The 110,776-nt window shown below is 71.9% G+C and carries 104 protein-coding genes and 2 pseudogenes (1 of these 106 cut by a window edge); 53 read left to right on the forward strand and 53 right to left on the reverse strand.

The genetic code is table 11. The features are described 5' to 3' along the window. From treS to ACIHCM_RS26075, 4 genes are all read left to right on the forward strand, one after another. A partial coding sequence (gene treS / locus ACIHCM_RS26060) for a maltose alpha-D-glucosyltransferase (protein ID WP_399900358.1) occupies positions 1-1,212 on the forward strand: 1,212 nt, incomplete at its 5' end. A 28-nt stretch (positions 1,213-1,240) separates the two neighbouring features. Continuing rightward, positions 1,241-2,623, forward strand: coding sequence for a maltokinase (locus tag ACIHCM_RS26065; protein WP_399900361.1), 1,383 nt, complete (start codon positions 1,241-1,243; stop codon positions 2,621-2,623). A gap of 5 nt (positions 2,624-2,628) precedes the next feature. Continuing rightward, positions 2,629-4,866: a 1,4-alpha-glucan branching enzyme gene (gene glgB / locus ACIHCM_RS26070; protein ID WP_399900364.1), complete on the forward strand. Its 2,238-nt coding sequence runs from the start codon at positions 2,629-2,631 to the stop codon at positions 4,864-4,866. A gap of 106 nt (positions 4,867-4,972) precedes the next feature. Next, positions 4,973-6,061: a glutamate--cysteine ligase gene (locus tag ACIHCM_RS26075; RefSeq protein WP_399900367.1), complete on the forward strand. Its 1,089-nt coding sequence runs from the start codon at positions 4,973-4,975 to the stop codon at positions 6,059-6,061. A 57-nt stretch (positions 6,062-6,118) separates the two neighbouring features. Here the strand turns inward: ACIHCM_RS26075 and ACIHCM_RS26080 are convergent, their stop codons facing one another. Then, positions 6,119-6,352 (reverse strand): DUF6480 family protein, encoded by a 234-nt coding sequence (locus ACIHCM_RS26080; RefSeq protein WP_399900369.1) that lies wholly within the window; start codon positions 6,350-6,352, stop codon positions 6,119-6,121. Positions 6,353-6,507: 155 nt separating this feature from the next. Between ACIHCM_RS26080 and ACIHCM_RS26085 the strand changes: the two genes are divergently transcribed. Beyond that, positions 6,508-8,409 (forward strand): AMP-dependent synthetase/ligase, encoded by a 1,902-nt coding sequence (locus ACIHCM_RS26085; RefSeq protein ID WP_399900372.1) that lies wholly within the window; start codon positions 6,508-6,510, stop codon positions 8,407-8,409. Between the two features lie 6 nt (positions 8,410-8,415). Here ACIHCM_RS26085 and ACIHCM_RS26090 read toward each other — a convergent pair whose 3' ends face one another. After that, positions 8,416-8,703 (reverse strand): DUF4190 domain-containing protein, encoded by a 288-nt coding sequence (locus ACIHCM_RS26090; RefSeq protein ID WP_399900375.1) that lies wholly within the window; start codon positions 8,701-8,703, stop codon positions 8,416-8,418. Between the two features lie 354 nt (positions 8,704-9,057). Here ACIHCM_RS26090 and ACIHCM_RS26095 point away from each other — a divergent pair, with 354 nt between their 5' ends. Next, positions 9,058-9,492: an ATP-binding protein gene (locus tag ACIHCM_RS26095; protein WP_399900378.1), complete on the forward strand. Its 435-nt coding sequence runs from the start codon at positions 9,058-9,060 to the stop codon at positions 9,490-9,492. A gap of 6 nt (positions 9,493-9,498) precedes the next feature. On the opposite strand, the gene ACIHCM_RS26100 is transcribed toward ACIHCM_RS26095, so the two are convergent. Both ACIHCM_RS26100 and ACIHCM_RS26105 read right to left on the reverse strand, forming a co-directional pair. Further along, the gene (locus tag ACIHCM_RS26100; RefSeq protein WP_399900380.1) at positions 9,499-9,975 is read right to left on the reverse strand and encodes an ATP-binding protein; all 477 of its coding nucleotides are present in this window, start codon (positions 9,973-9,975) and stop codon (positions 9,499-9,501) included. A 52-nt stretch (positions 9,976-10,027) separates the two neighbouring features. Next, complete coding sequence (locus tag ACIHCM_RS26105; protein ID WP_399900383.1) at positions 10,028-10,399, reverse strand: PRC-barrel domain containing protein; 372 nt, start codon at positions 10,397-10,399, stop codon at positions 10,028-10,030. Positions 10,400-10,623: 224 nt separating this feature from the next. Between ACIHCM_RS26105 and ACIHCM_RS26110 the strand changes: the two genes are divergently transcribed. Then, positions 10,624-11,010: an STAS domain-containing protein gene (locus tag ACIHCM_RS26110; protein WP_399900386.1), complete on the forward strand. Its 387-nt coding sequence runs from the start codon at positions 10,624-10,626 to the stop codon at positions 11,008-11,010. 227 nt (positions 11,011-11,237) lie between these two features. Continuing rightward, positions 11,238-12,611 (forward strand): NAD(P)/FAD-dependent oxidoreductase, encoded by a 1,374-nt coding sequence (locus ACIHCM_RS26115; protein ID WP_399900389.1) that lies wholly within the window; start codon positions 11,238-11,240, stop codon positions 12,609-12,611. A gap of 290 nt (positions 12,612-12,901) precedes the next feature. Here the strand turns inward: ACIHCM_RS26115 and ACIHCM_RS26120 are convergent, their stop codons facing one another. Both ACIHCM_RS26120 and ACIHCM_RS26125 read right to left on the reverse strand, forming a co-directional pair. Next, positions 12,902-13,759 carry a SigB/SigF/SigG family RNA polymerase sigma factor gene (locus tag ACIHCM_RS26120; RefSeq protein ID WP_399900391.1) on the reverse strand — a complete coding sequence of 286 codons (858 nt, stop codon included), beginning with the start codon at positions 13,757-13,759 and terminating at the stop codon, positions 12,902-12,904. Positions 13,760-13,944: 185 nt separating this feature from the next. Further along, positions 13,945-14,319, reverse strand: a complete 375-nt coding sequence (locus ACIHCM_RS26125; RefSeq protein WP_399900834.1) for an ATP-binding protein — start codon at positions 14,317-14,319, stop codon at positions 13,945-13,947. A gap of 222 nt (positions 14,320-14,541) precedes the next feature. Here ACIHCM_RS26125 and ACIHCM_RS26130 point away from each other — a divergent pair, with 222 nt between their 5' ends. Continuing rightward, complete coding sequence (locus ACIHCM_RS26130; RefSeq protein ID WP_393111041.1) at positions 14,542-14,763, forward strand: hypothetical protein; 222 nt, start codon at positions 14,542-14,544, stop codon at positions 14,761-14,763. Positions 14,764-15,238: 475 nt separating this feature from the next. Continuing rightward, complete coding sequence (locus ACIHCM_RS26135) at positions 15,239-15,694, forward strand: cyclic nucleotide-binding domain-containing protein (protein WP_399900395.1); 456 nt, start codon at positions 15,239-15,241, stop codon at positions 15,692-15,694. 12 nt (positions 15,695-15,706) lie between these two features. Here ACIHCM_RS26135 and ACIHCM_RS26140 read toward each other — a convergent pair whose 3' ends face one another. Continuing rightward, positions 15,707-17,005: an MFS transporter gene (locus ACIHCM_RS26140; RefSeq protein WP_399900398.1), complete on the reverse strand. Its 1,299-nt coding sequence runs from the start codon at positions 17,003-17,005 to the stop codon at positions 15,707-15,709. A gap of 128 nt (positions 17,006-17,133) precedes the next feature. Continuing rightward, on the reverse strand, positions 17,134-17,748 hold the full coding sequence (locus tag ACIHCM_RS26145; RefSeq protein ID WP_399900400.1) for a LysE/ArgO family amino acid transporter: 615 nt from the start codon (positions 17,746-17,748) through the stop codon (positions 17,134-17,136). Between the two features lie 106 nt (positions 17,749-17,854). Here ACIHCM_RS26145 and ACIHCM_RS26150 point away from each other — a divergent pair, with 106 nt between their 5' ends. Beyond that, entirely contained in the window at positions 17,855-18,751 is an 897-nt protein-coding gene (locus tag ACIHCM_RS26150) for a LysR family transcriptional regulator ArgP (RefSeq protein WP_399900403.1), read from the forward strand. Positions 18,752-18,812: 61 nt separating this feature from the next. On the opposite strand, the gene ACIHCM_RS26155 is transcribed toward ACIHCM_RS26150, so the two are convergent. Next, a complete protein-coding gene (locus ACIHCM_RS26155; RefSeq protein WP_399900406.1) occupies positions 18,813-19,559 on the reverse strand; it encodes a hypothetical protein in 747 nt (248 codons plus the stop codon). 107 nt (positions 19,560-19,666) lie between these two features. Here ACIHCM_RS26155 and ACIHCM_RS26160 point away from each other — a divergent pair, with 107 nt between their 5' ends. Continuing rightward, positions 19,667-20,017, forward strand: a complete 351-nt coding sequence (locus ACIHCM_RS26160) for a DUF488 domain-containing protein (protein WP_399900409.1) — start codon at positions 19,667-19,669, stop codon at positions 20,015-20,017. A 21-nt stretch (positions 20,018-20,038) separates the two neighbouring features. Here the strand turns inward: ACIHCM_RS26160 and ACIHCM_RS26165 are convergent, their stop codons facing one another. Both ACIHCM_RS26165 and ACIHCM_RS26170 read right to left on the reverse strand, forming a co-directional pair. Beyond that, entirely contained in the window at positions 20,039-21,712 is a 1,674-nt protein-coding gene (locus ACIHCM_RS26165) for an FAD-binding dehydrogenase (RefSeq protein WP_399900837.1), read from the reverse strand. Between the two features lie 20 nt (positions 21,713-21,732). Next, a complete protein-coding gene (locus ACIHCM_RS26170) occupies positions 21,733-22,356 on the reverse strand; it encodes a TetR/AcrR family transcriptional regulator (RefSeq protein WP_399900412.1) in 624 nt (207 codons plus the stop codon). Positions 22,357-22,494: 138 nt separating this feature from the next. Here ACIHCM_RS26170 and ACIHCM_RS26175 point away from each other — a divergent pair, with 138 nt between their 5' ends. The 3 genes from ACIHCM_RS26175 to ACIHCM_RS26185 all read left to right on the forward strand — a co-directional run bounded on the left by ACIHCM_RS26175 (position 22,495) and on the right by ACIHCM_RS26185 (position 25,203). Next, positions 22,495-23,124 (forward strand): alpha-ketoglutarate-dependent dioxygenase AlkB, encoded by a 630-nt coding sequence (locus ACIHCM_RS26175; protein WP_399900415.1) that lies wholly within the window; start codon positions 22,495-22,497, stop codon positions 23,122-23,124. A 105-nt stretch (positions 23,125-23,229) separates the two neighbouring features. Continuing rightward, the gene (locus ACIHCM_RS26180) at positions 23,230-23,976 is read left to right on the forward strand and encodes an MBL fold metallo-hydrolase (RefSeq protein WP_399900418.1); all 747 of its coding nucleotides are present in this window, start codon (positions 23,230-23,232) and stop codon (positions 23,974-23,976) included. Between the two features lie 9 nt (positions 23,977-23,985). Then, the gene (locus ACIHCM_RS26185) at positions 23,986-25,203 is read left to right on the forward strand and encodes a DUF4032 domain-containing protein (protein ID WP_399900421.1); all 1,218 of its coding nucleotides are present in this window, start codon (positions 23,986-23,988) and stop codon (positions 25,201-25,203) included. Between the two features lies 1 nt (position 25,204). Here ACIHCM_RS26185 and ACIHCM_RS26190 read toward each other — a convergent pair whose 3' ends face one another. Then, entirely contained in the window at positions 25,205-26,074 is an 870-nt protein-coding gene (locus tag ACIHCM_RS26190; protein WP_399900424.1) for a universal stress protein, read from the reverse strand. Positions 26,075-26,136: 62 nt separating this feature from the next. Here ACIHCM_RS26190 and ACIHCM_RS26195 point away from each other — a divergent pair, with 62 nt between their 5' ends. The 4 genes from ACIHCM_RS26195 to ACIHCM_RS26210 all read left to right on the forward strand — a co-directional run bounded on the left by ACIHCM_RS26195 (position 26,137) and on the right by ACIHCM_RS26210 (position 30,115). Continuing rightward, the gene (locus ACIHCM_RS26195) at positions 26,137-26,490 is read left to right on the forward strand and encodes a VOC family protein (protein WP_399900427.1); all 354 of its coding nucleotides are present in this window, start codon (positions 26,137-26,139) and stop codon (positions 26,488-26,490) included. A 138-nt stretch (positions 26,491-26,628) separates the two neighbouring features. Then, a complete protein-coding gene (locus tag ACIHCM_RS26200) occupies positions 26,629-28,305 on the forward strand; it encodes an FAD-dependent oxidoreductase (protein WP_399900430.1) in 1,677 nt (558 codons plus the stop codon). Beyond that, positions 28,302-29,762 carry an ATP-binding protein gene (locus ACIHCM_RS26205; RefSeq protein WP_399900433.1) on the forward strand — a complete coding sequence of 487 codons (1,461 nt, stop codon included), beginning with the start codon at positions 28,302-28,304 and terminating at the stop codon, positions 29,760-29,762. Before ACIHCM_RS26200 ends, ACIHCM_RS26205 begins: the two co-directional genes overlap by 4 nt. Beyond that, positions 29,759-30,115: a UBP-type zinc finger domain-containing protein gene (locus ACIHCM_RS26210; protein WP_399900436.1), complete on the forward strand. Its 357-nt coding sequence runs from the start codon at positions 29,759-29,761 to the stop codon at positions 30,113-30,115. The genes ACIHCM_RS26205 and ACIHCM_RS26210 overlap by 4 nt, the downstream gene beginning before the upstream one ends. 15 nt (positions 30,116-30,130) lie before the next feature. Here the strand turns inward: ACIHCM_RS26210 and ACIHCM_RS26215 are convergent, their stop codons facing one another. The 4 genes from ACIHCM_RS26215 to ACIHCM_RS26230 are packed head-to-tail and all read right to left on the reverse strand — an operon-like array spanning position 30,131 to position 36,866. Beyond that, a complete protein-coding gene (locus ACIHCM_RS26215; RefSeq protein ID WP_399900439.1) occupies positions 30,131-31,363 on the reverse strand; it encodes an SGNH/GDSL hydrolase family protein in 1,233 nt (410 codons plus the stop codon). Beyond that, a complete protein-coding gene (locus tag ACIHCM_RS26220) occupies positions 31,360-33,735 on the reverse strand; it encodes a glycosyl hydrolase family 95 catalytic domain-containing protein (RefSeq protein ID WP_399900442.1) in 2,376 nt (791 codons plus the stop codon). The genes ACIHCM_RS26215 and ACIHCM_RS26220 overlap by 4 nt, the downstream gene beginning before the upstream one ends. A 58-nt stretch (positions 33,736-33,793) precedes the next feature. After that, positions 33,794-35,638, reverse strand: a complete 1,845-nt coding sequence (locus ACIHCM_RS26225; RefSeq protein ID WP_399900445.1) for an alpha-galactosidase D — start codon at positions 35,636-35,638, stop codon at positions 33,794-33,796. Between the two features lie 52 nt (positions 35,639-35,690). Beyond that, on the reverse strand, positions 35,691-36,866 hold the full coding sequence (locus ACIHCM_RS26230; RefSeq protein WP_399900448.1) for an ROK family protein: 1,176 nt from the start codon (positions 36,864-36,866) through the stop codon (positions 35,691-35,693). Between the two features lie 283 nt (positions 36,867-37,149). Between ACIHCM_RS26230 and ACIHCM_RS26235 the strand changes: the two genes are divergently transcribed. The 8 genes from ACIHCM_RS26235 to ACIHCM_RS26270 all read left to right on the forward strand — a co-directional run bounded on the left by ACIHCM_RS26235 (position 37,150) and on the right by ACIHCM_RS26270 (position 45,957). Beyond that, complete coding sequence (locus tag ACIHCM_RS26235) at positions 37,150-38,484, forward strand: CAP domain-containing protein (protein ID WP_399900451.1); 1,335 nt, start codon at positions 37,150-37,152, stop codon at positions 38,482-38,484. Between the two features lie 309 nt (positions 38,485-38,793). Beyond that, the gene (locus ACIHCM_RS26240; RefSeq protein WP_399900454.1) at positions 38,794-39,471 is read left to right on the forward strand and encodes an AIM24 family protein; all 678 of its coding nucleotides are present in this window, start codon (positions 38,794-38,796) and stop codon (positions 39,469-39,471) included. 172 nt (positions 39,472-39,643) lie between these two features. Continuing rightward, positions 39,644-40,696: a tetratricopeptide repeat protein gene (locus ACIHCM_RS26245; protein ID WP_399900457.1), complete on the forward strand. Its 1,053-nt coding sequence runs from the start codon at positions 39,644-39,646 to the stop codon at positions 40,694-40,696. Further along, complete coding sequence (locus ACIHCM_RS26250; protein ID WP_399900460.1) at positions 40,693-41,724, forward strand: polyprenyl synthetase family protein; 1,032 nt, start codon at positions 40,693-40,695, stop codon at positions 41,722-41,724. The genes ACIHCM_RS26245 and ACIHCM_RS26250 overlap by 4 nt, the downstream gene beginning before the upstream one ends. Before the next feature lie 198 nt (positions 41,725-41,922). Beyond that, positions 41,923-43,539: a serine/threonine protein kinase gene (locus tag ACIHCM_RS26255; protein WP_399900463.1), complete on the forward strand. Its 1,617-nt coding sequence runs from the start codon at positions 41,923-41,925 to the stop codon at positions 43,537-43,539. Positions 43,540-43,607: 68 nt separating this feature from the next. Beyond that, positions 43,608-44,579 (forward strand): LLM class F420-dependent oxidoreductase, encoded by a 972-nt coding sequence (locus ACIHCM_RS26260; RefSeq protein ID WP_399900466.1) that lies wholly within the window; start codon positions 43,608-43,610, stop codon positions 44,577-44,579. Positions 44,580-44,719: 140 nt separating this feature from the next. After that, positions 44,720-45,145, forward strand: coding sequence for an SsgA family sporulation/cell division regulator (locus tag ACIHCM_RS26265; protein WP_399900469.1), 426 nt, complete (start codon positions 44,720-44,722; stop codon positions 45,143-45,145). 146 nt (positions 45,146-45,291) lie between these two features. Beyond that, positions 45,292-45,957: a DUF2238 domain-containing protein gene (locus ACIHCM_RS26270; RefSeq protein ID WP_399900472.1), complete on the forward strand. Its 666-nt coding sequence runs from the start codon at positions 45,292-45,294 to the stop codon at positions 45,955-45,957. 4 nt (positions 45,958-45,961) lie between these two features. Here ACIHCM_RS26270 and ACIHCM_RS26275 read toward each other — a convergent pair whose 3' ends face one another. Together ACIHCM_RS26275 and ACIHCM_RS26280 are read right to left on the reverse strand one after the other, a co-directional pair. Further along, positions 45,962-46,396 (reverse strand): DUF6328 family protein, encoded by a 435-nt coding sequence (locus ACIHCM_RS26275; protein ID WP_399900840.1) that lies wholly within the window; start codon positions 46,394-46,396, stop codon positions 45,962-45,964. Between the two features lie 136 nt (positions 46,397-46,532). Beyond that, positions 46,533-47,516: an aldo/keto reductase gene (locus tag ACIHCM_RS26280; protein ID WP_399900474.1), complete on the reverse strand. Its 984-nt coding sequence runs from the start codon at positions 47,514-47,516 to the stop codon at positions 46,533-46,535. A gap of 137 nt (positions 47,517-47,653) precedes the next feature. Between ACIHCM_RS26280 and ACIHCM_RS26285 the strand changes: the two genes are divergently transcribed. Beyond that, positions 47,654-49,378, forward strand: a complete 1,725-nt coding sequence (locus ACIHCM_RS26285) for a cholesterol oxidase substrate-binding domain-containing protein (protein WP_399900478.1) — start codon at positions 47,654-47,656, stop codon at positions 49,376-49,378. A 6-nt stretch (positions 49,379-49,384) separates the two neighbouring features. Here the strand turns inward: ACIHCM_RS26285 and ACIHCM_RS26290 are convergent, their stop codons facing one another. Then, positions 49,385-50,587, reverse strand: a complete 1,203-nt coding sequence (locus ACIHCM_RS26290) for an FAD-dependent monooxygenase (RefSeq protein ID WP_399900481.1) — start codon at positions 50,585-50,587, stop codon at positions 49,385-49,387. A 370-nt stretch (positions 50,588-50,957) separates the two neighbouring features. Between ACIHCM_RS26290 and ACIHCM_RS26295 the strand changes: the two genes are divergently transcribed. Together ACIHCM_RS26295 and ACIHCM_RS26300 are read left to right on the forward strand one after the other, a co-directional pair. Continuing rightward, complete coding sequence (locus ACIHCM_RS26295) at positions 50,958-51,377, forward strand: tyrosinase cofactor (RefSeq protein WP_399900484.1); 420 nt, start codon at positions 50,958-50,960, stop codon at positions 51,375-51,377. A gap of 32 nt (positions 51,378-51,409) precedes the next feature. Next, positions 51,410-52,237 carry a tyrosinase family protein gene (locus ACIHCM_RS26300; protein WP_399900487.1) on the forward strand — a complete coding sequence of 276 codons (828 nt, stop codon included), beginning with the start codon at positions 51,410-51,412 and terminating at the stop codon, positions 52,235-52,237. A gap of 36 nt (positions 52,238-52,273) precedes the next feature. Here ACIHCM_RS26300 and ACIHCM_RS26305 read toward each other — a convergent pair whose 3' ends face one another. Next, entirely contained in the window at positions 52,274-54,265 is a 1,992-nt protein-coding gene (locus tag ACIHCM_RS26305; protein ID WP_399900490.1) for an N-acetylmuramoyl-L-alanine amidase, read from the reverse strand. A gap of 227 nt (positions 54,266-54,492) precedes the next feature. Further along, positions 54,493-56,064, reverse strand: coding sequence for a M1 family metallopeptidase (locus ACIHCM_RS26310; protein WP_399900493.1), 1,572 nt, complete (start codon positions 56,062-56,064; stop codon positions 54,493-54,495). A gap of 545 nt (positions 56,065-56,609) precedes the next feature. Here ACIHCM_RS26310 and ACIHCM_RS26315 point away from each other — a divergent pair. Both ACIHCM_RS26315 and ACIHCM_RS26320 read left to right on the forward strand, forming a co-directional pair. Then, positions 56,610-57,275, forward strand: coding sequence for a CAP domain-containing protein (locus tag ACIHCM_RS26315; protein WP_399900496.1), 666 nt, complete (start codon positions 56,610-56,612; stop codon positions 57,273-57,275). A 415-nt stretch (positions 57,276-57,690) separates the two neighbouring features. Beyond that, positions 57,691-58,092 (forward strand): hypothetical protein, encoded by a 402-nt coding sequence (locus ACIHCM_RS26320; RefSeq protein ID WP_399900499.1) that lies wholly within the window; start codon positions 57,691-57,693, stop codon positions 58,090-58,092. A gap of 69 nt (positions 58,093-58,161) precedes the next feature. Here the strand turns inward: ACIHCM_RS26320 and ACIHCM_RS26325 are convergent, their stop codons facing one another. Next, on the reverse strand, positions 58,162-58,863 hold the full coding sequence (locus tag ACIHCM_RS26325; RefSeq protein WP_399900502.1) for a ribonuclease H: 702 nt from the start codon (positions 58,861-58,863) through the stop codon (positions 58,162-58,164). Positions 58,864-58,899: 36 nt separating this feature from the next. Then, a complete protein-coding gene (locus ACIHCM_RS26330) occupies positions 58,900-59,700 on the reverse strand; it encodes a VOC family protein (RefSeq protein WP_399900505.1) in 801 nt (266 codons plus the stop codon). Between the two features lie 181 nt (positions 59,701-59,881). On the opposite strand from ACIHCM_RS26330, the gene ACIHCM_RS26335 reads away from it, so the two are divergent. After that, on the forward strand, positions 59,882-60,886 hold the full coding sequence (locus tag ACIHCM_RS26335) for a zinc-binding alcohol dehydrogenase family protein (RefSeq protein ID WP_399900843.1): 1,005 nt from the start codon (positions 59,882-59,884) through the stop codon (positions 60,884-60,886). Positions 60,887-60,926: 40 nt separating this feature from the next. Here the strand turns inward: ACIHCM_RS26335 and ACIHCM_RS26340 are convergent, their stop codons facing one another. After that, positions 60,927-62,126: an esterase-like activity of phytase family protein gene (locus ACIHCM_RS26340; protein ID WP_399900507.1), complete on the reverse strand. Its 1,200-nt coding sequence runs from the start codon at positions 62,124-62,126 to the stop codon at positions 60,927-60,929. A gap of 166 nt (positions 62,127-62,292) precedes the next feature. On the opposite strand from ACIHCM_RS26340, the gene ACIHCM_RS26345 reads away from it, so the two are divergent. After that, positions 62,293-63,195 (forward strand): SGNH/GDSL hydrolase family protein, encoded by a 903-nt coding sequence (locus tag ACIHCM_RS26345; protein ID WP_399900510.1) that lies wholly within the window; start codon positions 62,293-62,295, stop codon positions 63,193-63,195. 156 nt (positions 63,196-63,351) lie between these two features. Then, positions 63,352-63,638, forward strand: a pseudogene (locus ACIHCM_RS26350) (phosphotransferase); the annotation flags it as partial. A gap of 117 nt (positions 63,639-63,755) precedes the next feature. Here the strand turns inward: ACIHCM_RS26350 and ACIHCM_RS26355 are convergent. After that, positions 63,756-64,238 (reverse strand): VOC family protein, encoded by a 483-nt coding sequence (locus ACIHCM_RS26355; RefSeq protein ID WP_399900513.1) that lies wholly within the window; start codon positions 64,236-64,238, stop codon positions 63,756-63,758. 119 nt (positions 64,239-64,357) lie between these two features. Here ACIHCM_RS26355 and ACIHCM_RS26360 point away from each other — a divergent pair, with 119 nt between their 5' ends. The 3 genes from ACIHCM_RS26360 to ACIHCM_RS26370 all read left to right on the forward strand — a co-directional run bounded on the left by ACIHCM_RS26360 (position 64,358) and on the right by ACIHCM_RS26370 (position 66,952). Continuing rightward, positions 64,358-65,572: an epoxide hydrolase family protein gene (locus ACIHCM_RS26360; protein WP_399900515.1), complete on the forward strand. Its 1,215-nt coding sequence runs from the start codon at positions 64,358-64,360 to the stop codon at positions 65,570-65,572. A gap of 133 nt (positions 65,573-65,705) precedes the next feature. Then, entirely contained in the window at positions 65,706-66,347 is a 642-nt protein-coding gene (locus ACIHCM_RS26365) for an ATP-dependent Clp protease proteolytic subunit (RefSeq protein WP_399900518.1), read from the forward strand. A 2-nt stretch (positions 66,348-66,349) separates the two neighbouring features. Then, the gene (locus tag ACIHCM_RS26370; RefSeq protein WP_399900521.1) at positions 66,350-66,952 is read left to right on the forward strand and encodes a ClpP family protease; all 603 of its coding nucleotides are present in this window, start codon (positions 66,350-66,352) and stop codon (positions 66,950-66,952) included. Between the two features lie 16 nt (positions 66,953-66,968). Here ACIHCM_RS26370 and ACIHCM_RS26375 read toward each other — a convergent pair whose 3' ends face one another. Further along, positions 66,969-67,400, reverse strand: coding sequence for a helix-turn-helix domain-containing protein (locus tag ACIHCM_RS26375; RefSeq protein WP_399900524.1), 432 nt, complete (start codon positions 67,398-67,400; stop codon positions 66,969-66,971). A 360-nt stretch (positions 67,401-67,760) separates the two neighbouring features. Here ACIHCM_RS26375 and ACIHCM_RS26380 point away from each other — a divergent pair, with 360 nt between their 5' ends. After that, on the forward strand, positions 67,761-68,648 hold the full coding sequence (locus ACIHCM_RS26380; protein ID WP_399900846.1) for an RNA polymerase sigma factor SigF: 888 nt from the start codon (positions 67,761-67,763) through the stop codon (positions 68,646-68,648). Between the two features lie 72 nt (positions 68,649-68,720). Here ACIHCM_RS26380 and ACIHCM_RS26385 read toward each other — a convergent pair whose 3' ends face one another. After that, the gene (locus ACIHCM_RS26385) at positions 68,721-69,179 is read right to left on the reverse strand and encodes an ATP-binding protein (RefSeq protein ID WP_399900527.1); all 459 of its coding nucleotides are present in this window, start codon (positions 69,177-69,179) and stop codon (positions 68,721-68,723) included. Between the two features lie 283 nt (positions 69,180-69,462). Here ACIHCM_RS26385 and ACIHCM_RS26390 point away from each other — a divergent pair, with 283 nt between their 5' ends. After that, complete coding sequence (locus ACIHCM_RS26390) at positions 69,463-70,746, forward strand: streptophobe family protein (RefSeq protein ID WP_399900530.1); 1,284 nt, start codon at positions 69,463-69,465, stop codon at positions 70,744-70,746. A 42-nt stretch (positions 70,747-70,788) separates the two neighbouring features. Here ACIHCM_RS26390 and ACIHCM_RS26395 read toward each other — a convergent pair whose 3' ends face one another. Together ACIHCM_RS26395 and ACIHCM_RS26400 are read right to left on the reverse strand one after the other, a co-directional pair. Continuing rightward, positions 70,789-72,693, reverse strand: a complete 1,905-nt coding sequence (locus ACIHCM_RS26395) for a glycoside hydrolase family 5 protein (RefSeq protein WP_399900533.1) — start codon at positions 72,691-72,693, stop codon at positions 70,789-70,791. A 98-nt stretch (positions 72,694-72,791) separates the two neighbouring features. Further along, complete coding sequence (locus ACIHCM_RS26400) at positions 72,792-73,202, reverse strand: hypothetical protein (RefSeq protein WP_399900536.1); 411 nt, start codon at positions 73,200-73,202, stop codon at positions 72,792-72,794. A gap of 303 nt (positions 73,203-73,505) precedes the next feature. Here ACIHCM_RS26400 and ACIHCM_RS26405 point away from each other — a divergent pair. Then, positions 73,506-73,784, forward strand: a pseudogene (locus ACIHCM_RS26405) (DUF1905 domain-containing protein); the annotation flags it as partial. A 119-nt stretch (positions 73,785-73,903) separates the two neighbouring features. On the opposite strand, the gene mgrA reads toward ACIHCM_RS26405, so the two are convergent. Further along, on the reverse strand, positions 73,904-74,896 hold the full coding sequence (gene mgrA / locus ACIHCM_RS26410; RefSeq protein ID WP_399900539.1) for an L-glyceraldehyde 3-phosphate reductase: 993 nt from the start codon (positions 74,894-74,896) through the stop codon (positions 73,904-73,906). 114 nt (positions 74,897-75,010) lie between these two features. Here mgrA and ACIHCM_RS26415 point away from each other — a divergent pair, with 114 nt between their 5' ends. Continuing rightward, positions 75,011-75,898 (forward strand): LysR substrate-binding domain-containing protein, encoded by an 888-nt coding sequence (locus ACIHCM_RS26415; RefSeq protein ID WP_399900542.1) that lies wholly within the window; start codon positions 75,011-75,013, stop codon positions 75,896-75,898. A gap of 242 nt (positions 75,899-76,140) precedes the next feature. Then, a complete protein-coding gene (locus ACIHCM_RS26420) occupies positions 76,141-76,650 on the forward strand; it encodes a DUF664 domain-containing protein (RefSeq protein WP_399900545.1) in 510 nt (169 codons plus the stop codon). On the opposite strand, the gene ACIHCM_RS26425 is transcribed toward ACIHCM_RS26420, so the two are convergent. The 7 genes from ACIHCM_RS26425 to ACIHCM_RS26455 form a co-directional block, all read right to left on the reverse strand. Next, a complete protein-coding gene (locus ACIHCM_RS26425; protein WP_399900548.1) occupies positions 76,638-77,711 on the reverse strand; it encodes an adenosine deaminase in 1,074 nt (357 codons plus the stop codon). The two genes, ACIHCM_RS26420 and ACIHCM_RS26425, sit on opposite strands and share 13 nt — an antisense overlap. Before the next feature lie 73 nt (positions 77,712-77,784). After that, a complete protein-coding gene (locus tag ACIHCM_RS26430) occupies positions 77,785-78,177 on the reverse strand; it encodes a VOC family protein (protein WP_399900551.1) in 393 nt (130 codons plus the stop codon). Positions 78,178-78,316: 139 nt separating this feature from the next. After that, positions 78,317-78,583: a hypothetical protein gene (locus ACIHCM_RS26435; protein ID WP_399900554.1), complete on the reverse strand. Its 267-nt coding sequence runs from the start codon at positions 78,581-78,583 to the stop codon at positions 78,317-78,319. A gap of 70 nt (positions 78,584-78,653) precedes the next feature. Next, the gene (locus ACIHCM_RS26440; protein WP_399900557.1) at positions 78,654-80,888 is read right to left on the reverse strand and encodes a xanthine dehydrogenase family protein molybdopterin-binding subunit; all 2,235 of its coding nucleotides are present in this window, start codon (positions 80,886-80,888) and stop codon (positions 78,654-78,656) included. Beyond that, on the reverse strand, positions 80,885-81,913 hold the full coding sequence (locus tag ACIHCM_RS26445) for an FAD binding domain-containing protein (protein WP_399900559.1): 1,029 nt from the start codon (positions 81,911-81,913) through the stop codon (positions 80,885-80,887). Before ACIHCM_RS26445 ends, ACIHCM_RS26440 begins: the two co-directional genes overlap by 4 nt. A gap of 11 nt (positions 81,914-81,924) precedes the next feature. Further along, the gene (locus ACIHCM_RS26450; RefSeq protein ID WP_399900561.1) at positions 81,925-82,449 is read right to left on the reverse strand and encodes a (2Fe-2S)-binding protein; all 525 of its coding nucleotides are present in this window, start codon (positions 82,447-82,449) and stop codon (positions 81,925-81,927) included. 128 nt (positions 82,450-82,577) lie between these two features. After that, on the reverse strand, positions 82,578-83,408 hold the full coding sequence (locus ACIHCM_RS26455) for an alpha/beta fold hydrolase (RefSeq protein WP_399900564.1): 831 nt from the start codon (positions 83,406-83,408) through the stop codon (positions 82,578-82,580). A 357-nt stretch (positions 83,409-83,765) separates the two neighbouring features. Between ACIHCM_RS26455 and sph the strand changes: the two genes are divergently transcribed. Next, on the forward strand, positions 83,766-84,695 hold the full coding sequence (gene sph, locus ACIHCM_RS26460; protein WP_399900849.1) for a sphingomyelin phosphodiesterase: 930 nt from the start codon (positions 83,766-83,768) through the stop codon (positions 84,693-84,695). Positions 84,696-84,738: 43 nt separating this feature from the next. On the opposite strand, the gene ACIHCM_RS26465 is transcribed toward sph, so the two are convergent. The 3 genes from ACIHCM_RS26465 to polX form a co-directional block, all read right to left on the reverse strand. Continuing rightward, a complete protein-coding gene (locus ACIHCM_RS26465; RefSeq protein WP_399900568.1) occupies positions 84,739-86,112 on the reverse strand; it encodes a phospholipase in 1,374 nt (457 codons plus the stop codon). 64 nt (positions 86,113-86,176) lie between these two features. Continuing rightward, positions 86,177-86,830 (reverse strand): chitinase, encoded by a 654-nt coding sequence (locus ACIHCM_RS26470; RefSeq protein ID WP_399900853.1) that lies wholly within the window; start codon positions 86,828-86,830, stop codon positions 86,177-86,179. A gap of 636 nt (positions 86,831-87,466) precedes the next feature. Then, positions 87,467-89,215, reverse strand: a complete 1,749-nt coding sequence (gene polX / locus ACIHCM_RS26475) for a DNA polymerase/3'-5' exonuclease PolX (RefSeq protein ID WP_399900572.1) — start codon at positions 89,213-89,215, stop codon at positions 87,467-87,469. A gap of 150 nt (positions 89,216-89,365) precedes the next feature. Between polX and ACIHCM_RS26480 the strand changes: the two genes are divergently transcribed. Beyond that, positions 89,366-90,397 (forward strand): acyl-CoA dehydrogenase family protein, encoded by a 1,032-nt coding sequence (locus ACIHCM_RS26480; RefSeq protein ID WP_399900575.1) that lies wholly within the window; start codon positions 89,366-89,368, stop codon positions 90,395-90,397. Positions 90,398-90,639: 242 nt separating this feature from the next. Here ACIHCM_RS26480 and ACIHCM_RS26485 read toward each other — a convergent pair whose 3' ends face one another. Together ACIHCM_RS26485 and ACIHCM_RS26490 are read right to left on the reverse strand one after the other, a co-directional pair. After that, a complete protein-coding gene (locus ACIHCM_RS26485; protein ID WP_399900578.1) occupies positions 90,640-90,807 on the reverse strand; it encodes a hypothetical protein in 168 nt (55 codons plus the stop codon). 164 nt (positions 90,808-90,971) lie between these two features. After that, complete coding sequence (locus ACIHCM_RS26490; RefSeq protein ID WP_399900581.1) at positions 90,972-91,463, reverse strand: MarR family transcriptional regulator; 492 nt, start codon at positions 91,461-91,463, stop codon at positions 90,972-90,974. A 121-nt stretch (positions 91,464-91,584) separates the two neighbouring features. Here ACIHCM_RS26490 and ACIHCM_RS26495 point away from each other — a divergent pair, with 121 nt between their 5' ends. Continuing rightward, on the forward strand, positions 91,585-92,025 hold the full coding sequence (locus ACIHCM_RS26495) for an SPW repeat protein (RefSeq protein ID WP_399900584.1): 441 nt from the start codon (positions 91,585-91,587) through the stop codon (positions 92,023-92,025). Between the two features lie 79 nt (positions 92,026-92,104). On the opposite strand, the gene ACIHCM_RS26500 is transcribed toward ACIHCM_RS26495, so the two are convergent. After that, entirely contained in the window at positions 92,105-92,872 is a 768-nt protein-coding gene (locus ACIHCM_RS26500) for an ArsR/SmtB family transcription factor (protein WP_399900586.1), read from the reverse strand. A gap of 141 nt (positions 92,873-93,013) precedes the next feature. On the opposite strand from ACIHCM_RS26500, the gene ACIHCM_RS26505 reads away from it, so the two are divergent. Next, a complete protein-coding gene (locus ACIHCM_RS26505; RefSeq protein ID WP_399900589.1) occupies positions 93,014-93,496 on the forward strand; it encodes a nucleoside deaminase in 483 nt (160 codons plus the stop codon). A 166-nt stretch (positions 93,497-93,662) separates the two neighbouring features. On the opposite strand, the gene ACIHCM_RS26510 is transcribed toward ACIHCM_RS26505, so the two are convergent. Beyond that, on the reverse strand, positions 93,663-94,322 hold the full coding sequence (locus ACIHCM_RS26510; RefSeq protein ID WP_399900592.1) for a chaplin family protein: 660 nt from the start codon (positions 94,320-94,322) through the stop codon (positions 93,663-93,665). A 314-nt stretch (positions 94,323-94,636) separates the two neighbouring features. Here ACIHCM_RS26510 and ACIHCM_RS26515 point away from each other — a divergent pair, with 314 nt between their 5' ends. The 3 genes from ACIHCM_RS26515 (at position 94,637) to ACIHCM_RS26525 (ending at position 98,484) form a co-directional block, all read left to right on the forward strand. Then, positions 94,637-96,250 (forward strand): alpha/beta hydrolase, encoded by a 1,614-nt coding sequence (locus tag ACIHCM_RS26515; protein ID WP_399900595.1) that lies wholly within the window; start codon positions 94,637-94,639, stop codon positions 96,248-96,250. A 52-nt stretch (positions 96,251-96,302) separates the two neighbouring features. Next, the gene (locus tag ACIHCM_RS26520) at positions 96,303-97,397 is read left to right on the forward strand and encodes a chemotaxis protein (protein WP_399900598.1); all 1,095 of its coding nucleotides are present in this window, start codon (positions 96,303-96,305) and stop codon (positions 97,395-97,397) included. A gap of 61 nt (positions 97,398-97,458) precedes the next feature. Continuing rightward, positions 97,459-98,484 carry a Gfo/Idh/MocA family protein gene (locus ACIHCM_RS26525; RefSeq protein WP_399900601.1) on the forward strand — a complete coding sequence of 342 codons (1,026 nt, stop codon included), beginning with the start codon at positions 97,459-97,461 and terminating at the stop codon, positions 98,482-98,484. A gap of 22 nt (positions 98,485-98,506) precedes the next feature. On the opposite strand, the gene ACIHCM_RS26530 is transcribed toward ACIHCM_RS26525, so the two are convergent. Next, positions 98,507-98,920: an SsgA family sporulation/cell division regulator gene (locus ACIHCM_RS26530; protein ID WP_399900604.1), complete on the reverse strand. Its 414-nt coding sequence runs from the start codon at positions 98,918-98,920 to the stop codon at positions 98,507-98,509. Between the two features lie 348 nt (positions 98,921-99,268). Between ACIHCM_RS26530 and ACIHCM_RS26535 the strand changes: the two genes are divergently transcribed. Then, positions 99,269-100,693, forward strand: a complete 1,425-nt coding sequence (locus tag ACIHCM_RS26535) for a PP2C family protein-serine/threonine phosphatase (protein ID WP_399900607.1) — start codon at positions 99,269-99,271, stop codon at positions 100,691-100,693. Positions 100,694-100,732: 39 nt separating this feature from the next. Here the strand turns inward: ACIHCM_RS26535 and ACIHCM_RS26540 are convergent, their stop codons facing one another. Next, on the reverse strand, positions 100,733-102,226 hold the full coding sequence (locus tag ACIHCM_RS26540; protein ID WP_399900610.1) for a hypothetical protein: 1,494 nt from the start codon (positions 102,224-102,226) through the stop codon (positions 100,733-100,735). 245 nt (positions 102,227-102,471) lie between these two features. On the opposite strand from ACIHCM_RS26540, the gene ACIHCM_RS26545 reads away from it, so the two are divergent. Further along, on the forward strand, positions 102,472-103,650 hold the full coding sequence (locus ACIHCM_RS26545) for an aminoglycoside phosphotransferase family protein (RefSeq protein ID WP_399900613.1): 1,179 nt from the start codon (positions 102,472-102,474) through the stop codon (positions 103,648-103,650). Positions 103,651-103,911: 261 nt separating this feature from the next. Then, positions 103,912-105,885 (forward strand): N-acetylmuramoyl-L-alanine amidase, encoded by a 1,974-nt coding sequence (locus ACIHCM_RS26550; RefSeq protein WP_399900615.1) that lies wholly within the window; start codon positions 103,912-103,914, stop codon positions 105,883-105,885. A gap of 4 nt (positions 105,886-105,889) precedes the next feature. On the opposite strand, the gene ACIHCM_RS26555 is transcribed toward ACIHCM_RS26550, so the two are convergent. The 7 genes from ACIHCM_RS26555 to ACIHCM_RS26585 form a co-directional block, all read right to left on the reverse strand. Continuing rightward, positions 105,890-106,387 carry a hypothetical protein gene (locus tag ACIHCM_RS26555; protein WP_399900618.1) on the reverse strand — a complete coding sequence of 166 codons (498 nt, stop codon included), beginning with the start codon at positions 106,385-106,387 and terminating at the stop codon, positions 105,890-105,892. 105 nt (positions 106,388-106,492) lie between these two features. Then, a complete protein-coding gene (locus ACIHCM_RS26560) occupies positions 106,493-107,092 on the reverse strand; it encodes a CGNR zinc finger domain-containing protein (protein ID WP_399900621.1) in 600 nt (199 codons plus the stop codon). Positions 107,093-107,138: 46 nt separating this feature from the next. Continuing rightward, positions 107,139-108,035 carry a universal stress protein gene (locus ACIHCM_RS26565; RefSeq protein WP_399900624.1) on the reverse strand — a complete coding sequence of 299 codons (897 nt, stop codon included), beginning with the start codon at positions 108,033-108,035 and terminating at the stop codon, positions 107,139-107,141. A 151-nt stretch (positions 108,036-108,186) separates the two neighbouring features. Further along, the gene (locus ACIHCM_RS26570) at positions 108,187-108,429 is read right to left on the reverse strand and encodes a DUF397 domain-containing protein (RefSeq protein WP_399900627.1); all 243 of its coding nucleotides are present in this window, start codon (positions 108,427-108,429) and stop codon (positions 108,187-108,189) included. Positions 108,430-108,511: 82 nt separating this feature from the next. Next, a complete protein-coding gene (locus ACIHCM_RS26575; protein WP_399900630.1) occupies positions 108,512-109,678 on the reverse strand; it encodes a thiolase domain-containing protein in 1,167 nt (388 codons plus the stop codon). Then, on the reverse strand, positions 109,675-110,724 hold the full coding sequence (locus ACIHCM_RS26580; RefSeq protein WP_399900633.1) for a thiolase domain-containing protein: 1,050 nt from the start codon (positions 110,722-110,724) through the stop codon (positions 109,675-109,677). Before ACIHCM_RS26580 ends, ACIHCM_RS26575 begins: the two co-directional genes overlap by 4 nt. After that, positions 110,721-110,776 carry the end of a Zn-ribbon domain-containing OB-fold protein gene (locus ACIHCM_RS26585; protein WP_399900636.1) on the reverse strand. It continues 886 nt past the right edge of the window, so 56 of the gene's 942 nt are visible here — the last part of the coding sequence; its start codon lies beyond the right edge, outside the window; the stop codon is at positions 110,721-110,723. The genes ACIHCM_RS26580 and ACIHCM_RS26585 overlap by 4 nt, the downstream gene beginning before the upstream one ends.

The following is a 110,776-nucleotide window of genomic DNA, read 5'->3' on the forward strand; positions in this document are numbered from 1 at the left end:
TTCGACCCGGTCCGCAAGCAGTACTTCTTCCACCGGTTCTTCTCCCACCAGCCGGACCTCAACTACGAGAACCCGGCCGTCCAGGAGGAGATCCTGGCCGCCCTCCGCTTCTGGCTGGACCTGGGCATCGACGGTTACCGGCTCGACGCCGTGCCCTACCTGTACGCCGAGGAAGGCAGCAACTGCGAAAACCTTCCGGCAACGCACGAGTTCCTCAAGCGCGTCCGCCGCGAGATCGACGCGCTGTACCCGGACACGGTGCTGCTGGCGGAGGCCAACCAGTGGCCGGAGGACGTCGTCGACTACTTCGGCGACTACACCTCCGGCGGCGACGAATGCCACATGGCGTTCCACTTCCCCGTCATGCCGCGCATCTTCATGGCCGTGCGGCGGGAATCCCGCTACCCGGTCTCGGAGATCCTCGCCAAGACCCCGGCGATCCCCTCCAACTGCCAGTGGGGCATCTTCCTGCGCAACCATGACGAGCTCACGCTCGAGATGGTCACCGACGAAGAGCGCGACTACATGTACGCGGAGTACGCCAAGGACCCGCGCATGCGCGCCAACATCGGCATCCGGCGCCGGCTGGCTCCCCTGCTCGACAACGACCGTCACACGATCGAACTGTTCACCGCGTTGCTGCTGTCGCTCCCCGGCAGCCCGATCCTTTACTACGGCGACGAGATCGGCATGGGCGACAACATCTGGCTCGGCGACCGCGACGCGGTGCGCACGCCGATGCAGTGGACACCGGACCGCAACGCGGGCTTCTCCACCTGCGACCCGGGCCGGCTCAGCCTCCCCACGATCATGGACCCGGTCTACGGCTACCAGGTCACCAACGTCGAGGCGTCCATGGCGTCGCCCTCGTCGCTGCTGCACTGGACGCGCCGGATGATCGAGATCCGCAAGCAGAACCCCGCCTTCGGGCTCGGCTCGTACACCGAACTGCAGTCGTCGAATCCCGCGGTGCTCGCCTTCCTGCGTGAGTACGAGGACGACCTGGTGCTCTGCGTCAGCAACTTCGCCCGGTTCGCCCAGCCGACCGAGCTGGACCTGCGCGAGTTCGCGGGCCGGCACCCGGTCGAGCTGTTCGGCGGGGTGCGCTTCCCGGCCATCGGCGAACTGCCCTACCTGCTGACCCTCGGGGGCCACGGCTTCTACTGGTTCCGGCTCGTCCGAGTCGCATCTCGTATCGGCCGACGACTGTGAGCGTGCGCCGACGAAAGGAGGCGGCACCATGACGAAGACCGCATCCCTCCTGCCGAGCGACAGTGGCCTCACCGCGCCCATGTCCTCGCTCGACGGGCTGCTGCGCGAGTGGCTGCCGCGGCAGCGCTGGTTCGCCGGCAAGGACAGGCCCGTCACGGACCTGCGCCTGCTGTCGCTGACGGAACTGTTCCCGGGCTGTCTGCACCTGCTCGTGCACGCCGGTCACGCGGGAGGCCACAGCGGTCTCGCCGGGGTGCCCTCCCCCGGCGGCACCACCCCGCCCGGTGACTGCTACCAGCTGTTCCTCGGCGTCCGGCAGCATCCGTCACCGCGCCTGGGCCGGGCCCTGATCGGTCAGGCGCAGGAAGGCCCACTGGCCGGGATGACGGTCTACGACGCCCTCCAGGACCTCCGCTCGGCGCAACTGCTGCTGGAGCGTCTGCGGCGTCCGGGCACCGCGGGCCCGCTGCGTTTCGAGGCCGACCCGGCCAAGCCGGTCCCGGCCGGTCTGGTGCCCCGTGTGCTGGACGCCGAGCAGTCCAACTCCTCTCTGGTGTACGGCGACGAGTTCATCCTGAAGGTCTTCCGCCGGATCCAGCCGGGCGTCAACCCCGACCTGGAGGTGCCCGGCGCACTGGCCGGGCAGGGCTGCGAGCGGGTGCCCGCGCCGGTGGCCTGGTTCTGCACGGCCCAGCCGCAGGAGGCCACGCTCGGGGTGCTCCAGCCCTTCCTGCGCAACGCCTCCGACGGCTGGACCCTCGCCCTGCACGCGCTCGCCACCGGCAGTGACTTCACGGCCGAGGCGCATGAACTGGGGCAGGCCACGGCAGAGGTGCATCTGGCGCTGGCCGCGGCGTTCGCCGCCGACGGGCGGTCCGAGAACGGACGTACCGCGGCGGCGATGACGGAACGCCTCGACGCCGCCGCGCACAGCGTTCCGGCGCTCCGGTCGTTCGTCCCCGGGCTGCGGTCGGCGTTCAGCGCGCTGCTGACGTGCGATGCCGGGCCACCCGCTCAGCGTATCCACGGCGATCTGCATCTGGGGCAGGTGCTGCGGGCGGGCCGCGAGTGGTTCGTGATCGACTTCGAGGGCGAGCCGTCCCGTCCGCTCGCCGAACGGCGCACCGCGCAGTCCCCGGTCCGGGACATCGCGGGCATGCTGCGCTCCTTCGACTACGCGGCCCGGCAGCGCCGGCCCTGGCGTCCTCAGTGGGCGCGCCGCTGCCGGGAGGCCTACTGTGCGGGCTATGCGGCCCGAGCCGGCTGGGATCCCCGTAAGAAGCACGGCCTGCTGCGTGCTTACGAGACGGACCGAGCGGTGTACGAGGTGCTGTACGAAGCCAGGCACCGCCCGGACTGGCTCCCCGTACCCATGGCGGCGATCGAACGACTCGCCGTGAGAGGAGACTGAAAGCCGTGGCGCTGCGCGACATCTCATCCCCGGAAGCCTCCGGCCCGCTCCCGTCCGTCCGGACGCCGGGCGGGTGCGCCCCTGAGCTGGATCCGGCCGACCGGGGGCGCCTGCTGGCCGGCGCCCATCACGACCCGCACGCTCTGCTCGGTGCGCATCCCGTACCCGGCGGCATCGCCGTGCGGGCGCTGCGGCCGTTCGCGCGCGCGGTGAGCGTACTCGCCGGTGGGGAGCGCGCCGCGCTCACCTCGGAGGGCGACGGCCTGTTCTCGGCGGTACTGCCCTGGCAGACGGTCCCCGAGTACACGTTGCTGGTCGCGTACGGGGAGGACGAGCACGAGGTCCACGACCCGTACCGCTTCCTGCCCGCCCTGGGCGAGCTCGACCTGCATCTGATCAGGGAGGGGCGGCACGAGCAGCTGTGGCAGGCGCTCGGCGCCGAGCCGATGACTCATCAGGGCGTGACCGGCACCCGCTTCACGGTGTGGGCGCCGAACGCGCGCGGGGTGCGGGTCGCGGCCGACTTCTGCCACTGGGACGGGACGGCGTTCCCGATGCGCTCCCTCGGCGCCAGCGGGGTGTGGGAGCTGTTCCTGCCGGGCGTCGGCGAGGGCACCGCGTACAAGTTCGAGATCACCTCGCAGTACGGCCACCGGTTCCTCAAGGCCGACCCGATGGCGCGCCGCACCGAGGTGCCGCCGGACACGGCGTCGATCGTGACCGCCTCGCACTACGAGTGGGGCGACCGGGACTGGATGGCGCACCGCGGGGACACGCCGGTGCACCGGGCCCCCTTGTCGGTCTACGAGGTCCACCTCGCCTCCTGGCGCCCCGGGCTGACGTACCGGCAGCTGGCGGAGGAACTCCCCGCCTACGTGAAAGACCTGGGCTTCACCCATGTCGAGCTGATGCCCGTGGCCGAGCACCCCTTCGGCGGCTCCTGGGGCTACCAGGTCACCGGCTTCTACGCGCCCACCTCCCGCCTCGGCACCCCGGACGACTTCCGGTACTTCGTCGACGCCTGCCACCGGGCCGGTATCGGCGTGATCATGGACTGGGTACCGGCCCACTTCCCGAAGGACGACTGGGCGCTGGCCCGCTTCGACGGGGACCCGCTGTACGAACCCGGGAACGCGCAGCGGGCCGAGCACCCGGACTGGGGGACGTACGAGTTCGACTTCGGGCGGACCGAGGTGCGCAACTTCCTCGTCGCCAACGCCGTGTACTGGTGCGAGGAGTTCCACATCGACGGCCTGCGCGTCGACGCCGTCGCCTCGATGCTGTACCTCGACTACTCGCGGGACTCCGGCCAGTGGACGCCGAACGTCTTCGGCGGGCGTGAGGACCTGGACGCCGTGCGGTTCCTGCAGGAGATGAACGCGACCGTCTACCGGCGTGCGCCCGGTGTGGTGACGATCGCCGAGGAGTCCACCGCGTGGGGCGGGGTGACCCGGCCGACCGACAGCGGCGGCCTGGGGTTCGGGCTGAAGTGGAACATGGGCTGGATGCACGACTCGCTTCAGTACATGAGCAAGGAGCCGATCCACCGCAAGTACCACCACCACGAGATGACCTTCTCGATGATCTACGCGTACAGCGAGAACTACGTGCTGCCGATCTCGCACGACGAGGTCGTCCACGGCAAGCAGGCCCTGGTGAGCAAGATGCCCGGCGACTGGTGGCAGCGCCGCGCCAACCACCGCGCCTACCTGGGCTTCATGTGGGCCCACCCCGGCAAGCAGCTGTTGTTCATGGGGCAGGAGTTCGCCCAGGGTGGCGAGTGGTCCCAGGAGCAGGGCCCCGAGTGGTGGCTGCTCGATCCCGGCCACTGCGCTGCGGGTGATCACCGCGGGGTCCAGGACCTGGTCCGCGATCTCAACGCCCGCTACCTGGCCACGCCGGCGCTCTGGCAGCGCGACACGGATCCCGGCGGCTTCCAGTGGGTGGAGTGCAACGCGGCCGACGACAACGTCTTCGCCTTCCTGCGCTACGACGAGGAGGGCGTGCCGCTGCTGGCGATCTCCCACTTCTCCCCGGCCGTCCGGCACGACTACCGGCTCGGGGTCCCCGGCGACATCCCCGCCTGGCAGGAGGTCCTCAACACGGACGCGTCGCGGTACGGCGGCAGCGACATCACCCACCCCGACCCCGTCAAGGCGGAGGCGCATGAGTCGCACGGCCGTCCCGCGAGTATCCGGCTGACCCTGCCGCCCCTGGCCACGGTCTGGCTGCGCCCGGCCTGACGGCGGCCGCTCACGGCTTTCAGGTGTTCGAGTTGCCTTCCGGGGGCATTCGGAGACGTACGGCGGGTCCCCGCCGTCGTAGAAGGTCGTCGAAAGGCCGCGTGAGGTGCGCACCGTCGGTGTGGAGGAGGAACTCCTCCTGGTGGACCCGGAGAGTGGGGAACCGCGTGCGCGGTCGGCCGCGGTGCTGGCGCGCGCCGCGCACGACCATGCCGAGGGCTTCGTCTTCGAGAAGGAACTCCACGAGCAGATGCTGGAGTTCAACACGCACCCGCAGACGCGGATGTCGGAGCTGAGTGCGGAGATCGTCCGCTGCCGCCGGGAGGCGGCGCGCAACGCCGGGGAGATCGGCTGCTCGGTGGCGGCGCTGGCCACGTCGCCGCTGCCGGTCAAGCCCGCGGTCGGCGCGCACCACCGCTACCAGTGGATGGCGGAGCAGTACGGGATCGCCACGCAGGAGCAGCTCGTCCTGGGCTGTCATGTCCATGTGGCGGTGGAATCCGACGAGGAGGGCGTCGCGGTCGTCGACCGGGTGCGGCCGTGGCTCTCGGTGCTCGCGGCACTGAGCGCCAACTCGCCCTTCTGGCAGGGCAAGGACACCAGTTACAGCAGTTACCGCAGCCGGGTGTGGCAGCGCTGGCCGTCGGCCGGACCGACCGAGCTGTACGGCTCGGCCGCGAACTATCGCCGGCGGGTCGCGGACATGATGGCCACCGAGACCCTCCTGGACGAGGGGATGCTCTACTTCGACGCCCGGCTGTCCCGGAACTACCCCACCGTCGAGATCCGGGTCGCGGACGTCTGCCTGCACGCGGACACCGCCGTGCTGGTCGCGACGCTCGCCCGCGGGCTCGTGGAGACGGCCGCGCGCGAGTGGCGGGCCGGCCGGGGCCCGGACGAGCACAGCGTGAGCGTGCTGCGCCTCGCCGCCTGGCGGGCCGCCCGCTCGGGCCTCACGGGCGAACTGCTGCACCCGGCGGCGATGCGGCCCGCGCCCGCCGAGACGGTCGTACGTGCCCTGCTGGAGCATGTCGGCGACGCGCTCGCGGACAACGGAGACCTGGACCGCGCGAAGGAGTCCTGCGCGGATCTGCTGCGGCGCGGCAACGGAGCGCGAATCCAGCGGGAGCTGCTGGAGCGCAGGAGGAGCCTGCGGGACGTCGTCCTGGAGTGCGCGCGGCAGACCCAGGCGTGACGCCCCGCGCCTGGAGTGACGCGGGCTCGTGATGTGGCGTCGGTGGACTGTGTGCCGTCAGAGCATCAGCACCAGGCTGTACACCAGGAAGAAGGCGGCGACCAGCACCACTATGACCAGGATCAGGGTGAGCGGGGCCTTGGCCCAGCCCTTTGCCGGGTTGTGCGTGTCCCGGGGCAGGGCTCCCGGCATGCTGCTCTCCGCGGGCGGCGTCTCCCCAGGGGGTACGCCGCCGCCCGGTTCCAGCCCTGTCGAGCGGTCGGGTTCGGGATCGGGATTGGTGTGACTCATGTCCCCCGAGTCCCCCGAACCCGTCGAGATCATCAAGGCGGACGGTCCAGTTCCCGGTTCCCGGCACGAAACGGTCTGACCTGGGCTAGATTCGACCACCGTCGATAACGGTTCTCGTCGGCGAGGTCACAGCCCGTACACGTCAGGAGCAGCGCATGCGCGACTTCGCCCTCGCTCCCCCCGCAGTCCCGCCCCTGACAGGCGGTCTCGCCGACAGCATCTTCGACACGGCGGAGGCGAACCCGACCCTGCCGTTGATCGCGCGCCGCACCGGTCCCTCTACCGGCTGGGAGGAGGTCACGGCGATCGAACTGCGGGACGAGGTGGTAGACCTGGCCAGAGGGCTGGTCGCCGCCGGCATCGCGCCGGGCCACCGCGTGGCGATCATGGCCCGCACCCGGTACGAGTGGACCGTCCTCTGCCACGCCCTGTGGGCGGTGGGTGCGGAGGTCGTGCCGATCTATCCGACGTCGTCGCGCGACCAGGTCGAGTGGATCCTGCGGGACGCGGGCTGCGTGGCCGTGGTCGTCGAGGACGAGCAGGGCGTGATGACCATCGGCCCCGTGTGCGCGCGGCTGCCCGCACTACGGCACGTCTGGCAGCTGGACGCCGGCGCGCTGGAGCAACTGGCGGCGCGCGGTGAGTTCCTGCCGGCGCTCACGGTCGACTCGCTGCGCCGCATCGTGCTGCCGGACTCCACCGCCGTGATCGCCTACACCTCCGGCACGTCGGGACGGCCCCTGGGGTGCGCGCTGAGTCACCGCGGCCTCGCCGCCCCGTGCGACACGTTGCTGGCCGGCTGGGCCCACACGGCGGCGCCCCCCGGCGAGCAGGTCCGCGTCCTCGTCTTTCTGCCCTTCTCACATGTCTACGGCCTGATGATCCAGGGGCTGTGCATCCGCGGCGGGCTGCTGATGGCACACGAGCCGGACCCCAGCGCGGAGTCGCTCGCGGCGGCGCTGCAGTCCTTCCGCCCGACCTACCTCTACGCCGTCCCGTCACTCTTGGAGAAGATCTACAAGAACTTCCTGCGCGCGGCGCAACAGGCGGGCCGTGGTGCCCTGTTCGAGCGGGCCGCGGAGACGGCGCGGGCCTTCGCGGCGGCGACCGAGCGGCAGCGGCTCGGCCGGGGGCCGGGGCCCGGGTTCGAGCTGCGGATGCAACACGCGCTGTACGAGCGGACGGTGTACCGCCGGCTGCGGGCCGCGCTGGGCGGACGGATCTGCCGGGGGACCTCGGGCGGCTCGTCGCTCCACCGTGAACTGTCCCTGTTCTACGAGGGCATCGGCATCTACGTGCACGACGGCTACGGCCTCACCGAGACCAGTGGCGGGGTGACCATGCAGCCGCTGGGGCGGGAGAAGTCCGGGACGGTGGGGCAGGCCCTGCCGGGCATGGAGATCCGCCTCGCCGAGGACGGGGAGATCCTGGTGCGCGGCCCCTCCGTGTTCCAGGGCTACCTCAACGAGGAGGGGGCGACACGGGCCGCGCTGTGGGGCGGCTGGCTGGCCACCGGCGATCTGGGGCGCCTCGACTCCGAGGGCTATCTGACGATCACGGGACGCAAGAAGGACGTCATCGTCACCAGCAGCGGCAAGAGTGTCGCCCCGGCCGCGCTGGAACAGCGGCTGCGGATGCATCCGCTGATCCACCAGGCGGTCGTCGTGGGCGACGACCGGCCGTGCGTGGGTGCGCTGATCACCCTGGACCCCGACTTCCTCGCGCACTGGCGGGCGGGGCTGGCGCTGCCAGGCGACACGCCGGTCCGGGAGGCGCGCGAGGAGAACGCGCTGCGCGAGGAGATCGGGCGGGCGGTGGCGGCCGCCAACAGCGCGGTCTCGCGCCCGGAGTCGATCAGGGTCTTCCGGATACTGCCGGAGCCGTTCGACGTGGCGAACGGGCTGCTGACGCCGTCGATGAAACTGCGGCGGGACGCGATCGTGCGGCACTACGCCGGGGAGATCGACGCCATGTACCAGGCACGCTCACGCCCGCCCCGGCTCGCCACGCCGGAGGAACCGGCCGGCTGGGACGACTCCGACAGCGTGTTCCGGTAGGCCTGGTCAGCCGCCGACGTACCAGCTGAAGCCGCCGTCGGAGGCGGCGAGGGCCAGGAGCACGCCGAAGATCACCAGATCGAGGATGCCGAGGATGATTCCGGCCTTGGCCATGCCGCCGCCGCCCTTGGTGGCGGCCTGCCGCATTCCGACGGCACCGAGCACGACGGCTATCGGCCCGAGAATGACATTGAAGAGGAAGATGCCGATGATTCCGCAGGTGAGGCTCGTAATGGCCAGGCCGTTGGTGCGTGACCCGGGAGACGCGGCGGGGGTACTTCCGTAACCGGTCATCACTTTTCCTCCGAGTTCGGGATCAGGGGGATGATTCCGCTCTTCGCGTGCTTCCCGAGTGCCCGTCAATTCACAGCACAGTCACATTTGTTGGGGTCTTCGCACCGCCGCCGGGCGTGTGCGGTGGCGTATTCTTCGCGGGGACTTTCCGGGACGCGAACATTCTCTTTGCGTTCACGGGACAGCTTCCTGCTCCGGGAGGTGGTCCGGCGTTCGCGCAGGCAGGCGCCCGCTTCGGCGATCCGGGTACTTCCGACGAGGTGAGACGCGTAGGCCCCATGGGTACGGGAACCCGCAGAGTGCGACCCGAGAGACAGAAGCGCAGCCTTGCGGACGAGAGGCTGGAAAGGCGACATGGCAACCGAGCCGCGTTGGGACGGAACACTGGCTGGCCAAGGAATCCCGAGCCGGACGGCCGGCTTCCCGGGCGAGCCGCAGGACGTGACCGGCGCGCGCCTGGCCGCGGAGGGTTTCCTCCGTGACCTGGCCCGCACGGCACCGCCGGCGACCCCCGAGTCCTGGCATGACATCCTGCTGGTCGTCACGGAGCTGGCCGCGAACGCGGTCCAGTACGCCCCCGGGCCTTTCGAGCTACGGATCAGGCGGACCTTCGACGGGGTGCATGTCACCCTGCACGACACCAGCAGCACGGCACCGGCGCCCCGCCCGTTCCATCCGAACACCGGCGGTGGCGGCATCGGCTGGCATCTGATCCAGACGCTGTGCGACCAGGTGAGCGTCGTCAGCGACGATCGGGGCAAGGACGTGCACGTCTTCCTGCCCTGGTGAGGCGGGTCAGCCGGACGCCTGGGCCGGTGCGGCCCGCAGAGGCACCAGCACGCGGATGGTCTTGCCGCCCCCCGGACGGGGCTCGACGGCGATGTCCCGGGCCAGCCGGATGATCAGCGGCCAGCCGTAGCCGCTGCCGTGGTGGCCGCTGGGGAGGTCCCCGGAGCCGAAGGCCGCGGCGGGGACGGCCTCGCTGTGGTCATGGACGGCCAGGCTTACGCCGTCCGGCGTCGGCACCGCCTCGAAGCCGGCCAGCCCGCCACCGTGCCGGATGGCGTTGCTGACCAGCTCCGAGACGACCAGTTGCAGATCGATGACGTCCCGCTCGTGCGCCGTGCGGGAGGCCGAGTTCCACTCGTCGAGGACCACCGACAGGGCATGCGCCCGCGCCTCGGCCGCGGTGCGCACCGGGCCGGCCGGATGTGCGCGGCCGGGCGTAGGGTGTCCGGCGCGGACGGGGGCTGCGACGTCGGTTTTGTCCATGCGGTGTCGTCTTCCTCGGCTCTGCGCCCACTGCGGGGACTGTCGGTTGAGGTCAGGTGGTGGTCGGCTCGCGCGGCGGCAGGTTGCTGTAGTAGTCACCCACCGTCGTCAGGTAATGCGGGTCGAGCGTCTCGCTGTCGGTGCGGAAGCGCGGGGCCTCCTTGACCTCCGCGCGGGTGCAGGCCAGCGAGATCTGGCGGTGCTCGGTGTCGATGCCCGTGATCAGGCCCACCGGAACCAGGACACTCCTGCCGAACACCCAGACGCCCGTGTCGACCACCAGATGCCGCATGCCGTGCGGGTCCGCCAGCCGGTCCACGTGTCCGAGCGTGCCGTCCGTGGCGTCGACGGTGAATCCCGTCAGGTCGCGCTCCGCGACCTGGCCGGCGCCCGGTGCGTACGACCAGATTCTGTCGATGGTCACGCCGATGACTCCTCCTCCTTCGCGCATGTGCTCCACAGCTCCCACTACCCCCGGTCCCTGTCGGCATTCGGCGGGTGGCGTACTGCATGAGAAGCCGCTACGGGGGTACGCGCGCCTCGCGTCGATCGACGTGATGATCGACGTAGTTGATCGACTCAGGGGCGTGCACCGAGTGCGCCGAGCTGGGTGACCAGCCCTGGCCGTCAGCCTTGTTGGAGGTACTCGTGACAATTGCCCAGAACCCGCTGTCCGTCGAGGTCACGCTGCCGCGGGAGGACGTCGCCCTGGTGCGGGTCGAAGGTTATCTGGACGTCGACACCGCGACCGAGTTCCAGCATCACCTGGCGAACCAGTTGCACCACGGCCGGCGTCACTTCGTCCTCGATGTGTCAGAGGTGCCGTTCATGGACTCGTCCGGTATGAACATCATCCTGCGCATCTATCAGGAGACCCGCCGCAGCGGCGGCAGCGTCCACATCCTCTCGCCCACGCCGCCCGTCCAGCGGGTCCTGGACCTCACCGGCGTCAGCATCACGGTGCCGGTGTCCAAGAGTGCCGACGACGCGCTGGCGCTGATCGACGCGCAGCAGTCCTCGGAGCCGGAGGGGTGAGCCGACAGGCCTGAGCGCCGGGGCCTTCTTGCCTTCCGGCCCTTCCGGCCGGTACGCGCGGATCGCGGGCCCGGCAGGGCCGCCGTGGTCCGCCGTTCGTCTGCCTGCCGCACCCGACTGGCGCAGCGGCCACCGGCACGGTGGGATCGATTCAGGTGCAGGTGCGAAGCCGCGATCCAGGGGCACGCGCATGGCGTCGAGGCAGACCGCCCGGAACCGCGGAAGGGATGGACATCGTGACACGACCCAGGATCCTGGTGGTGGGCGCGGGCTTCGCGGGAGTGGAGTGTGTACGGCGCCTGGAGCGCCGGCTCTCCCCCGACGAGGCCGCGGTCACCCTGGTGACGCCGTTCGCCTACCAGCTCTATCTGCCGCTGCTCCCCCAGGTCGCCTCCGGCGTGCTGACGCCCCAGTCGATCGCGCTGTCCCTGCGCCGCAGCCGCCGCTATCGCACGCGGATCATCCCGGGCGGAGCGATCGGCGTGGACCTGAAGTCCAAGGTCTGCGTGATCCGCACGATCACCGACGAGATCGTCAACGTGCCGTACGACTACATCGTGCTGGCGCCCGGCAGCATCACCCGGACCTTCGACATCCCGGGGCTGGTCGACAACGCCTTCGGGATGAAGACGCTGGCGGAGGCCGCCTATGTCCGTGACCACGTCATCTCGCAGCTCGACCTCGCCGACGCCAGTCACGATCCGGCCGAGCGTGCCGCACGGCTGCAGTTCGTCGTGGTGGGCGGCGGTTACGCCGGCACCGAGACGGCGGCCTGTCTGCAGCGTCTGACGAGCAACGCGGTCAAGCGCTATCCCCGGCTGGACCCGCGCCTGATCAAGTGGCATCTGATCGACATCGCGCCCAAGCTGATGCCCGAGCTGGGCGAGAAGCTCGGCCGCAGCGCCCAGGAGGTGCTGCGCAGGCGCGGGATCGAGATCTCGCTCGGTGTCTCGATCGAGAAGGCGGGCCCGCACGAGGTGACCTTCACGGACGGCCGGGTGGTGCCCACGCGCACGCTGATCTGGACGGCGGGCGTCGTCGCCAGTCCGCTCATCGCCACGCTGGGCGCGGAGACCGTACGGGGACGGCTCGCGGTCACCTCGGAGATGAGCCTGCCGGGCCACGACGGGGTGTTCGCGCTGGGCGACGCGGCGGCGGTGCCCGACGAGGCGAAGAACGAGAAGGGTGCGGTCTGCCCGCCGACCGCCCAGCACGCGATGCGGCAGGGCAAGAAGGTCGCCGACAACGTCATCGCGACGCTGCGGAACCAGCCGATGCAGCCGTACGTGCACAAGGACCTCGGCCTGGTCGTCGACCTCGGCGGGCGCGACGCGGTCTCCAAGCCCCTGGGCATCGAGCTGCGCGGCCTGCCCGCCCAGGCGGTCGCCCGCGGCTACCACTGGTCGGCGCTGCGCACCAACGTCGCCAAGACCCGCGTCATGACCAACTGGCTGCTCAACGCGGCAGCCGGCGACGATTTCGTCCGCACCGGCTTCCAGGCCCGCCGCCCGGCCAAGCTGACGGACTCGGAGTACACGCACTCGTACCTGTCACCGGAGCAGGTCCGGGCCCAGGTGGAGGGGCCTGCGGCACAGGGCTGAGGCGACACGCGGGCCCGCACCTGGATGCCGGGCGGCATCGGGTGCGGGCCTGCCGCGTGCGCCGCTGCGCAGCAGCGCGCCGGGAGGCGGGGCGCCGACGTTGACGCCCGGCCGCGGTGGCGCATCGACGGAACGCCCCGGGCCGCGATGGTCACGATCGACCCCACGGTCCTACCCGGGACACCGGCCGAGAGGCACCACCTGCGGACCCGGCCCCCGAACAGGCCTGGTGCCACGGCCGAGCCCGGGCCCCACATCGCTGCGAGACCCGGGCCGGGTGGCTGTGGGGATCAGGGGGCGCTGGAGCCGGGCGGGGTCGGGCGGGTGCCGAGGGCCTCGTCGCGGACCCGGGCGCAGCTACGGCTGATGAGGCGGGAGACGTGCATCTGCGAGATGCCGAGCCGGTCGGCGATGCGGCTCTGCGTCATGTCCTCGAAGAAGCGCATGTAGAGGATGGCCCGCTCACGCTCCGGCAGATTGCGCAGGCTCTGCTTGGCGGACTCCCGGTCGACCACCACGTCGTACGAGCCGTCCGGCGCGCCGAGGGTGTCCGCGAGGCTGTAGCCCTCGTCGTCGGAGGTGAGCTCGGCGTCCAGGGAGAGGGTGCTGAAGCTCTCCAGCGCCTCCACGCCGGTGGCGACCTCTTCCTCCGTGAGCCCGGTGTGCGCGGCGATCTCCGCGACGGTGGGTTCCGGCGCGCCCGGATTCTGGGTCAGCTCCCGGCGGGCGAGCCGGACCTTGTTGCGCAGTTCCTGCACACGCCGCGGCACGCGCAGCGCCCACATCCGGTCCCGGAAATGCCGCTTGACCTCTCCGGTGATGGTGGGCACGGCGTAACTCTCGAAGGCTCCACGGGAAGGGTCGTACCGGTCGATCGCCTTGACCAGCCCCAGCGCCGCCACCTGCTTGAGGTCCTCCAGGGACTCGCCCCGGTCACGGAACCGGCCGGCGATGCGGTGGGCCATGGGCAGCCAGGCGGTGACGAGTTCGTCCCGCAGGGCGTCCCTCTCGGGCCCGTCCTGGAGCGTGTGCAGGCGGGCGAAGAGGTCGGCGGTCGCGGGAGCGTCGTCGTGGCGCCGCCGGGCTTGGGCGGGCACCGTGGAGGAGTCGGGGGTGCCGGGACGGCTGGTCGACATGTCGATGAGCATGCGGAATCGCTCCTGAACGGTCTTTTCAGGGACTTCAGGGACTGTCCGCGGGAAGGGTGCCGGCCCCGATCACCCGGAGGCCCCCGGAGCGCGTACCGCTCCCCGCTGGCGCGCCTCCGGTCCGAAGCACGAAAATGCGTCTGCCCGGGCGCCGGAGGAACAAACTCCGGGCATCCGAGGGTCTCTCAGAAAACGGGTACCGCCGCGGTGATGCGCTTGCCGCCGGTGGGCAGATCGGCCACCCGGACGTCGCACGCCAGCCGGCAGACGATCGGCCAGCCGCGCCCGCCGACCCGGCGGCGCCCCTGCTCGTCCACCGGCGCCACGGCCACCGGCAGCCGGTCGCTGCGGTCGCTCACCGAGACCCGCACCTCGTGGCCGACGACGTCGACGTCGACTCCGGTGACGCCACCGCCGTGCAGAATGGCGTTGGTGGTCAGCTCCGATGCCACGAGGAGGGCGTCCGAGAGCCCTCCCTCGTCACACGGGGTACCGGTGTCCCGGCACCGGCAGGCCACCGCGTGCCGTATCGCCCGGCGCACATCGGCCGGTCGGCTCATCCCACTTCGGCAGGCCCGGGCCTGGTCGGCCGGTTCACCTGCGGGCTCGATCCACTCCTGCGCGCTCACTTCTCAGCTCCCTGACTGATCGACTGGCAGAGCAACCACTGAGTCGAAGAACGGGTCTGTCCGGCGCTGCCCTCATAGGTCGGCTCACCCCGCTTGGGCACACCAAACCCACCTTCCCGCCATTGATGCCGGACAGGGGGGTAGGTGGAATACATGACCGATGTCGTGGACTCAGACGAGCTGTTGCGGCGCATCCAGCGCGGCAGGGCCTGCGCGGAGCAGGAGGAACGCGCCTGGCGCGAGCGCAGCGAGGCCCTGGAACCGACCGATCCGGCCGGAGCCCGAGAGGCTGCGGTACGGCGGCTGACCTACGAGGCGGTGCTCAGGGTGCTGGACGAGATCCTGACCCCCGGCCGGCACGCCGAGGTGGGCTGACCGGGCTGCCGGACCGGCGGCCCGGGTGCCGGGAGAGGGCGCGCTGGTCACCAGCCCGGCGCCGTACGGCTGTTGGGCGGCGCGCTCACGCTTGGGGCGACGCGCTTCGACGGGTAGCGGAAGTCGCCTGCCGGACCCGGCCCGCAGAAGTCGACGGGCTCGCACTCAGCGGCTGCCGGCAGGCTGCGCGAGCACCGGCGGAATCTGCCCCGGGGGGGCGCGGGGCCAGGACGTGAAACGAGTCACGTGGCCCGCTTACGGGTGAGTAATCTGGTGCGAGATGGTTTATCGTTCATACATAAGTGGTGACGGGGTCGACGACCTCCTCCTCCGCCACCACCCTTGACGGCCCTGGCTGGCTTCCCCCGTCCAGCCAGGGCTTTTCCATGCGCCGAGGTGCCCGGTGGGCCCGCAGCGGCTGAAATGGGCATAGGTACCGCACCGGGTCCGTTCCGCCGGCGAGGAGCTTTGCGCCATGACCAAAGCGACGAAACTGCTGACCGCCCTGCCCCCGCCACAGCGACAGCGCCTGATGACGCTCGCACGGGAGGTGTCCTTCCCCGAGGACTCACGGATCTTCGAGGCGGGCGGCGTGGCCGACCGCTTCTGGGTGATCCGCTCGGGCGCGGTCTCCCTCGACCAGCAGGTGACGTCCGCGCAGCGGGTGACCGTCGCCAGCCTCGGCGCCGGCGACCTGCTGGGCTGGTCCTGGCTGTTCCCACCGCACCGGTGGGACTTCGGCGCCGAGGCCTTCAGCCCGGTACGCGCCTACGAGTTCGAGGCGCAGCCGGTGCTGGAGCTGTGCGAACAGGATCCGCAGCTCGGCATGTCCCTGGTCCGCATCGTCGCCGAGATCCTGGCGCACCGGCTGGAGACGACCCGCGGCCAGCTGATGGAGCAGTACACCATGCGCCGGCGGAGCGGCATCTAGAGGGCCCGCGCGTCACACGCGGTAGCGCCGCAGGTCCGGCATCGCGGCGGCCAGGGCCAGCATCACGGCGACGACCAGCAGGCCGCCGCCCACGACGGCCGCGCGGGCGCCGAAGGCCGAGCCGGCGGTGCCGTGCAGCACGTCGGCCAGGCGTGGGCCGCCCGCGACCACGACCGTGAAGACCCCCTGCATCCGGCCGCGCATCTCGTCCGTCGCGGCGGACAGCAGGATCGCACCGCGGAACACCATCGAGACCATGTCGGCGACGCCGGCGGCGGCCAGGAAGGCCACCGCGACCCACAGGCTGGTGCTCAGCCCGAACCCGGTGACGGCCAGGCCCCAGGCGACGACCGCGCCGATCACCATCCAGCCGTGCCGCCGGGCCCGCGAGAAGGTGCCGGAGAAGAGTCCGCCCACCACGGCGCCGATCGGGATCGCCGCGAAGAGCAGGCCGAGGGCGAGACCCTCGCCGTACGGGGCGAACGTCTCGGCGGCGAGCTGCGGGAACAGGGCGCGGGGCATGCCGAGGACCATGGCGACGATGTCGGCGAGGAAGGACAGCAGCAGCACCTTGTGCAGCGCGATGTAGCGGAAGCCCGCCGCGATCTCCCGCACCCCGGCGCGCCGCGCCACCGTGGACGCGAGCGGCGGCAGCGAGGGCAGCCGCAGCACGGCCCAGACGGCGACGCACAGGGCGACGGCGTCCAGGAGATACAGCTCGGGCAGGCCGATGACGGGGATGAGGGCTCCGGCGAGCAGCGGCCCGGCGACCAGGCCGGTCTGCATGACCGTCGAGCCGAGGGCATTGGCGGCGGCCAGTTCGTGCTCGGGGACGAGCCGGGCGATGGAGGCGCTGCGGGCCGGGGCGTTCAGGCCGAAGAAGGCCTGCTGGGCGGCGAGCAGGACCATCAGCACGGTGACGGAGCCGAGCCCGGTCGCGGCCTGGAGCCAGAACAGCACGGAGGTGACGGCGATGCCGCTGTTGGTGAGCAGCAGCAGCTTGCGGCGATCCATGCTGTCAGCGATTGCTCCACCCCAGAGCGCGAACACCACCAGCGGAAGCAGGCCTGCCAGGCTCGCGTAACCGACCCAGGCGGAGGAGCCGGTGATGTCGTAGATCTGCTTGGGCACGGCGACCGCGGTCAGCTGGCTGCCGACGGCCGTGACGATGGTCGAGGCCCACAGCCTGCGATAGGCCGGGCGGCGCAGGGGACGGGTGTCCATCGCCCAGCGCCGCCAGCCGCGGCGGGGCGGCTCGGCGGGGGCGGGATCGTCGGTGGGGTGCTCTGTGCTGCTCTCGCTGGTGTCCACGCGCTTCCCGTTGCTCGTTACATCTTTCGAATCCGGGGATCACTATCGCAGGCGGGTGGGAGCGCTCTCGTCCGGCTCCCCCCGGCGAGCGCGACGCCTCAGGACCTGTGCCTTCCGCGGCGGCGGGCTCAGCTGCCGGCGACGAGCGTGACGCCGAGGACGATCATGGTCGTCGCGACCAGCCCGTCCAGCACCCGCCAGGCCGCCGGCTTCGCGAGCCAGCGGCCGAGCAGCCGTGCCCCGAAGCCCAGCGCGGCGAACCAGCAGAGGCTGGCGGTGGCGGCGCCGATCCCGAACGTCCAGCGCAACGGCCCCTGATCGGCGGCGATCGAGCCCAGCAGGAAGACGGTGTCGAGGTAGACGTGCGGGTTGAGCCAGGTCATCGCCAGGCAGGTGAGCACCGCCCGCCGGCGCGAGCCGGCCGTGTCGCCCTCCGTGCGCAGCGCCCCCTGGGGCCTGACGACCCGGCGGGCGGCCAGGAGGCCGTAGCAGAGCAGGAACGCGCCGCCGATCCAGCCCACCGCTTTCAGCGCGCCCGGCCATGCCACCACCACCGCGCCGACCCCGCCGACCCCGAGGGCGATCAGGGCGGCGTCGGAGAGCGCGCAGATGCCGACCACGGCGAGGACGGCCTCGCGGCGGACCCCCTGACGCAGCACGAAGGCGTTCTGGGCGCCGATGGCGACGATGAGCGAGAGGCCGGTGCCGAATCCGGCGGCCGCGGTGGACAGGGCTTGGGACATGCCTTCGACGCTACGGAAACGATCACTCGGCGTACAGCTAAAGATTCTTACGTACCCTTAACCCAGCTAATGCCGGTGCGGCGGTGTGCGATGAACGGGCGCGGTGATGACGGAGCTTCCTCTGGACCAGGTGCGGACCCTGCTGGCGGTCGTCGACGAGGGCACCTTCGAGGCGGCCGCCGCCGCGCTGCATGTGACACCGTCGGCGGTCAGTCAGCGCGTGAAGGCGCTGGAGCAGCGCACGGGCCGGATCCTGCTGATGCGCACGAAGCCGGTACGCCCCACGGAGTCCGGCGAGATCGTGGTCCGGCTGGCGCGGCAGCTGGGCCGGCTGGAACGGGACGCGCGCGCCGAACTCGGCATGAGCGGCACCACAGAGGCGACCCGGGTGTCCGTCGCGGTGAACTCCGACTCGCTCGCGACCTGGTTCCTGCCGGCGCTCAGCCGCGTCCCCGAGGAGCTGCGGCTCTGCTTCGAGCTGCGCCGCGAGGACCAGGACCACACGGCGGCCCTGCTGCGCGAGGGTCTGGTGATGGCCGCGGTGACCTCGTCCTCCGTGCCCGTGACGGGCTGCTCCGTGCGTGCGCTCGGCGTCATGCGGTACGTCGCCGCGGCCCGCCCCGACTTCGCCGCACGGCATCTGGACGGGCCGCTGCGCGAGCGGCTCCCGGACGCGCCGGTCGTGGTCTTCGACCGCCGGGACGACCTCCAGGACGCGTTCGTCCGCCGGCTGCGGCGCGGCGGCGGCGCGAGCGCGGTACGGCACTCCGTGCCCACCTCGGACGGCTTCGCCGAGGCGGTGGCGGCCGGCCTCGGGTGGGGGCTGGTCCCGGAGGTCCAGGCGGAACCGCTGCTGGCCGCGGGCCGCCTGATCCACCTGGCGCCCGACCGGGCGGTGGACGTGCCGCTGTACTGGCAGCAGTGGAAGCTGGACTCCCCCGCGCTGGCGGCGGTGGCGCAGGCCGTGACGGCGACGGCCGCGGAGTCCCTGCGTCCGCGGTGACCGGGGGGTGTCTCCGGCGGAAGGCCCCTCAGTGGCCGTGCGCCGAGCGGTCTCCCGGCGTTCATCGGGCCAGTGAGGCGGCGTCGCCCATGACCGCAACGGGGTGCCGGGCCGGGTCCAGCGAGCGCAGCAGTTCCTTCATGTGGGCCCGCCGCAGGGTGACGCAGGCCTGGGTGGGTCCGCCGTGGTCGACGTGGAACCAGATGCCCCCGCCGCGCGCGGCGCCGAGCGGCCGGGTCCAGTCCAGGGGCGAGGAACCGGGCCGGCGGTTGTAGTCGATGGCGACCACGTAGTCGAAGGAGCCGGACAGCGGCTCGCCCTCGAAACCGGAACCGGTCGCCGTGAACGCTGCCGAGTGGTCGTACGGCATCCGGGTCCCCGGGTCGGGGAGCAGGCCCCCGGCGTCGGTGAGGGTGTGAACGCCGACGGGTGAGCGCAGGTCACCGAGCTGGTGCCGGTCGGTCCAGCCGAGCAGCGCGTTGTGCGCGGGCCAGCTTCCGCGCTCCTGCCAGCCGGCCAGGGTGCGTTCGTACAGGACGGCCTCGGACAGCGGGGAGTTCCTGCCGAGGCCGGTCACCACGACCGCCTGGCGTGCGTCGGCGGGCACCTGGGCCCGGGTCAGCGGGCCGAGCCCGGGGAGCGGCCGGGGAGCCGTTCCGAGAGACGGCTCCGCAGCGGGGCCGGGCGCCTTGGCCTCGGAGGCGGCGGGCGGTCGCGCGGGTGCCGTTTCCGGGTCCGTGTCCTCGGCGCCGCACGCGGTGAGCAGCAGAGCGGCGGGCAGCAGGAACCGGCGGGTGCGTCTGGTCATGTGCCGACCTTGACCGACACGGGTGGGGATCCCGCCCGGTTCCACGGCTGCGTCCACCCGCCCGGCGTACGCTCCCGTCACACCTCTCTCGTGCGAAAGGCTTCCCCATGAGCGTCCGTGTCCGACGAGTCTACGAACCGCCGGAGCCCGAGGACGGCGTGCGCGTCCTGGTGGACCGGCTGTGGCCGCGCGGCCTGACCAAGGAGGCGGCAGGCGTGGACGAGTGGCCCAAGGGTCTGACGCCGTCCACCGAACTGCGCCAGTGGTACCACGCGGGCGAGGGCTCGTACGATGAGTTCGCGCGCCGGTACGAGGCGGAGCTCGCCGAGCCCGAGGCGGCGGACATCCTTGAAGGGGTACGGAAGCTGGCGGCCAAGGGCACGGTCACGCTGGTGACCGGTTCGAAGAACCTGGAGCAGGGTCACGTGGCGGTGCTGGCCCGCCTTCTGGAGTCCTGAGAAGGCGGGCCCCGGAGTGTCTCAGCCGGTCTGGCGGGCGGCCGCCCGTCCCGCCGCACGGCCCGAGAACAGGCAGCCGCCGAGGAAGGTGCCCTCCAGCGCGTTGTAGCCGTGCACGCCGCCGCCGCCGAAGCCGGCGACCTCCCCCGCCGCGTACAGCCCGTCGAGGGGCCGGCCGTCGGCACCGAGAGCACGGGAGTCGAGGTCGGTCTGGATGCCGCCGAGCGTCTTGCGGGTCAGCACGTGCAGCTTGACGCCGATCAACGGGCCCGCGGCCGGGTCGAGGATGCGGTGCGGGGTGGCCACGCGGCCGAGGCGGTCGCCGATGTAGCGGCGGGCGTTGCGGATGCCCTGCACCTGGGCGTCCTTGCCGTAGGGGTTGGCCAGCTGGGCGTCGCGGGCCTCGATCTGACGGCGTATCACCTCCGCTTCGAGCAGCGGCTTGCCGGTGAGGCCGTTCATCTTCTCGACGAGTTGCTCGAGGGTGGCGGCGGACACGAAGTCGGCGCCGTTGCGCAGGAACGCCGCCACCGGGCCGGGCGCCCCCTTGCCGAGAACGCGTTCACGCAGGAACGCCTTGCGGTCCTTGGCGGTGATGTCGGGGTTCTGCTCGGAGCCCGACAGCGCGAACTCCTTCTCGATGATCCGCTGGGTGAGGATGAACCAGGAGTGGTCGTGCCCCGCGATGTCCTCGGTGGTGCGCAGGTGCTTGAGGGTGCCGAGGGTGTCGTAGCCGGGGAGGCAGGGGTCGGGCAGCCGGCGGCCGAGGGCGTCGAACCACATCGAGGAAGGACCGGGCAGGATGCGGATGCCGTGGCCGGGCCAGATGGGGTCCCAGTTCCGCAGGCCCTCGGTGTAGTGCCACATGCGGTCGCGGTTGACCAGCCGCACGCCCGCCTCGGCACTGATGTCGAGCATCCGGCCGTCGACGTAGGCGGGGACGCCGGTGACCATCTCGGCGGGCGGGGTGCCGAGCCGCTCGGGCCAGTGGCGCCGGACGATGTCGTGGTCGGCGCCGATGCCGCCGGTGGTGACGATCACGGCCTGCGCGGTGAGCTCGAACTCGCCGGCCGGGTCCCGGTTGGAGGCGACGCCGCGGGGGGAGTCGTCGTCGGCCAGCACCGTGCCGCTCACGCCGCGGACGGCACCGTTGTCGACGACGAGCCGGTCCACCCGGTGCCGGTGACGGAAGGTCAGCAGCCCGTCGCGGGCGGCCTGCGTGGCGTACCGCACGAACGGCTCCACCACTCCCGTGCCGGTGCCCCAGGCGATGTGGAAGCGGGGCACGGAGTTGCCGTGCCCGTGGGCGCGCAGGTCGCCGCGCTCGGCCCAGCCGACCGTGGGCAGGAACTTGATGCCGTGCCCCTCCAGCCACGACCGCTTCTCCCCCGCGGCGAACTCGACGTAGGCCCGCGCCCAGCGCACCGCCCAGGAGTCCTCGTCGTCGATCCGGTCGAATCCGGCGCTGCCCTGCCAGTCGCTCCAGGCGAGGTCGAAGGAGTCCTTCACGCCGAGGCGCCGCTGCTCCGGCGAGTCGACGAGGAACAGGCCTCCGAAGGACCAGAACGCCTGCCCGCCGAGATTGGCGGCGTTCTCCTGGTCGACCAGCGCGACCCGGCGGCCCCGGCTGGTGAGCTCGTGCGCGGCGACCAGGCCCGCGAGGCCGGCTCCTACGACGATGACGTCGGCGTCCATGGCGATCGTCCTTTCCTGACTCATCGGGGGATGCCGCTGCCGTCGGTCAGCAGGGCGGTGAGCAACTGCTTGAGCCACGCGCGCGCGTGCTCGACGTCCTTGTCCAGCAGCAGTTGGGTGGTGACTCCGTCGTACGCGGCGACCACCGCGTGGGCGGCGGCGTCGGTGCCGCCCAGGACGGCGGGCAGTGCGGTGTGGGCGGGGACGGCCCGGGCGAGCCGCTCGGCGATCGCGCCGCGCAGCCTGCTCCGGTGCTCCAGCAGGGTCTGCGCCACGGCGGCGTCACGCGCGGCGTGCACCAGGAAGTCCGTCTTGACCAGCAGCCAGTCCAGGTCGAGAAGCAGCACCTCGGTGACCCGGTCGACGGCGGCGGGTACGTCGAGGTCCGGTCCGTCCTGGGCGAGCGCGCCGGAGACCTGCTCGGCGATGAGGTCGGCGCGCTGCCGGTAGAGGGCGAAGAACAGCTCGTCGAGGCTGGCGAAGTTCGAGTAGAAGGCGCCCCGGCTGTACCCGGCGGCCTCGCACACCTCCTCGATCGACACCCGCCCGAAGCCCTTGGCCGCGAACACCTCGAACGCGGCGTCCAGGAGGTTGGCCCGGGTGCGGACGCGGCGCCTGGTGACGCGCCCGGCGGTTCGCTCCATGTACGGCCCTCCGTTCGATACGCGAATGTATCCGATACAGCAATGTATCCAAAGGGCCGTGACGCCATGGATTTCGCGGGCCGGGATGCCGCGCGATGCTCTTGGAACACATATTCGAATCAGGGTTACGCTGGGGACATGACCACGAACCTCCAGGGCTCGCTCTTCGACCAGACCGACGAGGTCCGGCTCGGCCCGCTCCACGGGCTGCGCCGCACCGCGCTCGGCTCCGGCGCCTGGATCGACGTACTGCCGGGATGGCTGAGCGGGTCGGACGCGTTGTTCGAACAGCTGGCGGCCGAGGTGCCGTGGCGGGCCGAGCGCCGCACGATGTACGACCACGTCGTCGACGTGCCCCGGCTGCTGGCGTACTACGGCACGGGCGATCCGCTGCCGCACCTGGTGCTGGCCGAGGCACGGGACGCGCTGACCGGGCACTACGCCCGCGAGCTGGGCGAGCCGTTCGCCACCGCGGGCCTGTGCTACTACCGGGACGGCCGCGACAGCGTGGCCTGGCACGGCGACCGGATCGGGCGCGGTGCCCGGGAGGACACGATGGTCGCCATCCTGTCCGTCGGCGCACCCCGTGACCTGCTGCTCCGCCCGATGCACGGCGGCGGCGCGACCGTGCGGCGCCCGCTCGGGCACGGCGACCTCATCGTGATGGGGGGCTCCTGCCAGCGCACGTGGGAGCACTGCGTACCGAAGTCCACGCGCGCCACGGGCCCGCGCATCAGCATCCAGTTCCGCCCCCGGGGGGTGAACTGACCGCCGCCGCCCCCGCCCGCCACATGCCGGACCCTCCCGCCGTCCCGGCTTCCTGATCTGCTTTGCTGTCCGTGTCGGGCGTGGACCTCACCAGGCGGGACGATCATGCGGGCAGACGTACGGGAAGTGGCCGAGGGCATCCACCTCGTGCACGGCAGCAACACCAACTGGGTGATCGTCAAGGACGGAGACGCCGTCACGCTGGTCGACACCGGCTACCTCGGGGACCGGCAGCAGCTCCTCGGCTCGCTCGCGGCGGTGGGGAGCGCCCCGGAGGCGGTCGCCGCAGTGCTGATCACCCACGCGCACAACGACCACCTCGGCTCCGCGGAGTACCTCAGCGCGACCTACGGCACGCCGGTGTATCTGCACGAGGCCGAAGTGCCGCACGCCCGCCGGGAGTTCCTGCACCAGGTCTCCGTGGGCCGGGTGCTGCGCAACGGCTGGCGTCCGGGAGTGCTGCCGTGGGCCGTGCACGCGCTGCGCTCGGGAGGCACCGCCCACATCCCGGTCGCGTCGCCCGAGCCGTTCCCTGCGGCGGGCCCGCTGGATCTGCCGGGACGTCCGGTGCCCGTGCACACGCCCGGCCACACCGACGGGCACTCCGTCTTCCATCTGCCGGACGCCGGAGTCGTCATCTCCGGGGACGCCCTGGTCAGCGGCCACGCCACCTCGCGGATCGCGGGCCCGCAACTCCTGCCCGACATGTTCCACCGCGAGCGCGCCCAGGCGCTCGCCTCGCTGGCGGTGATCGAGGGTCTCGCGGCCGACGTACTGCTGCCCGGCCACGGGCCGCTCCACCGGGGTGCCGTGCAGGACGCCGCCCGCCAGGCGCGGGAACGGGCCCTCTAGGCTCACGCCATGGCCTTGCAGATCAATGCCACCAACCCGGAACACCCCGCACTCCTGCTGGAGCTTCCGTGGCATCTGCCGCTGGAGGAGTGGCCGCAGGAGCACCTCGTGCCGCTGCCGCGGGGCATCTCCCGCCATGTGGTGCGCTACGCCCGCGCGGGCAGCGAGATCGTCGCCGTCAAGGAGCTGGCGCGCCGGCCCGCCCAGCGCGAGTACGAGCTGCTGCGCGACCTGGACCGGCTCGGCATCCCCGCCGTGGACGCCCTCGCCGTGGTCACCGGCCGCACGGACGCGGCCGGCGGCCCGCTGGAGCCGGTGCTGATCACCCGGCACCTGGGCGGCTCGATGCCGTACCGGTCGATGTTCGAGACGACCATGCGCCCGGCGACCATGCACCGGCTGATGGACGCGCTGGCGGTGCTCCTGGTGCGGCTGCACCTGGCCGGGTTCGCCTGGGGCGACTGCTCGCTGTCCAACACGCTGTTCCGCCGTGACGCCGGCGCCTACGCCGCCTACCTCGTCGACGCCGAGACCGGCGAGCTGCACCCCCGCCTCAGCGACGGCCAGCGCGACTACGACCTGGACCTGGCCCGCGTCAACATCAGCGGCGAGCTGCTCGACCTGGTGGCGTCGGGCGCGCTGCACCCGTCGGTCGATCCCGTCGAGTTCGGCACGGAGATCTGCGCCCGCTACGGCGGCCTGTGGCAGGAGCTGACCCGCACCTCGGTCTACCCGGCGGGCAAGTACCAGTACATGGAGCGCCGGATACGCCGCCTGAACGAGCTCGGTTTCGACGTCGCCGAGATGCAGATCGAGCACTCCTCCAACGGCGACACCGTCACCTTCGTGCCCAAGGTCGTCGACGCGGGCCACCACCAGCGGCAGCTGCTGCGCCTGACCGGGCTCGACACCGAGGAGAACCAGGCCCGGCGGCTGCTGAGCGACCTGGAGAGCTGGATGGCCACCCAGGACGACCACGACGCCCGCCCCGAAGTCCTCGCCCACCGCTGGGTGCGGGAGGTCTTCCGACCGACGGTGCGCGCCGTGCCGCCGGAGTTGCGCGGCGCCATGGACCCGGCCGAGATCTACCACCAGCTCCTCGAACACCGCTGGTACCTCTCGGAGCGGGCCCAGCACGACATCGGCCTCGACACCGCCGTCAAGGACTACGTGGAGAACATCCTGCCGCGCGCCCGCGAACCGCTTCGGGAACCGCCGGCCGAGTGACTCACGCGGGCGGTACGACCGCCACCGGGCACGCCGCGTGGTGCAGGACGCCGTGCGCCACCGAACCGATCCGCGCCCCCACGGCCGTACGGCGCGCGCGGCGGCCGACGACCATCAGCTGGGCCCGCCCGGCCACCGACAGCAGCACCTGCCCCGCGCTGCCCATCTCCACGTGCTCCACCACGGGCACGTCCGGGAACCGCTCCCGCCACGGCTGCAACGCCTCGGACAGCGCCTTCGTCTGGTACGGCTCCGGCCCGCCCGCCTCGTCGAGCAGCTTCAGCGAGCCGGGGCTGTAGGCGAAGACCGGCGGCAGCGTCCAGGCCCGGACCGCCCGCACCGTCGCCCCGCGCGCGGCGGCCGTCTCGAACGCGAACCCGAGCGCGGCGGCGCTGTCCTGCGCGTCGCCCTCCTGCCCGACGACGATCTCGCGGCCGTCCACCTCGCCCGTGGCACGGTCGCCGGACCGCACCAGGACTACCGGGCGGGACGTCCCGGCGATCACCTGCTGGCCCACCGAGCCGAGCAGGAAGCCCACGACCCGGCCGTGCCCGCGCGATCCGAGCACCAGCATCTCCGACTGGTCCGCCGCGGCGGCGAGGGCGTCGGCGGCATCGCCCTCGACGATGTCGGTGGTCACCTCCAGGCCGGCGTGCCGCCCGCTGACGGTCCGCACGCCCGCGTCCACCGCGTCCCGCACCCATCGTGCCTGCGCCTCGTGGTCGCCCTGGACGGCCTCGTGCGGCTCGTACCGCCAGGCGTGCACCACTCGCAGCGCCCGTCCGCGCCGGACGGCCTCGCGTCCCGCCCAGGCCAGTGCGGCGAGGCTCTCCTCCGATCCGTCCACCCCTGCGGTGATCGGGCGCGTCATCCCGGCTGCCTCCTCGTGTCGCGTGCGCGTCGTCAGCCCTCAGTCTTCCCTACGCTGCCGGCATGAGCCTCGCATGGGAGCAGGTAGTGGTGGACGCCGCGGATCCGGTGGCCCTCGGGAACTGGTGGGCGGAAGCGCTCGGCTGGGTGGTGATCAACGAGTCGGCCGAGGAGTACGAGATCCGGCCCGCCGCGGACCGTCTTCCGGGGCTGCTGTTCGTGCCGGTGCCGGAGGCCAGGACGGTCAAGAACCGCCTCCATCTCGACTTCCGCCCCGACGACCAGGAGGCCGAGGTCACCCGCCTGCTCGCCCTCGGGGCCCGGTCCGCGGACGTCGGCCAGGGCGAGCGGACATGGGTGGTGCTCGCCGATCCTGAGGGCAACGAGTTCTGCGTCCTGCGCTCGCGCCGCCACTGAGCGGCCCCCTCCGCGCGAGCACGGTGGCCGCGCCACGCCTGAGCGAACCGGCGCGATCGAACATACGATGGCCGAAGCCGGGTGCGACGACCACGGGGACGCCGTGCCCTGACATCGACCTCTCGGGGTGGGAGACGCATGGCACAGGCCGCCGACGCCACGCGGACCGTCATCATGACCGTCGACGACGATCCGGGGGTCTCCCGTGCCGTCGCGCGGGACCTCCGGCGACGCTACGGCCGGTCGTACCGGATCGTCCGCGCGGAGTCCGGCGAGTCCGCGCTGGAGGCGCTGCGTGAGCTGAAGCTGCGCGGCGACCTCGTGGCGGTCATCCTGGCCGACTACCGCATGCCGCAGATGAACGGCATCGAGTTCCTGGAACTGGCCCTGGACGTGTACCCGGGCGCGCGCCGGGTGCTGCTGACCGCGTACGCGGACACCAACGCGGCCATCGACGCGATCAACGTCGTCGATCTCGACCACTATCTGCTCAAGCCGTGGGACCCGCCCGAGGAGAAGCTCTACCCGGTCCTCGACGACCTGCTGGACGCCTGGCGGCGCAGCGACCACCGGCCCGTGCCCAGCACCAAGGTCGTCGGGCACCGCTGGTCGGCGCGCTCCACGGACATCCGCGAGTTCCTGGCCCGCAACCAGGTGCCCTACCGCTGGTACTCGGCCGACGAGCCCGAGGGGCGGCGGCTGCTGGACGCCGCGGGGGCGGACGGGCAGCGGCTGCCGCTGGTGATCACGCCCGACGGCACGCCCCTGGTCGAGCCGGAGGCGGCCGAACTCGCCGCCCACGTGGGGCTGGAGACACAGCCGACCGCCGACTTCTACGACCTGGTCGTCATCGGCGGCGGCCCGGCCGGGCTCGGCGCCGCCGTGTACGGGGCGTCGGAGGGGCTGCGGACGGTCCTCGTGGAGCGGTCGGCCACGGGCGGGCAGGCCGGGCAGAGCTCGCGCATCGAGAACTACCTGGGCTTCCCGGACGGTGTGTCCGGGGCCCAGCTCACCGACCGGGCCCGCCGGCAGGCGTCGAGGTTCGGCGCGGAGATCCTCACCGCGCGTGAGGTGACGGGACTGGAGGTCAACGGGGCCGCGCGGGTCGTGCGGTTCTCGGACGGCTCCCGGATCGCCGCGCACAGCGTGATCCTGGCGACCGGTGTGCAGTACCGGCAGCTGACCGCCGAGGGGTGCGACGAGCTGAACGGCTGCGGGGTGTACTACGGCTCGTCGCTCACCGAGGCGTCGTCGTGCCAGGGCCACGACGTGTACATCGTGGGCGGCGCCAACTCCGCGGGACAGGCGGCGATGTACCTGGCCCGGGGCGCCAAGTCGGTGACGCTGCTGGTGCGCGGCGAGTCGCTGGCGGTGTCGATGTCGTCCTACCTGGTCCAGCAGATCGAGCAGGCGCCGAACATCTCGGTGCGCTGCGGCACGGTCGTCGAGTCGGCGCACGGCTCCGAACACCTGGAGCAGCTGACGCTGCGCGACCTGACGACGGGGCAGACCGAACTCGTCGACACGCAGTGGCTGTTCGTGTTCATCGGCGCGGCGCCCCTGACCGACTGGCTGGACACCACGGTGCTGCGGGACGAACGCGGGTTCATCCTGGCCGGGCCCGACCTCACGGCCGACGGGCGGCCACCGGCGGACTGGGAGCTGGACCGGCCGCCGTACCACCTGGAGACCAATGTGCCGGGCGTGTTCGTGGCGGGTGACGCGCGCGCCGAGTCGGCCAAGCGGGTCGCGTCCGCCGTCGGCGAGGGGGCCATGGCCGTCATGCTCGTCCACCGGTATCTGGAGCAGTCATGAGCGGACGGACCATGCCGTGCGACCCGAGGGAGATCGGCTCGCTGTTCCTGTTCGAGAAGCTCACCCCCGAGCAGCTCGGACGGCTGTGCGAGGCGGGCGGGGTGGAACGCTTCGAGGCCGGGCCGGTGTACACCGAGGGCGAGCCCGCCACCTGCTTCTACGTGATGCTCGACGGCACGGTGGTGCTGTACCGCCGGGTCGGCGGGGACGACGTGGAGGTCAGCCGGACCTCGCAGCGGGGCGTGTACGCGGGGGCCATGCAGGCCTACCTCGGCGACCGTGTCCGGCAGGTCTACAACAACTCGATGCGGGTGACGGAGCCGACCCGCTTCTTCGTGCTGCCCGCCGGCACGTTCGCGAGCATCATGCAGGAGTGGTTCCCGATGGCGGTGCATCTGCTGGAGGGGCTCTTCTTCGGTTCCAAGAGCGCCCAGCGGGCCATCGGGCAGCGTGAACGGCTGCTGGCGCTTGGCTCGTTGTCGGCCGGTCTGACGCACGAGCTGAACAACCCCGCGGCGGCGGCGGTGCGGGCGACGGCGTCGCTGCGTGAGCGGGTGGCGAAGATGCGGCACAAGCTCGGCGTCATCTCCGCCGGGCCCTATCCCCCTGAGGCACTCGCGAACCTGATCGAGATCCAGGACCGCACGGCCGAACGCGTCGCGAAGGCGCCGACGCTGAGTCCGCTGGAGGCGGCGGACCGCGAGGACGCCGTGAGCGACTGGCTGGACGAGCACGACATCCCCGACGGCTGGCGGCTCGCGCCCACCTTCGTGCAGGCCGGACTCGATCTGGACTGGCTGGACCAGGTCGCGGCCGCCGTGGACGAGGAGATACTGCCGGGCGCGATCGGATGGCTGAACTACACGGTCGAGACCGAGCTGCTGATGGACGAGATCCAGGACTCCACGGCCCGTGTCTCGCAGCTGGTGGACGCGGCGAAGCAGTACTCGCAGCTCGACCGGGCCCCGTACCGGATGGCCGACGTGCACGAACTCCTCGACAGCACGCTGCTGATGCTGTCGGGCAAGATCGGCCCGCGGATCAAGGTCGTCAAGGACTACGACCGAACGCTGCCGAACGTCCCCGCCTGCCCGGCGGAGCTCAACCAGGTGTGGACCAACCTGATCGACAACGCGGTCGCCGCGATCAACAGCGACGGCGGCGAAGGTGCGCTGACGGTGCGCACGGCACGCGAGCACGACCGTCTGCTGGTGGAGTTCCGCGACACCGGTCCCGGGGTGCCGCCGGAGATCCGGGACCGGATCTTCGACCCGTTCTTCACCACCAAGCCGGTGGGCGAGGGCACCGGGCTCGGCCTGGACATCTCCTGGCGGATCGTGGTCAACAAGCACCACGGCACGCTCCAGGTGGAGTCCGTGCCGGGCGACACCCGGTTCCAGGTACTGCTTCCGCTCACCGCCACCGAGGACGAGACGGCCCCCGAGGAGTCGGCATGACCAGTGACATCAGCGGCATCGACCCGAGCGTCCCGCCCAGCGGCACGGGATGCGGGGAGTGCGACGAGGCCGGCGGGTGGTGGTTCCACCTGCGGCGCTGCGCCCAGTGCGGGCACATCGGCTGCTGCGACTCCTCGCCCGCCCAGCACGCCACCGCCCACTACAAGGCAACCGGCCATCCGGTGATGCGGAGTTTCGAACCGGGCGAGGAGTGGTTCTGGAACTTCGCGACGAAGGAGGCGTACGAGTCCGGGCCGGAGCTGGCGCCACCGGTGTGCCATCCGGCGGACCAGCCGACGCCGGGTCCCGCCGGCCGGGTGCCCGCCGACTGGACCCGCACGCTGCGGCAGTGAGGCCGGGCCTCCGGATCATCTCGCGGCCGCCGGAGCCCCCGCGCGGGGTCCGGCGGCGCACTCCAGGCTCTGGAGGCCGACGGAGTCGGCGAGCGCCTGCATCCCCTTGTCGTTGGGGTGCAGATGGTCACCGTTGTCGAAGAACGGCATGATCCGCTCGGGGTCGTAGGGGTTGCGCAGGACGCGGTCGAAGTCGGCGACGGCGTCGAACGTGCCGCTGTTCCTGATGAACGCGTTGACCTCCTGGCGCACGGCCTCGGCGGCCGGATCCCATTCCGCCCAGCCCTTGAACGGCCCCACGGTGGCGCCGACGACGCACTTGCCCGCCGCGTGCGCCCGCTCGGTGAGCCTCCGGTAGCCGGCGATCAGGTCCGCGGCCGTGACTCCGGTGTGGGCCTTGATGTCGTTGACGCCCTCGAACACGAAGACCGTGCGGACACCCGGGTGGGACAGCACGTCCCGCTCCAGCCGGTTGAGGGCGCTCTGTCCGGCACCGTCGGCCAGGACCTTGTTGCCCGAGATCCCCTCGTTGGCCACGCCCCGCACCGTCCCGGCAGCCGCCCGGAGCCTGCGGGCGAGGTAGTCGGGCCAGCGGCGGTTCAGGTCGGTGCTGGACTGCCAGCCGTCGGTGATGGAGTCGCCGAGGGCGGCCACCGCGCCGGTCGTGGCGCTGGTGCGGACGGTGACGGCGTCGAGGTAGAACCAGGAGCCGACGGTGTCGGTCCAGGGGGCGGCGCCCTCCTCGGCGGTGTGGTCGCCCCGCGCGGCGTACGACGTCTGCATGGCCATGCCGTGGCCGGTCGCGGGGCCCGCCGCGTCGGGGGTGTACAGGCTGACCACGAGGTTCAGGCCGGCGGCGGCCCTGCCGGGCAGCGGGTCGCTGAGCGCGGTGGCGCCCGCGGGGACGGTGACGGACCGCGCGCCGCCGAAGGTGAGCCGGCGGTTGCTGCCGGGTACCAGCGCGGCGCCCGCCCGCTGGACGCCGGCGTGGACGCTGCCGAAGGTCACCGGCCGGTCCCCGAAGGCGTTGGAGAGCCGGATCCGCAGCTGGTCGCCCCCGACGCTGGTGCGGACGACCAGCCGGTAGCTGCGGTCGGCGACGGCCGCCCCCACGAGGTCGGCGCTCGCGCCCCAGGTGACGACGTCGTGCCTGGCCGGCGCGGCCTGCGCCGCCGCCGGGAGCTGCGGTACCGATGCCACCAGCAGGACGCCGATGAGGCGCCCCAGCCGTACCGAAGGGCCGCTCACCGGGTCAGGTCCTTCAGTGTGACGGACTCACCCGGCTTCAGCGTGACCGTCCGGGAGGCTCGCCCGTACGCCACGGCCGTGGTCCGGCCACCGACGCTCCGGAGCCGGACGGAGGTCGGCCTGCCGTCCCGCCAGTTCAGGTCCACGACGAAGCCGCCGCGGGCGGCGACGCCCGTGACGTGACCCGCCGCGGCCCAGGCCTCGGGGAGGGCCGGGAGGAGTTCCAGGTGGCCGGGGCGGGAGTACAGCAGCATCTCGCTCAGCGCGGCGGGGGTGCCGAAGTTCGCGTCGATCTGGAAGATGCCGCGGCCCTGTTCGGCCTCGTAGATGTCGAACAGGTTGAAGGCGGTGCCGTTGGCGCCGCCGGTGGACGGGCGCAGATTGTTCACAATGAGCTGGTAGGCCTTCTCGGCGTTCTTCAAACGGGCCCAGCACAGCGCGCGCCAGGCGTTGGCCCAGCCGAAGCTCTCCATGCCGCGCGCGGTGAGCTGCGCGGTGGCGCCGTCGACGATGTCCTGCGGGGTGGAGCCGTCGGGGCGGATCCGGTCGCCCGGGAACAGCCCGACCAGCCCGGAAAGGTGCCTGTGGGTCGTCTCGCCCAGGTTGTCCGGCGACATCCACTCCTGCAGCCAGCCCGTCTTCGGGCTGACCTCGGGCAGGTACAGCTTCTTGCGCAGGCCGGCGATCGTGGCGGCGTAGCCGGTGTCCTTGCCCAGCCGGGCGGACGCCTCGCAGAAGTTGCCGAAGAGGGCCCAGACCATCTCCTGGGAGTAGGTGTTGCCCTTGGCGTCCTGCGGGCCGTGCTCGGGCGACCAGTCGCTGTCCGCGATCAGCACTTCCCGGGAGGTGCCCGGCGCGGTGGTGGTCAGCAGCCGCGTCTCCCAGAACTCGCAGGCGCCCTTGAGCAGTGGGTAGATCTTCGCCAGGTGGCGGCCGGACTGGGTGTACTCGTAGTGCTCGAACAGGCTGTTGCAGAGCCAGGCGTTGCCCGTGGGGTGCCACCACCAGCCGTTGCCGCCGTACGGGTTGGTGGAGAAGGCCACCGTCCAGCCGGCGATCCTCCCGCTGGAGTTGCGGTAGCGGTTGCGCGGGTCGTTGAAGTGCTTTTGCGTGAGCTCGGTCCAGGACGGGAGCTGGGCGAGACAGTAGTCGGTGAACGCGTCGAAGCAGGGGGACAGTCCGGTGCGGTCGGCCATCCAGTAGTTCATCTGGACGTTGATGTCGGTGTGGTAGTCGCCCATCCAGTCCGGGTCGTTGCCGTCCAGCCACAGTCCCTGGAGATTCAGGGGGAGGCTGTCGCGGGAGCCGGAGATCATCAGATAGCGGCCGTACTGGAGGTACGCCGCCTCCAGTTCGGGGTCGGGGATGTCGTCGCGGGCGCGTGCCTTCAGCCGCTCCCAGGTGTCCAGCGCGCGCTGCTCGGCGCTCGACTCGCCGAGGGAGAGGTCCAGCCTGCCGTACAGCTCACGGTAGTCGGCGACATGGGTGCGCAGCAGGGTGCCGGCCGGGTGGGCCGCGGCGTCGCGCACCTTCCTGCGGGCCAGCCGCTCGGGGTCGAGTGCCGGGTCGCGGTAGTGGGCGGCGGCGTCGGGCGCGTAGTTGGTGCCGCCGCTGACCACCACCGTGAGCTCCTTGCACCCTGTGAAGTCGATCCGGGAACCGTTCACGGCGACGCGGCCACCGTCGCCACGGGCCGTGACTGCGGCTCCGTAGCGCAGCCCGTTCGGCAGGGACGCCCCGAACGACTCCGCTCGCGGCTCCTCGCCGTGGGTGCCCACCAGGGTGAGGGTGCCGGTGTAACTGCCGCCGCCGCTCTGGGTGAAGTGCAGGACGATCACGTCGTCGGGCCGGCTGGCGAAGACCTGCCGCCGGTAGGTGACTTTGGAGCGGACGTACGAGGAGGTGACGACGCCCTGGGCCAGGTCGAGGGTGCGGCGGTAGCCGTGGACGGCGGACAGGTCGTGGGCGGGGATGTCCACGGTGAGCCGGGCGAGCAGGGTGAAGGAACCGAAGTCGGCGCGGCCGTAGGGGAACTGCCCGTCGGCGTCGGGCGTGTCGTTGAGGCCACCGGTCCACATCGTGGCGTCGGTGAGGAGCAGCGTTTCGCGGCCGGGTTCGTTGCTCGCGAGGGCTCCGAGACGGCCGTTGCCGACGGGCAGGCCCTGTTCGATCATCGAGTGGGCGTCACCCGGGGCCCGCCACCACAGGGTGTCGCGTGCGGTGCCGGCGGGGAGCGGGGCGTCGGCTGCGGGGCGCCGGGGTGCGGCGGAGGCGGTGAAGGCGGGCAGACCGGCGAGCGCGGCGGCGAGGCCGGCCGTCGTGGCGGCGGAGAGCAGCGTTCTTCTGCTGGGTTCGGACGCGCGTTCGGACATACGGCGGCTCCGGGTGCGAGGCGGAGAGGGACCCGGCCGGCGCCGGGTCCCCCGGGGTTCAGAGCGTCTTCGGTACGTCGATCCGGTCGACGTCCGGCGCGTAGCCGGAACCGCTGTCGAGCGTGATCGTGTTGGCGCCCGCCTTCAGCTTCACGGGCACGCTGACGGTGGCGGCGGTCCCCCAGTCGCCGGTGGAGGCGAACTTGTGGCGGGTCGCGCCGCCTCCGTTGGCGGAGACGTCGAGGGCGCGCGGGTCACCGCTGACGTACGCGACCTTGACCTGGTAGGTGCCGGCCTTGGCGACGACCACGTCGTTGAAGGTGAGCTTGCCGCCGAGGTAGAGGTTGCCGACCTTGCGCTCGCCGGAGCAGGCGGAGCAGTCGGCGACGGAGGCGTGGCCGCTCAGGGTGTTCGCCGGGGACTCGGCCTCGTAGCCGGTCGTGGTGACCGCGGTGCCGCGCGGGGTGACGGTGAACAGCCGGGAGCCGTGGGCGGGCAGGGCCTCGGTGATGCCGCCCCGGTACGAGCCCAGGTTCTCGTGGTTCCACAGGTCGCGGACGCCGGCCTTGCCGGTGAAGCCGAGCATGCCCCAGTCGGCGGTGACGGCGGCCGGCGCGTCCCCGAGGTTGAACAGGGCGACGGTGTAGGTGCCGTCCGGGTTCTTCGCCGCCCACACCTGCTGCGGGTCGGACGGTGTGACCGGCTTCGCGGGCGGCGTCGCGGCCTGGTTGAGGGCGATGACCTCGCGGTTGGTCAGCAGGGACAGGCCGTAGGAGTCGAGCCGGGTCAGGTCGTCGCCGCTGAACAGCGGGGACTTGGCGATGGCCCACAGGGTGGCCTGGCTCTGCCGCTCGGCCTTCGTCAGGCCGTCCATCTCGCCGTTGCCTACGAGCAGCGCGTCGAGGTCGTTCCAGCCGCCCGGGCCCGCGTGCCGGGTCCAGGCAGGGGTGTCGTCCCAGCGGTCGACGACGGAGTTCTCCCAGGTGGCGAGGGTGTTGCAGTAGCACTCGACGTCGGTGTCGATCCGCCAGCCGTTGGAGTACTTCTTCCAGTCCGCCACGTGCCCGATGTCCAGGGACCAGGACAGTTCGAGGTGGATCGGCCGCCCGGCGGCCGCGATGGCCTTCTGCCAGGCCGCGACGTCGGCCACGTTGTTGTAGTTGTCGCCGCTCTTGAAGGAGCCGGGGCCGACACCGTCGAGCTTGAGGAAGTCGTAGCCCCAGTCGGCGAAGAGCCGTGCCTGGGAGTCGATGTACTTCTGCGCGCAGGGGTCGGCGAAGTCGATCTTGTAGGCGCTGTCCCACCCGTTGGTGGTGCGCAGGTCGTCGTGGACGATGTCGGCGGTGGTGCAGCCCTCGGCGTTCCAGATCGGCACCTTGCCCTCGCCGTACGCCTCCTTCTCCAGGCCGACCGGCAGGTAGATCCCCGCCTTGAGTCCCTTGGCGTGGATGTGGTCGGCAACGGCCTTCATGCCCCGGGGGAAGCGGTCCGGGTCGGCCTTCTGCCGGCCGTACTCGTCGAACCAGGGCTTCCACGCCTTGTCACGCCACCAGCCGGCGTCGATGTTGACGTACTCGTAGCCGTACCGCTTGAGCTTGGTGGCCATGGCGTCGGTCTGCTTCAGCACGTTCGCCTCGGTGAGGTAGCTGTAGTCGCCGTCCGGGTTGAGGCCCGGGTACTTCGACGACTGCATGCTCCAACTCGACCAGCCCATGTAGGGCTTGGCGGCGAGGGCCGGGGCGGCGGTGCCGGCCGGGGCCCGGTCCGCACCGCCGGCGGCGGCGCCGGACGGGGCCTGGGCCTGCGCCGCCGGGACGGCCGTCGCGAGGCCCGCCGTGAGGGCGAGGACGACAGCGGCTCTCAGGCCTCGTGCGGGCAGGAAGGAGTACGAGGGGGACCGCATGGGTCGTACCTCCTGGGCTCGGTACAGCTGCGGGTGGGTCGGGCTGGTCGGGCTAGCTCTGGTCCGTGGTGATGAAGCTCTGGATCGCGGTCGCGGCGGCGCCGCGCGCCCATTCCTCGAAGGGCAGCGGCCGGGTCCGTACGGCGCACTCGGCGGCCGAGCCGAAGGCGGCCGCCGCGAAGGCGTCGCGGATCTGCTCGGCGAACAGGTCGTAGGCGGCCAGTCCCTCACCGGAGATGGTCACCAGTTCGGGTCCGAGGAGGTTGGCCACCGTGGCGATGCCCCGGCCGATCGCCTCTCCCGCGCGGGCGTACACCGCACGCGCCCCGGCATCACCCCCGTGCGCGAGGGCGAGAGCCTCGGCGGCGTCGGCGACCTGGACGCCGGTCGCCTCCCTGACCCCGGCGACGATCGCCTCCTCGCCGGCGACGGCCTCCACACAGCCCCGGTTGCCGCAGTGGCACAGCGGGCCGGCCGGGTCGACTGCCACGTGCCCGATCTCGCCGGCCACACCGTGCGCCCCGGCGACGACCCGCCCGTGCACGACGAGGCCGCAGCCGATGCCCGCGCCGACCGTGACCACCGCGAAGTCCGACAGACCCACCCCGGCGCCGAACCACTGCTCGGCGACGGTCAGGGCCCTTACGTCGTTGTCGACGGTGACCGGCAACCCGGTGGTCATGGCGGCGAGTTCGGCGAGCGGTACGTCGCGCCACTCCAGGAAGGGCGAGTAGCGCACGGCTCCCGCCGCGCGGTCGACGTCACCGGAGACCGCGAGACCGAGACCCCGCACCCGTACGCCGAAGCCGTCGGCCTCGGTGAGCAACTCCCGCACCAGTTCCGCGATCTGCGCCAGCACCGCTTTGGCGTCACGGTCGGGCAGGGGGACGTGCCGGGCGACGCGGATGCGGCAGCACAGGTCGGTGAGGACGCCGATGAGCTCGTCCCCGGTCACCTTGACCCCGATGAACAGCGCCCGCCCGCCGTCGACCCGCACCGGGTTCGCGGGACGCCCGAGCGCGCGGCGGGTCTCGTCGTCCACGTCCTCCACCAGATAACCGGCCTCGATGAGCGGCCGGACCGCCTTGGTCACCGCGGCGGCGGACAGCCCGGTCCGCTCGGCCATCCCGGAGCGGGTGAGCGGGCCGTGGGACAGGACAGTGGTGAAGATCTGCGAGGCGGCCGGCGTGGAGACCGGGAACACCTCGGCTGGGGAGGTCGAGGGCATGGCGGGAACCTAGGCGCCTTATTTTCCACTGTCAATGAAAGAAGCAGGAATCAACAGAAGGTTGACCTGACTCGCAATCAGGCTTTCATTTGCAGGAAGTACGGGGGGTGTTGTCCGTCGATCGCAGGCTTAGTGCCGGGGTGCGAGGAGGCCGGCGACCTTGCACCGACCGCACCGGCGGTTCCGGCGGTTCCGGCGGCGGGAACCCGCGGTCGCCGGTGCGCGTTGTCCGAAGCGATACCCCCGCACCCCTGACCACGACGGACACCAGCAGGGCGGCAGCATGAGCGAGTTGACCCCCGGAGGCAATGTGCCGCTCCCGGGCGGCGCCCTGACCGTGCGGGTTCCCGGCCCCTTCGACCTGTCCGCGCTGATCACCGACGACGGCGGCAAGGTGCGGGGCGACGGCGACTTCGTGTTCTACAACCAGCCGGCCGCGCCGGGCGCCGTCCTGCGGGGCGACGCGCTGACGGTGGACCCCTCGCGGCTGCGCCCCGGGGCGACGCGCGTCACCGTCGTCGTCAGCCCCGCCGACCCCGCCGTGCCGCTCGGCCGGCTTCCCGCCCCCACGCTGTTCGTCACCGATCCGCACGGCCGCCACGTCGCTTGGTTCACTCCCCCGCGCCCGGAGCGGGAGACGGTCCTGCTGCTCGCCGAGTTGTACCGGCGGGGCGCCGGATGGAAGGCGCGCGCCCTCGGACAGGGGTATGCCGACGGGCTGGCCGGCCTGGCGCGCGACTTCGGTGTGGACGTGCTGGACGACGACACGCCTTCGCCTGTCGTGGCCGGGACGGTGAACGCCGGGCACCCTGCCACCCCTCCCCGCCCGCCCGCAGCCCCTGATCCGCTCGGCTTCCTCCCCCTGGTCAACTCCGCCCGTGCCCGCGCCGGTTCCCCGCCTGTCTCGCTCGACGCCCGTCTGACCGCGGCCGCACAGCAACACGCCTCGGCCATGGCCGCCGCGGGACGGCTCGGTGTGGAGGGCGGGGACGGTGTCGCCGTACACCAGCGCGTGACCGCTGCCGGGTTCCTGTACCTCACCGTCGGCGAGCACCTGGTCTCCGGCCCCCGCACGGTCTCCGAGTTCGTCGACCACTGCCTCGGCACGGACGGCCCGCGCCGCACGCTCGCCAACCCCGTCTTCACCCACGCCGGAATCGCCCACGCCGCCGACGGCCGCTCCGGGGACACCTTCTGGACGGCCCTGTGGGCCACACCCCTGACCCCGGCCGCCCTCACCCGCACGGCGGCCGAGGTCATCGACCTCACCAACCACGAACGCGCCCGCGCCGGTCTGCCGCCCCTTGCCCCCGACCCGGCACTGACCAGGGCGGCGCAGGCGCACAGCGACGACATGGCGGCCCGTGACTTCTACTCCCACACCGCGCCGGACGGCAGCCGGCCCTGGGACCGGGCCGCCGCCGCGGGCTGCACCCGCCGCTCGATCGGCGAGAACATCGCCTGCGGCCAGCGTTCCCCCGCCGAGGTGGTGACCGGGTGGATGAACAGCCCCGGCCATCGGGCCAACATCCTCAAGCCGGACTTCACCCACATCGGCATCGGCTTCGCCGGGGGCGGCCGGGCGGGGACGTACTGGACCCAGCTGTTCGGGGGCTGAGCGACGACGGCGAGCCGGCCGCGGGCCCTCTTCGCCCCTCGCCGTGGACGATCGACGCCCCGGCCCGGACCCAACACGGAAGCCCCCGGCGGCGATCGAGCAACCTGGACGACCAACTGCCGCCCAGCGGCAGGCGGCACGGAGGACCAGCAGCCGCGAGCCCCCGGGCGACCCGGCCCCGAGCGGCTGCCGTCCGCCGGGGGCCCGGCAGACGCCGGCGAAGGCAGGCCCACTCGGCTAAGGGGACCCCACGCCCCCAGTTCCGCGGGCGATGTTGGCAGATCGGCATACACCGGACAGGATGCCCGCATGAAGGGTGACCTCTTTTCCAGTGAGCACATGGTCCAGCCCGCGCAGGCACCGGGCATGACCGTCGAGAACGCCAAGTGCATCAGGTACGCCGTCAACGGCGAGATGCTGGCCCGTCAGGGCGCGATGATCGCCTACCGCGGCAACCTCGCCTTCGAGCGCAAAGGCCAGGGCGTGGGAGGCATGCTCAAGCGTGCCGTCACCGGTGAGGGGCTGCCCCTGATGGCGGTCCGGGGCCAGGGCGAGGCCTGGTTCGCGCACGAGGCGCAGAACTGCTTCGTCGTCGATGTCGAACCTGGCGACGAGTTCACGGTCAACGGCCGCAACGTCCTGTGTTTCGACGCCACGTTGTCGTACCGGATCGCCACGGTGAAGGGCGCGGGCGTCACCGGCGGCGGGCTGTTCAACAGCGTCTTCAGCGGGCAGGGCCGGCTGGGCCTGGTGTGTGACGGCAACCCGCTGGTCATCCCCGTCTCGGCGCAGTATCCGGTGTACGTCGACACGGACGCGGTCGTCGGCTGGACCGCCGGCCTCCAGACCTCCCTGCACCGTTCGCAGTCCATCGGCTCGATGCTGCGAGGCGGTTCGGGGGAGGCTGTCCAGCTGATGCTGCAGGGTGAGGGGTACGTCGTCGTGCGGCCCAGCGAGGCGACGCCGCACAAGCCCCAGCAGCACTGAACGGAGCACACCACCCGGCGGTCCCGAAGTGATCTGTGCCGCACGAGCAACCCCCCGGACTCCACCGACGTCTTGATCGACAACAGTGACGCCCTGGCCTGCGGGGCCAGGGCGGTTTTTCCGGGTGCTATACACCCTACGTATACGCACCGTGTATACACGAAGGGCATATATGTACGGCAAGGCAGTCGCTCCCGAGTACCAGGGCGCCCTCACCACCCTGTCCGTGAACTCCTCGCTGGTCGACGTGCTGGCAACCGGACTCCAGCAGTTGAAGGCCGCCGAGCGGGCCGGGGAACCCGGCGAGGTGGCCCGCTGCGGGCTCGCGGTCGCCGAGGCGCACCGGCGCCTCGGCCAGGTGCGCGAGGCGGAGCAGGCCTGGAAGGCGAGTTACCGCGCCGCGCGGGACGCCGGGGACACGGCCGCGATGGCGTGGGCGATGTGGAGCGGCGGCACGCTGGCCCGGCAGCGCGGCGCGTTCGCCCTGGCCCGCCGGCTGCTGGGGCTCGCGGCCGAACTCGGCGAGCACGGCGGCGACATCGTGGTCCGCGGCTACTCGCTGGCGGGCCTCGCCGAGACCGGTCGCATCCAGGGGGACTACGAGGCCGTGGGCAGGCTGCACGAGCAGCTGCTGGCCGAGGCCCGCCGGCGCGGCGAGGCGCGGCACACGGTCTGGGCGCTGGAGGGCATCGCCCAGATGCACCGCAACACCGGGTCCTACGACCGGGCCCACGCGCTGTTCGAGGAGGCGGCCGGGATCGCGGCGGGCGCCGACGACCGGCGCGGCCACGCCTGGGCGCTGCGCGGGCTCGCCGACGTCGTCTCCGTGCGGGACGGCGACACCGAGCGGGCACTCGCCCTGCTGAGCGAGGCGGAGTCGACGTGCCGGGCGATGAATCTGACGAGCGCGCTGGCCTACAACCACAAGATGCGCGGCAACGTCCTCTACCGTGCCGGACGGTACGCCGAGGCCCGCGACCTCTACGAGCAGGCGCTGGCGGAGTTCCGCGGCATGAGCGAACCGCGCGGTGAGGCACTCGCCCGGCTCGGCCTGGCCAAGTCGCTCGCCCGGCTGGGCCGCGACCGCGAAGAGACCGCCCGGGAACTGGCCTCCCTGGCCACCGAGTTGGACCGCATCGGACTGCGGCACGCGCGGGAGATGGTGGCGCGGGCGCAGAGGGAGTTCGGCCTCGACGCGGAGCGGGCCCTGGAGGTCGCACGATGACGGCGCTCGACTCCGCCGTCCGTGCCCCGGTGTCCGCTCCCGAAGTCCTGCGCCGGTGCCAGGAGCTGGTGCGGCCCGCCCTGCGGGAGGCGGTCGGGCGGATGCACCCCTGGACGGGTGAGATGGCGGCGTACTCCTTCGGCTGGTGCGAGGTCGGCGGTGGACCGGCCGTAGCGCCGGGCGGCAAGGGGGTCCGGCAGGCGCTGGCGGTGCTCGGCGCGGAGGCGGCCGGGGCACCCGGCAGGAGCGGCGTGCCGGCGGCGGTCGCGGTGGAGTTGGTGCACGCCTTCTCGCTCCTGCACGACGACATCATGGACGGCGACACCACCCGGCGCCGCCGTCCCGCCGTGTGGAAGGCCTACGGCACGGGTCCGGCGGTCCTCGCGGGCGACGCGCTGTTCGCGCTGGCCGTCGGCACCCTGGCCGGTGCCGGACCGGACGCCGTACGGCTGCTGTCCACGGCACTGGGCGACCTGGTGCGCGGGCAGGCCGACGACCTGCTGTTCGCCGAGCGGCCCTGGAGCGGCCCCGATCGGGTGCGGCCCGCGGAGTACCGGGCGATGGCCGAGCACAAGACGGGTTCGCTGCTGGGCGCCGCGCTGGCCCTGGGCGCCCTGCTCGGCGGCGCTCCCCCGGCCACGGTCACCGCCCTGGACCGCGCCGGCCGGCATCTCGGCGTCGCCTTCCAGGTCGTCGACGACGTCCTCGGCATCTGGGGCGACCCCACCGTGACCGGCAAGCCGGTACTCGCCGACCTGCGGGAGCGGAAGAAGACCCTCCCGGTCCTGTCCGCGCTGGACTCCCCCGGCCCGGCGGCCCGGCGGCTCGCCGCGCTCCTGGAGTCCGCCGCCGACCCGGCCGAGGCGGCGGGGCTGATCGCGGTCGCGGGCGGGCGTACGGCCGCGCTGGCCGAGGCACGCCGCCACCTCGACGCCGGGGAGGCCGCCCTCGCCGCCGTCCCGCTCGTCCCGCGGGCAGGCGCCGAACTGCGGTCGCTGCTGGGCTTCCTGGTGCGGCGCGACCTCTGACGGCTGCCCCGGGACCCCATGACGGATGCCGGGGATCCGTGCCGGGCGAGGCGGGACACGGCACGGCACGGCACAGCACACTGACGAATCGTCAAAGATGCCGCCTTGCCCGAATCGGGGCCCCGGGCGTTGAACACACTCCGTGGCGCCCCGCGTACCTCTGGGAAAGGTGAGACCCCGGCGTTCAGAGGGATGACCATGAGCAAGGCGTACGTCTCCGCACACCACTTGGTCGCCGGGAGGTACCGGCTCCTGGAGACCGTCCATCGGGAATCGAACCGCGTCTGCTGGTACGGGGAGGACGTCGAGGCCGGACGCCCGTGCCTGCTGACCCACGTCGGACTCCCGGGCGAGCCCGACGGGGACGCCGCGCGCCGGATCGTCGGCCGCATCATGCGCACGTCGGAGACGATGGCACGGCTGCGCCCCGGTCAGGTCGCCGGCGTCGTCGACGCGGTCGCGCAGGAGGGTGCGCTGTGGACGGTCACCGAGTGGCTGGGAGGCACGCCGCTCGGGGAACTGCTCGCCGAGCACGGCTCGTTGAACTACGTGCGGGCGGCACGGATCGGGCTGGAGCTGCTCGACGTGCTGGAGGCGGCGCACGGCGAGGGCATCACCCACGGCGAGTTGAGCCCCGGCCAGCTCCTCGTCCGCGAGGAGGGCCCGGTCGTCGTGGCGGGCTTCGGGCTGGCCGGCGCGACACTGGCCCCCCGGCTGACGGCACTGTCGTACGCCTCACCGGAGCAGGCCCGCGACGAGCGGATCGGCCCCGCCGCCGACCTGTGGGCGCTGGGGGCGATCCTCTACACCATGGTCGAGGGACGCCCGCCGTTCCGGGAGCGGGACCGGCCCGAGGCCACGCTGAAGAGCGTGGACCGCCTTCCGCTGCGTACACCACTGCGCGCCGGGCCGCTCACCCAGGTCGTGCAGGGGCTGCTGCGCAAGGACGGCCGGGAGCGCCTCACCCGGCCCGTGGTGCGCCAGGCGCTCACCCGGGTCGTCAAGGAGGACACCGACGCGGCGCTGCCTCCCGCGCCGGTCCCCCGGCTGCGCCGTGCCTACACCACCGCCCTGCACGTCACCGACCCGGGGTGGAGCAGACGGACCCTGATCGCCGGGACGGCGCTGGCCGTCGTCACGGTAGCGGTCGCCGTGCTCGCGGTGACACGTGAGCTGCCGGACTCGGACACGTCCGCGTCGGGCGGCGAGCCGCGCCCGACGGTCTCCGCCGGCGCACCGGAGCCGGACCGCCCGTCCACTCCGGCCCCGACGCCGACGGCTCCGGCCCCGAGCACCCCGGCCGAGCCGCCCACGGGCACACCTCCGTCGCCCTCGGCCCCCGCCCTGCCGCCGGGCTTTCGCACCTACCGTTCCCCCGAGGGCTTCTCCGTCGCCCTTCCCCAGGGCTGGAAGCCGTTGAGCACGACGCGCGCTTCCGACCTGGCGTACCGCGTGGTGATCGGCGCGCCCGGCGACCCGCGTTCGCTCGCGGTGACGTACAGCTCGCGCGTGGGTCCGGATCCGGTCGCCGTCTGGCGCGACGACGTCGAACCCGGGCTGAAGCAGACCGCCGAGGACTACCGGCGGCTCGGGGAGATCCGCGCGACGACCTACCAGGGACAGGCCGCGGCCGAGATGGAGTGGCTCGCCGACGTCGACGGGACCCGGGTGCGCACACTGGGCCGCGGGTTCCTCATCGGCGGGGGCCGCGGCTACTCACTGCGCTGGACCACCCCGGCCGGGGACTGGGACGACGCGGGCAACCGGCAGGCCCTGGACGCCTTCTTCCGCACCTTCCGGCCGGCCGGGGCCTGAGTGCCACCGCCCCTGGTCCGTGCAGCTTTGTGCCGTTTCCACCCGCCCGGCTCGGAAACTCGCACCCCATGGTGCAAATCGGATACACGATGATGACCGAACAGGCCGGCCCCCGTGATCTCGTGGACCACGTGGTGCGGGCCGAGGAAGCGGGCTTCGACTTCTCCGTGACCTCGGACCACTACTTTCCGTGGCTGCGCTCGCAGGGTCACTCACCGTACGCGTGGAGTGTGCTGGGCGCGGCCGCGCAGGCGACGGACCGGATCCCGCTGATGACCTACGTGACCTGCCCGACGTTCCGCTACCACCCGGCGGTGGTGGCACAGAAGGCGGCGACCATGCAGCTGCTGTCCCAGGGCCGCTTCCGGCTGGGGCTCGGGTCCGGCGAGAACCTCAACGAGCATGTGGTGGGCGGCGGCTGGCCGTCCGCCGACGTCCGGCACGAGATGCTGGAGGAGGCGGTCGAGATCATCCGGGCGCTCTTCGAGGGCGGCCATGTCAACCACCACGGCACGCACTTCGACGTGGAGTCGGCCCGGCTGTGGGACCTGCCCGAACAGCCGCCGCAGATCGGCATCGCCGTCTCCGGGGAACAGTCCTGCGCGCTGGCGGGGCGGCTCGCCGACCTGGTCATCGCCACCGAGCCGCAGCCCGGCCTGCTGGAGGCCTTCGACCGGCACAGCGGAGCCGGCAAGCCGCGCGTGGGCCAGCTGCCGATCTGCTACGACACCGACCGGGACGCGGCGCTGAAGCGGGCGCACGCGCAGTTCCGCTGGTTCGGCAGCGGCTGGAAGGTCAACGCCGAGCTGCCGCATCCGGACTCCTTCGAGTCGGCCACCCAGTTCGTCACACCGGACGACGTGGCCGCGTCGATTCCGTGCGGCGCCGAGCCGGAGGACTTCGTGGCGGCGGTGCGCCCGTACGCCGAGGCCGGGTTCACGGAGATCGCGCTGGTGCAGATCGGCGGCGACTCGCAGCCGGAGTACCTGGACTGGTCGGCGAAGACCCTGCTGCCGGCGCTGCGCGACGCCCTCGGCTGAACGGGCCTTTCACGGTCCGGCTCCCGGAGGACTCCCGGCGTTGCGGGGGGTGCACCGGAGAATCACCCTCAGGACTGAGCATCACGTGGACGACGGGGGTACTAGAGGTCTCTACGACCGTTCTCCCCGGAGGCCCTCTGGTGAACCCCAATGTGCACAAGAGCCTGGTCATGCAGCTCCAGGCGGGTGCCACGGACCGCTTCCCCGTGCTCGCCCACCTGAGCTACGACGCCGGCGACCCTTTCGCCGTCACGGCGGTGTTCAGCCACGACGGACATGTGCTGGCCCGGTGGCGGCTGGACCGCGAGATGCTCCTCGACGGGCTGCGGCGGCCCGTCGGCATCGGTGACGTGCGATTCCGCCCGGTGTCGACCGGGGTGTGGGAGGAGTTGCGCATGGAGTTCCTCGGAGACGCCCGGTCGGACGGCGAACGCCATCACGCGGTGGTGTTCGCCTGGGCCGCGGCGGTCGAGTCGTTCCTGCGCCAGACCCACGAGATCGTCGCACCCGGGCAGGAGCAGATCGAGGTGGACGACTTCCTGGCCGAGGTCATCGCCGACGGCTGAGCGGCCGTGCCGATGTCCGGGCTGTGCGGCGCGCGTCGCGCGGCCGTACGGATACCCGGTGCGCGCGGCGGGAGTTGAGTAGCCGTACTCATGCCCGTGCCGCACGCCGCCGACACGATGGGGCTCCCACGAAGAGGAGAGCGCCCATGTCCGCTGTCAGTCCCGAACCACGCCGGATCACCCCGCTGTCCGCCGCCCGCTCCGGCCGGCGCCTGCCCCTGCTGCTCGCCGGGCTGGTGGTCGCGGCCCTGGCGGTGTCCGCCTGGGAGCCGTACGACCGGGCGACCTGGTTCCTGGAGACGGTGTGGGTGATCGTCGGACTGCCGGTGCTCTTCCTGACCTGGCGGCGGTTCCCGATGACCGGCCTGCTGTGCTGCCTGCTGGCCGCGCACGCGCTGGTCCTGGTGCTGGGCGGCCACTACACCTACGCGCAGGTCCCCCTCGGCGACTGGGCGCGTGACACCTTCGGCCTGGACCGCAATCCCTACGACCGGTTCGGGCACCTGATGCAGGGCTTCGTACCGGCCATCCTGGTGCGGGAGTTGCTCCTGCGCACCTCACCGCTGCGCGGCAGCCGCTGGCTGGCGCCGCTGACCGTGTGCGCGTGCCTCGCCTTCAGCGCGGTCTTCGAGATGCTGGAGTGGGCGGCGGCCGTGATCGGAGGCGAGGCGGCGGACGCGTTCCTGGCCACCCAGGGCGACGTGTGGGACACGCAGTGGGACATGTTCTGCGCCCTGGCCGGTGCCACCGCCTCGCTGCTCCTGCTCAGCCGGTTCCATGACCGGCAGCTGGGCACACTGACCCGTCGATGACGTGTCAGTGGCTGGTGTTGCTCGTGTGGCGGCGTCGTGTCCACAGCGGCAGTACGAACCAGCACAGCACATACCAGACGACGACTCCCGCCACGATCCACGGGACATAGGGGTCGTGGGTCGCCACGCGGAGTATCAGCAGCAGCGCGCAGACCATGGTGACGAGCAGCAGGATCAGGCCGACGAAGGTCAGCCGGGAGGCCCAGGTCACCGCCTGCGGCTTCACCCGGCGGCCGGACACCAGGCGATGCAGCGACACCGGGCCTATCAGCGCGCCGGTCGCCGCGGCGCCGACCACCACGGTCACGATGTAGATCCTGCGGTCCATGGCCGACAGGTCCGCGAAGGTCGGGGTGAAGACGACGGTCAGCAGGAAGCCGAACAGGATCTGCACGCCCATCTGCGCGACGCGGACCTCTTGGATGAGGTCGCCCCACATGCGGTCGGCCCGCTCATCCTCGGTCTCGTCGCGTCCTCTGGGGCGCTGCACGCTGCCTTCCGCGGTCGTCACGGTTCCTCCTGGTTGAGAAAGTCCGAAAATCTCTTCCCCACCGGGTTCCCCGTGAACGGCTCTGCTACCAGCGAGCTTCGACCTGGTCCTTGATCCGCGTGGTGTAGAGGTGCTGAATCGCGTCGAGGGTGCTGCCGGGCAGGTCCGGCAGCGTCGCGGCGGCCGCGTTGGCGCGGGCCTGCGCGGCGGAGCGGGCGCCGGGGATCACGGTGGTGACGCCGGGCTGCTGGACGATCCAGCGCAGGGCCAGCTGGGCCGGGCTGTATCCCTCGGGGGCGAGTGCGGCGAACTCGGCGGCGGCCTCGACGCCGGTCGTCCAGTCGACGCCGGAGAACGTCTCGCCCTGGTCGAAGGCCTCGCCGTGCCGGTTGTAGGTGCGGTGGTCGTTCTCCGGGAAGACGGTGTCCTTGGTGTACTTGCCGGACAGCAGGCCGGAGGCCAGCGGCACCCGGGCGATGACGCCTACGCCGGCCGCCCGGGCGGCGGGCAGCACCTCACGCAGCGGCTTCATCCGGAACGGGTTCAGAATGATCTGCACGCTCGCCACGTTCGGCCGGGCGATCGCGGTGAGCGCCTCGGCGCAGGTCTCCACGCTCACTCCGTACGCGGCGACGCGCTCCTCCTCGACCAGGGTGTCGAGGGCGTCGAAGACCTCGCCGGAGGAGTAGACGGGGGTGGGCGGGCAGTGCAGCTGCACCAGGTCGACTCGGTCGACGCCGAGGTTGCGGCGGGACCGGTCGTTCCAGGCGCGGAAGTTGTCCAGGACGTAGTTCTCGGGGATCTGCTCGACCCGGCGGCCCATCTTGGTGGCGACCAGCACATGGAGGTCCGGCCGGCTGCTCAGGAACGTGGCGATGGTCTCCTCGCTGCGCCCGTCGCCGTAGACATCGGCGGTGTCGAAGAACGTCACCCCCGACTCGGCCGCCGCCTCCAGGACCGTGAGGGCTTCCTTGTCGTCGACGTCTCCCCAGTCGGCGCCCAGTTGCCAGGTGCCGAGACCGACCACCGACGCGTGCTGACCCGACCTGCCGAATTCACGCTCTTCCATGCGCGTCAGTCTGTCACCTGTCACCGGCGTGCGCGGCAGCGGTGGCCACGGCCCGCCACCTGTGCGTTCCTCACTCACACGGGTGATGGATCACGGCAGGCGAAAGTCTCGCGCCCGAAGCGCCCTAGCGTGAACGCGTGACCGATGGTTCGACCGAAGGATCCTCCTTCTGGACCCGCCGTGGCTTCCTGCGCACCGCGGCCGCGCTGTCCGCGGTACCGGCCGTGTCGGCGCCCGATCCGGCTGCCGCCGCACGGGAGCTGCCGGGCTTCCCCGCCGATGTCGCCCTGTACAGGACGGCGTACCGGAACTGGACCGGCGAGATCACCGCCGAAGGCCTGTGGGCCTGCGCCCCGGAGGGGCCGCAGCAGGTGGTGGCGGTGGTCAACTGGGCCCGTCGGGAGGGCTGGACGGTCCGCGCCCGGGGCTCCTCGCACGGCTGGTCCCCGCTGACGATTGCGGAAGGGACACGCCCTGGCGCCCCCGTCCTCCTCGTCGACACCGCACGGCACCTCACGGGTCTCGCCCTCGACGGCGGATCGGCCGTGCGCGCCGGCACCGGTGTGACCATGGAGGCGCTGCTGACGTATCTGGAGCGGCACGACCTCGGTCTCACCGCCGTGCCCGCTGTCGGCGACCTGACTCTGGGCGGTGCCCTGGCCGTCGACGGGCACGGCACGGCAGTGCCGGCCCGGGGCGAGCGGCGGTTGCCGGGCCACACGTACGGCTCGCTGAGCAATCTGGTGCTCTCGCTCACCGCCGTGGTGTGGGACGAGGCGAGCGACGCCTACGTACTGCGCACCTTCCGGCGTGACGAGGCGGACTGCGCGGCGCTGCTCACGCATCGGGGGCGGGCGCTGGTCACGGAGGTGGTGCTGCGGGTGGGGGCGAACACCCGTCTGCGGTGCGTCAGCCGCGTCGACATCCCGGCGGCTGAGCTGTTCGCGGCGCCCGGCTCGGGCGGCCGGACCTTCGAGAGCTTCCTCGACGCGTCCGGGCGGGCGGAGGCGATCTGGTTCGCCTTCACGGAGTTCCCGTGGCTGAAGGTGTGGAGTGTGTCGCCGGACCGGCCGCCGGCCTCCCGGCGTGTGACGGGACCGTACAACTACCCGTTCTCCGACAGCGTTCCGCAACCGGTGGCGGATCTGGTGGGGCGGATCGTGGCGGCGGGTGCCTGGTCGCTGGCGCCGGTGCTCGGGAATCTTCAGTACGACGTGGCGGCGCTCGGGCTGCTGACGACGCTGTCCGGGGACATCTGGGGACCGTCGAAGAACACGCTGCTGTATCTGCGCCCGACCACGCTGCGGGTGCACGCGAACGGCTACGCGGTGCTCACCTCGCGGGCGCAGGTGCAGCGGGTGATCAGCGAGTTCACCGCCTTCTACCGGGAGCGGCTGGCGGCGTACGCCGCCCGGGGCCGGTTCCCGGTCAACGGCTCGGTGGAGATCCGGGTGACCGGCCTCGACGATCCGGCCGACGCCGGACTCGCGGGAGCGCACGCCCCGTTGCTCTCCGCGGTGCGGCCAGTGGAGGACCGTCCCGAGTGGGACTCGGCGGTGTGGCTGGACGTGCTGACCCTGCCGGGGACGCCGCACGCGGAGGCGTTCCTGCGCGAACTGGAGCGGTTCCTGCTCGGCAGCCACGACGGCCGACCCGGCGGCGGGTACGCGCTCGCCCGGGTCGAGTGGTCCAAGGGCTGGGCGTACACGGACACTGACGCGTGGCGGGACGAGGAGGTCATCGGCGCGACGGTGCCCGCCTCGTTCGGGGAGGGCGTGTGGGGGCGGGCGGCCGGCGTGCTGGACCGGCTCGACCCGCACCACGTGTTCAGCAGCGAGCTGGTGCGGCGGATGCTGGGCTGAGCCGGGCTACCGCAGCGTGCGGCCGTGTGCCGTGCGGGCGAGCTTCGGGCCCAGCCAGCGCTTGAACCGGCGCAGCGCCTCCAGTTGCCCGGCCGCGCGGTCGAGCCGGTAGTACAACTGCGGGGGGACGTAGGGCAGCAGGGGCGAGTGGCGCTGACCCAGCAGGGCGAACATGCGCTCGGGCGGGAGGTGGATGTAGCGCGGCAGGTTCTCGTACCACTGGGCGCTGTAGCGGGCGGCGCTCTGCGTGGGCAGCAGAGCCGCCTTGCGTTCCTGCTCGTAGCGGGCGAGGGCCTGCGGGAGGGTGGGCTGCTCCCGCAGGGCGGTCGCCAGCGCGACGGCGTCCTGGAGGGCGAGGGTGGTGCCGGCGCCGATGGAGTAGTGCGTGGTGTGGGCGGCGTCGCCGACGAGGACGAGGTTGTCGCGGTACCAGGCGCGGTTGGTGAGGGTGCGGAAGTTCAGCCACTGGGCGCTGCCCCGGGCGTCGGAGCGGCCGATCAGCCGGTGGCCGTCGAGGACGGTGGCGAAGAGCTTCTCCAGCAGGGTCAGTCCGTCGGCCTCGCCCGCGCGGTCGAGACCGAGTCCGGTGAGGGTCTCGGGAGCGCACTCGACGACGCAGGTGCTGCGCCCGGCGTCGAAGGGGTAGCCGTAGCACCAGATCCAGCCGTGCCCGGTCTCGACGAAGGCGAAGGTGAAGGAGTCGAAGACCTTGGTGGTGCCGAGCCAGATGTAGGAGTTGCGGCCCGCCGTGACCTCCGTGCCGAAGTGGCCGGCGTGCCGGGTGCGCAGGGCGCTGCGGACTCCGTCGGCGGCCACGACCAGGTCGGCGTCCGGCAGCTGGTCCGGGGCGATCTCGCGCTCGTGCTCGACACGGACGCCCAGGGCGCGGGCCCGGTCGGCGAGGATCTCCAGGAGCCGGTGGCGGCCGATGCCGAAGCCCTGGTCGCCACGGTGCCGCGTGCTGAGGTCCCGGACGTGCGCGACGCCTTCGTCCCAGCGGACAGAGTGCCCCTGAAGGGCGCGGGCCGACTCGGGGTCGTGCTCGTGCAGGGTGTCGAGCAGTCCGCGCCAGTACGTGACGCCCCAGCCGTAGGTCGAGCCCTCCGGGTCGCGTTCGTGGACGGTGATGTCATGGGACGGGTCCTGCCGCTTGAGCAGGATCGAGAGATACAGGCCGGCGGGCCCGCCACCGACGCAGGCGACCTTCACGCACACCCCTAGGAATTACCCAAAGCGATCATTTCGCGACGCAGGGTAGCAGGCGGGTTCGGCTGCGGCCGCCCTCCTGAAATCGCGTCATCTTTGCGGAGTGAGCCAGGCCACGCATGGTGCGGCGACCGGCGAAGGATCGCCGCGAAGATCGCGGCCAGGGGAAGGAATTCCCCCTTCCGGGCTGTCCGGGCTGTCGTGTCGGCAAGATCGCCTTGATTCAACCTTGCATGAGATGTGGGTACTTGTCCGGATCCAGGCCACCCGGGTGCGGGCGATTTCTCCCGCTCTCGGCCGGGCCGGTAGGCATGCGGGGTCGTCAATCGAACGACCTGCCGAAAGCAGCATCCACCGCACCCTGGAGGTCCGTATGCCGGAACTCAGCCGTCGCCGCGCGCTCACCGCCGCGGCCACCCTCGCCGCCACCGCCGGCTCCGCCGCGGTCCTCGCCTCCGGCGCGGCGGCCGACGCCAGCGCCACCCCCGCCACGCCCGGCCCGCCGGGAGCGGCCGGGCACGAGCACGGCCACCACGCCCCCGCCTCCTTCGACGAGGTCTACAAGGGCCGCCGGATACAGGGCCACGCGGTCGCCGGGGGCGGTCACCAGCATCACGGCGGCGGCTACGCCGTGTTCGTCGACGGCGCGGAACTGCATGTGATGCAGAACGCCGACGGCACCTGGATCAGCGTGGTCAGCCACTACGACCCGGTGCCGAACCCGCGGGCCGCCGCGCGTGCCGCGGTCGACGAGCTGCAGGGCGCCCGGCTCGTGCCGTTCCCCGCCAACTGACCTTCCCGCACCACATCTGGAGTCCTCGGCACATGACCGTCCGCAAGAACCAGGCCGCCCTGTCCGCCGACGAGAAGCGGCGTTTCGTCGCCGCGCTCATCGAGCTCAAGCGCTCCGGCCGCTACGACGAGTTCGTCACGACCCACAACGCCTTCATCCTCGGCGACACCGACAACGGCGAACGCACCGGGCACCGTTCGCCGTCCTTCCTGCCCTGGCACCGCAGATACCTGCTCGAATTCGAGCGCGCGTTGCAGTCGGTGGACGCGTCGGTGACGCTGCCGTACTGGGACTGGACCGCCGACCGCACGGTGCGGTCCTCGTTGTGGGGCCCGGACTTCCTCGGCGGCAGTGGGCGGGCCCGGGACGGGCGGGTGCAGGACGGGCCGTTCTCCGAGGCGGGCGGCAACTGGCCGATCAACGTGCGGGTGGACGGGCGGACGTTCCTGCGCCGGTCGCTGGGTGGCGGGGTCCGTGAGCTGCCGACCCGGGCCGAGGTCGACTCGGTGCTCGCCATGGCGACGTACGACATGGCGCCGTGGAACAGCGCCTCGGACGGCTTCCGCAACCACCTGGAGGGCTGGCGCGGTGTCAATCTGCACAACAGGGTGCACGTCTGGGTGGGCGGTCAGATGGCCACCGGCGCCTCCCCCAACGACCCGGTGTTCTGGCTGCACCACGCCTTCGTCGACAAGCTGTGGGCCGAGTGGCAGCGCCGGCACCCGGACTCCGGCTACCTGCCGGCGGCCGGGACGCCGAACGTGGTCGACCTGAACGAGCCGATGAAGCCGTGGAACGACGTGACCCCGGCGGATCTGCTGGACCACACCGCCCACTACACGTTCGACACGGACGCCTAGCGCCCTACGGGCGGGCGGCGCCGAGGCCGGTACGGGTCACTTGCGCGACCCGGACGGCGCCCCCGCCGCGGCGGACCCGTTCACCACGTCCACGTCGCTCACCCGGACGTAGGCGAGCCGGTGGCCGAACTGGATCTCGTAGAACTCCTCGTCGCCCTGCACCACCCGGAAGGCGCTGCCGGAGCCCGACTTGTCGACATAGGTACCGGTGACGCGGTCCTGGGTCACATAGCGCTGGCCCGCCAGGAGGCCGTACGGGAGCGGTGCCTCGTCCTGCGCCGCCACGTCCTCCGGATAGGCGTCCGGCTCCGGGTAGGCACGCCCGTAGACCGGGATCTCGCTCAGTCCCTCCTTGGGGGTCACCATCCGGCCGGTCGTCCCGATCGCCGTCGGGCGTGTCCTGGGGTTCTTGAACCAGGCGCGGTTGCCCTGGTACCAGATCGCCGTCCAGTCGCCGCGCCGTCCGGCGACCGCGAAGACCTGGCCCGCGGAGACCCGTGATCCCAGGTCGTTGACGTCTTCCGTCGAGGGGTCACCGCCCGGGCGGCGGCCTGGGTCCTGGATCAGCGGGGCGTCGTCGCGGGGCTCGGTGTGCAGCCGCACCGCGCTGGAGCCGTGCGGCGCGCACGGGACTCCGCTGGTCTTGCAGCCCGTGAACAGCGGCTTGTGGGTCTCGTAGTCGGGCAGCATGACCACGATGTCGCTGTCCCGTCCCGCCCTGCCGCGCAGCGGCGCGCCGAGCAGGTCGAAGTAGTGCTCCCAGTCCCAGAAGGGGCCGGGGTCGTCGTGCATGTCGGGGATGGTCACGCCCACCGGGGACGGCACGTTGTCGTGGCCGAAGATGTGCTGGCGGTCGAGCGGGATGTCGTACTTCTTGGCCAGGTAGCGCACCAGGCGCGCCGATGCCTGGTACATCTGCTCGGTGTACCAGGTGTCGGGCTGGGCGAGGATCCCCTCGTGCTCGATGCCGATCGAACGGGCGTTGATGTACTGGCTGCCGGAGTGCCGGGCCGCGTCCTTCGTCCGGACGTGCTGGACGACGTGCCCGTCACTGGAGCGGACCGAGTAGTGCCATGACACCTCGTAGGGGTTCTTGACCGTCTTGAGCATCGCCGGCAGCGGGCCCTCGGTGTCGTGGATGACGATGTACTCGACCTTCTGGTCGTTGGGCCGGTCGGCCGGGTCGTAGTTGCCGTACTCACCGTCACCGATCTCGACGTGCGGCGCCCTGACCCAGGTGCAGGACAGCTCCGGCGGGCACTCGATGTCCTTCGGCCGGAGCCGGTCGGCCGGGCGGGCCTTCACCCCGGGGCTCGCGGGGAGGACGATCTGCTGTCCCACGTCGGTGGTGCGTCGCGCGCCGCGCCGGATGACGTCGAAGACGTCGCTCGCGAACATGTTCGCCGACACGGCGTCGGCCATGCCCGGGAAGCGTGCCACCGCCTCCCACCAGTCGGACGGGTCGGCGCTGAGCGGCTTGCCGAGCTCGCGCTGCATCGCCGCCAGCAGTGCCGCGCCGCCGCGCACGTTGGCGGCCGGGTCCGTCCGCAGCTGCTCCACCGGGACCCCGATGAGCCGGGCGGCGCGCTGCAGGTCGGCGGGCTGCACGGAGCGGCTGCTGGGGGTGTTCTGCTTGCCCGGCGCGGCCTGCGGTCCCGCGTGCGCGCGGCCGCCCGCGCCCGGCAGCGCGCCCTGGACGTGCGGCCTGTCCACCAGGTGCATCGGCCCGTAACCGCCGGCGACACTCGGCGCGCCGCGGTGGGAGTCCCACCGGGACTGCTGGTACGACACGCCCATGAGCACGCTGGGCGGCACGCCGTACTCGGCGGCGGCGGCCGTGAAGACGTCCTGCAGACGCCGCTCCTTCGCCGCGCTGTTCCCAGCCAGGGGGCCGCTGTCGGAGTGGGGCACGCTCAGCAGCGTGACCAGCAGGGGGACCTGGAGCGCCACCGACGCGGTCACACAGACGATCCGTCGGCGGCGCCGGCGTACTGCGTCGGGAACACGGGGGGTGGCGGGATCTGTCATTGCAAGGGCCTCCGGCGATGCTCGGCGCAACCACGACGGCGGAGTCGCTCTCCACGTCACCCCTCGTACGCTTCCGTGCCCGAAGCGCCACGTCGCGCCAAGCGTCACCGGGCTGGACCAGCAGCCCGCCACAGGCCACCCGGTCGGCGGCGGCAGGCCCGCCCGGGTGGCGGTGGCCCCGTCCGCGGCTACCGGGCAGTACGGTCCGGGGCCCGCCGCATGCCGGTTCAGTCCTGGACGGGGTCCACCTCCCAGTCGGGATGGCCCGGCATGGGCGGGGTCCGTTCGCCGTACAGCCACGGCGTCAGAAACGGCGTCAGGTCCTCGCCGGCCACCTCGGACGCCAGCGCGACGAAGTCACGGGTGCCGGCGACCCGCCCCCGGTACTTCGTCACCCAGGACCGCTCGATCTTGTCGAACGTCTCCTCGCCGACCTTCTCCCGCAGGGCGTAGAGCACCAGCGCCGAGCCGTCGTACCGCATCACCTTGAACAGGGTCGGCTCGGTGGGTTCGGCGGGCGCCCCGTCGTCGTGCCGCCACTGGTCGTGCTGCTCGTACGCCGCCCGCATCGCGTCCTCGATACCGACGCCGCCGTGCGCCTCGGAGTAGAGCCGCTCGTAGAAGCGGGCATGGCCCTCGCTCAGCCACAGGTCGGACCACCGCCGGATGGCGACGCTGTTGCCCGTCCACTGGTGCGCCAGCTCGTGCACGAGATCACGTTCGGCGTCCACCTGGTCGCCCAGGAGGTCACCCTTCGGCACCACGGACAGCGACTGCGTCTCCAGCGCCACCGGCAGATCGGTGTCGCCGACCAGGACGCCGTAGCGGCGGAACGGGTAAGGGCCGAGACGGCGTTCCAGCCACCGCAGATGCTCCGAGGTGCGCGAGCGAGGGGCCTCGGTGTCCGCGACGAGACCTGCCGGGACGACGTCCCGGACGGGCAGCCCCCGCGGGCCGGTGCTGTCGACGAAGGAGAACTTCCCGATCGCCAGCTGGATCAGCTGGGCCGCGACCGGATGCTCGGAGTCGTACGTCCACCGGATCCGGCCGTCGGGCCGCCGGACGCGCTCGACGAGCCGGCCGTTCGCCACCGCGCTGAGGCCCGGCGGGGTGGTGATGCGGAAGGTCACCGGAGCGCGCAGGCTCGGATGGTCGTTCACCGGGAAGATCATCTTGGCGCCGTTGGGCTGCGCGCAGACCACGGTGCCGTCCGGGGTGGGCACCCAGCCGTACGTCTGGATTGCGTCGCCGCGCTCCCGTTGCTGGGTCGGATCGGCGGTGTAGGCGACCTGGACGGTGAAGGCGCGGCCCTTGGCGATCGGCTTCGCGGGCGTCACGACGAGTTCGTCGCCGTCGCGTGCGGTCCTCGCGGGTGCGCCGTCGACGGTCACGGCGTGCAGGGTGTTGCCCGCGAAGTCGAGATCGAAGCGGGACAGCGCCTGAGTGGCGGTGGCGCTGATGGTGGTCCGGGCGGCGAAGGGCGTGCGCGGGGCGCGCCAGTCGAAGCCGAGCGTGTAACGGCGGACCGTGTAGCCCCCATTGCCGTCGAGGGGCAGGAGCGGATCGCCGGCGCCCGGTGCGCCGGGGGCCGGGGCGGGGCCGGAGGGGATTCCGGACGGGCCGGCGGCAGGAGTCTGCCGGTGTGCGGCCCGCCGCTCGTCGCCGAAGGGGAACGTGCCGGTCAGCGCGGCGACGCCGGTGATACCGACGGCGCCGGCGAGGGCGAGGGCGAGCGCCCTGCGGCGGGGCGGCCGCTTCCCGGCCGGTGCTTCCTGAGCGCCCGTGGGTGCCGCCTTCACCGGCGCCACCTTCGCGGGCCCCGGCGGCCGGCAGTCGTGATCTTCATGGGCGCATGATGCCAGCAGGATGTCCGCAAATCTGCTTATATGCGCGCGCTTTCCATCCGTGCGGGCTACTGCGCATCCGGAAAAGGTTGCAACGGCGCACAGTGACATCCCTCACGCGGCCGTCCCGCACCAACGGGTCTCGGTAGTACATGGACCCCGGGCGATATACACGGACTTGCCTGACCGAAACAGACAAACAGCGCGCACGATACGGCCTCATCAGACCGGCCCGCCCTTTTCGCGCCACCCTCCCGGCGCACACGAAACCTTGACGGAGCGTCAGGCGTCGCCGTGTGTGCGGCGAGCCCGGTGTGCACACCCGCGCGCCCGGTTCAAGGGCCTTCGGCCACTACGAAGCCGGGTAGTAGTGACCCTCGTTGCCCCCTACTCACGCCCCTTTTAACAATGACGGCCCCAGAAGGCGTCACCGCAGGTCAGGCACAGCGTCCACGCCGTGCCTTGCCCGGAGGCGACCCGCGACGACCGAGCGAGGTCCCATGAGGAAGCACCGCAGGAAGACGCGCCATCGGCACATAGCCGTCGCCGCCGTCGCCCTCACTGCGCTGGCAGTACCGTCGGCCGCCATGGCCTGCCTGAACGACGGCAGCGCCGAGGCAAGTGAGGCCCCCAGGCCCTACGGCCAATGGCACAACTGGATGAACGCATCCCATCCGCAGCAGAACACCGTCCCTCCGGGCAACACGGCACCGCAGACGCCGGCAGCGCCGGAGAGCGGCGCTCCCGCCGCGACGCCGCCGGGCGACTCCACCGCACCGGCCTCGGCGTCCACCGCCGTCAAGCGCGTCGTGACCCTGGTGAACAGCGAGCGCAGCAAGGCCGGTTGCTCCGCAGTGAAGCTGAACGCGAAGCTCACGAAGGCCGCCCAGGACCACAGCGCCGACATGGCCGGCCACCGGAACATGTCGCACACCGGCTCCGACGGCTCGGACCCCGGCCAGCGGATCACGAAGGCCGGCTACATCTGGCAGACCTACGGCGAGAACGTCGCATATGGATACAGCTCCCCCGAGCAGGTCATGGCGGGCTGGATGGCCAGCCCCGGCCACAAGAAGAACATTCTGAACTGCACCTTCAAGGAGATAGGCGTCGGGCTCGCACAGCCCGGCAACTACTGGACGCAGGACTTCGGCACCGCCCGCTGATGCCCGACCGCTGCCGCCTCAGGACCGGCTCCTGGGGCGGCAGCGGCGTGCTGACGCCCCCCTTCCCCATGCGGTCCGATGCGGGCGTTTGCACGGATATGCAGCCAGTTTCGACTATTTCGAAAAATGGCCCGCTTCAAGATGCCGCGTTACGCGCGCGGGACTAACGTCTAGTAATGAAAGCCGCAAACCGGGGCACACCCCGGTCGGCATGGTTCCTGCACAACGAGGACCGCGACCGTAGCGCCGCCCGCCCGGCAGGGCGGAAGCTGACAAACCGGCGCCGGCGGCCGAGAGGTGCTTCTTCATTCTTGCGGCGACGCCCATGACCGCGCCGCTCGCTCCATCAGCTGCGGGTGCGGCCATCCATCTCGCGCTGCGTACTGCGCGAGACGATGGAAGGAAAGGTACAACCATGCGATCACTTCGCGCGAGGCGTCTCATCGCGGCGTCTGCCACCAGCGTCCTGATGGCCGGCGGCGCAGCGATCGGCGCAGCGGGCACGGCTTCGGCCGATGTCACGACCGGGCACAGCTACAGCAACTCCTACGACAACGACTCGTGGGACGACGACGACGATGACGACGACTGGGGCAACGGCCACTACGGCGATTACGACGACGATGACGACGACTGGGGCAACGGCAACGGCTGGGGCAACGGCGATCACGGCGACGGCAATGGCTACGGTGGCGGCCACGACGGTGACGGCGGTCACGACGGTGACGGCGGTCACGACGGTGGCGGCGGTCACGGCGGTGGCGGCGGTCACGGCGGTGGCGGCGGTCACGGCGGTGGCGGCGGTGGCGGCCACTGACAGTCGTTAGCGCTCCCTACGCGATGCGCGACTCCCCTCCGGAGCCGCGCGTCGCCACATGGGGGACCGTCACCCCGAGTTGCCGCTCCGGCACTCGGGGTGACCCCAGCCTTCCGGATTCTTGGCGATCTGGTCGCCCGCCGCGTAGGCGCGGCCGCAGACACAGCGGCCGGGGAACTTCGCCTTGATCGTTCGGGCGGAACCACCGCTCGCGCGAGTCGTCTTGGCCGCGGCCGCCCTGCGGCGCGGGGCCGTCGGCGGAGTGTCCGGCGAGGGCGGCGGCTGCGGTGAGCCGAGACCACTGCCCGCGGGCTGCTGCGCGGAGGCGGCCTGGCTCGCGGCGCGGTCGGCGAAGTCGTTCAGCGGATCGCCGTCGGCCTGGTGGGCGGGAACGTAGCGGAACTCCACGGCGCGGCCGTCGAGGAGTTCGTCGATGCGCACCACCAGGTCCTGGTTGGCGACCGGCTTGCCCGCGGAGGTCTTCCAGCCGTTGCGCTTCCAGCCGGGCAGCCAGGTGGTGACGGCCTTCATGGCGTACTGCGAGTCCATCCGGATCTCCAGCGGCACGTCCGGGTCCGTCGCCGTCAGCAGGCGCTCCAGCGCGGTGAGTTCGGCGACGTTGTTGGTGGCCCTGCCCAGCGGCCCCGCCTCCCAGCGGCTGGGCGTCTCGCCCTCGTCGGCCACGACCCAGGCCCAGCCCGCCGGTCCGGGGTTTCCCTTGGACGCCCCGTCGCAGGCGGCCACCACTCGTTCACGCATGTGTCCGATCATGCCATGAGCGGGCCGGGCCCCTGATCGCGCGGCCGGTCAGGAAGCGTCACTCAGCTCCGGCATCTCCCCCACGGTCGTCGTGGGGTCGATCACCGAGAAGTTCGCGCCCTGCGGGTCGCTGAGGGCGGCGAACCGCCCGAACGGGCTGTCCGTCGGCCCGAACCGCAGCACACCGCCGAGCTTGGTGGCCCGGGCGACGGCGTCGTCGCAGTCGGCGACCGTGAAGTAGACGTTGATGTAGTGCGGGACGTCGGGCGGGAACTCGTCGGTCATCTTCATCCGCCCGAGGACGGGGTTGCCCCGCAGGTTGAAGATCCGGAAGTCGACGCCGTCGTCCTCCATCTGCTGCGCCGTGTAAGGGAAGACGGCGGAGAAGAAGGGGTCCGACTTCTCGGGCTCGCGGGTGAAGACCTCCGCCCAGCAGTAGGCGCCCGGCTGGTCCATGGGTGCCTCGAACCCCTGGTGCGTGCCCGGCTGCCAGACACCGAAGACGACCCCGCTGGGATCGGTGGCCAGGCACATGCTGCCGAAGTCTTCGACCTGCATCGGGTCCATCAGCACCTGGCCGCCGTTCTCCCGGATCCGGCCGGCGGTCGCGGCGGCGTCCGGCGACGCGAAGTACAGACACCACTGCGACTGTCCCTCCTGGCCCGGTACCGGCGGTACGACGGCGGCGACCGCCTTTCCCTCCGAGTAGGCCTGCGTGTAGTTGCCGAACTCCGACGTCGCCTCGCCGAACGTCCAGCCGAGGACGTCGCCGTAGAAGGTCTTGGCTCCCTCGACGTCGCTGAACATCGCGTCGGCCCAGATGGGGGTTCCCTCTGGTTTCCCGGCCATGACTGCGCACCTTCCGATCGGTGGATTTTTCCGATTCCTCACGCTAGTCATCGGGAAGGCCGCCTGCGCGCCGAACGCTCCCTTTCGTCCCAGACTGGAAGGGGGGCGGACGGGGACGGATACGGCGGAGGCGGGGCTCCTTCGGGGATCGGAGCGTGTCATGACGGAGGCGGACGCGACGATGCGGGCCTGGTCGGTGGTGGAGCCGGGCCCGGTGGAGCGGGGCGGCCTGCGACCGGTGGACAGGCCGGTGCCGCTGCCCGGCGACGACGAGTTGCTCGTGCGGGTGCGGGCGTGCGGGGTGTGCCGTACCGATCTGCATGTCGCCGAGGGGGACCTGCCCGTCCACCGGCCGGGGGTCGTGCCGGGGCACGAGGTGGTCGGTGTGGTGGCGGGGTCCGGGTCGGGGGTGCGGGGCTTCGCGGCCGGGGACCGGGTGGGCGTGGCGTGGCTGCGGCACACCGACGGCAGCTGCGCCTGCTGCGTGCGCGGCGCCGAGAACCTCTGCCCGGCCTCGCGGTACACGGGCTGGGACGCCGACGGCGGATACGCCGGGTACACGACCGTGCCGGCGGCGTTCGCGCACCGGCTGCCGCCCGGCCTCGACGACGTGGCGGCGGCACCGCTGCTGTGCGCCGGCATCATCGGCCACCGCGCCCTGCGGCGCGCCTCGCTGCCGCCGGGTGGACGGCTCGGTCTGTACGGCTTCGGGGGCAGTGCCCATCTGTGCGCGCAGCTCGCGCTCGCCGAGGGCGCCCGGGTGCATGTCCTGACCCGGGGCGCGGGGGCGCGGCGGCTGGCACTGGAGCTGGGGGCGGCCTCGGCGCGGGACGTGCGCGAGCCGCCACCGGAGCCGCTGGACAGCGCGATCCTCTTCGCCCCCGTCGGGGAGCTGGTCCCGGTGGCGCTGCGGGCGCTGGACCGGGGCGGGGTGCTGTCCATCGCCGGCATCCACCTGACGGACATCCCGCCACTGCGCTACGAGACCGACCTGTTCTACGAGAAGGAGGTGCGCAGCGTCACCTCCAACACGCGTAAGGACGCCCGCGAGTTCCTGGCGCTCGCCGCACGGCACGGGGTGCGGGCGCGGACGCACGTCTATCCCATGGCGCGCGCGGACCAGGCGCTGGCGGATCTCAAGGCGGAGCGGTTCGAGGGGGCGGCGGTGCTGGTGAACGAGTGGTAGACCGGCCGCACGGGGCGGCCGGTCTAGGTCCGGGCGTACGTCAGCGCAGCGCGCGCCGGTCGGCGTGCAGGCGGTCCGTCAGGCGGATGGTGATGAACTCGTTGTCGTCCGCGTTGCCCGGCGTGCGGCCGGAGGAGAACGGGAAGTTGTTGTCGTTCAGCACGGCCAGCGTCCGGTCGTCGAGCAGGACGACGTCCTCGATCGTGGTGAACGGGAACCGGAAGGTCTCGCCGAAGCCCCCCAGCCCCTTGGGATCGGCGATGTCCAGCAGATCGGCGACCAGGGTCTTGTCCAGCACGCCGTCGCGGTCCCGGTCACGGGTGTCGGCGAGGTAGATCCGCTTGAACCGGGCCTCGTCGCCCTGGCCCCCGTCGCGCTCGATGACCAGGAAGCGGTGCCTGTCGACGGCGACGGCATCGCCGATGGCGTTCGCGGTCGACTCCAGGCGGTAGACGAACCGCTTGCCCGTGTACGCCCGCTTCCGCAGATCGAACTCGCTGAACCGCAGGTCACCAGGCGTGTCGCCGGTCACCGTGCCCTCCAGCAGCGGGTAGAGGCGCCGGCCGTCGACGGATCGGGCCAGACCCTCGAAGCCCTTGCTGCCCGCGAGGGTCGGCCGGTCACCGTCGAGGAAGGGGTTCTCCGGCGCCCGGACGCCGTCCAGCGCGATGGGCGCTTCGAGGAGTCGTCCCCGGGCGTCGAAGTGCAGCAGGAACGGGCCGAACTCGTCGCCCGTCCAGTACGTGCCGTCGGCGACCCGCACGATCGACTCGACGTCGAAGTCGGCGCCGGTCAGCACCCGGTCGGCGCGGGTGAGCGGAAACGGCACCTTGCGGTAGGGGTCGCTCAGGTCGAACCCGCCGAGCACCCGTACCTCGCCGGTCCTCACGTCCGGCTCGATGCGGTGCACGCGCAGCAGATAGTCGGCGCTGTTGGCCTTGTTGCCGTAGCCGTTGTCGGACAGCGCATCGAAGGTGCCGTCGTGGCGGTCGACGATGCCGCTGAAGCCCTGGACGGGCTGGCCGGCGAAGGGTGCCGCGATGCCGTTGAACGGGCCGGTGCCGATCAGCGCGCCGGACGGTTCGCTGCCCGGGACGAAGGTCTCGGCCGGCAGCGAGGCGAAGCCGGTGAGGGTGGCCCGCCCGAAGTCGCCGTCGGCGCAGTCGTTCCCGGCCGCCGCGGGAGAGGCCAGCGCCACGGTCAGCAGGGCGGCGCTGAGCAAGATCGAAGGTCTTCTCATGGCGGGCACCGTAGGGACACCGTATGACCGGCACGCCAACGCGGGAAGACGAAACCGGACACGCGTGCGGTCACCGGCCCCTCTGCTGTCCGGCTGGTGTCTTCCGCCGGCCGCCGGGCTGTGCTTGCCTGGGTGGCCTTGTCGGAGGCGGGGCGGGAGTTGCCGTATGGGCAGGCCGTGGATGGTCGGGGTACTGCTGGCCGGTGCCGTGCTGCTCGGCGCCTGCGGGGATCCCGCGTCCGGGCCGGAGACCGCTCCGCCCGCGCCTGCCGTGCCCGAGACACCGGCCACCACCCAGCAGCGTGCGCCAGGCGTCCCCGTACGCGCTCCCACGGTGCTGTACCTCGGCGACTCACTGGCGATGGAGAACCAGAAGGTCCTCGGCGAGGAACTCCGCCGGGACCTGCGGGCGCGGTACACGAGCGCTCCCTACTCCGGCACCACGTTGTGCGACTACCTGGAGGGCACGGGGATGCGGTCCCTCGTGCCGGATCCGGACAAGGCGGCGGCCCTGGTGCGGTCGGTGCGGCCGGACTTCGTGGTCCTGCAGTTCTGGGGGAACGCCTGGGACTACACGCCGTGCATGGACGGCATCAGCTACGACGCCTCCCGTGACCGCTACCTGGAGCGGTACGCCGCCGACGCACGGCGACTCGCCGAGCAGATCGACGCGGCCGGCCGTGACCGGCGGCCGCGGATCGTCTGGGTGCTGCAGGGCCCGGACCCGATGACTCCCGACCGGGTGCGGCGCGTGAACGCCGTGTACGAGGATCGCGCCAAGGCGGCCGGTGACCTGGTGGCCGACGCCGGCGGTGCGGTGAGCCCCGCCGGCGCCCGCTACACCTGGACCCAGTACCTGCCCTGCACCGCCTACGAGCGGGCACACCCCGACTACTGCACCCAGCCCGCCGGCGACCGCACCGCGCTCCACCGCGACGACGACTACCTGCACTTCTGTCTGGCGCCCACGACATCCACCCCGAGGCCGTGCCCGGTGCGCTCGCCGGGGATCCTGCGGATCGCGCGGGAGATCACTCGGGTGATCGGTGAGGCGGTCCGGTCCCCCTGAGGTCGCTCCCTGCGGCCGCCTGCCCGAAAATCGTTCGACACGGCGTGCGACGTCGCCCGTGCGCCGGCTGGAGCCGTCCGGGACCGGGAACGCGATGTTCCGGCTGGGCGGCGCGACCTGGTGGTGCGGCTGCCGCGGCGCCTGGGGCCACGGTCCGGCAACGCGCTGGTCCGCGAGGGTCGGCTCAGCGGCGTGAGCGACTTCGGTCTGGTGGGGGTGGGGGATCCGGCCGCCGATCTGATCGTGGCCTGGAACCCGCCGGCGGCGGGGGCGCGGGGACCTTCCGCCGGGCCCTGGGCGCCGACGCCGCCGAATGGGCGCGCGGGCGTGGCTGGGCACTGTCCCTCTCGCTGATCCAGCTGCCGTACTACTGCGACACCAATCCCTTGCTCGCCGCCAGCTCACGGCACGTCATCGGGGAGGTTCTGGCCGAGCGGGGGTGAGGGCAGGCTTCTGGCGGTCACGGGCGGGCACCGCTCGCGCGGCCGGGCCGTACGCGCTCCGGCAGGGGGCCCGCCGCGCCGGGTGGGCGTGGTGGCGGGCCCCTCCCCTGCGGTGGGTCACTCGCCCGCGTGGGCCTTGCGCAGGGCGGCGATGTCGAGCTTCCCCATCGACATCATCGCCCGGGTGGCGCGGGCGGCCTTCTCCGGATCCGGGTCGGTGACCAGCTCGACCAGGCCTTCCGGGACGACCTGCCAGGACACGCCGTACTTGTCCTTCAGCCAGCCGCAGGGTCCGGGCTCGCCGCCACCCTCGGTGAGCTTGGCCCAGTAGTGGTCGACCTCCTGCTGGTCCGCGCAGAAGATCTGGAAGGAGACCGCCTCGTTGAACTTGAACTGCGGTCCGCCGTTGAGCGCGACGAACTTCTGGCCGTTTGCCGTGAACTCCACGGTCATCACCGAGCCCGCGGGCTGGAAGGCTCCCTCGCCGTAGCGGGCGAGCCTACCGATGCGGGAGTTCTTGAAGATCGAGACGTAGTGGTGTGCGGCTTCCTCGGCCTGGTCCTCGAACCAGAGGCACGTGGTGAATCCGTCGGTGGCCATGGGCACCTCCTGTGCGGCGAAGCGGTCATCCGTATCGACCCGCGCGGCCCGCGAAACTCATCGGCCGCGTCCGGCATTCATCCCGCGGAGGTGACGGACGCGGAACTAGCATCGCGACCATGACGACGCCACCGCCCGCCGACGGCATCCGGCCCTTCCGGCTCGACATCCCGCAGAGCGACCTCGACGACCTGTACGACCGACTCGACCGCACCCGGTGGCCCGAGGAGCTGCCCGGCGTTGGCTGGGCGTACGGCGTGCCCGGCGACTATCTGCGCGAGCTCGTGCGGTACTGGCGGAACACCTACGACTGGCGTGCGGCCGAGGCGCAGCTCAACGAATGGCCGCAGTTCACGACCACGATCGACGGGGCGAACGTCCACTTCGCGCACGTCCGCTCCCCCGAGCCGGACGCCACCCCGCTGATCGTGACGCACGGCTGGCCCGGCTCGATCGTGGAGTTCCGGGACGTGGTGGAACCGTTGACCGACCCGGCCGCACACGGCGGGGATCCGGCCGACGCGTTCCACGTCGTACTGCCGGGCATCCCCGGCTTCGGGCTGTCCGGGCCGACCCGGGACACCGGCTGGGAGGCGGGGCGGGTGGCCGACGCCTGGGCCGAGCTGATGAGCCGGCTCGGCTACGAGCGGTTCGGGGCGCAGGGCGGCGACTGGGGGGCGGCCATCTCCCGCGAACTGGGCCGAGCTCATCCCGGCCGGGTGATCGGCGTGCACCTGAACCTGCTGCCCGGCGCGCAGGCGGCCACCGAGCCGACCGGTGAGGAGCTGGCGGGGCTGAGCGCCGAGGAGCGGGAGCGGACGCTCACCTCCTGGCACCGGTGGAACGCGTGGTCGCGGGAGGGGACCGGGTACGCCGCACTGCAGTCCACCCGGCCGCAGACCCTGTCGTACGCGCTGACCGACTCGCCCGTCGGTCAGCTCGCCTGGATCGTCGAGAAGTTCCGGGAGTGGACGGACTCGGAGGAGCTGCCGGAGGAGGCCGTCGACCGGGACCGGATGCTCACCGACGTGATGCTGTACTGGCTGACCGGGACGGCCGGTTCGTCGGCCCGGATCTATTACGAGCGGGCGCATGCGCACACCGGGGCACGCAGGGCCGAGCCGCGTGAGCCGTCGACCGCGCCGACCGCCGTCGCCCTGTTCCCGGCCGAGATCCAGATCCCGCTGCGCCACCGGGCGGCCCGCACCGACAACATCGTGCGCTGGACGACGTTCGACCGGGGCGGGCACTTCGCGGCGATGGAGGAGCCGGACCTGCTGGTGGGCGACATCCGGGCGTTCTTCCGGCAGTTGCGCGAGCAGCGGGACCGATGACCGGCGCCGCCGGCAGCGGCGGCTCTGCCCTCGGCGAATCTGCGGCGGGCAGAGAAGTCCGCCAGGCGCGGGGCCGGGGGCCGAGAGTGGAGAGCGCACCACCCGCTTCCACTCCCCGACCCGAGGAGCGCACATGTCTGCACGCACCGCCCTGCTGCCGCCCCGTGCCGAGGAGGGCGACACCCCGCCCACCCGGTTCGACGACCACCTGGCCGCCCAGTTGCTCGGGCAGCGGATCGTCCTGCTGGGCACCCAGGTCGACGAGGTCTCCGCCAACCGGGTCTGCACGCAGCTGCTGATCCTGTCGGCGGAGGACCCGCGCACCGACATCAGCCTGTTCATCAACAGCCCCGGCGGCTCGGTGCACGCAGGACTCGCCATCTACGACACCATGCGGCTGATCCCCAACGACGTCTCCACCCTCGCGATGGGGTTCGCCGCCAGCATGGGGCAGTTCCTGCTCAGCGTGGGCACCTCCGGCAAGCGGTTCGCGCTGCCGAACGCGCGCATCATGATGCACCAGCCGTCCGCCGGTATCGGCGGCACCACCGCCGACATCGAGATCCAGGCGGACAACCTGGAGTTCACCAAGCGGACCATCGAGCAGATCACCGCGGAGCACACCGGGCAGAGCCCGGAGACCATCTCCCGGGACGGTGACCGGGACCGCTGGTTCACGGCCGAGCAGGCCAGGGAGTACGGCCTCGTGGACCGGGTCGTGGAGTCGTTCACCGACATCCGCCCGGCAGGCGCACGGCGACGGATGGGGCTGTAGCCATGGGGACGTACACGATTCCGAACGTGGTCGAGCGCACCCCGCAGGGCGAGCGGTCGTACGACGTGTTCAGCCGGCTGCTGTCGGAGCGGATCATCTTCCTCGGCACCGAGATCGACGACGGTGTGGCCAACGTCGTCATCGCTCAGCTGCTGCACCTCGAGTCGGCGGCGCCGGAGAACGAGATCGCTATCTACATCAACTCCCCCGGCGGATCGTTCACCTCACTGATGGCGATCTACGACACGATGACGTTCGTACAGGCGCCGATCTCGACGTTCTGCGTGGGGCAGGCGGCCTCCACGGCGGCGGTGCTGCTGGCCGGCGGGGATCCGGGGCGGCGGTTCGTCCTGGAGCACGCGCGGGTGCTGCTCGGGCAGCCGGCCAGCGGCGGCCGGCAGGGCACGGTGTCCGATCTGGCCCTCCAGGCCAAGGAGATGGTCCGGATCCGCTCCCAGGTCGAGGAGGTGCTGGCCCGGCACACCTGCCACGACCTCGCGACTCTGCGCGCCGACATGGACCGCGACAAGGTGTTCACCGCGCCGGAGGCGGTGGCGTACGGGCTGGCCGACGAGGTGCTGAGCCGGCGCCTGGTGGCGGTCTGAGGCAGCCGCGTCGGCGTCAGGCGGCCAGGCAGAGGCCGTTGTGGGGCGCGGCGGACGTGGCACGGCCGCGCGCGTGCGTGTGCCGGGTGAGGTCGCTGTGCGCCCGCGTCAGCAGATCGCCCAGGCCGAGCCCGAGGGCCTGGGCGGCGGCGGCGAGCACCTCCGAGGATGCCTCCTTGCGGCCGCGCTCCACCTCCGACAGATACGGCATCGAGATCCGGGCGGCGTCGGCGACGTCCTTCAATGTCCGTTCCTGCGCCAGCCGCTCACGCCGCAGCACCTCACCGACGAGGTCACGCCAGAGCGGCTCCTTGACTGCCGGACGGGCCGGGGGTCCGGGCCGCGCTCCGGCTGCGGGGCGAGCACCCCCGGAACTTGGCTGCGGACGCAGCGGGATCACGAGGCCCTCGTTCGGCGTCGTCTGCTTGTTCGGCGCTTGGTTGCTCACCACTCCAGCCTAGGTTCGCGGCCCGTCAGCGGAAGCCCGTGGCGTTCCGCCCTCGGTGGAATCGGACGAAACACCCCGGAACGGTAAACGTGGGTCCCCGCGGGAGGAGTTGACACCCGCCGCCCGGCGCCGGCGGCCCGGCACCGCTCCGGCGAAGACGTCCCACCGGCCCGAGTCCCAGGCCCGCGTGCCCGGTTCGGACCGGCCCGAAATCGACAGGCATGCGAGGGGAAAGCCCGGGTACACGCACGAGTACGTCGTCGGGTTCCGGATACTTACCGGGGCATGACAACGCGTACCACCGAGAACAACAGAAGCCGAAGAGGCAGACGTCGCACCATGACTTTCGTGGGAGAGGTAATGGACACCGCCGTGACCGGGCCGGAGGCACAGGCCGTCAAGGACAGCCCCGTGGCCAGGACGGGTGAGGGGTCGACACCGGAAGTCGTGGACCCTCGTACCGTGGCTCCACGCGACGCGCGCGAGCTGTCCCGCCAGTTCTTCGCGCGGCTGACCGAACTCGAAGAGGGCACGCACGAGTACCAGTACGCGCGCAACACCCTGATCGAGATGAACATGTCGTTGGTGCGCTTCGCCGCGGGCCGGTTCCGCAACCGCGGGGACGACATGGAGGACATCGTCCAGACCGGGATGATCGGCCTGATCAAGGCCATCGACCGGTTCGAACTCTCCCGCGAGGTCGAGTTCACCTCGTTCGCGCTGCCGTACATCGTCGGTGAGATCAAGCGGTTCTTCCGCGACACCACCTGGGCCGTGCACGTCCCCCGCCGCCTTCAGGAACTCCGTGTCGAACTCGCCAAGGCCCGCGAGGAACTGGCCAGCCGGCTGGACCGGGACCCCACGGTGGCCGAGCTCGCCACGCTGATGAACATCTCGGAGAAGGAGGTCGTCGAGGCACAGATCGCCGCGAACGGCTACAACTCCGCCTCCCTGGACGCCGCCCTCACCGGCGACGGCCCCGAGAACGGTGAGTCCGTCCTCGCCGACTTCATCGGCGTCGAGGAACAGGGCCTGCGGCTCGTCGAGGACTTCCAGTCACTCGCCCCGCTGATGGCCGAACTCGACGAGCGTGACCGGCAGATCCTGCATCTGAGGTTCGTCGAGGAGGCCACCCAGGCCGAGATCGGCGAGCGGCTCGGTTGCTCCCAGATGCATGTGTCCCGGCTGCTCAAGCGGATCATCGTGCGGCTCCGCCGCGGCATGCTCGGGGAGCTGGGCTGCGCCTGACGGGGCAGCCCGACCGCGGGCCGGCCAGAAGAATACGGACCGTAGGTGAGTCCCTGGCCACGCGTCAGGGACTCACTCCGTGTCCTCCAGCGACACCACCGCACGCACTCGCTTGCCCACCGGCACCCGCTCGACGGTCACCTCGGCCGCTAGGGCGTGCACGATCTCCAGACCGTGCCGGCCGATACGGGCCGGGTCACGCGGGAACCGCCTGGGCAGGGCAGCACTGCTGTCGTACACGGACACCGCCAGGGCGCTGTCCGTCCCCTCCAGCTCCAGGATGTACGGCCCGTTGCTGTGCCGGTCCGCGTTGGTGACCAGTTCGCTCACCACGAGGAGCACCGCTCCCTCGACGCGGTCGTCGATCTCGGCACACCACTCGGTCCTGAGCTGGCCGAGGAAGAGGGCGGCGAGGGATCGCGCCTCGGCGATGCACCCCGGCTCGCCCGTGTAGTGCGCCGCCCGCCGTAGTGGTTCCACGGGCACGTCGAAACCAGTCGGTACGACGGCCCCGTCCCCGTGCTCGATCATTCGTGTCTCTCTCCGAAGCCGGCCGTGCCGGACGCTGCTGCACCAGTCCTCGTACCCCGAGCCGGGCGCCCCAGTCCATAGTGCCGGAGACGTCACACAGCCGGAGCGTTTGCGGGCCATTCAGGGGGTCGTGTACGCGCAGGACGAACGCTTCGCACCGCCGGCGACGTGAGGAAGCGCGGGATGTAAGCCGCAGATCGTGACGTTTCCGACTTTTCTCCCACGCCGACGCGGACGGACCTCCCGGCGCGCGCCCGGTGCCCGCGCTGCTTAGCGTGACAGCGTGAGCGCCCGAACCACCTCCGGTCAGGCACCGGCCCGCCCCGGCTGGGTGCAGGCCCTTCTCGTGGTGCTGGCCGGGCTGGTCGCCATGGGGGTCACGGCCGCACTGGGTCTGTGGGCGGCGGGAGCGGCTCAGCTGCCGGACGGTGCGTTTCCGCGGGTGGTCGCGGCGACCGTCGTCACCGCGGCGGGCGGGGCTGTCGAGTTCTCGGGAGGTGCCGGAGGCCTGGCCGAGACGACGGCGGGGCTGACCGTGATCCCGTTGTCCGTGACGCTGGCCGGCGCCCTGGTGATCGCCGCGGGTTTCCTCCGGCCACTGCGGCGCCGGGCGCCGGCGGGTGCCGGGGAACTGGGCGCGTGGGCCGTGAAGGTGGCCGTCCTGTGGCTGCTGGGGCTTCTCGGTCTTGCCCTCGGGGCTCGGCAGACGTTCCGGATCTCGCTCGGCGAGGGCGCGATCGGCGACATCGGCGATCTGTTCGGTCTCACACCCGAGGTCGGCTTCGCGACGGACGTGCCGCTGTCCCTGCTCTTCGGGCTGCTGTGGCTGGCGGGTGTGCTCGTACTGGCCCTGCTGGCCGCAGGTGGCGCCCCCTTGCGCGACCCGCTGCGGCGTTTCCGGGAGGCCGCGCGTCCGGCCGCGTACGCCATGGTGGCCCTGCTGCTCGTCTCTGTCGCACTGGGCCTGGTCATCGGTCTGATCGCGGCGGGGACCCGTGGGCATCCCGCCGAGACCTTCGCGACGCTGCTGCTCGGGCTGCCGAACCTCGCGTGGCTCGGGCTCACCCTGGGCATGGGCGCCACCTGGGACGGCCGGGTGGAGGGGCCGTTCAGCCTGCCGATGCCCCCTGTGCTCGACCAGGTGCTGCGGTCCGAGGACGTCCAGGCCCTGAACGTCGGCACTCTTTCCGAACACGACGACCGGGTGTGGTGGCTCGTGGTCGCGGCGGTGGTGCTGGTGCTCGCGGCCGCCCTCGTGATGGCAGCCCGCACCCCGGCCCGGGTGCCGCTGTGGCAGCACGCCGTACGCATGGCCGTCGCGCTGGCACTCACCGTGCTCATGATCTGCCTGGTCGGCCGCGTCTCCGCCTCCTACGGCCTGTCCGTGCTCGGCATCGGCGACCTGGGCGGCGACCTCGCCGGAGAGCTGTTCCTGAGGCCGCGTATCTGGGGTGCGCTGGGGCTCGCCCTGCTGTGGGGGCTGGTGACCGGTGCCCTGGGCGGACTGCTGGCCAGAGCGGTGGAGCGGCGGCGCGGCACGAGGCGCGAGGGTGCGGGCAGTACCTAGGTGAGCTTCCGGCAGTACAAGGTACGGAGGGCCGGGTAGTACCTACGCGAGCTTCCGGCAGTACAAGGCGTCCGGTGTCCGCGACGACCCCAGGCGTCCCGTGTAGGCGATCCCGGCGGCGTACTCGTCGTCCGCACACTGCCCCTTGTAGCGGCCGACCGCGAAGTCACCGCCCTTGGGGGCTGGTCCCCGGTTGTCGCCGCGGTCGAACCAGACGGTGCGGCCGGCGCCGCCGGGCTCTCCCGCCGGGGCGGGCACGCACAGGGCGGCGGAGACGGCGGAGCCGCGGACGCTGTAGCCGGTCAGGTAGTGGCCGGCCGCGCACTGGAGTTTGGTGTAGCCGGACGCCCAGTCGTTGCCCGCCGTGACGTGCCGCTCGTCGCGGACCACCTCGTGTCCACCGGCCGGGACCCACGAGGCGGACACGTCCGAGCACAGGCCCCGGTTGCCGGTGTGGCTGAGGCCCAGCAGCCGCTGGCCGTCGGGGCAGGCGGCCTTGCGGGCGCCGGAGTCCCAGTCGGGCAGGGCGCGCATGCGCCGCGACTGGACGAAGTCGCCGTGGTCGGGGCTGAGCTGGGACCACTCGGGCACCGCCGCCACCTGGCCGGTGCGGCCGGTGGCGCCGACGAGCCTCCGCCAGGCGGCGGCCCGCCAGTCGTCGCCGTCGTACAGCCCCATGCGCCGGCCCGCCGCGTCCCAGTGCAGCAGCGCCCAGCCGTTGCCCTTGCGGTTCTCGTGCCAGCCGACGAGGGGCCAGTAGGCGAAGTCGGCGTCGGTGCGGATGAGATGGTCGACGAAGTTCTCGAACCAGGCCCGCTGCCGGGCGCCGGTCTCGTCCCGGCCGCCGACGCCGAACTCGCTGATCCAGACGGGAGCGGTGAAGTGCCGGTCCTGCTCGGCGGTGACGAAGAAGGCCTGGCGGTTCAGTACGTCGATCAGCTCGGCCGGGCTCAGGTCGCGGTAGCGGGGGTCGGTGGTCTCGCCCGTCCCGGTGGCGCCGCTGTGGTTCGGGCCGGTGTAGTCGTAGAAGTGGGCGGAGTAGACGAGCTTGCCGGAGTCGACCAGGGTGTGCGACAGCCGCCGCAGCGGCTCCAGGGTGGGGCGTTCGTGCGGGAAGCCGTCGACGGGGATGCCGGTCCAGTTGATGCCCTCGACGACGATCAGCAGGTCGGGATTGGCCTCCGTCAGGATGCGGTCGCCGACGCGCTGCGAGGCGGCGAACCAGTCGTGGTCGTCGCCGAGCCCCCAGTTGGGGTCGTCCCAGATGTCGCGGCGCACCTCGTTGTAGAGGTCGGCGCCGACGACCCGCTTGTTGTCCTCGTAGCGGCGGGCCATGAACAGCCAGTCGTTCTCCCAGGTCTGTGTCGGCCGGCTCGCGTTCCAGCGTTCGTTGCCATCGACGCCGCAGCACCAACGGGTCGTGTTGGTGTGGTTGTTGAGGATCACCGCGAGTCCTGCGGCGGTCAGCTCGCGGACCACGGCGTCGTACACCTGGAGCGGGGTCATGCCGCGCAGGGCCGGATTGGCGGCGACGGCGTCGTCCGTGACGGGAACGGTGTCGTGGATCATCTCGTTGGAGAAGGGCAGCCGGATGCTGTTGACGCCGATCTCCTGGAATCCGGCGACGATCTCGGCCATGGGGGCGCGGTCCAGGCCGAGCGGGATCCGGCCGGAGTTCTCGCCGGCGTGGTGGTTGCTGTCGTCGGCCGTGCTGCCGGAGCCGTTCCAGGTGCCGCTGGCGCCGTGCCAGTTGCCGGATCGCAGCTTGAAGCGGTCACCGTCGGCGTCGACGATCCAGCGTCCCCGCGTGCTCAGGGGGGCCGTCCAGTCCGCGTCGGCCCTCGGCCGCGCTGTCGCCTCCGTCCCGGCGGCGGCCTGCGGGGTGTGTGCCAGGGGCAGCAGCAGGAGTACGGCGGCCAGAGCGGCCCTGACGATGGCTGCGCGCACGGGTCACCGTCCCGACGATGTTGTCATGGCAGCGTCATCATGATGGACGGCGCGCCGGAGGTCCAGTCCCGGCGGCCGGCGGCCGGCGATGGCACGTGTCAGGCCACGGGAACGACGAGGGCCGGGATGGTGCGCTGCATCCGCAGGGCGTCGACGGACTCGGCGAGCAGTTCGTACTCCGTGGTGTCGTCGCTCGTGGCGATCCTGACCAGCCGCCCGGCCGCCAGCTGCTCGGCGATCAGTTCCTGCCCGCCCGCGTCGGCGCACCAGGCGCGCAGCACCGCCGGCACGTCGGCCACACCGGCGCCGACCGGGATGAGCGCGCGCGGCGGATACGGCGCTTCACCGGGCTGGGGGTCGAGCCGCTCCGCGATCCAGCCGGCGCGGTCCCGCAGCCACCACAGCGCGAGGGCCAGCGTGGGCGCCCGGTAGGTGCCGAGAGGTACGCCGATACGCCGTCCGCCGCAGATACCGTACGCCGTTACATGGCACAGGAATTCGTCGTGCACGTTCGCCTCCCCCGTCGCATTGCCCGCCAGCGGTGATGCCTCGCTTTCGGTGCGGCGCCTGTGCGGTGAAAGAGTCCCTGACGTCTGAGTATCTTCACTCTTGAACCACTGTCACCATGCCTTTCCGGCCAGTCTCCTGGCATATTCACCGCGCGTATTGGCCGGAACGCGACGGGTGAAGATCGCAGGCCGGGCGGTACGGATCTTCGGCCCGTAGCGGAGTCAGAGACTCCACGATGAGTTCTTCCTGTTTACGAGGTCTGATGAGTGAACATTCAGCGATCACGGCCGGCGGAGGCAGGCATGGAGACAACAGGAAACATCGACGAGGAATTCAGAACCGTCCTGCACAAGAGTCCGAGCAAAGGCGGATGGACGTATGTCGTCTGGCCCGAATCCGTCGCCTTCTTCGGCACCCGTGGGCTCGTCAAGGTCCGCGGGACCATTGACGGCCACCCTTTCCAGAGCGCTTTCATGGCGCTGGGCGACGGCACCCACGAGCTGCCCGTCAAGACCGGCGTGCGCCGGGCGATCGGCAAGGATGCGGGCGACACGGTCACGGTGCGTCTGCGGGAGCGGCTCGCGCACAGGCGGGGTGTGCGCCGATCCCGCCCTCCGGGCGGGCGCCTGTCCCGCCCCGAAGACACCCGTGCCCCGGAGGTGGTGGCTCACCTCCGGGGCACGGGTGGGGAAACGGCGGGTCAGGCCCGCGCGAGCGCGTCGATGCGGGCCAGCTCGTCCGCGTCGAAGTCGAGGTTGCCGATCGCCGAGACGCTGTCCTCCAGCTGCCGCGGGCTGCTCGCCCCGACCAGGGCCGAGGTCACCCGGCCGCCGCGCAGCACCCAGGCGAGCGCCATCTGCGCCAGCGTCTGGCCGCGCGACTTGGCGATGTCGTCGAGGCCGCGCAGCCGGTTCACCAGCTCCCCGGTCAGCGCGTCGGACGTCAGGAAGGGGCTGTCGCCCGCCGCCCGCGAGTCCTCCGGGATGCCGTCCAGGTAGCGGCCGGTGAGCAGGCCCTGGTCCAGCGGCGAGTAGGCGATGGAGCCGACCGCCAGCTCGTCCAGCGCGTCCAGCAGGCCCTCCTCCTCCGGTCGCCGGTAGAGCATGGAGTAGCGCGGCTGGTGGATGAGGAGCGGGGTGCCCAGTTCGCCCAGGATGCGGGCGGCCTCGCGGGTCTGCTCCGGCGAGTAGTTGGAGACGCCGACGTAGAGCGCCTTGCCCTGCTGGACCGCCGAGTGCAGGGCGCCCATCGTCTCCTCGAGCGGAGTCTGGGGGTCCGGGCGGTGCGAGTAGAAGATGTCGACGTACTCCAGTCCCATCCGCCCCAGGCTCTGGTCCAGCGAGGACAGCATGTACTTGCGCGAGCCCCACTCGCCGTACGGGCCGGGCCACATCAGGTAGCCCGCCTTGGTGGAGATCACCAGCTCGTCACGGTACGGCGCGAGGTCCGCCTTGAGCGCCTCGCCGAACGCGGACTCGGCGGCGCCGGGCGGCGGCCCGTAGTTGTTGGCGAGGTCGAAGTGGGTGATGCCGAGGTCGAAGGCACGGCGCAGGATGGCGCGCTGGGTCTGGACCGGCCGGTCGGGGCCGAAGTTGTGCCACAGGCCGAGCGACAGGGCGGGGAGCTTCAGGCCGCTGCGTCCCGTGCGCCGGTAGGGCATGTCCGTATAGCGGTCGGGGTGTGCCGTGTACAACGCGACTCCAGAGGGGTTGGCACGGATGGATCGGTGTGCCTCCACTCTGTCGTGACCTGCGGGCAGTGGTCCAACAGAAGAATCCGATGGAATTCAGCGACTAAGCTTCTCAGTATGGAACTGCGCCATCTCCAGCACTTCGTCGCGGTCGCCGAGGACCAGCACTTCACCCGGGCGGCCGAACGGCTCCTGGTGTCCCAGTCCGGCCTGTCGGCCTCGATCAGGGCGCTGGAGCGCGAGCTGCAGACCCCGCTGTTCGTACGGACCACCCGCCGGGTGACGCTCACCCCGGCCGGGCGGGCGCTGCTGGGCGAGGCGGAGCGGATCCTGGCTCAGGTGCGGTCCGCGCATGAGGCGGTGGCCGCGGTACAGGGCGTGCTGCGCGGCATGCTCGCGCTCGGCACCGAGCAGTGCATCGCGGGGGTGAACGTGGCACGGCTGCTCGCGGCGTTCCGCCACCGGCACCCGGATGTGGAGATCTGCCTGCGGCAGGCCGGCTCGGGCGCGCTGCTGGAGGAGGTGGCCGCGGGACGCCTGGACCTCGCCTTCGCCGTGCGCACGGCGGAGGACACCGACCAGCTGCGCTCCGTGGCGCTGACGCGCGAGCCGATGACCGTCCTGTGTCATCCGACGCACCGTCTCGCCGCTGCCGGCGCGGCCGTCACGCCGCAGGAGCTGGGGAGCGAGGTCTTCGTCGACTTCCATCCCGACTGGGGGCCCCGGCGCGCGACGGACGCCGTCTTCGCCAGGGCGGGTGTCCGGCGGACGGTGGATCTGGAGGTGAACGACGTGCACAGCCTGCTCGACCTGCTGGACGAGAACCTGGGCATCGCCGTCGTACCGCATCACTTCCGCCACAAGCGCCCGTCCCTCACGGCACTGCCGCTCAAGGGCACCGACGAGGCGGCCTACGAGACGGTGGCCCTGCTCCCACCCCCGGAGGCCACGAGCCCGGCGGCCCGCGCCCTGATGGACCTCCTCGACGCGAGGCCCGCCGACTGAGGCCCAGGGGGTGTGACCCGGCTACTGAGACGCAGCGGGTGCCGCTCCGCCGCTGAGCCCCGATGGGTGCGGCCGGCAGCCGAATACCGGCGGCCGAGACCCGCCCACCAAGGCCCGGCAGCTCAAGCCGCGCCGACGCCGAGGTCCGGCGGGGGCGGTGCGGTGACCGGAAGTTCGTGAGGTTCGGCGGCGCCGGCGATGTGGCGTCGTGCGCATCCCGGCGATGCGCCATGGTGGGACGTATGCATGCCAAGGACATCCTCAGCGACGGTTACAGCCGCATCCAGGAAGAAGTCCACGCCGTCGTCGAAGGCCTCACGGCCGACGGCCTCAACGCCCGCCCCGGGCCCACCGCCAACTCCGTCTCCTGGCTCGTCTGGCACCTGACCCGCGTCCAGGACGACCACGTCGCCGACGCCGCCGGGCTGGAACAGGTCTGGCTCAGCCAGGACTGGGAGAAGCGCTTCGGGCTCGGGCTGCCGCGCCACGACACCGGTTACGGGCACAGCCCGGCGAAGGTCGCGAGGGTTCGGGTCGACTCCCCGGACCTGCTGACCGGCTACTACGACGCCGTGCACGAGCAGACCCGGGGTTTCCTGCGTGGACTGACCGCCCAGGACCTCGAACGCGTCGTGGACGAGCGCTGGGATCCGCCGGTCACCCTCGGCACCCGGCTGGTGAGCGTCCTGTCCGACGACCTTCAGCACGTCGGACAGGCCGCCTATGCACGAGGGCTGCTTCAGGCCTCGTAGCCCGGCAGGATCACGTCCCGGATGAGGGCGTTGCGCTCGTCGAAGGGTATGAACGCGCTCTTGACGGCGTTCACGGTGACGGTGCGCAGGTCCTCGACCGTCCAGCCCGCCTCCTCGACCAGCAGCGACATCTCGCGGGTCATGGTCGTGCCGGAGACCAGGCGGTTGTCGGTGTTGAGCGTGACGCGGAATCCGAGGTCGCGGAGCGCCGTGATGGGGTGCTCGGCGATCGAGGTGGCCGCGCCGGTCTGGAGGTTGGAGGTAGGGCACATCTCCAGCGCGATCCGGCGGTCGCGGACCCAACCGGCGAGCCGGCCTAGCTTGCCGGACGCGAGGTCGGGGATGTCGTCGGTGATCCGCACGCCGTGGCCGATGCGCTGGGCGCCGCACACCTGGAGCGCCTGGTGGATGCTGGGCAGGCCGTGCGCCTCACCGGCGTGGATGGTGAACGGCACGTTCTCCTCGCGCAGGTGCGCGAAGGCGGCCAGGTGGTCGGCGGGCGGGAAGCCGTCCTCGGCGCCGGCGATGTCGAAGCCGACGACGCCGGCGTCCCGGAAGGCGACCACGAGGTCGGCGATCTCCCGGCTGCGGTCGAACATCCGCATGCCGCACAGCAGCGTCCCCACCCGCACCGGCGTGCCGGCGGCCGCCGCCTTGGCCATGCCCGCGGCGAGCCCCTCCTGCACGGTCTCGACGACCTCGGGCAGGGTCAGCCCGCCCTTGACCATGAGCTCCGGCGCGTAGCGGACCTCGCCGTACACGACGCCGTCCGCCGCCAGGTCCAGGACGTACTCCTCGGCCGTGCGCAGCAGGCCCTCGCGGGTCTGCATCACGGCGAGGGTGTGCTCGAAGGTGGCGATGTAGCGGACCAGGTCGCCGGAGTTGGCCGCGTCGTAGTACCAGGCGGCGAGTGCGTCGGGGTCGGTGGTGGGCAGGGTGTGCCCGACGGTCTCGGCGAGCTCCACGACGGTGGCTGGGCGCAGGCCGCCGTCGAGGTGGTCGTGCAGGACGGCCTTGGGCAGGCGGCGGAGGGTCTCGGCGTCTACGCGCGTAGCTGTCATGGTGCGCCTTTCCTGGGGCGGAGTGTCTGAGCGAGCGGGACTGTGTGTGTGCGGGGCGATCGGGGCTGCGCGGTCAGCCGGCGGGCTGGAGCAGATCCCACCGGTTGCCGTAAAGGTCCTGGAAGACGGCGACCGTGCCGTATGGCTCGTACCGCGGCTCCTCCAAGAAGCTCACCCCCGCGGCGAGCGCCCGCGCGTGGTCGCGGGCGAAGTCGTCGGTGTGCAGGAAGAACCCGACGCGGCCGCCGGTCTGGTCCCCGACCCGGGCCTGTTGCGCCTCACCCTTGGCGCGCGCCAGCAGCAGGGCGGTGCCGGTGCCTCCCGTCCCGGGCTCGACCACGACCCAGCGGGAGCCGTCGGGGCGGGGCGCGTCCTCGGCGAGCCGGAAGCCGAGGGCCTCGGTGTAGAAGCGGATCGCCTCGTCGTAGTCGTCCACGACGAGGGTGACCAGGGCGATGCGTGTCATCGGGACCTTCCGGGAGGGCTGATTGACGGGAGAGGTTATACGTAAAACCTCGTGGACGCCAGCCGTCGTCGTACCCGTCCCGTGGCGAGGCCGAATGCCCAGTGCGCAGCGTGCGGTCGGCTCCGCCGGGAGCGGAGCCTCACAGACAGCAAGCCGGCAGCAGGGTGATGCGCCGGCCGCGGTCGATGCCGTCGACGCGTTCGAAGGCGTCGTTGTCCCAGATGCATCGCAGGTCGGTGTCCCAGACGGCGAGCCCGGCGACCGAGTGGGTCAGCAGGGCGCGCAGTGCCGCGGCGGCGCCGTCCCCCACGTCCCCGACCACCGCCTCGACGCGGTCGACGGCATCGTCCGAGTCGTCCGCGGCGTCCACCGTGTCCGGTCCGTCGGCGGGGTCGGGTGCTCCCATGGGGGTAAGACCTTCAGGCGTGACGTGACCGGCGTGGCCGCCGCGCGCCTCCGGGCGGACGGCGCGAGGCTCACAACAGGTCCTCGATGGTGATCGGCAGTTTGCGCACCCGCCGCCCGGTCGCGTGGTGCACGGCGTTGGCGATCGCGGCCGCCACACCGACCTGGCCGATCTCACCGACGCCCTTGACGCCCAGCGGGTTGACGATGTCGTCCTCGACCTCGACGAGCTCCACGTCGACGTCGGGCGCGTCCGCGTTCACGGGGACCAGGTATTCCCCGAGGCTCGCGCTGACCCAGCGGCCGGTGGCCGGCTCCATGTGGTTGGCCTCCAGGAGCGCCTGGCCGAGGCCCCACAGCATGCCGCCCATCAGCTGGCTGCGGGCCGTCTTGGTGTTGAGGACACGGCCGGGCGCGAAGGCCCCGGTCATGCGCCGTACCCGGACGAGGCCCAGCTCGGCGTCCACGGCGACCTCGGCGAACTGTGCCCCGAAGGTCATCATCCCGTAGGGGATCTCGCGGGGCGGGTTCCACTGCCCCACGGCCTCGGCGTCCGGCCGGAAGTTGCGCACCAGCAGATCGCTGTACGACTCGGACGCGGTTCCGGCGGTCATCACCCCCTCCCGCACCACGACGTCGACCGGGTCGGCGCCGTGCAGCGGTGAACCGGGATCGCCGACGGCGCTCGAGATCAGCTGCCCGCGCAGGGCGGTGGCGGCGCTGTGCACGGCCGCGCTGATCATGCCGGCGCCGACCGAGCCCACGGCGGCGGCGATGTTGGGCAGATCGGTGTCCCCGAACTCGAACCGGCAGCGGTCCACGCCCATGCCGAGGCCTTCCGCGGCGACCTGGGTCATGACCGTGGCGACACCGGTACCGAACTCGGGTGTGGCGGCCTGGACCAGGGCCGTGCCGTCCGCGTACACCCGGGCGCGGGCGCGCTGGGGGTTGGCGAGCGGCGCGACCGGATAGCTCGCGGTGGCCATGCCCGTGCCGATCAGCCAGTTCCCGTCCCGTCGTACGCCCGGCCGGGGATCACGCCCGGCCCAGCCGAAGCGCTGCGCTCCGCGTTCGTAGCACTCCCGCAGGCCGCTGCTGGACCAGGGCAGGCCCGACATGGCGTCGACGTCGGTGTGGTTGAGCAGGCGCAGTTCGACGGGGTCCAGGCCCAGCTCGTGGGCGAGTTCGTCCATCGTGGACTCCAGCGCGAACATGCCGCTGGCCTCGCCCGGCGCCCGCATGAAGGTGGGGGTCATGGTGTTGGCGCGGAACAGCCGGTACTCGCCCTCGTAGGCGGAAGACGCGTAGATCTGCGAGGAGACGCCGACGGAGGGTTCAGCCCAGTCGTCGAAGTGGGAGGTCGGGGAGAGCTTGTGGTGCCGGATCCCGGTCAGTCTGCCCTCGCGAGTCGCGCCGAGGGTCATGCGCTGTTCCTGTTCCTCGCGGTGGCCCACGGAGGTGAACATCTGCTCCCGGGTGAGGGCGAGTTTCACCGGCCGGCCGACCTCACGGGCCGCCATCGCGGCGAGCGTCGAGTGGGCGTGGATCATCGCCTTGCACCCGAAGCTGCCGCCGACGTAGTGACCGAGGACCCGGATCTTCGACATCGGAACGCCGAGCAGCCGGGAGACGGTCATCTGTGTGGCGTTCACCCCCTGCGTGGCGTCGTACAGGATCAGCTCGTCGCCGTCCCACTGGGCCGTGGTGCAGGAGGATTCGATCGGGTTGTGGTTGTTCGCCGCGTAGGTGTAGGTGGCGTCCACCCGGATGTCCGCGTCCGCGAGGGCGGCGTTGACGTCCCCGCGCTCGCTCCGGCCCGGTATCCAGCCGCCGAAGATCCGCTCGGGCACGTACGTCCGGTCGCGGCCCTGGTCGAGGGTGGTGACCGGCGGTGTCTCCTCGTAGGTGACGCGCAGCAGGCGTGCTCCGTGCTGGGCGCGTTCCCAGGTGTCGGCGACGACGAGGGCGATCTGCTGGCCCGCGTAGTGGACGGTGTCGTCCTGCATCGGGAAGAAGGTCTGCCCGGGAGCCGCCGTCCCGGCGAGGGAGGGGATGAGCGGCGGCTGCTCGGCGATCTTCGGCAGCGTCCGGTGGGTGAGGACCGCGAGGACGCCCTCCTCGGCCAGCGCGGCGCTCGCGTCGATGTCCGTGACCCGCCCGGCGGCGATGCGGGAGCCGACCACGCACGCGTAGGCCATGTCCGGGAGGGGGATCTCGGCGGAGTAGCGGGCGCTTCCGCTGACCTTGGCGAGACCGTCGACGCGGTCGAGCGGCTGTCCGAGGGCGGACGGGATGGTGGCGGTCATGACGGGCTCCCGGTCCCGGGCCGGGCCGCGGGCCCGCTTCCCGATCCGTCGCTGAGCGTGTCGAGGGCGCGGACGATCGCGCGCTGGGCGAGTTCGACCTTGAAGGCGTTCATGGCGGTCGGCCGGGCGTCGGCCATCTCCACGCGGCCGGCCAGGGCGAAGTTGTCCCGGTTCACGGCAGCGCCGATCAGGAAGTCCTCGGCTCGCCTGGCCCGCCAGGGTTTGGTGGCCACGCCGCCCAGAGCCATCCGCACGTCCGCGATCGTGCCGTCCACGACGGAGAGCGCAGCCGCGACCGAGACGAGGGCGAACTCGTAGGACTCACGGTCACGGACCTTCAGATAGAGGGAGTGGCGCGCCGGCGGTGCGGGGGGCACCTCGATGCCGGTAATCAACTCACCGTGTTCCATGGGGTGTTCACGGTGTGGGGAGTCGCCGGGGAGCAGGAAGAAGTCGTCGATCGGATAGGTGCGCTCGCCGCCCGGCCCCAGGGTGTGCACGCGTGCGTCCAGCGCGACCAGGGCGACGGCCACGTCCGAGGGGTGGGTGGCGATGCAGTGTTCGCTGGTGCCGAGCACCGCGTGGCCGCGGCTGAAGCCCTCGATGGCCGAGCAGCCGCTGCCGGGCTCACGCTTGTTGCACGCGGACTCGGCGTCGCGGAAGTAGGAACAACGCACGCGCTGCAGGAGGTTGCCCCCCATGGACGCCATGTTGCGCAACTGCGCGGACGCCCCCAGCTCCAGGGCCCGCGCGATCAGCGGGAAACGCTCGCGGACGACGGGGGCCGCCGCGACCTCGCTCATCCGGGCCAGGGCGCCGATGCGCAGACCGCCCTCCGGTGTGCCCTCGATCCCGGTCAGGGGAAGGCTGTTGATGTCGACGAGCCGTCGGGGGTTCAGCACGTTCTGCCGCAGCAGGTCGACCTCGGTGGTGCCCCCGGCGAGGAAGTCGCTGGTGGGGTCGGCGCTCACGGCGGCGACGGCGGTCGCCGTGTCGGGCGCGCGGAGGTAGGTGATGGGCCGCACGAGGGGGCCTCCTACGTCTGGTCGCGGACGGAGCGGATCGCGGCCCGGATGTGCGGATAGGCGGCGCAGCGGCAGATGTTGCCGCTCATCCACTCCTTGATCTCGGCGTCGTTCCGGGCATGCCCCTCTGCGATCAGTGCCACGGCGGACATGATCTGGCCGGGAGTGCAGTAGCCGCACTGGAAGGCGTCCTGCTCGATGAAGGCCTGCTGCATGGGGTGCGGTTCCCCGTGCGCGGCGAGTCCCTCGACGGTGGTGACCTCATGTCCTTCGCAGGTCATCGCGAGCGTGAGGCAGGCCAGCACCCGCCGTCCGTCCACCCACACCGTGCAGGCTCCGCAGGTGCCCTGGTCACAGCCCTTCTTCGCGCCCGTCAGGTCGAGGCGCTCCCGGAGTGCGTCCAGCAGGCTCACCCGCGGCTCGATGTCCAGGGTGTGCTCGGCTCCGTTGATCGACAGTCTCACCCGGACCGGACCGGGGCCGCGTTCCACCTGTGCGGTGCCTGCTTCCGTAACGGCCTGGCCGCGAGTGGACATGGCACACCTCCAGAGAGAGCACCCTTAATTCTCGTACGGGCACAGACAGGCCGCAAAAGTTAGATTTGCGGCATGGGTCAGCATGTGCCAAGGGGGCCGCCCGGTGGCCGCCCCCTCGCGCGGGCAGGCTACGACTTCACGAACTCCAGCAGGTCGGGGTTGAGGACGTCCGGGTGGGTCGAGAGCATGCCGTGCGGATAGCCCTCGTACGACTTCAGCGTGCCGTGCTTCAGCAGCTGGACCGACAGCGGCGCCGCATCCGGGTAGGGCACGATCTGATCGTCCGTGCCGTGCGCGACGAGCACCGGTACGTCGATCTGCTCGAGGTCCTCGGTGAAGTCGGTCTCGGAGAACGCCTTGATGCACTCGTAGTGGGCGTTGGCCGCGCCCATCATGCCCTGGCGCCACCAGTTGTCGATCAGGCCCTGGGACACCTCCGCGCCCTCCCGGTTGAATCCGTAGAAGGGGCCCGACGGCACCTCGGTGTAGAACTGCGCGCGATTGGCGGCCAGGGCGGCGCGGAATCCGTCGAAGACCTCGATCGGCGTTCCGCCCGGGTTGGACTCGGACTTGACCATGATCGGCGGCACGGCACCGACGAGGACGGCCTTCGCGACGCGGCCCGGCTTGGCGCGCGCGACGTAGTGCGCGACCTCGCCGCCGCCGGTCGAGTGCCCGATGTGCACCGCGCCCTGGAGGTCGAGCGCGTCGGTGAGCGCCGCGACGTCGGCGGCGTAGGTGTCCATCTCGTGGCCGGTGGAGGACTGGCTGGAGCGACCGTGACCGCGCCGGTCGTGGGCTATCACGCGATAGCCGTGAGCGAGGAAGAACAACATCTGGTTGTCCCAGTCGTCCGCGCTGAGCGGCCAGCCGTGGTGGAAGACGATCGGGCGGCCGTCACGCGGGCCCCAGTCCTTGTAGAAGATGGTCGTACCGTCGGAGGTGGTGACCGTGCCCATTGCTGATCCTTCTGCTGGAAGGCGAAGCGGCAAGGTCGCACGAGGGCGCCGGCACACTGCGGCGGCAACCGGGACCGAGCCGCGCGGAAGCGCTGGACCCGCGGACCGAAGGCCGCGGCCGGATCCATGTCAGCCACGTTACGCCCGCGTCCGGAATACCTCATTTTCTGCCCCGTGACGCGAGCCGGCCGCCGACCACCGGCATACGCCGTTCCGCCATCCCTGCCCTGCACGGGTGTTACCCAGGAGTAACTCCAGGTGGTTTGATGTGCGGCGCCACCCACCCCCTTCCACCCACAGGGAGATCCAGTGACGCTTCCCGCACCGCGCCGCGCTCAGGGCGCCGTCGTCCTCGCGTTGTCGCTCGGCGCCGCCGGACTGGGCTCGGCGCCCGCCGCGGTCGCCGCCGAGCAGGCACCCCCGCTCAAGGTGCTGTCGTACAACGTCTTCCTGTTCAGCAAGACCCTCTACCCGAACTGGGGCCAGGACCACCGGGCCGCGCAGATCGCGAAGGCGCCCTTCTTCCGTGGGAACGACGTCGTGGTCGTGCAGGAGGCCTTCGACAACTCCTCCTCGGACGGGCTCAAGAGCGCCGCGGCGAGCCAGTACCCGTACCAGACGCCGGTGGTAGGTCGCGCCAAGAGCGGCTGGGACGCGACCGGCGGGGCGTACTCGGCGACCACACCCGAGGACGGCGGAGTGGCCATTCTCAGCAAGTGGCCGATCCTGCGCAAGGAACAGTGGGTCTACAAGGACGCGTGCGGCTCGGACTGGTGGTCCAACAAGGGCTTCGCGTACGTCGTCCTGAACGTGAACGGCACGAAGGTGCACGTCCTCGGCACGCACGCCCAGTCGACCGACCCGGGCTGCGGCGCCGGTGAGGCGGCCGCGATGCGCAGCCGGCAGTTCAAGGCGATCGACGCGTTCCTGGACGGCAAGAACATTCCGGCCGGGGAGCAGGTGCTGGTCGCCGGAGACCTCAACGTCGACTCCCGCTCCCCCGAGCACGCCTCGATGCTCACGGACGCCGGGCTGGTGGACAGCACCACGCGCACCGGGCACCCGTACTCCTTCGACACCGCGGAGAACTCCATCGCCCGGGACCGTTACCCCGACGACCCGCGCGAGGACCTCGACTTCGTGCTCCACCGGGCGGGGCACGCCCGGCCGGCGGTCTGGAAGAACGACGTCGTCAAGGAGCAGAGCGCGCCCTGGACGGTGTCGAGCTGGGGCACCGACTACTCGTACACGAACCTGTCGGACCACTACCCGGTCATCGGGCACTGAGCGACATGGGCCCCGGGCGACCGGGGCCCACCTCATCGGGCGTCTACGGGTAGGTGTAGGAGTTGAGGGCGTTCACCGCCGACGCCGTGTCGCCGAGCTCGTAGCGGTCCACCGCGAGGAAGTTGGGCTTCTTGCGGGCGGCCGGCTGGCAGAAGCGGCGGGCCCGGTCGGCGAGCTTGGTGTTGTCCGTGCGGGCCGTGCCGGAGATCGGGACGTCACGGAAGTGGTTCATCACGAACAACGGGCGGAAGCCGGGCTCGGTCCAGGTCAGCGGGATGTTGGTGTGGGCGTCGTACCAGCGGCTGTAGCAGGACCAGTCGGAGGAGCCGAGGCCGGAACCCATCGACCAGTAGTTCTCGACGGTCCATTCCCGCTGGTACATCACCCCGAAGCTGTCCCGGGTCAGACCGGCCGACTGGTCGGCGGAACGGCTGTGGTCGGTGAAGATCAGCAGCCGGTCGTTGGCGGCGATCAGGTCGGTGAGCCGGGGCCAGCCGCTGTCGCGGACGCCTGTCCGGTCGGGGCGGTACAGGACGTCGTCCAGACCGCTCACACGGGCGAGTTCGGAGCGCAGGACGCCCGGGTCGACGTAGTCCTCCAGGAAGACGGTGACGAACTGGTCGGGGTGAGCCCGCAGGAAGTCCACGATCCGCTGGAGGTCGACCCACAGCGCGACCGGCCTGCTGACCAGGGTGCAGCTGTTGTGGCAGAGAATCGCGCCGTCGGGGGTCTGGTGGATGTCGAGCATGAATCCGCGGACGCCGTCGGCGAGTTGCTGGTTGATGCCGCGCGACTGGTTCGGCACGAGGTTCACGAACGGCGGGGCGAAGCCGCCGTCGACGCCGTTGGCGTAGGCGTTGTGCGAGGTGAGGAACGTGACCTGGTCCAGGGTGCGAAGGTCCTGCGGCGGCATCGGGGTGGTGGCCGGCGTGACGGGGGTGAGGTACCAGGACGCGAGGGCGCCGGGGGCGCCGACCACCAGCGGGGCGGGGTAGTTGGCGCCGGTGGGCTTGGGGGCGAGCGTGAGATGGCGGTCGGTCCCGGGTGCCTTGAGGGTGTACCGGTCCGCGCCGCTGGGCGCGATCTCCCAGGCCGCGTCGGTGCTCGTACAGGTGACGGTCCGCGCCTGGTCGCCGGAGCGCCCGAGGCAGGTGCCGGTGGCGTCGGTGCTTTCGAGGACGTACGAGCCACCGCTCGGCCGCAGGTTCCACTGCTGGCGGTCCTCGTTGCCCTTCGGTCTGTGCTGCTCGACCGCGCCCTGGTTGTCGGCGGCGTTGAGGCCGGTGGTGGCGCTCTGCAGGTAGTACGTGCCGGAGGCAGGGGCCGCGGGCGCGGCCCCTGCCGGGGATGGGGGCGCCACGACCGCGGCGGCCAGCGCGGCGGTCGTGGCGAGCAGGGCGTGGGGGGTGCGACGCATGACGATGCCCTTCGTTTCGCGGAGCGATGGTCAGGTGCATGACACCATGCCCCGCGAACCGGCGTCAGCAGTAGAGGTTGCCACCCGGTGAAACACCGAGAATCTGGGTGAGCCTCTGATAGTTGTTCACCCTGCTCTGCACCTGCGCCGGGTTCTTGCCGTCGCACTCCAGGGAGCCGTTGATGCTGCGGATCGTCTGCCCGAAGCCGGCGCCGTTGACCATGGCGTTGTGGCCGGTCATGGTGCCGGGTCCGGACTGGGTGTTCCAGTACCACAGGCCCGTCTTCCAGGCGACGGAGGCATTGTTCTGCACCATCCACGGATCACCCAGGAGGTTCAGGCCCAGCGCGTCGCCCGCGGCCTTGTAGTTGAAGTTCCAGCTCAGCTGGATGGGACCGCGGCCGTAGTAGGCGGCCTGGCCCGCCGGGCAGCCGTACGACTGACTCCAGTCGCAGTAGTGCGGGTAGTTGGCCTGGTTCTGCTCGACGATGTGCACCAGGCCACCGGTCTCGTGGCTGACGTTGGCGAGGAAGGCGGCCGCCTCCTGCTTCTTCACGGTGTCGCTGCCCGTGTTCGCGAAGGCGGGGTACGCGCTCAGGGCCGCGGTGAGGCCGCTGTACGTGTAGAACGAGTTCCGGTTCGGGAACATCTGGTTGAACTGCGCCTCGCTGACCACGAATCCGGCGGCCGACGCGGTGGGGGCCGGCTGAAGGGCCAGGGCGGTGCCCGCGAGTGCGAGCGAGCTCAGGAGTGCGGAGATGCGGAAACGACGCCTCGACACAGGTTCAGCTCCTTTGCGGTGCACGGCCGCTCCCCGAGGAGGGGGGTGGGGGCGGCCGTGGTGGGGGGTTGGTCCGACACTCAACCGCGTTGGTCTGTACCAGTCAAGGGTGTAGACCAGTCAACTCCGCTGGAGCTCAGGCAGAGTTGACGCGCGAGCCCCGCTCGCGCGCCGTATCAAGGAGGTATGACCTGCGAGAGCTCTGAACCGACGCCGCACATCGGACAGGCTCTCGGCGTCGGTGGCCCGCGACCCGTCGGCACCCTCGCCCGGGCTCTCTGACGCCGTGGCGGAGGCCGGACCCCCGGTGGCACCCGACGTGGATGTGACGTCCCGACGGACGACTCCGCTCGCCCGGACCTCGCCTCACGACCCGGCACTGACCGGAATTCCGCCCACCGGCTGCCCCGGGGATTCGCTCACGCGACGGCATCGCGGCCGGGTCGGGCCGCGCCGGCTGCGCCGGGAAGTTCGGCGGCACCGTGCCGGGCAGTGCCGCACGGCGGCGGATTCGCTCACCAACAGCCCCGTGGCCCGGCTCCGTTCCTCCCTGAGCGCTCGGGCCACCCCCTCCTAGCTCGCCCCCGCTTTCGAACGCCCCTTGCGCAGGAAGCGCCGCAGGCGGGTGAGTGGCCAGGTGTTGATCACATCGTCCTTGGTGAGCCAGCCCCGCTGCGCCGTGCCCACGCCGTAGCGCAGATGGGCCAGATGGAGGGTGGAGTGCGCGTCGCTGTCGATGGCGAACTTCACCCCGTAGCGCTTGGCCCGCAGGATGTGCTCGTCGTTCAGGTCGAGCCGGTCGGGATGGGAGTTGATCTCCAGGGCCGTGCCGGTGTGCGCGCAGGCGGCGAAGAGCGCGTCCAGGTCGGCGTCCACGCCGGGGCGTTTGCCGATGATGCGGGTGGTGGGGTGGCCGATGATGTTGATGTACGGGTTCTCGCAGGCCCGCAGGAAACGCTGGGTCATCGCGTCGGGCGCCTGGTTGAAGTGCGAGTGCACCGAGGCCACGCACAGGTCGAAGTCGGCCAGGAAGTCGTCCGGCCAGTCCACGCCGCCGTCGGGGTCGATGTTCAGCTCCACGCCGTGCAGCAGCCTCATCCCGCCGCGCCCGCCGTACTCCCTGTCGAGTTCACGGACGCGCTCACGCTGGGCCAGCATCCGTTCGCCGGTCATGCGCTGCATGTAGAGGTTGGGCGCGTGGTCGGTGATCGCGTAGTAGGAGTGGCCGCGGTCGTGGGCCGCCGCCACCATCTCCTCCAGCGGGGCGAGCCCGTCCGTGAGGTCCGTGTGGGTGTGCAGGTCACCCCGGATGTCGGACTCCTGGACCAGCTCGGGCAGTTCGTCGCGCAGCCCCGCCTCGATCTCGCCGCGGTCCTCCCGCAGCGCCGGCGGGATCCACGGCAGGCCGAGCCGCGCGTAGACGTCCTCCTCCGACTCGGAGACGATCTTCTCTCCGCTCTCCACGTCGAACAGCCCGTACTCGGAGAGCTTCAGCCCCTGGTGCACGGCCCGCTCCCGGGTACGGATGTTGTGCGCCTTCGAGCCGGTGAAGTACTGCAGGGCGGCTCCCCAGGAGTCCGGCGGTACGACCCGCAGGTCGACGGCGAGGCCCTTGGTGGTGCGGATCGACGTCTTCGTGGTGCCCCGCGCGATCACCTCGCCGGTCTCCGGCAGTTCGGCGAAGGCCCGCATCAGCGGCGCCGAGTCCTCGGCCGCGGCGAGGATGTCGATGTCCCCGACGGTCTCCCGGCCCCGGCGCAGCGAGCCGGCGTACGCGCACCGGCGGCAGCCTCGCACCTTCGACAACTGGGCGACCATGCCCTCGGCCACGTCCATGGCGGCGTCGATCAGCGCCCGGTCCCCGGAGGACTGCAGCAGCGCGATGCCGTGCAGGATGTTCTCCTCGGTCTTGGGCCCGAATCCCTTCAAGTCCCGCAGCCGCTCCTGCTGGATGGCGTCGGCCAGTTCCTCGATCGAGGAGATTCCCAGTTCCTCGTAGACCGCCATGGCCTTCTTCGGGCCGAGTGTGGGGATGGCCGTCAGCCGCCGGACGCCGGCGGGGATTCGCGCCCGCAGTTCCTCGACCGCGGAGACCTGGCCGGTGCCGAAGTACTCGACGATCTTCTCCGCGATCGACTTGCCGACGTTGGGAATCTCCTGCAGACCCTTGAGGTCGAGGTTGGACACGTCGGCATGGTGACCGCCGATCGCCCGTGCGGCCTTCTCGTACACGCGCGCCCGGAAGGCATCTCCTCCGGTGATCGAGATCAGATCCGCGTACTCGGCGAACAGCGCGGCCACCTCATCGTTGGAACGAGCCACGTCTCCAGGGTAAGCACGCCACTCGCGCCCCGCTCAGCTGAGCGGGGCACGCAGACACCCGGGTCAGGAACCCGCCGCGCGGCCCTCGGCCCGGGAGCGACGACGCCCCGGAATCGACACCCCGCGCCACGGCGGCGGAGGATCTTTCCCATGACCACCACACCGCACCCGCTCGTCGTCCGCGCCCGGCAGCTGGCCGACGACCTCCTCTCCCCCGACGCCGAGAGGGTGGACCAGACGGAGGTGCCGTCCGGTCACATCGACGCGATCAAAAGGTCCGGGCTGCTGGGGCTCGGCGCGCCCGAGGAGTACGGCGGCTGGGCCGCACCCGCCGCCGTGGCCCGGGAGACCGCGGAGATCCTGGCGGGGGCCTGCTGCTCCACCTGGTTCGTCCAGACGCAGCACCACACGCCGGTCGCGACGCTGATGCAGGGCGCGGAGCCGGTACGGGAGCGGCTGCTGGGGCCGATGGCCCGCGGTGAACTGCTGTCGGGCGTCGCCTACGCGCACCTGCGGGCCCACCCCCGGACGCCGGTGCGGGTGGTGCGCGAGCGGGGCGGGTGGCGGTTCGACGGGACGGTGCCCTGGTACACCGGGTGGGGCCTCAACGACGTGATGCTGCTCGCCGGTGTGACCGACGGCGGGGAGGCCCTGTTCGCGTTCACCGAGGCGCGGGAGCGGCCGGGGATGCGCGCCTCGCCTCCCCTGCGGCTCGCGGCGCTCACGGCGGCGCGCACGGTGTCTCTGGAACTCGACGGCATGTGGCTGCCCGAGGAGGCGGTGGCCGTGCGGACACCGTACGAGGAGTGGGCCGCCGGGGACCGCCCGAAGACGGTGGCCGCCTCCCCCGCCGTCTTCGGTGTCACCGAGGCCGCCCTCGGCCTGCTGGACGACGGCGTCGCGGGGCCGCTGCGCGCCCGCCTCGCCGAGATCCGCTCTCGCGCCTACGCGCTCGCCGACGAGGCGGCGCCGCACGAGCATCTGGACGAGCGGCTGGCGCTCAGGCTGCGGTCGTACGAGGTGCTGCGCGCGGCGACCACGGCGGCCGTGGTGTCCGGGGGCGGCCGGTCCATGGCCGTGACCAGCAAGGCCCAGCGGTTCGCCCGCGAGGCCATGTTCCTGCTGGTCCAGGGCCAGACGGCGCAGTCACGGCGCGCGCACCTCGACGCCCTGATCTCATGACGCACCAGCAGCTCCTGGCGCGGCCGGCCGGCGTGGGCGGAATCCTCGACGCGCCGCGCACACCCGGGCGCGGGACGGCGGGCGCCGGGGATCTCAAGTGGCGGCAGCGGGCGGCACAAGCCGGCGGAGCCGGGGCAGCGCACGCCGTGCCCGGGGTGCTCGACCCGCCGCACCAGCGAGTTCACCGGCATGTGCGCCCACCGGCAGTCCGTGCGCCCCGGGGCACGCTCAGCCGCCGGTGGTCAGTCCTCGTCGCGCGCCGGAACCACCACGAGGAACGCGTCCTGCCTCAGGTCCATCACCACCGTCGCCGGCTCACCCTCGGCACGCAGTGCGGCGGCGTACTCCTCCGCCGGCCACGATCCTCGCGGAGCTCCGGCGGGAAAACGCTCCATCACCTTCGCACCCATAGCCGCAGACACCTCCAAGGTCCTCCCGCCGAACCCTCGACGGACGCGGGCAACTCCCGTACGATTCGCCTGCCCTCGATCCCCGCGATCATGTACATCCGCGTGAACCACGCGCAACAGGCGGTGACGGGCGGGTGTCCCGCCCCGGCCAGGCACCACCGATCTCAGCTGCCGGCTGCCCGGTGCAGCGAGAGTTCCTCGTTCAGCGCCGCCAGAAAGCGCAGCGCGACCGTGAGTTCGGCCTCGGAGAAGCGGGCCCGGGTGGCGGCGGTCGCCTCCGCGAGCGGCCGGTAGTACCAGTGGGCCGTCGAAGGGGCGGCGGAGGCGTAACGCAGATGGACCACCCGGCGGTCGTCGCCGCCCCGGACCCGTCGGACCAGCCCCGCGCGCTCCAGCCGCTCCACGCAGGCGGATACGGACCCGGAGGTGAGCCCCAGGTGTTCGCGCAACCGTCCCGGCGTCATGGGCCCGTCGGAGTCCAGGATGGCCGCGAGTGCCTGTACGTCGGTCGCGTTCAGGCCGTTGCCCGCGAAACCGTGGACCAGGCGGTTGATCTCGACGTTCATCCGGCGCAACTGCACGGCGAGGTACCGCAGGTCGACGCCCCCGGGGGGCCGCCGCGCACCCGCGCCGCGCACATGATCGATTCTGTCCACGATGATCAGAGTAGTGACCTCTACACATAAAGGCCAAATAAGAGCAGAATGGGCATACGCGGCGCTTACCGCATACCGCACCAGCCGCGGTCTGGCCAGCGAAGTCAGAAGGAGACGAGTCATGGCCAACGTCCAGCCCACCAGAGGTGACATGACCGGCCACCCCGACGCCTACGAGATGCGGGCTCGCTACGCCCGTGTGCTCGGCGGTCGCGATGTGGCACTCGTGGACGGACCGGTGTTCCTGCTCGGTCTGTACTGCGCCGTGTCCCCCTGGGTGGTCCACTACGCCACCGGGCAGCCCGCGCTCGCGACCCACAACCTGATCATCGGGATCGCGATCGGACTGCTGGCACTCGGGTTCACACGCGCACCCGAGCGCATGTACGGCCTCAGCTGGGCCATGTGCGCCCTGGGTGCGTGGATGATCATCTCGCCGTGGATCGTCGGCGCGAGCCCGGACGCGGGCGTCGTCTGGAACAACGTCATCATCGGCGCTCTGGCCGTGATCCTGGGCCTGGTGTGCGCCGGTACGGCAGCGAAGAGCGTCCCCAAGCCATAGGTATCCCCGACAGGAAGGGAGTCGATGAACAGCACCGAGGCCGGCCCGCCATGCCTGGTGGACCGGCCGTTTCCGTGCCTCAGTCGCCGGGCACCAGCCACGGTTCCTGCGGCAGCGGACTGCCCGTCTCCAGCAGCGACTTGAGGTTGGACAGCACGGCGGCCCAGCCGGACGCCACATCGGCACGCTCTGTCTCGTCGGCGAGGTCCTCATGGGTGACGGTGAGGCGGACGATGTCGCCGTGCGGCCGGATGTCGAAGGTGACGCGGGAGTGCCTGGCCTCGTCGCCCTCGTCCTCCGGAGCGGACCAGGTGGTGACCAGGCGGGTGGGACGCTCACTCTCGGCGACGATGCCGACGACGTCGGCGACGCCGGACCCGTCCGTGCGGACGTGCGCCCAGCGGGACCCCGGCTTCCAGTCGGAGACGTTGCTGTGCCCCCAGTAGGCGGCGGTGAGGTCGGCGTCGGTGAGCGCGTCCCAGACCTTCTCCGGGGTGCTCGCGATGTAGGTGACGTACACGAATGCGGGTTTGTCGGTCATGGCTTCCTCGGCTTGTCGCTTCACGGCGCCGAGCACACGCAGGCGCGGACGCTCGAACTTGTCGATCCACCGCTCCTGGATCTCGTGGAGCGGCACCGGGTTGAGGTAGTGCAACTTCATCCGGCCCCGCCGCACCGTGCTGACCAGGTTGGCGTCCTCCAGGACGGCCAGGTGCTGGGTCACCGACTGGCGGGTCATCTCGATGCGCTCGCACAACTCGCCGAGCGTCTGCCCGTTCTCCTCGTGCAGCCGGTCCAGCAGGCGCATGCGGGTCTCGTCGGCCAGAGCCCTGAAAACCCTGTCCAACCGGAAGTCGTCCTCTTCTGATCGCACACTCAAAGTTATGCAGGCAATTGCCTGCATGTCAATCGCGAGCGGACCCGCAGCAGGGTGCAAGGGTGTGGACTTGAGCGTGGACGTCACCGACCGACGAGGAGGCCGTACGCCATGGTGAGCGAAGCCGAGCTGCCCCATCTGCGCCGGTGTGTCGAGCTGGCGGCCGAGGCGCTGGACGCCGGGGACGAGCCGTTCGGCTCGGTGCTGGTCGGCCGGGACGGCGTGGTCCTCGCCGAGGACCACAACCGGGTGGCCTCCGGCGACCGCACCCGGCACCCGGAGTTCGAGCTGGCACGCTGGGCGGCGGAACACCTGCCGCCGGATCAGCGCGCCGCGGCGACCGTGTACACCTCCGGCGAGCACTGCCCGATGTGCGCGGCCGCGCACGCCTGGGTGGGCCTCGGCCGCATCGTGTACGTGGCGTCGTCCGAGCAGCTCGGCTCATGGCTGGCGGACCTGGGCGTACCGCCGCCTCCGGTGCGGACGTTGCCGGTGAACGAGGTGGCGCCCGGCGTGGCCGTGGAGGGGCCGGTTCCCGAGCTCACCGACACGGTGCGGGAGCTGCACCGGCGTTTCCACCGCGCCGGGGGCTGAGCCGCCCGGCCGGGCGCCCATGACCCAGACCCAGGGCCCCATCGGGGAACGGCACCGATGGGGCCTCCTGGCGGCCGCCGGGAGCCTCAGGGGCCCGGCGGGCCGGACGGACCGGGCGGGACACGCGGGCTCGGCGAGCCGCACGGACTCGGCAAGCCAGGTGGTCTCAGCGCATCACCCGTGGGCGGGACCGCCGGTAGAGCACCGCTCCGCCCAGCACCAGCGCCGCGGCACCGATCGAGGCGGGCAGGGTCGCGTCCGCACCCGTCTCGGCGAGCCCGGGCCCGGCGTGCTGGACCACCGGCTTCGGCAGGGCCTTGGGCGGCACCGACGGCTCGGGCGCCGGTCGCACGGGCCGCTCGGGGCGGACCGGCCGGTCGCCGGGGGTGTTCACGGACTCGTTGCCGACGGCCCCGTTGCCGATGCCGACGACGTTCACGCTGTTGCCGGTGACGTTCACCGGCACATGCACCGGGAGCTGCACCCCGTTGCCGGAGAGCACGCCCGGCGAATCCTTTCCGCTGCTCGTGGCGGTCGCTCCCCCGCCCGAGCCGGCCCCCGAACCGGGGCCTTCCTCCCCGGCGTCGCCCGTGTTGGCGCAGCGGTTGCCCGCGGCGGGGTTCAAGAGCCCCACCACGTTCACGGTGTTCCCGCACACGTTCACCGGGACGTGCACCGGGAGCTGGATGGTGTTGCCGGAGATCAGCCCCGGCGAGCCGACCGCGGCTCCGTCGGCCGCCGAGTCGGCGTGCGCCGGAAACGTCACAGCCATCGCGCCGGACACGGCGGCGACGGCGATCACACCGTTTCGGGTAACCCGTTTCATTGGGTCCCTGCCTTCCAGACGTGGTTACGGGCACTCACCCGCACCGCATAAAACGCAGGTGAACCATCCGAGTTATGGCTTATCCGTCTTTCACCCGCCTATCACCCCGTCGAGTGGCGGGTTTGTCGAACTGGCAGTAAAGATGTCCGAACCATTGCCACCCTCCGTAACCGTCCGTACCGGACGAGTGAGCCGGACAGGGCAGGGCAGCCCCCCGGCGCCCCACTGGCCCGGAGGCGGCTCCTGCGGGCGCCGCTTATCGTGAGCGAGGGCGACGTACACCGGTTCCCCAGCGGGGCCCCCGGGAGGCATCGATGCTGGCCAAGCTGTCACCGCGGCGCACGGTACGACGCCACGCGGTCGCCGGAGCCGTCGGCCTGGCGATGCTGGGCGCCGGCGTGCCCACGACTGCCACCGACGATCCGCAGCCCGACCTGACCCGGTTCTACCGGCAGAAGGTCGTGTGGAAGAAGTGCGAAGGCGGTACGACCCCCCGCGATCTGCAGTGCGGAAAGGTCACCGTGCCGCTCGACTACGCCCGGCCCGGCGCCGGAACCCTCGACCTGGCCCTGGCCCGGTACCGGGCGAGCGGCGACAAGCGCGGCTCGCTGCTGCTGAACTTCGGCGGCCCCGGCGGCCCCGGAGTCAGTGAACTCGCCCACAGCGGCGACGACTTCATGGGCCTCACCGACGGTTACGACGTGGTGAGCTTCGACCCGCGCGGCGTCGGCCGGTCCTCTCCGGTCAGCTGCGGCGACAGCCCGTACGCCGGCGCGGAGCTCACGGCCGGGACCGACGAGACGCTCCGCGATCCGAACGCGGTGCTCAAGCAGTTGAAGCAGGCGGCCGACGAGTGCGCCAAGCACTCCGGGCCCGTCCTGCGGCACATAGGCACGGTGAACGTCTCCCGGGACATGGATGTCATACGCCAGGTCCTCGGCGACGACAAACTCAACTACCTCGGCTTCTCCTACGGATCGCGTCTCGGCGCGGTGTACGCGGCCCAGTTCCCCGAGAAAGTGGGCCGGATGGCGATGGACGGCGTGGACACGCTGACGGAATCGCTCGCCAAGCAGGGCGTGGCGGGCGCGGCGGGACAGCAGACCGCGCTGAACGACTTCATCCGCTGGTGCGTGAAGGACGTCGCCTGCCCGTTCGGCGAGGACGCACGGGGCGCGCGCGAGGAGGTCGTGCGCCTGGTCCGGTCGATGGACGAGGATCCGGTCCCGACGGCCTTCAGCGGCGAGTTCACGGGCCAGGACCTGGTCGGCGCGCTGAGCCAGGCGCTGTACAGCAGGCAGATGTGGCCGTCGCTGGAGCGCGCCCTGGCCTCGCTCGTCGAGGACGGGGACACACGGGGGGTGGAGGCCTTCGCCACCGGCGGCATGGCGATCCCGGGCCTGCGGCACGGCCGCCAGGAGACCTCGCCGTCCGGCGACGGCGGGCTCGTGGACCAGGAGAACGTCCCTCTGGACAACCTCCCGGCCGCGCTGATGGCCGTCAACTGCGCCGACGATCCCGACCGCCCCACGGCCCGGCAGATCACCCGGAACCTCGGCCGGCTGCGCGCCACGTACGAGGAGGCGTCACCCGTGTTCGGCCCGTTCCGGCTCACCCAGGTCCTGCTGTGCTACGGCCGCCCCAAGGGCACCGACTTCATCCGCAACGAGGTCAAGGACGTCGACACCGCCAAGATGCTGCTGGTCGGGACCCGCGGCGACCCGGCGACGCCGTACCGCTGGACCGTGCAGACGGCGAAACGGCTGGGGCCGTCGGCCGTGGTGCTCGACAACAAGGGCGAGGGCCACACCGCTTACATGTCGTCGAAGTGCGTGCGCGGCAAGGTCGACGACTTCCTGCTGTACGGGACCCTGCCGCCGAACGGCAGCTCCTGCGGCCCCGAGGACGGCGCGGGCGCGGCGCCATGACGATCACCCTGCCCCAAATGCCCGATACGTGAATCGGTCCTATGGTCGTGTCATGGAGCACGCACTCAGTCCCACGACCCTGTCCGAGCTGCGCCGGCCGCGCCCCTACCCGGCGGTGTCCGTGCTGACGCCGACCCACCGCAGGGAGCCGTACAACGCGCAGGACCGGGTCCGGCTGCGCAATGTGGTGTCCGAGGCCAAGAGGCAGCTGGAGGCCGATCCCGCGGTGACCCGGGAGCGGCGTGCCGATGTGGCGGCCCAGCTGGACCAGGCGCTCGGCGAGGTCGATCTGACCCATTCCGAGGACGGCCTGGTGATCTTCGCCGCCCCGGGTGAGCACCAGGTGTGGTCGCTCGCCCGTTCCGTGCCCGAGCGGGTGGTGCTCTCCGACACCTTCCTCACCCGCAACCTGGTCTCCGCCCAGGTGTCCGAGCGGCCGTTCTGGGTGCTGTCGGTCTCGGCCGACCGCGCCACCCTCTGGAACGGCGGCGGGGGCCGCGTCACCGAGGAGCGCAGCGGCGGCTTCCCGATGACCCGCCGGGCGGAGAACTTCGATCCCGAACGCCTGGAACGGGTCGGCGACATGCCGAGCACGTTCCGCGACGAGGGCACCCGGCACTTCCTGCGCGAGGCCGACACCGCGCTCGGCGCGCTGCTGCGGGACCGTCCGCGACCGCTGTACGTGACCGGTGAGCAGGCCGCGCTGTCCTGCCTCGACGAGGTCGGCGACGCCTCCCGGACCGCCTTGCAGATCCCGCACGGGGGTCTCGCGCAGGGCACTCCGGAAGCCGTGTGGCAGGCGGTGCGCACGGTGGTCGAGTCCGAGGACCTGAGAACCATCGACACCGTGACCAAGGAGCTCGAATCCGCCCGTGGCCGCAAGGAGTTCGCGGCCGGTGTCGACGAGGTCTGGCAGAACGCCCGGGAGGCCCGGGTGCGGCTGCTGGCCGTCGAGGAGAACTACCGCGTGACCGTGCGCGACGACGGCGACCACCTCGTCCCGGCCTCCACCGACGATCTCGACGCCCGCGACGACATCGTGGACGAGATCGTGGAACAGTGCCTGGAGACCGGCGCCGACGTCCGCTTCGTCCCCGACGGCACCCTGGCCGACGCAGGCGGCATCGCGGGGGTGCTGCGCTACTGACGGCGACCGCGCCCCTGCGCCTACGCTACGCCGGGACAGCCGGTGACAGGGGAGGGCGCACGTGGGTGAGCTGCTGGGCGTGGCGGTACTGGGCGCGGGTCACATGGGAGCCGACCACATACGGCGGCTGGACCGAGTGGTGAGCGGAGCCAGGGTGGCCGCCGTGGCCGACCCGGACCCCGCACGGGCGAAGGAGGCGGCGGCCGGCATCGACGGGGTCACGGTGCATGCCGAGGCGGAGGCGGCGCTCGACGCGCCCGGCGTCGGCGCCGTACTGATCGCCTCCCCCGGCCCCGCCCACGAGGAAGCGCTGCACGCGGCCTTCGCGCGGGGCCTTCCGGTGCTGTGCGAGAAGCCCATGGTGCCCGAGCCGGCGGGGGCGCTGCGGGTGGTCGAGGCCGAGGCGCGGCTCGGCCGGCGGCTGGCACAGGTCGGCTTCATGCGGCGCTACGACACCGAGTACCGGCGGCTGAAGTCCCTGCTGGACAGCGGCCGTCTGGGGCGGCCGCTGATGCTGCACTGCGTCCACCGCAACGTCTCCTCGCCGCCCGGCTTCACCAGCGCGATGCTGGTCAACAGCTCGGTCTCGCACGAGATCGACGTGGCGCGCTGGCTGCTCGGCCAGGAGCTGACCGCGGTGACCGTGCTGCGTCCCCGGCCCGCCGCGAACGCCCCCGACGGCCTCATCGATCCGCAGTTCGTGCTCCTCGAGACGGCGGCCGGCGCGCTGGTCGACGTGGAGGTCTTCGTGAACTGCCAATTCGGTTACCAGGTGCGCTGCGAGGCCGTATGCGAGACGGGCAGCGCCCGGATCGGGGAGGGCCGCACCATGCTCGTCACGGCGGAGGGCACCGCACGTGAGGAGGTGCCGCAGGACTACGTCGTACGGTTCGCGGACGCCTACGACCACCAGGTGCAGGCCTGGGTCGACGCCACCCGGCAGGGCCGGGTCACCGGCCCGAGCGCCTGGGACGGATACGCGGCCTCCGCCGTCGCCGAGGCCGGGGTCCGGGCGCTGGAGGGCGGCGGCCGTGTGACCGTCGACCTCGCCACGCGCCCGGAGCTGTACGCGGACGCGACCGGCTGACGCGAGGGGCGTTCCGGGCCTCTCAGACCCCGTCGAAGAGACTGCTCAGCCCCCGCTCGACGGCCCCGCCGACGTCCTCCTGACCGGTGGCGACGACCGCGTACGTACGCAGCAGGAAGCGGCGCAGGGCCGAGGTGTCGAACTGGAGCAGCGCCAGCCCGCAGGGCGAGTGGAACTCCAGCACGGTCAGGGCCCGACCGCACGGCCAGATCTGCACGTCACCGCTCCCCACCGGGCCGTGCACCCCTTCCTGAAGCAGTGCCCGGGCGAAGGTCCAGCTGAGCGCGTCACCGTCGAGGCACGCCTCGGACGGGAAGTCGAAGTGCACCGCCAGGGGGTCGGAGGACAGGTAGCGGAGGGTGACGGAGACGGGGACTTCCCGCTCCTCCGCCGTGATCAGCCGGGCGCGGGCGGGCTGCTGGAGGGTGATGTCCATGCTTCGGTCTCCACTGCGGCGAGAGGGCGGCCGGTTCCATGCCGGTTCTCTTACGAGCTCGTTCCGGCCTCTCACGTACACCCCAGAACAGGCATACGACGAACACCCATTTGAACGCATGCGAGCGAGCCGGACGTTCCGTCAATTCGCGTACGTGGTCTACGACTTGCCCGTCTCGACGCGTAGGCCCCGACTACGCGACAAGCACTCCGTGAAGACGCTGGCATATGCCAGAAGCACCACCGTATCGTGTGTTGCCGAATCCCTTACAGGGCGTCGCGGGCTGTGCAACAGTCGTAACGGTCCCACCGTCAGCCTTGTCGTACCGTCCCCGCATCGGAGTGCGTCATGCCGTCCCATCTCTCTGCGGACCACCCAGCCGCCCAGCCGCCAGGACGCGGGACGGTCGACGCGCTGATATCGCAGACGCGGCGACTGAAGGGTGACATGGACGCCGTACGACGGGACGCGCGCAGCGACGGCTCGGACCCACGGGACCGTTGGCAGCGCGCACTCTACGACCTCGCGCTGCACCATCTCAACGACCTCGACGAGCACCTGGCCCAGCTGCGCGACGGACCGCCCCCGGTCACCGGAGCGGAGGACGAACCGGCCGGGGCGGCGCTGCCCGCGGTCAGCGGCGAATCCCTGCTCAGCCGGGTCGGCAGCGCGGAGTGGAACCTGCTGACGGACCACGCCAGTTGGTCCGGCGAGCTCAACGAGATCCTCGGCCGCGACGCCGCCGCTCCCCCGCTCACCCTGGACGAACTGCCCTCGCTGGTACTCGACGCGGACCGGCCGCAGCTGACCGCGATGGTCACGGACTGCCTGGTCGACGCCAAGCGCATCGACGGCGAGTTCCGGATCCTGCGGCCGGACGGCGAGACGCGGACCGTACACATGATGGGCGAGCCCGTGCTCGGCGCCGACGGCAGCACCGCCTCGATGTGGGCCGTGCTGCGCGACGTCAGCGAACTGCGCCGTAACCAGCAGGCGGTGAGCGAGACCCGTGACTCGCTCCAGCGCCGGCGGCACGTCGCGCAGACCGAGCGCAGGCTTGCGGTCGAGCTGCAGGAAGCCGTGCTGCCGCCGTGGCACGGCACCCTGCGGCTCCCGCGCCAGGGCCCGAGCAGCCTGGACCTGGCGGCCCGGCATCTGCCCGCCGCGCCCGGCGAACTGATCGGCGGCGACTGGTACGACGCGCTGGAACTGCCCGACGGCGAGACGCTGCTGAGCGTCGGCGACCTCACCGGTCACGGCGTCGCGGTGACGTCGGGCATGGCGATGCTGCTCGGCGCGGTACGCGGCATGGCCATGGCGGGCACCCGTCCCGGCAAGCTGCTGGCCTGGCTGAACCAGCTCCTGGACACCACCGTCCAGCCGGCCCTGGGCAGCGCGGTCTGCTGCCGCTACCGCCCCGAGACCCGCACCCTGGTGTGGGCGCAAGCAGGACACCCCGCCCCGCTGCTGTTCCGCGACGGGACGGGGCGCAGGCTGAGCGCACCGGACGGCGTCCTGCTCGGCGCGACCTCGGGTGCCGCATACGGCGAGGCCGAGGAGGCCCTCGAGGAGGGCGACCTGGTCCTGCTGCACACCGACGGGCTGGTGCCCGGCAGCAACGGCACGGCTGCGGCACACCGGCTCACCGACCTCGCCCCGCGATTCGCCGAGGCGCAGAGTGCGCAGGACTGCGTGCGGATGGTCGTGGAGCAGTTCGGCGAGACCGCACGCCAGGACGACGCCTGTGTCCTGATCGCCCGGGTCACGTCGTAGGGAAGCGGGAAGACACGACAGGGAGCAGGGGCAGTCGCCCTACACGGCTGAGCTGTTGTCACCCCTTCCCTTCGGCCTGGGCAGAGCCAGCTGGATCTCCTCCCGCAACTGCTGGATCTTCGGGTACTCGGCGTACTCGGCGGTGAGCCGGTACATCTGGCGCAGCCGGTCCCAGGTGCGGCGGGAGGAGTTCTGCCCCATCGACATCAGCGCCAGCCGGGCGAACCGGTCCGCCTGTTCGGGATCGTCCGCGATGAAGCAGGCGGACGCCATGGACAGGAAGTCGAAGATCTTCGACCGCTGCTGGGCGTCGACCCGCAGCGCCAGTGCCTTGTCCGCGTAGTGCTGAGCGTGCGCCGCCGCGCCCGGCTCGTGCTCGGCGAGTGTGCGGTAGGCCAGGGCCTGCATGCCGTACAGGTCCGCCTCGTTGAACAGCTGCATCCAGCTCGGCGGAGGCACGTCCCCCTTGTCGGAGACGAACAGGTCCTCCGCCTGTCCCAGGGTGCGGCGCATCGCCTGGCCCTTGCCCATGGACGCCTGTGCCCAGGCCTCGATGGTGTGGAACATCGCCTGGGTGCGGGGCAGTACCTCCTCCCCCGATCCCGACGTGGCGAGCTTCATCAGGTCGAGCGCGTCGTCGGGCCGGCCCAGGTGCACCATCTGGCGGGCCGCCCGGGAGAGCGCCTCGCCTGCCCGGGGCCGGTCGCCGCCCTCTCTCGCGGCATGGGCGGCGATGACGAAGTACTTCTGCGCCGTGGGCTCCAGGCCGACGTCATGCGACATCCAGCCCGCGAGGACGGCGAGGTTGGCCGCGACGCCCCACAGGCGCCGTTGCAGATGGGGTGGGTGACGGTAGGCGAGCATGCCGCCCACCTCGTTGAGCTGGCCCACGACCGCCTTGCGCTGGAGCCCGCCGCCGCGGGCCGCGTCCCAGGCGCGGAACACCTCGACCGAGCGCTCCAGTTCCTCGATCTCCTGCGACCCGATGGGGGCGGCCTCATAGCGGTCGAACCCGGCGGGGTCGGCGTGCAGGGGGTCGTCGAAGTGGGGAGCGTCGGCCGCCAGGGCCGGGTCGGTGTGCAGCCAGTCGTACATGGCGCTGCTGAGTGCGGATCCCGCGGCGAGCACGGCACCCGCGCCCACCAAGCCGCGTCGGTTGAGCATGAGGTCCATTCCCGTGAATTCGGTGAGGACCGCGGCGGTCCGTTCGGGCGCCCACGGCACACCGTCGGGATGTTCAGCACTCCCGCCGCCCTGCCGCTTCCCCGCACGCCCGTGCCGGACCAGACCAAGATCCTCAATGGTCACGACACGGCCGAGACGCTCGGTGAACAGAGCCGCCAGCACCCTCGGCACCGGATCGCGCGGGATCTCTCCCATGTCGATCCACCGCCGCACCCGCGAGGTGTCGGTCGCCAGCTGGGGGTGGCCCATGGCCGCCGCCTGCTTGTTGACCAGCCTCGCGAGCTCTCCTTTGGACCAGCCGGCCAGGCCGAACAGGTCCGACAGTCGGGTGTTGGGTTGTCCGCTCACATCAAGCCCCCAGGTACTCGGCTGAGTTGACAGTAGCCCGGGGCAGGTTGCCGGGCGACTATTCGCCAGGGTTCGCCAGGGTGCGCCAGATGGTGTGCCACGGGACATCGGGTGTCAGGTAGGAACGCGCCACCCCGACCCGGTCGCCTGCTTGATACGGCCGGTGCATTCCCCAGGGTGCACCCGGGCGGTCGGGACGGGGGGCGCAACGACTTCGCAGGCACACGAAGGGATCTGTCTCCCCCATGTACGCAGCATCGTCCTCCGTGTCCGCCCCGCCCCGGCCGCTGCGCCCGCGCCCCGCGGCTCCCGCCTCCCAGAGGCCGGGAGAGCCCCTGCCGGGTGGCGGCGGCCCCTACCTCGCCCCTCCGCGCCCGACGGCCCCCGTGCTCGGCGCGGGCCGGACGCGGCGCCCCCCGGGGCTCGGCACCCAACCGCTCAGCGGGAGACTCGACTTGTCCGGCCCGCAGGGCGCCCAGCTGCGTACCGCCATCGCGTCGGTGCACCGGATCTGCCCGGAGTTCGCCCCGGTGCAGGTACTGCGGCGCAGCGGACGGTCCGTGCTGCTGGTCGGCACCACCGGACGCAGTACGGCCGTCGCCAAGTGCTTACTCGACCAGTCCCCGGCGTGGGCCGAGCGGATCCGCCACGAAATAGCGGCATACCGCTCGTTCGTCCGGCACCGCCCTCCCGTGCGGGCGCCCCGGCTGATCGCGGCGGACCCGGACAACTGCACGCTGGTCATCGAACGGATGCCGGGCCGGGCCGCGGCCCTCCAGCGGCACCCGTCGGAGGCACCGCCGCGCGCGGACATCCGGCAGGCGCTCAGCGCGATCTGCCGGCTGAACGCCTGGCGGCCCCCCGCGGGCACGTTCGACGCGCCGCTGGATTACGCGGCCCGCATCTCGCGCTACCACGACCTGGGTCTGCTCACCGACCGGGATCTGGGCGACCTGCAGAAGCTGCTGCACGGCATCGCGCTCGCCGCGGGCCGGCAGGGCATGGGCCAGTTCTGCCACGGCGACGCACTGCTGTCGAACGTCCTGCTGTCGCCCGCGGGACCGGTTCTGGTGGACTGGGAGCACGCCGGCTGGTACCTGCCCGGGTACGACCTGGCCACCTTGTGGGCGGTGCTCGGCGACGCGCCGGGCGCGCGGCGGCACATCAGCCAGATCGCCCAGTCCGCGGGGCCGGCCTCGCGGGACGCGTTCCTGGTCAATCTGATGCTCGTACTGACCCGCGAGATCCGTACCTACGAGACGGCCGTGCAGCGTTCGATGCACGACACGGCCCCCGCGGCACCGGGAGCGGCCCACCCGGGTGCTGCGCCGTCCGGCGAGGAACAGCGGCTGCTGCTGAGGCGGCTGCACGACGACTGCCAGCTGGCCCGCCGGGCCGTGCGCGCGGCGGTCGGCACTCGCTGAAGGGGGATGACGGTCCGCGGTGTGCCGGGACAACGGCGCACCGCGGACCTCGTCGTGTCCGGCCCCCGGACATGCCCCATTGGTGTACGCCACTGACGCCCCGCAGGCCCGTCGGCTGCCGCCACGAAACTCCTCGCACCCCGCCCTGACCGGGGAATTCGCCTCGCTGATCGCATGATTGACGGATCGTCGGAGAGCCGGTACCACTGTCACGCCCGGCCCCGCACGGCTCATCGCGCTCAACCGTCCCAGGAGGCTGCTTTGCGAGGATCCGCAACCGACCCCCGACGAGCGCCCGGACGGAGACGATGGCACCGGTCCGCCGGCGCCGCGGCCGCCTCGGCTCTCCTGCTGCCTCTGATCGGCGCGGCCCCGTCCGGCGCCGGACCGGACGACCGTCCGGACAGCCGGCTCCAGCAGGCGTTCGAGCGGGCCGCCGCCGCGTACGACGTGCCGCAGAGCGTGCTCCTCGGTGTCTCCTACCTCCAGTCCCGCTGGGACGCGCACGGCGGCGCGCCGAGCGTGTCCGGCGGCTACGGCCCGATGCACCTCACCGACGCCCGTACGGCGCTGGCCACCGCGCCGCATCACAGCGAGGGCACGGAGGACCCGCGCGGTGACGACGCCCGCCGGGCGCTGCGCCCGGAGGCGAAGCTGCCTCGGGACGCCGGACTCCCGCCCCGCCTGCGGACCTTGACGAGGGCCGCCGAGCTGACCGGCATCAGCGCCGGAAAACTGCGCACCGACCCGGCGGCGAACGTGGCGGGCGGCGCCGCGCTGCTCGCCGCGGCGCAGCGCGAGCTGGGCCGGCCGCCGAGCGACGACCCGGCGGACTGGTACGGCGCGGTGGCCCGCTTCTCGGGCGCCGACGACACGGCGACGGCGGCGACGTACGCGAACGACGTGTACGCCGTGCTGCGCACCGGCCAGGAGCGCCGCACGGACGCGGGACAGCGTGTGACGCTGGCCGCGCAGCCCGGACTCGCCCCCGACACCGCGTCGCTGCGGTCGGCGGGCCTGCGCGAGGCGGCCACCGAGGGCACCGAATGCCCGGCCACCGTCTCCTGCGAGTGGATCCCCGCGCCGTACGAGGAGTTCGGCGACGGCGACTACGGCAACCACGACCTGGGCGGGCGCCCGGCCTCGCAGAGCATCGACTACATCGTCGTGCACGACACGGAGGGCGCCTGGGAGGGCGTCCTCGACATGGTGCAGGACCCGGCCTACGTCTCCTGGAACTACTCGCTGCGCTCCACCGACGGCCACATCGCCCAGCACGTGAAGGCGAAGGACGTGGCCTGGCACGCGGGCAACTGGTACGTCAACGCGAAGTCGATCGGGCTGGAGCACGAGGGCTTCCTGGCCTCGCCGGACGCCTGGTACACGGAGGCGATGTACCGCTCGTCGGCCCGGCTGGTGAAGTACCTCGCCAGGAAGTACGGCATCCCGCTGGACCGGCAGCACATCCTCGGTCATGACACCGTGCCCGGGACGACCACGGCGACGATCCCCGGCATGCACACGGACCCCGGCCCGTACTGGGACTGGCGGCACTACTTCACGCTGCTGGGCCGCCCCTTCGGCCCCACCGCCCGTCCGGGCAGCGGCATGGTCACGATCCTGCCGGACTACGCCACGAACCGGCCCGAGTACACCGGCTGCACCACGGCCGGCGAGCCGTGCGCGACGCACGGTTCGAGCGCGGTGCGGCTGTACTCGGGTCCCGGCGAGAGCTACCCGTTGATCAAGGACATCGGTCTGCGCCCGGGTGGCGGCGACTCGACGACGGGCGTCAACGACATCGCCTCACGGGTCTCGACCGGACAGCAGTACGCGGTGGCCGGGCGCCAGGGCGAGTGGACGGCGATCTGGTTCCTGGGCCAGAAGGCCTGGTTCCAGAACCCGGCGAAGGCCCCGACCGCGGTCCCGGCGCGGGGTCCGGTCGTCACGCCGAGGAGCGGACTGGACAGCGTCCCGGTGTACGGCCGGGCCTACCCGGAGGCGTCCGCCTACCCGGCGGGAGTGCCGGCCCAGTCGGTGTCCCCGCTGCCGTACAAGCTGCTCAAGGGCCAGAAGTACGTCGCCGGTGACAAGGTGCCCGGCGAGTACTACTACGCGGTCACCTTCGCCACCGACGGGCACAAGGTCGTCGTGGGCAAGGATCAGTACTACGAGATCCAGTTCGGCCACCGGGTCGCGTTCGTCCGGGCGGCCGACGTGCAGGTGTCGCCGTAGCGGCTCAGCCCTGCTGGAACAGCTCCGCCGGGAGCGGCTTCAGCAGGGCGTACAGGTCGTCGGTGATGGGGCGGTCCCACGCGGCGATCGTGACCAGCACGTTGTCGCTGCGGTCGAACTGCACACAGGAGATCCGGCTCTCGGAGAGCTTCAGGCGGCGCACGATGAGGAGGTTGTCGCCCTGCATCACGGGCATGTCCTCGGTGCCGACGACGGTCACCTCCTCGTCGTTCTCCAGCGCCAGCAGTAGCTGGGCCACCTCGAACGGGACCTGCCCCTCGACGACGTCGCGGGCCGGGGAGCCCTCGGGCAGATTACCGATGATCATCGCGGGGCCGCGGCCGCCGAAGAGGTCGTAGCGCAGGAAGACGCCCTGGCAGGTGCCGTCGGGGGCGGGCAGCAGGCCCGCGCCCAGATTGCCGGGCCAGTCGCCCGGGTCCATGGCCAGCACGTCGAAGTCGGGCCCGGCGGGGGTGGCGCTGCGGCGGCGGAGGAACGACATGCCGCCATGGTACGTGCCCGCAGGTCGTCGGCGCGGGGAGGGCGGGCGGGTCGGTACGGCGGTGCAGTGGGCCGGCGGCGCGCCCAGGAACCCCTGGCCGAGTGCCTAGGCGGGCCTCCTGTGCCGCTCGTGGTGGCGGGCGACGCGGGCACGGTTGCCGCAGGACGGTGTGCACCACTCCTGGCGCGGGTGTTCCTTCAGGAAGTAGCGCACACAGCGCGGGGCGTGGCAGGCGCGCAGCCGCTCGCGGCCGGGGCCGGCGAGGAAGGCGACGGCGGCCTGCGCGAGGAGGGCGATCAGATCGGCCTGGCCGTCCGCGGGCCGGTGGTGCACGACGGGGTCGGCGTCGTCGGGCCAGCGCAGGACGGGCACGGTGGGGGTACGGGCCGCCGCGGCGTTGAGGCGGGCGAGGGCCTCGGTGACGGGCAGCAGACGGGCCGCGTCGGCGGGGCTCGGCGCGGCGGGGCGCACGGCGCGGGCGAAGAGGGCGCGGACGGCGGCGCGCAGCTCGCGCACGGCGGTGAGTGTCCCGGCGTCGGCGGTGTAGGCGCCGGCGTCCGGCACGGTGCCGGGGTGGGCGCGCACCCAGGCGGTGAGCCCCTCGGGGCAGGTCAGGTCGTCGGCGACGCCGCCGTGCCCGTCGTGCCGGATGGTCACGGCGAGGTCGAGCGCGATCCCGGCGGCCCTGCTGGTCGGGTCCTGCATGAGGCTAATGATAGGGGCGGGCAGAACCATTAGCTTCCGGCGCGCCTCACTCCTCCGGTGCCGCCGGCGGTACCACCGCCACCGGGCTCGCCGCGTGCAGCAGCACGGCGTGCGTGACCGAGCCCATCATGCGGGCGGGGGCGAGCAGGCGGCGGCGGTGGCGGCCCACGACGACCAGTTCGGCGCCCTGCGAGTGCGCGACGAGCAGGGCGGCGGCGTCGCCGGGTGCCACGTACGGCTCCGCCCGGACGCCGGGGTGGCGCCGCCGGTGCGGGGTCAGGAAGCCGTCGGCCAGGGTGCGGGTCTCGCCCTCGACGGCGTCCTGGTCGATACCGGCCGGCAGCAGCTCACCGGCCGCGCCCGCCCACAGTTGCAGCGGCCCCGGGAAGGCGGCGACCACCTGGACGCGTGCGGCGCGCCGGGCGGCCTCCTCGAAGGCGAAGGCGAGAGTGGCGTCGTCGGGGCCGTCCACGTTGAGGCCGACGACGACCCGGGGGCCCGGTTCCTGCTGCGGGGCCTCGTCGACCTCGCGGCCGGGCCGGGGCACCACGACGACAGGGCACGCGGCGTCGCGGGCCACGGCGAGGCCGTTGGAGCCGAGCAGCAGACTCGCGAACCCGCCGCGGCCCCGGGAGCCGAGCACCAACAACTGGGCGTCGGTGCCGAGTTCGGGCAGTACGGCGGCGGGTGTGCCCTCGGGCCCCAGGTAGTCCACGTCCGGCGCCCCGCCGAGGTGGGCGCGGGCCCTGGCAAGAACGGGATCGTCCGCGGGCTCCGGCAGCGGCGTGACCTCGACGGCGGCGGGCATCCGGGCGGCGTACTGGCGCACGTGCACCACCCGCAACGGGGCGCCGCGTCCGCGGGCGGCGTCGAGGGCCCAGTCCAGGGCCCGCAGGCTGTCGTCCGAACCGTCGAACGCCGCGATGACCGGCAGGGTGCTCATGGGTTCCTCACCTCCGCGGTGGCGACTTCCACTTCCCGGGGCCAGCCTCGCTCAGGCCTCGGCCCCGGGAGGCCTCTGGAGGTCGCGTGTCCGGAAAATCGGGTGGGACACCCCGGGGGCCGGTCGGGCCGCCCGGCACACGCCGGCGGGGTCAGGTCAGGTCGAACTCGCCCTCCCGGGCGCCCGACACGAACGCGCCCCACTCGGCGGGGGTGAAGATGAGAGAGGGGCTCTCCGGGCGGTCGCTGTTGCGCATCGCGATGAAGCCCTCGACGAAGGCGATCTGGACATCCCCCACACCCCGGCTGCTGGACTGCCATTCGGCGTTGCTCAGGTCCAGCTCCGGCTTGTCCCAGCCCATGAGCGGCTGCTGCTGGATGGTGGTCTCGGCCACGTCCGTGCTCCTCCCGACTCGTCGTCCGCGGCCAGCCTAGCGATCGGTTCCCACAGCCGACAGGCCACGTGAGGGGGACCTTTCAGGGGCCCGGCGGCCGCGCGCCCACGAGCCACATGGAGAAGAACTGGGAGCCGCCCCCGTAGGCGTGCCCAAGCACCTTGCGCGCGCCGTCCACCTGGTGCTCCCCCGCCAGCCCGCGCACCTGCTGGGCCGCCTCGGCGAAGCGGATCATGCCGGAGGCGCCGATGGGGTTGGTGGACAGCACGCCGCCCGACATGTTGACCGGCAGGTCCCCGTCCAGTTCGGTGACCCCCGACTCGGTGAGCTTCCAGCCCTCGCCCTCGGCGGCGAAGCCGAGGTTCTCCAGCCACATCGGCTCGTACCAGGAGAACGGCACGTAGATCTCGGCCGCGTCGATGTCCCGGCGCGGGTCGGCGATGCCGGCCTGCCGGTAGACGTCGGCGGCGCAGTCCTGGCCGGCCCGTGGCGAGACGAAGTCCTTGCCGGCGAAGAGAGTGGGTTCGCTGCGCATCGCGCCGCCGAGCATCCAGGCGGGCGGACGGGGCGCGCGGGCGGCTCCCGCCCGGTCGGTGAGGATCATGGCGCAGGCGCCGTCGGAGGACGGGCAGGTCTCCGAGTAGCGGATCGGGTCCCAGAGCATGGGTGAGGCCTGAACCTTCTCCAGGGTGACGTCGTGCTCGTGGAGATGGGCGTACGGGTTCTTCAGGGCGTTGCGCCGGTCCTTGTACGCCACGAGTGAGCCGATCGTGTCGGGCGCGCCGCTGCGCCGCATGTACGCGCGCACGTGCGGGGCGAAGAAGCCGCCCGCGCCGGCCAGCAGCGGCTGCTGGAACGGGATCGGCAGCGACAGACCCCACATGGCGTTGGACTCGGACTGCTTCTCGAACGCGAGGGTGAGGACGGTGCCGTGCACCCGGGCGGCGACGAGCTGCGCCGCCACCAGTGCGGTGGAGCCGCCGACCGACCCGGCGGTGTGCACGCGGAGCATGGGCTTGCCGACCGCGCCCAGCGCGTCCGCCAGATAGAGCTCCGGCATCATCACGCCCTCGAAGAAGTCGGGCGCCTTGCCGATGACCACGGCGTCGACGTCGGCCCACGTCAGCTCGGCGTCGCCGAGTGCCGCTCCGGCCGCCTCCCGGACGAGCCCGGCGAGGGAGACGTCCCGGCGTGCCGCCGCGTGCTTGGTCTGGCCGACGCCTACGACGGCCACGGGCTCCTTGCTCATCGGGAATCCCCTTCGAGGACGGCGACCAGGTTCTGTTGCAGGCAGGGGCCGGACGTGGCGTGGGCGAGGGCCCGGCCGGAGGAGCCCCGGTGGATGCGGGCGGCCGCCTCGCCGATGCGGATCAGACCGGCGGCCATGATCGGGTGGGCCGCGAGCGCGCCGCCCGACGGGTTGACGTCCACGGCGTCGCCGAGCCGCAGCGCCTTGCGCAGGACGATCTCCTGTGCGGTGAAGGGCGCGTGCAGTTCGGCCGTGTCGACGGGCCGTTCGAAGGCACCGGCCCGCTCGGCGGCCAGGCGGGTGGAGGGCGAGTCGGTGAGGTCGCGGACGCCGAGGCCGTGTGCCTCGATGCGATGGTCGATGCCACGGATCCAGGCGGGGCGTGCGCACAGCTCGCGGGCACGGTCCCCGGCGGCGAGGATCACGGCGGCGGCGCCGTCGCCGACGGGCGGGCAGTCACCGGTGCGCAGCGGCCGTACGGCGTACTCCCCGTGCGGCACCGGGCCCCGCAGCTGGGCGTGGGGGTTGTCCTCCGCCGCCGCGCGGCTGCGGGCGGCCACCGCCGCGAGCGCGGGCTCGTCGGTCTCGCCCGCGTCGATGAGCGCCTGCGCCTGGAGGGCGGCGAGGGCGACGGAGTCGGGCCAGAGGGGGGCCAGGTAGTACGGGTCGAGCTGGCGGGTGAGGACGTCCCGCACCGATCCGGGAGAGGACTTGCCGTACGCGTACACGAGGGCGGTGTCCGCCTCGCCGGTCAGCAGTTTCGTCCACGCCTCGTACAGCGCCCAGGCGCCGTCCATCTCGACGTGGGACTCGGCGATCGGCGGCCAGGCCCCCACCCCGTCCAGGGCGAGGGTGAAGGAGAACGCGCGGCCGGCGAGGTAGTCGCTGGAGCCGGAGCAGGTGAAGCCGATGTCGGAGGTCTTCAGGCCCGTGCGGTCGAGCACCTCGTGCAGGACCGGCATGAGCATCTCGACCTCGGAGAGTTCGTCGCTGGTGCGCCGGTGGGCGGTCTGCGCGAAGGCGACCACGGCAATCTCACGGGTCACAACAGCTCCTTGTAGGTGTCGTAGTCCGCGTCCGGCTCCCCGGCCGGCCGGT

It is taken from the genome of Streptomyces sp. NPDC052023, from assembly GCF_044548465.1.
Classification (GTDB): domain Bacteria; phylum Actinomycetota; class Actinomycetes; order Streptomycetales; family Streptomycetaceae; genus Streptomyces.

Bases quoted from the DNA above. Each gene is read 5' to 3' on its own strand.
- ACIHCM_RS26515 (WP_399900595.1), top strand. From the start codon at position 94,637: ATGCTGGCCAAGCTGTCACCGCGGCGCACGGTACGACGCCACGCGGTC.
- ACIHCM_RS26250 (WP_399900460.1), top strand. From the start codon at position 40,693: ATGACGGCGCTCGACTCCGCCGTCCGTGCCCCGGTGTCCGCTCCCGAA.
- ACIHCM_RS26335 (WP_399900843.1), top strand. From the start codon at position 59,882: ATGCGGGCCTGGTCGGTGGTGGAGCCGGGCCCGGTGGAGCGGGGCGGC.
- ACIHCM_RS26315 (WP_399900496.1), top strand. From the start codon at position 56,610: ATGAGGAAGCACCGCAGGAAGACGCGCCATCGGCACATAGCCGTCGCC.
- ACIHCM_RS26370 (WP_399900521.1), top strand. From the start codon at position 66,350: ATGGGGACGTACACGATTCCGAACGTGGTCGAGCGCACCCCGCAGGGC.
- ACIHCM_RS26380 (WP_399900846.1), top strand. From the start codon at position 67,761: ATGGACACCGCCGTGACCGGGCCGGAGGCACAGGCCGTCAAGGACAGC.
- ACIHCM_RS26160 (WP_399900409.1), top strand. From the start codon at position 19,667: ATGAGCGTCCGTGTCCGACGAGTCTACGAACCGCCGGAGCCCGAGGAC.
- ACIHCM_RS26130 (WP_393111041.1), top strand. From the start codon at position 14,542: ATGACCGATGTCGTGGACTCAGACGAGCTGTTGCGGCGCATCCAGCGC.
- ACIHCM_RS26190 (WP_399900424.1), bottom strand. From the start codon at position 26,074: ATGACGCGCCCGATCACCGCAGGGGTGGACGGATCGGAGGAGAGCCTC.
- ACIHCM_RS26175 (WP_399900415.1), top strand. From the start codon at position 22,495: ATGACCACGAACCTCCAGGGCTCGCTCTTCGACCAGACCGACGAGGTC.
- ACIHCM_RS26505 (WP_399900589.1), top strand. From the start codon at position 93,014: ATGGTGAGCGAAGCCGAGCTGCCCCATCTGCGCCGGTGTGTCGAGCTG.
- ACIHCM_RS26185 (WP_399900421.1), top strand. From the start codon at position 23,986: ATGGCCTTGCAGATCAATGCCACCAACCCGGAACACCCCGCACTCCTG.
- ACIHCM_RS26150 (WP_399900403.1), top strand. From the start codon at position 17,855: ATGACGGAGCTTCCTCTGGACCAGGTGCGGACCCTGCTGGCGGTCGTC.
- ACIHCM_RS26180 (WP_399900418.1), top strand. From the start codon at position 23,230: ATGCGGGCAGACGTACGGGAAGTGGCCGAGGGCATCCACCTCGTGCAC.
- ACIHCM_RS26340 (WP_399900507.1), bottom strand. From the start codon at position 62,126: ATGAGAAGACCTTCGATCTTGCTCAGCGCCGCCCTGCTGACCGTGGCG.
- ACIHCM_RS26165 (WP_399900837.1), bottom strand. From the start codon at position 21,712: ATGGACGCCGACGTCATCGTCGTAGGAGCCGGCCTCGCGGGCCTGGTC.
- ACIHCM_RS26355 (WP_399900513.1), bottom strand. From the start codon at position 64,238: ATGGCCACCGACGGATTCACCACGTGCCTCTGGTTCGAGGACCAGGCC.
- ACIHCM_RS26220 (WP_399900442.1), bottom strand. From the start codon at position 33,735: ATGTCCGAACGCGCGTCCGAACCCAGCAGAAGAACGCTGCTCTCCGCC.
- ACIHCM_RS26465 (WP_399900568.1), bottom strand. From the start codon at position 86,112: ATGCGTCGCACCCCCCACGCCCTGCTCGCCACGACCGCCGCGCTGGCC.
- ACIHCM_RS26320 (WP_399900499.1), top strand. From the start codon at position 57,691: ATGCGATCACTTCGCGCGAGGCGTCTCATCGCGGCGTCTGCCACCAGC.
- ACIHCM_RS26195 (WP_399900427.1), top strand. From the start codon at position 26,137: ATGAGCCTCGCATGGGAGCAGGTAGTGGTGGACGCCGCGGATCCGGTG.
- ACIHCM_RS26085 (WP_399900372.1), top strand. From the start codon at position 6,508: ATGCGCGACTTCGCCCTCGCTCCCCCCGCAGTCCCGCCCCTGACAGGC.
- ACIHCM_RS26520 (WP_399900598.1), top strand. From the start codon at position 96,303: ATGGAGCACGCACTCAGTCCCACGACCCTGTCCGAGCTGCGCCGGCCG.
- ACIHCM_RS26235 (WP_399900451.1), top strand. From the start codon at position 37,150: ATGAGCGAGTTGACCCCCGGAGGCAATGTGCCGCTCCCGGGCGGCGCC.
- ACIHCM_RS26325 (WP_399900502.1), bottom strand. From the start codon at position 58,863: ATGATCGGACACATGCGTGAACGAGTGGTGGCCGCCTGCGACGGGGCG.
- ACIHCM_RS26100 (WP_399900380.1), bottom strand. From the start codon at position 9,975: ATGGACAAAACCGACGTCGCAGCCCCCGTCCGCGCCGGACACCCTACG.
- ACIHCM_RS26080 (WP_399900369.1), bottom strand. From the start codon at position 6,352: ATGAGTCACACCAATCCCGATCCCGAACCCGACCGCTCGACAGGGCTG.
- ACIHCM_RS26530 (WP_399900604.1), bottom strand. From the start codon at position 98,920: ATGGACATCACCCTCCAGCAGCCCGCCCGCGCCCGGCTGATCACGGCG.
- ACIHCM_RS26200 (WP_399900430.1), top strand. From the start codon at position 26,629: ATGGCACAGGCCGCCGACGCCACGCGGACCGTCATCATGACCGTCGAC.
- ACIHCM_RS26245 (WP_399900457.1), top strand. From the start codon at position 39,644: ATGTACGGCAAGGCAGTCGCTCCCGAGTACCAGGGCGCCCTCACCACC.
- ACIHCM_RS26225 (WP_399900445.1), bottom strand. From the start codon at position 35,638: ATGCGGTCCCCCTCGTACTCCTTCCTGCCCGCACGAGGCCTGAGAGCC.
- ACIHCM_RS26230 (WP_399900448.1), bottom strand. From the start codon at position 36,866: ATGCCCTCGACCTCCCCAGCCGAGGTGTTCCCGGTCTCCACGCCGGCC.
- ACIHCM_RS26115 (WP_399900389.1), top strand. From the start codon at position 11,238: ATGGACATCGTGACACGACCCAGGATCCTGGTGGTGGGCGCGGGCTTC.
- ACIHCM_RS26305 (WP_399900490.1), bottom strand. From the start codon at position 54,265: ATGACAGATCCCGCCACCCCCCGTGTTCCCGACGCAGTACGCCGGCGC.
- ACIHCM_RS26440 (WP_399900557.1), bottom strand. From the start codon at position 80,888: ATGACCGCCACCATCCCGTCCGCCCTCGGACAGCCGCTCGACCGCGTC.
- ACIHCM_RS26430 (WP_399900551.1), bottom strand. From the start codon at position 78,177: ATGACACGCATCGCCCTGGTCACCCTCGTCGTGGACGACTACGACGAG.
- ACIHCM_RS26095 (WP_399900378.1), top strand. From the start codon at position 9,058: ATGGCAACCGAGCCGCGTTGGGACGGAACACTGGCTGGCCAAGGAATC.
- ACIHCM_RS26495 (WP_399900584.1), top strand. From the start codon at position 91,585: ATGGCCAACGTCCAGCCCACCAGAGGTGACATGACCGGCCACCCCGAC.
- ACIHCM_RS26280 (WP_399900474.1), bottom strand. From the start codon at position 47,516: ATGGAAGAGCGTGAATTCGGCAGGTCGGGTCAGCACGCGTCGGTGGTC.
- ACIHCM_RS26210 (WP_399900436.1), top strand. From the start codon at position 29,759: ATGACCAGTGACATCAGCGGCATCGACCCGAGCGTCCCGCCCAGCGGC.
- ACIHCM_RS26560 (WP_399900621.1), bottom strand. From the start codon at position 107,092: ATGCAGGACCCGACCAGCAGGGCCGCCGGGATCGCGCTCGACCTCGCC.
- ACIHCM_RS26385 (WP_399900527.1), bottom strand. From the start codon at position 69,179: ATGATCGAGCACGGGGACGGGGCCGTCGTACCGACTGGTTTCGACGTG.
- ACIHCM_RS26275 (WP_399900840.1), bottom strand. From the start codon at position 46,396: ATGTGGGGCGACCTCATCCAAGAGGTCCGCGTCGCGCAGATGGGCGTG.
- ACIHCM_RS26420 (WP_399900545.1), top strand. From the start codon at position 76,141: ATGCATGCCAAGGACATCCTCAGCGACGGTTACAGCCGCATCCAGGAA.
- ACIHCM_RS26365 (WP_399900518.1), top strand. From the start codon at position 65,706: ATGTCTGCACGCACCGCCCTGCTGCCGCCCCGTGCCGAGGAGGGCGAC.
- ACIHCM_RS26125 (WP_399900834.1), bottom strand. From the start codon at position 14,319: ATGAGCCGACCGGCCGATGTGCGCCGGGCGATACGGCACGCGGTGGCC.
- ACIHCM_RS26485 (WP_399900578.1), bottom strand. From the start codon at position 90,807: ATGGGTGCGAAGGTGATGGAGCGTTTTCCCGCCGGAGCTCCGCGAGGA.
- ACIHCM_RS26255 (WP_399900463.1), top strand. From the start codon at position 41,923: ATGAGCAAGGCGTACGTCTCCGCACACCACTTGGTCGCCGGGAGGTAC.
- ACIHCM_RS26170 (WP_399900412.1), bottom strand. From the start codon at position 22,356: ATGGAGCGAACCGCCGGGCGCGTCACCAGGCGCCGCGTCCGCACCCGG.
- ACIHCM_RS26135 (WP_399900395.1), top strand. From the start codon at position 15,239: ATGACCAAAGCGACGAAACTGCTGACCGCCCTGCCCCCGCCACAGCGA.
- ACIHCM_RS26480 (WP_399900575.1), top strand. From the start codon at position 89,366: ATGACCACCACACCGCACCCGCTCGTCGTCCGCGCCCGGCAGCTGGCC.
- ACIHCM_RS26295 (WP_399900484.1), top strand. From the start codon at position 50,958: ATGCCGGAACTCAGCCGTCGCCGCGCGCTCACCGCCGCGGCCACCCTC.
- ACIHCM_RS26545 (WP_399900613.1), top strand. From the start codon at position 102,472: ATGTACGCAGCATCGTCCTCCGTGTCCGCCCCGCCCCGGCCGCTGCGC.
- ACIHCM_RS26145 (WP_399900400.1), bottom strand. From the start codon at position 17,748: ATGTCCCAAGCCCTGTCCACCGCGGCCGCCGGATTCGGCACCGGCCTC.
- ACIHCM_RS26535 (WP_399900607.1), top strand. From the start codon at position 99,269: ATGCCGTCCCATCTCTCTGCGGACCACCCAGCCGCCCAGCCGCCAGGA.
- ACIHCM_RS26090 (WP_399900375.1), bottom strand. From the start codon at position 8,703: ATGACCGGTTACGGAAGTACCCCCGCCGCGTCTCCCGGGTCACGCACC.
- ACIHCM_RS26065 (WP_399900361.1), top strand. From the start codon at position 1,241: ATGACGAAGACCGCATCCCTCCTGCCGAGCGACAGTGGCCTCACCGCG.
- ACIHCM_RS26205 (WP_399900433.1), top strand. From the start codon at position 28,302: ATGAGCGGACGGACCATGCCGTGCGACCCGAGGGAGATCGGCTCGCTG.
- ACIHCM_RS26120 (WP_399900391.1), bottom strand. From the start codon at position 13,759: ATGCTCATCGACATGTCGACCAGCCGTCCCGGCACCCCCGACTCCTCC.
- ACIHCM_RS26345 (WP_399900510.1), top strand. From the start codon at position 62,293: ATGGGCAGGCCGTGGATGGTCGGGGTACTGCTGGCCGGTGCCGTGCTG.
- ACIHCM_RS26155 (WP_399900406.1), bottom strand. From the start codon at position 19,559: ATGACCAGACGCACCCGCCGGTTCCTGCTGCCCGCCGCTCTGCTGCTC.
- ACIHCM_RS26575 (WP_399900630.1), bottom strand. From the start codon at position 109,678: ATGAGCAAGGAGCCCGTGGCCGTCGTAGGCGTCGGCCAGACCAAGCAC.
- ACIHCM_RS26450 (WP_399900561.1), bottom strand. From the start codon at position 82,449: ATGTCCACTCGCGGCCAGGCCGTTACGGAAGCAGGCACCGCACAGGTG.
- ACIHCM_RS26260 (WP_399900466.1), top strand. From the start codon at position 43,608: ATGGTGCAAATCGGATACACGATGATGACCGAACAGGCCGGCCCCCGT.
- ACIHCM_RS26330 (WP_399900505.1), bottom strand. From the start codon at position 59,700: ATGGCCGGGAAACCAGAGGGAACCCCCATCTGGGCCGACGCGATGTTC.
- ACIHCM_RS26300 (WP_399900487.1), top strand. From the start codon at position 51,410: ATGACCGTCCGCAAGAACCAGGCCGCCCTGTCCGCCGACGAGAAGCGG.
- ACIHCM_RS26435 (WP_399900554.1), bottom strand. From the start codon at position 78,583: ATGGGAGCACCCGACCCCGCCGACGGACCGGACACGGTGGACGCCGCG.
- ACIHCM_RS26415 (WP_399900542.1), top strand. From the start codon at position 75,011: ATGGAACTGCGCCATCTCCAGCACTTCGTCGCGGTCGCCGAGGACCAG.
- ACIHCM_RS26425 (WP_399900548.1), bottom strand. From the start codon at position 77,711: ATGACAGCTACGCGCGTAGACGCCGAGACCCTCCGCCGCCTGCCCAAG.
- ACIHCM_RS26455 (WP_399900564.1), bottom strand. From the start codon at position 83,408: ATGGGCACGGTCACCACCTCCGACGGTACGACCATCTTCTACAAGGAC.
- ACIHCM_RS26555 (WP_399900618.1), bottom strand. From the start codon at position 106,387: ATGTCGTTCCTCCGCCGCCGCAGCGCCACCCCCGCCGGGCCCGACTTC.
- ACIHCM_RS26360 (WP_399900515.1), top strand. From the start codon at position 64,358: ATGACGACGCCACCGCCCGCCGACGGCATCCGGCCCTTCCGGCTCGAC.
- ACIHCM_RS26270 (WP_399900472.1), top strand. From the start codon at position 45,292: ATGTCCGCTGTCAGTCCCGAACCACGCCGGATCACCCCGCTGTCCGCC.
- ACIHCM_RS26240 (WP_399900454.1), top strand. From the start codon at position 38,794: ATGAAGGGTGACCTCTTTTCCAGTGAGCACATGGTCCAGCCCGCGCAG.
- ACIHCM_RS26510 (WP_399900592.1), bottom strand. From the start codon at position 94,322: ATGAAACGGGTTACCCGAAACGGTGTGATCGCCGTCGCCGCCGTGTCC.
- ACIHCM_RS26565 (WP_399900624.1), bottom strand. From the start codon at position 108,035: ATGAGCACCCTGCCGGTCATCGCGGCGTTCGACGGTTCGGACGACAGC.